Annotated in this window: 107 protein-coding genes and 1 riboswitch (2 of these 108 cut by a window edge); of the genes, 54 read left to right on the plus strand and 53 right to left on the minus strand. The window is 73.2% G+C overall.

Going from position 1 to position 113,602, the window contains the following annotated elements; all coding sequences use genetic code 11:
• The 3 genes from LX83_RS12445 to LX83_RS12455 all read right to left on the minus strand — a co-directional run.
• Positions 1-609, minus strand: partial view of a glucosyl-3-phosphoglycerate synthase gene (locus LX83_RS12445; protein WP_253770583.1) — the 5' portion only. The gene continues 339 nt to the left of window position 1, outside the view; 609 of the gene's 948 nt are visible here — the first part of the coding sequence; its start codon is at positions 607-609; its stop codon lies off the left edge, out of view.
• The gene (gene folP, locus LX83_RS12450; RefSeq protein ID WP_253771140.1) at positions 606-1,421 is read right to left on the minus strand and encodes a dihydropteroate synthase; all 816 of its coding nucleotides are present in this window, start codon (positions 1,419-1,421) and stop codon (positions 606-608) included. Before folP ends, LX83_RS12445 begins: the two co-directional genes overlap by 4 nt.
• 121 nt (positions 1,422-1,542) lie before the next feature.
• Positions 1,543-2,085 (minus strand): LOG family protein, encoded by a 543-nt coding sequence (locus LX83_RS12455; RefSeq protein ID WP_253770585.1) that lies wholly within the window; start codon positions 2,083-2,085, stop codon positions 1,543-1,545.
• A gap of 428 nt (positions 2,086-2,513) precedes the next feature.
• On the opposite strand from LX83_RS12455, the gene LX83_RS12460 reads away from it, so the two are divergent.
• On the plus strand, positions 2,514-2,813 hold the full coding sequence (locus LX83_RS12460; protein WP_253770587.1) for a hypothetical protein: 300 nt from the start codon (positions 2,514-2,516) through the stop codon (positions 2,811-2,813).
• Positions 2,814-2,903: 90 nt separating this feature from the next.
• Here the strand turns inward: LX83_RS12460 and LX83_RS12465 are convergent, their stop codons facing one another.
• Both LX83_RS12465 and dapE read right to left on the minus strand, forming a co-directional pair.
• Positions 2,904-3,656, minus strand: coding sequence for an LOG family protein (locus LX83_RS12465; RefSeq protein ID WP_253770589.1), 753 nt, complete (start codon positions 3,654-3,656; stop codon positions 2,904-2,906).
• Positions 3,657-3,759: 103 nt separating this feature from the next.
• The gene (gene dapE, locus LX83_RS12470) at positions 3,760-4,863 is read right to left on the minus strand and encodes a succinyl-diaminopimelate desuccinylase (RefSeq protein ID WP_253771142.1); all 1,104 of its coding nucleotides are present in this window, start codon (positions 4,861-4,863) and stop codon (positions 3,760-3,762) included.
• Between the two features lie 49 nt (positions 4,864-4,912).
• Between dapE and dapD the strand changes: the two genes are divergently transcribed.
• The 3 genes from dapD to LX83_RS12485 all read left to right on the plus strand — a co-directional run bounded on the left by dapD (position 4,913) and on the right by LX83_RS12485 (position 6,730).
• Positions 4,913-5,971 carry a 2,3,4,5-tetrahydropyridine-2,6-dicarboxylate N-succinyltransferase gene (gene dapD / locus LX83_RS12475; RefSeq protein WP_407649551.1) on the plus strand — a complete coding sequence of 353 codons (1,059 nt, stop codon included), beginning with the start codon at positions 4,913-4,915 and terminating at the stop codon, positions 5,969-5,971.
• Positions 5,972-6,074: 103 nt separating this feature from the next.
• Positions 6,075-6,308: a DUF6364 family protein gene (locus tag LX83_RS12480; protein WP_253770593.1), complete on the plus strand. Its 234-nt coding sequence runs from the start codon at positions 6,075-6,077 to the stop codon at positions 6,306-6,308.
• The gene (locus LX83_RS12485) at positions 6,305-6,730 is read left to right on the plus strand and encodes a PIN domain-containing protein (RefSeq protein ID WP_253770595.1); all 426 of its coding nucleotides are present in this window, start codon (positions 6,305-6,307) and stop codon (positions 6,728-6,730) included. The genes LX83_RS12480 and LX83_RS12485 overlap by 4 nt, the downstream gene beginning before the upstream one ends.
• 19 nt (positions 6,731-6,749) lie before the next feature.
• On the opposite strand, the gene dapC is transcribed toward LX83_RS12485, so the two are convergent.
• On the minus strand, positions 6,750-7,856 hold the full coding sequence (gene dapC, locus LX83_RS12490; protein WP_308203959.1) for a succinyldiaminopimelate transaminase: 1,107 nt from the start codon (positions 7,854-7,856) through the stop codon (positions 6,750-6,752).
• Complete coding sequence (gene fdxA / locus LX83_RS12495) at positions 7,853-8,173, minus strand: ferredoxin (RefSeq protein ID WP_253770597.1); 321 nt, start codon at positions 8,171-8,173, stop codon at positions 7,853-7,855. Before fdxA ends, dapC begins: the two co-directional genes overlap by 4 nt.
• A gap of 208 nt (positions 8,174-8,381) precedes the next feature.
• Here fdxA and LX83_RS12500 point away from each other — a divergent pair, with 208 nt between their 5' ends.
• Positions 8,382-9,155, plus strand: coding sequence for a GNAT family N-acetyltransferase (locus LX83_RS12500; protein WP_253770599.1), 774 nt, complete (start codon positions 8,382-8,384; stop codon positions 9,153-9,155).
• Positions 9,156-9,233: 78 nt separating this feature from the next.
• Positions 9,234-10,262, plus strand: a complete 1,029-nt coding sequence (locus LX83_RS12505) for an ADP-ribosylglycohydrolase family protein (protein WP_253770601.1) — start codon at positions 9,234-9,236, stop codon at positions 10,260-10,262.
• Positions 10,263-10,436: 174 nt separating this feature from the next.
• Here the strand turns inward: LX83_RS12505 and LX83_RS12510 are convergent, their stop codons facing one another.
• The 14 genes from LX83_RS12510 to LX83_RS12575 form a co-directional block, all read right to left on the minus strand.
• Positions 10,437-11,270, minus strand: coding sequence for a hypothetical protein (locus tag LX83_RS12510; protein ID WP_253770610.1), 834 nt, complete (start codon positions 11,268-11,270; stop codon positions 10,437-10,439).
• 85 nt (positions 11,271-11,355) lie between these two features.
• Positions 11,356-11,739 carry a hypothetical protein gene (locus LX83_RS12515; RefSeq protein WP_253770612.1) on the minus strand — a complete coding sequence of 128 codons (384 nt, stop codon included), beginning with the start codon at positions 11,737-11,739 and terminating at the stop codon, positions 11,356-11,358.
• Positions 11,736-12,626 carry an N-acetyl-1-D-myo-inositol-2-amino-2-deoxy-alpha-D-glucopyranoside deacetylase gene (gene mshB / locus LX83_RS12520; RefSeq protein WP_253770614.1) on the minus strand — a complete coding sequence of 297 codons (891 nt, stop codon included), beginning with the start codon at positions 12,624-12,626 and terminating at the stop codon, positions 11,736-11,738. Before mshB ends, LX83_RS12515 begins: the two co-directional genes overlap by 4 nt.
• Before the next feature lie 177 nt (positions 12,627-12,803).
• A complete protein-coding gene (locus LX83_RS12525; protein WP_253770616.1) occupies positions 12,804-13,853 on the minus strand; it encodes an ABC transporter ATP-binding protein in 1,050 nt (349 codons plus the stop codon).
• Positions 13,850-15,046 (minus strand): ABC transporter ATP-binding protein, encoded by a 1,197-nt coding sequence (locus tag LX83_RS12530; RefSeq protein ID WP_253770617.1) that lies wholly within the window; start codon positions 15,044-15,046, stop codon positions 13,850-13,852. The genes LX83_RS12525 and LX83_RS12530 overlap by 4 nt, the downstream gene beginning before the upstream one ends.
• Positions 15,046-15,966 (minus strand): ABC transporter permease, encoded by a 921-nt coding sequence (locus tag LX83_RS12535; protein ID WP_253770620.1) that lies wholly within the window; start codon positions 15,964-15,966, stop codon positions 15,046-15,048. The genes LX83_RS12530 and LX83_RS12535 overlap by 1 nt, the downstream gene beginning before the upstream one ends.
• Position 15,967: 1 nt before the next feature.
• Positions 15,968-16,966 carry an ABC transporter permease gene (locus tag LX83_RS12540; RefSeq protein WP_253770622.1) on the minus strand — a complete coding sequence of 333 codons (999 nt, stop codon included), beginning with the start codon at positions 16,964-16,966 and terminating at the stop codon, positions 15,968-15,970.
• A 208-nt stretch (positions 16,967-17,174) separates the two neighbouring features.
• Positions 17,175-18,965 (minus strand): ABC transporter family substrate-binding protein, encoded by a 1,791-nt coding sequence (locus LX83_RS12545; RefSeq protein ID WP_253770624.1) that lies wholly within the window; start codon positions 18,963-18,965, stop codon positions 17,175-17,177.
• Between the two features lie 353 nt (positions 18,966-19,318).
• Entirely contained in the window at positions 19,319-21,328 is a 2,010-nt protein-coding gene (locus LX83_RS12550; RefSeq protein WP_253770625.1) for an ABC transporter substrate-binding protein, read from the minus strand.
• A gap of 403 nt (positions 21,329-21,731) precedes the next feature.
• Positions 21,732-23,678, minus strand: coding sequence for a translational GTPase TypA (gene typA / locus LX83_RS12555; protein ID WP_253770627.1), 1,947 nt, complete (start codon positions 23,676-23,678; stop codon positions 21,732-21,734).
• 652 nt (positions 23,679-24,330) lie between these two features.
• Positions 24,331-24,633, minus strand: a complete 303-nt coding sequence (locus LX83_RS12560) for a YciI family protein (protein WP_253770629.1) — start codon at positions 24,631-24,633, stop codon at positions 24,331-24,333.
• 394 nt (positions 24,634-25,027) lie between these two features.
• On the minus strand, positions 25,028-25,795 hold the full coding sequence (locus LX83_RS12565) for a (deoxy)nucleoside triphosphate pyrophosphohydrolase (RefSeq protein WP_253770631.1): 768 nt from the start codon (positions 25,793-25,795) through the stop codon (positions 25,028-25,030).
• Between the two features lie 772 nt (positions 25,796-26,567).
• Positions 26,568-28,013 (minus strand): sensor histidine kinase, encoded by a 1,446-nt coding sequence (locus LX83_RS12570; RefSeq protein WP_253770633.1) that lies wholly within the window; start codon positions 28,011-28,013, stop codon positions 26,568-26,570.
• On the minus strand, positions 28,010-28,786 hold the full coding sequence (locus LX83_RS12575) for a response regulator transcription factor (RefSeq protein ID WP_253770636.1): 777 nt from the start codon (positions 28,784-28,786) through the stop codon (positions 28,010-28,012). Before LX83_RS12575 ends, LX83_RS12570 begins: the two co-directional genes overlap by 4 nt.
• Positions 28,787-28,945: 159 nt before the next feature.
• Here LX83_RS12575 and LX83_RS12580 point away from each other — a divergent pair, with 159 nt between their 5' ends.
• The 4 genes from LX83_RS12580 to LX83_RS12595 all read left to right on the plus strand — a co-directional run bounded on the left by LX83_RS12580 (position 28,946) and on the right by LX83_RS12595 (position 33,605).
• The gene (locus tag LX83_RS12580; RefSeq protein WP_253770638.1) at positions 28,946-30,109 is read left to right on the plus strand and encodes a LolA family protein; all 1,164 of its coding nucleotides are present in this window, start codon (positions 28,946-28,948) and stop codon (positions 30,107-30,109) included.
• Entirely contained in the window at positions 30,106-31,119 is a 1,014-nt protein-coding gene (locus tag LX83_RS12585) for an ABC transporter ATP-binding protein (protein WP_253770640.1), read from the plus strand. The genes LX83_RS12580 and LX83_RS12585 overlap by 4 nt, the downstream gene beginning before the upstream one ends.
• Positions 31,116-32,057: an ABC transporter permease gene (locus LX83_RS12590; protein ID WP_253770642.1), complete on the plus strand. Its 942-nt coding sequence runs from the start codon at positions 31,116-31,118 to the stop codon at positions 32,055-32,057. Before LX83_RS12585 ends, LX83_RS12590 begins: the two co-directional genes overlap by 4 nt.
• A gap of 273 nt (positions 32,058-32,330) precedes the next feature.
• The gene (locus LX83_RS12595; RefSeq protein ID WP_253770643.1) at positions 32,331-33,605 is read left to right on the plus strand and encodes a hypothetical protein; all 1,275 of its coding nucleotides are present in this window, start codon (positions 32,331-32,333) and stop codon (positions 33,603-33,605) included.
• Between the two features lie 118 nt (positions 33,606-33,723).
• Here the strand turns inward: LX83_RS12595 and LX83_RS12600 are convergent, their stop codons facing one another.
• The 4 genes from LX83_RS12600 to LX83_RS12615 form a co-directional block, all read right to left on the minus strand.
• A complete protein-coding gene (locus tag LX83_RS12600; protein WP_253770645.1) occupies positions 33,724-34,296 on the minus strand; it encodes an NADAR family protein in 573 nt (190 codons plus the stop codon).
• A gap of 63 nt (positions 34,297-34,359) precedes the next feature.
• Positions 34,360-35,397, minus strand: coding sequence for an ABC transporter ATP-binding protein (locus LX83_RS12605; RefSeq protein WP_253770646.1), 1,038 nt, complete (start codon positions 35,395-35,397; stop codon positions 34,360-34,362).
• Between the two features lie 4 nt (positions 35,398-35,401).
• The gene (locus tag LX83_RS12610) at positions 35,402-37,060 is read right to left on the minus strand and encodes an ABC transporter permease (RefSeq protein WP_407649539.1); all 1,659 of its coding nucleotides are present in this window, start codon (positions 37,058-37,060) and stop codon (positions 35,402-35,404) included.
• Positions 37,036-38,130 (minus strand): thiamine ABC transporter substrate-binding protein, encoded by a 1,095-nt coding sequence (locus LX83_RS12615; protein ID WP_407649540.1) that lies wholly within the window; start codon positions 38,128-38,130, stop codon positions 37,036-37,038. Before LX83_RS12615 ends, LX83_RS12610 begins: the two co-directional genes overlap by 25 nt.
• Positions 38,131-38,160: 30 nt before the next feature.
• A riboswitch (TPP riboswitch) is annotated at positions 38,161-38,273 on the minus strand.
• Between the two features lie 79 nt (positions 38,274-38,352).
• On the opposite strand from LX83_RS12615, the gene LX83_RS12620 reads away from it, so the two are divergent.
• A complete protein-coding gene (locus LX83_RS12620; protein ID WP_253770648.1) occupies positions 38,353-38,652 on the plus strand; it encodes a 4a-hydroxytetrahydrobiopterin dehydratase in 300 nt (99 codons plus the stop codon).
• A 25-nt stretch (positions 38,653-38,677) separates the two neighbouring features.
• Here the strand turns inward: LX83_RS12620 and LX83_RS12625 are convergent, their stop codons facing one another.
• Positions 38,678-39,988 (minus strand): mannosyltransferase, encoded by a 1,311-nt coding sequence (locus LX83_RS12625; protein ID WP_253770650.1) that lies wholly within the window; start codon positions 39,986-39,988, stop codon positions 38,678-38,680.
• A 362-nt stretch (positions 39,989-40,350) separates the two neighbouring features.
• On the opposite strand from LX83_RS12625, the gene LX83_RS12630 reads away from it, so the two are divergent.
• Complete coding sequence (locus tag LX83_RS12630; protein WP_253770652.1) at positions 40,351-40,620, plus strand: hypothetical protein; 270 nt, start codon at positions 40,351-40,353, stop codon at positions 40,618-40,620.
• 200 nt (positions 40,621-40,820) lie between these two features.
• Here LX83_RS12630 and LX83_RS12635 read toward each other — a convergent pair whose 3' ends face one another.
• Both LX83_RS12635 and LX83_RS12640 read right to left on the minus strand, forming a co-directional pair.
• Entirely contained in the window at positions 40,821-41,285 is a 465-nt protein-coding gene (locus LX83_RS12635; RefSeq protein WP_253770654.1) for a DUF6194 family protein, read from the minus strand.
• A gap of 156 nt (positions 41,286-41,441) precedes the next feature.
• Positions 41,442-42,170, minus strand: a complete 729-nt coding sequence (locus LX83_RS12640; RefSeq protein ID WP_253770656.1) for a helix-turn-helix transcriptional regulator — start codon at positions 42,168-42,170, stop codon at positions 41,442-41,444.
• A gap of 91 nt (positions 42,171-42,261) precedes the next feature.
• On the opposite strand from LX83_RS12640, the gene LX83_RS12645 reads away from it, so the two are divergent.
• Entirely contained in the window at positions 42,262-43,116 is an 855-nt protein-coding gene (locus LX83_RS12645) for an SDR family oxidoreductase (RefSeq protein WP_253770658.1), read from the plus strand.
• A gap of 290 nt (positions 43,117-43,406) precedes the next feature.
• On the plus strand, positions 43,407-44,150 hold the full coding sequence (locus LX83_RS12650; RefSeq protein WP_253770659.1) for a glucose 1-dehydrogenase: 744 nt from the start codon (positions 43,407-43,409) through the stop codon (positions 44,148-44,150).
• On the opposite strand, the gene LX83_RS12655 is transcribed toward LX83_RS12650, so the two are convergent.
• Positions 44,137-45,093 (minus strand): LysR family transcriptional regulator, encoded by a 957-nt coding sequence (locus LX83_RS12655; RefSeq protein WP_253770671.1) that lies wholly within the window; start codon positions 45,091-45,093, stop codon positions 44,137-44,139. The genes LX83_RS12650 and LX83_RS12655 overlap by 14 nt on opposite strands.
• Positions 45,094-45,196: 103 nt before the next feature.
• Entirely contained in the window at positions 45,197-46,276 is a 1,080-nt protein-coding gene (gene ychF, locus LX83_RS12660) for a redox-regulated ATPase YchF (protein ID WP_253770684.1), read from the minus strand.
• Positions 46,277-46,413: 137 nt separating this feature from the next.
• Between ychF and LX83_RS12665 the strand changes: the two genes are divergently transcribed.
• The gene (locus LX83_RS12665) at positions 46,414-47,940 is read left to right on the plus strand and encodes an AlkA N-terminal domain-containing protein (RefSeq protein ID WP_253770687.1); all 1,527 of its coding nucleotides are present in this window, start codon (positions 46,414-46,416) and stop codon (positions 47,938-47,940) included.
• Positions 47,941-47,966: 26 nt separating this feature from the next.
• The gene (locus LX83_RS12670) at positions 47,967-48,443 is read left to right on the plus strand and encodes a methylated-DNA--[protein]-cysteine S-methyltransferase (protein ID WP_253771150.1); all 477 of its coding nucleotides are present in this window, start codon (positions 47,967-47,969) and stop codon (positions 48,441-48,443) included.
• Here LX83_RS12670 and LX83_RS12675 read toward each other — a convergent pair.
• Positions 48,424-49,353, minus strand: coding sequence for a DMT family transporter (locus tag LX83_RS12675; RefSeq protein WP_253770689.1), 930 nt, complete (start codon positions 49,351-49,353; stop codon positions 48,424-48,426). The two genes, LX83_RS12670 and LX83_RS12675, sit on opposite strands and share 20 nt — an antisense overlap.
• Before the next feature lie 74 nt (positions 49,354-49,427).
• Between LX83_RS12675 and LX83_RS12680 the strand changes: the two genes are divergently transcribed.
• A complete protein-coding gene (locus tag LX83_RS12680; RefSeq protein ID WP_253770691.1) occupies positions 49,428-50,027 on the plus strand; it encodes a TetR/AcrR family transcriptional regulator in 600 nt (199 codons plus the stop codon).
• Between the two features lie 92 nt (positions 50,028-50,119).
• Here LX83_RS12680 and LX83_RS12685 read toward each other — a convergent pair whose 3' ends face one another.
• Positions 50,120-50,857, minus strand: coding sequence for a carboxymuconolactone decarboxylase family protein (locus tag LX83_RS12685; protein ID WP_253770693.1), 738 nt, complete (start codon positions 50,855-50,857; stop codon positions 50,120-50,122).
• A gap of 102 nt (positions 50,858-50,959) precedes the next feature.
• Between LX83_RS12685 and LX83_RS12690 the strand changes: the two genes are divergently transcribed.
• Positions 50,960-51,601 carry a TetR/AcrR family transcriptional regulator gene (locus LX83_RS12690; RefSeq protein WP_253770695.1) on the plus strand — a complete coding sequence of 214 codons (642 nt, stop codon included), beginning with the start codon at positions 50,960-50,962 and terminating at the stop codon, positions 51,599-51,601.
• Between the two features lie 3 nt (positions 51,602-51,604).
• Here LX83_RS12690 and LX83_RS12695 read toward each other — a convergent pair whose 3' ends face one another.
• Together LX83_RS12695 and LX83_RS12700 are read right to left on the minus strand one after the other, a co-directional pair.
• Positions 51,605-54,589, minus strand: coding sequence for an AAA family ATPase (locus LX83_RS12695; protein WP_253770697.1), 2,985 nt, complete (start codon positions 54,587-54,589; stop codon positions 51,605-51,607).
• Positions 54,586-55,740, minus strand: a complete 1,155-nt coding sequence (locus tag LX83_RS12700; protein WP_253770699.1) for an exonuclease SbcCD subunit D — start codon at positions 55,738-55,740, stop codon at positions 54,586-54,588. The genes LX83_RS12695 and LX83_RS12700 overlap by 4 nt, the downstream gene beginning before the upstream one ends.
• 294 nt (positions 55,741-56,034) lie before the next feature.
• Here LX83_RS12700 and rmuC point away from each other — a divergent pair, with 294 nt between their 5' ends.
• Positions 56,035-56,997: a DNA recombination protein RmuC gene (gene rmuC, locus LX83_RS12705; protein ID WP_253770701.1), complete on the plus strand. Its 963-nt coding sequence runs from the start codon at positions 56,035-56,037 to the stop codon at positions 56,995-56,997.
• Between the two features lie 239 nt (positions 56,998-57,236).
• Positions 57,237-57,989, plus strand: a complete 753-nt coding sequence (locus tag LX83_RS12710) for a DUF6542 domain-containing protein (RefSeq protein ID WP_253770703.1) — start codon at positions 57,237-57,239, stop codon at positions 57,987-57,989.
• Positions 57,990-58,043: 54 nt separating this feature from the next.
• Here the strand turns inward: LX83_RS12710 and LX83_RS12715 are convergent, their stop codons facing one another.
• Both LX83_RS12715 and LX83_RS12720 read right to left on the minus strand, forming a co-directional pair.
• Positions 58,044-58,811, minus strand: a complete 768-nt coding sequence (locus tag LX83_RS12715; RefSeq protein ID WP_253770707.1) for a hypothetical protein — start codon at positions 58,809-58,811, stop codon at positions 58,044-58,046.
• A 94-nt stretch (positions 58,812-58,905) separates the two neighbouring features.
• Positions 58,906-59,967: a 4-hydroxy-3-methylbut-2-enyl diphosphate reductase gene (locus LX83_RS12720; RefSeq protein ID WP_253770709.1), complete on the minus strand. Its 1,062-nt coding sequence runs from the start codon at positions 59,965-59,967 to the stop codon at positions 58,906-58,908.
• Between the two features lie 119 nt (positions 59,968-60,086).
• On the opposite strand from LX83_RS12720, the gene LX83_RS12725 reads away from it, so the two are divergent.
• The 5 genes from LX83_RS12725 to LX83_RS12745 all read left to right on the plus strand — a co-directional run bounded on the left by LX83_RS12725 (position 60,087) and on the right by LX83_RS12745 (position 63,988).
• On the plus strand, positions 60,087-60,764 hold the full coding sequence (locus tag LX83_RS12725; protein WP_253770712.1) for a lipid droplet-associated protein: 678 nt from the start codon (positions 60,087-60,089) through the stop codon (positions 60,762-60,764).
• Positions 60,761-62,050, plus strand: coding sequence for an exodeoxyribonuclease VII large subunit (gene xseA, locus LX83_RS12730; RefSeq protein ID WP_253770714.1), 1,290 nt, complete (start codon positions 60,761-60,763; stop codon positions 62,048-62,050). Before LX83_RS12725 ends, xseA begins: the two co-directional genes overlap by 4 nt.
• 241 nt (positions 62,051-62,291) lie before the next feature.
• Positions 62,292-62,642 (plus strand): sugar ABC transporter substrate-binding protein, encoded by a 351-nt coding sequence (locus tag LX83_RS12735; protein WP_253771152.1) that lies wholly within the window; start codon positions 62,292-62,294, stop codon positions 62,640-62,642.
• 65 nt (positions 62,643-62,707) lie between these two features.
• Positions 62,708-62,947 (plus strand): exodeoxyribonuclease VII small subunit, encoded by a 240-nt coding sequence (locus LX83_RS12740; protein ID WP_253771155.1) that lies wholly within the window; start codon positions 62,708-62,710, stop codon positions 62,945-62,947.
• A 438-nt stretch (positions 62,948-63,385) separates the two neighbouring features.
• On the plus strand, positions 63,386-63,988 hold the full coding sequence (locus LX83_RS12745; protein ID WP_253770717.1) for a short chain dehydrogenase: 603 nt from the start codon (positions 63,386-63,388) through the stop codon (positions 63,986-63,988).
• Here the strand turns inward: LX83_RS12745 and LX83_RS12750 are convergent.
• The gene (locus LX83_RS12750; protein WP_253770720.1) at positions 63,978-64,625 is read right to left on the minus strand and encodes a DUF4245 domain-containing protein; all 648 of its coding nucleotides are present in this window, start codon (positions 64,623-64,625) and stop codon (positions 63,978-63,980) included. The genes LX83_RS12745 and LX83_RS12750 overlap by 11 nt on opposite strands.
• A 237-nt stretch (positions 64,626-64,862) precedes the next feature.
• Here LX83_RS12750 and glpX point away from each other — a divergent pair, with 237 nt between their 5' ends.
• Positions 64,863-65,975, plus strand: coding sequence for a class II fructose-bisphosphatase (gene glpX, locus LX83_RS12755; RefSeq protein ID WP_253770723.1), 1,113 nt, complete (start codon positions 64,863-64,865; stop codon positions 65,973-65,975).
• 98 nt (positions 65,976-66,073) lie between these two features.
• On the opposite strand, the gene LX83_RS12760 is transcribed toward glpX, so the two are convergent.
• Entirely contained in the window at positions 66,074-67,051 is a 978-nt protein-coding gene (locus LX83_RS12760; RefSeq protein ID WP_253771157.1) for an NAD(P)/FAD-dependent oxidoreductase, read from the minus strand.
• Between the two features lie 180 nt (positions 67,052-67,231).
• On the opposite strand from LX83_RS12760, the gene LX83_RS12765 reads away from it, so the two are divergent.
• On the plus strand, positions 67,232-68,629 hold the full coding sequence (locus LX83_RS12765) for a class II fumarate hydratase (RefSeq protein WP_253770725.1): 1,398 nt from the start codon (positions 67,232-67,234) through the stop codon (positions 68,627-68,629).
• Here LX83_RS12765 and LX83_RS12770 read toward each other — a convergent pair.
• Positions 68,568-69,605 carry a DMT family transporter gene (locus LX83_RS12770; RefSeq protein WP_253770727.1) on the minus strand — a complete coding sequence of 346 codons (1,038 nt, stop codon included), beginning with the start codon at positions 69,603-69,605 and terminating at the stop codon, positions 68,568-68,570. The two genes, LX83_RS12765 and LX83_RS12770, sit on opposite strands and share 62 nt — an antisense overlap.
• 46 nt (positions 69,606-69,651) lie before the next feature.
• Between LX83_RS12770 and pdxR the strand changes: the two genes are divergently transcribed.
• The 4 genes from pdxR to LX83_RS12790 all read left to right on the plus strand — a co-directional run bounded on the left by pdxR (position 69,652) and on the right by LX83_RS12790 (position 75,939).
• Positions 69,652-71,157, plus strand: a complete 1,506-nt coding sequence (gene pdxR, locus LX83_RS12775; protein WP_253770728.1) for a MocR-like pyridoxine biosynthesis transcription factor PdxR — start codon at positions 69,652-69,654, stop codon at positions 71,155-71,157.
• A 57-nt stretch (positions 71,158-71,214) separates the two neighbouring features.
• Positions 71,215-72,996, plus strand: coding sequence for an ATP-dependent DNA ligase (locus tag LX83_RS12780; RefSeq protein ID WP_308203969.1), 1,782 nt, complete (start codon positions 71,215-71,217; stop codon positions 72,994-72,996).
• A 126-nt stretch (positions 72,997-73,122) separates the two neighbouring features.
• Complete coding sequence (locus LX83_RS12785; RefSeq protein ID WP_253770730.1) at positions 73,123-74,562, plus strand: GuaB1 family IMP dehydrogenase-related protein; 1,440 nt, start codon at positions 73,123-73,125, stop codon at positions 74,560-74,562.
• Positions 74,563-75,030: 468 nt separating this feature from the next.
• A complete protein-coding gene (locus tag LX83_RS12790; RefSeq protein ID WP_253770732.1) occupies positions 75,031-75,939 on the plus strand; it encodes a MerR family transcriptional regulator in 909 nt (302 codons plus the stop codon).
• A 125-nt stretch (positions 75,940-76,064) separates the two neighbouring features.
• Here the strand turns inward: LX83_RS12790 and LX83_RS12795 are convergent, their stop codons facing one another.
• The gene (locus LX83_RS12795) at positions 76,065-77,408 is read right to left on the minus strand and encodes a PhoH family protein (RefSeq protein ID WP_253771161.1); all 1,344 of its coding nucleotides are present in this window, start codon (positions 77,406-77,408) and stop codon (positions 76,065-76,067) included.
• A 773-nt stretch (positions 77,409-78,181) separates the two neighbouring features.
• Between LX83_RS12795 and LX83_RS12800 the strand changes: the two genes are divergently transcribed.
• The 3 genes from LX83_RS12800 to LX83_RS12810 all read left to right on the plus strand — a co-directional run bounded on the left by LX83_RS12800 (position 78,182) and on the right by LX83_RS12810 (position 79,983).
• Complete coding sequence (locus tag LX83_RS12800; protein WP_253770734.1) at positions 78,182-78,526, plus strand: hypothetical protein; 345 nt, start codon at positions 78,182-78,184, stop codon at positions 78,524-78,526.
• Positions 78,527-78,987: 461 nt separating this feature from the next.
• Positions 78,988-79,329 carry a hypothetical protein gene (locus tag LX83_RS12805; protein ID WP_253770736.1) on the plus strand — a complete coding sequence of 114 codons (342 nt, stop codon included), beginning with the start codon at positions 78,988-78,990 and terminating at the stop codon, positions 79,327-79,329.
• 339 nt (positions 79,330-79,668) lie between these two features.
• The gene (locus tag LX83_RS12810) at positions 79,669-79,983 is read left to right on the plus strand and encodes a hypothetical protein (protein WP_253770738.1); all 315 of its coding nucleotides are present in this window, start codon (positions 79,669-79,671) and stop codon (positions 79,981-79,983) included.
• Between the two features lie 103 nt (positions 79,984-80,086).
• Here the strand turns inward: LX83_RS12810 and LX83_RS12815 are convergent, their stop codons facing one another.
• Complete coding sequence (locus LX83_RS12815; RefSeq protein ID WP_308203960.1) at positions 80,087-80,869, minus strand: isoprenyl transferase; 783 nt, start codon at positions 80,867-80,869, stop codon at positions 80,087-80,089.
• 155 nt (positions 80,870-81,024) lie between these two features.
• Here LX83_RS12815 and trhA point away from each other — a divergent pair, with 155 nt between their 5' ends.
• A complete protein-coding gene (trhA, locus tag LX83_RS12820) occupies positions 81,025-81,711 on the plus strand; it encodes a PAQR family membrane homeostasis protein TrhA (RefSeq protein WP_253770740.1) in 687 nt (228 codons plus the stop codon).
• 10 nt (positions 81,712-81,721) lie between these two features.
• Here the strand turns inward: trhA and LX83_RS12825 are convergent, their stop codons facing one another.
• From LX83_RS12825 to mca, 3 genes are read right to left on the minus strand one after another with little or no spacing between them, the layout of a single operon-like run.
• Entirely contained in the window at positions 81,722-83,743 is a 2,022-nt protein-coding gene (locus LX83_RS12825) for a thioredoxin domain-containing protein (RefSeq protein WP_253770742.1), read from the minus strand.
• Positions 83,744-83,781: 38 nt separating this feature from the next.
• Entirely contained in the window at positions 83,782-84,135 is a 354-nt protein-coding gene (locus LX83_RS12830) for a hypothetical protein (RefSeq protein WP_407649552.1), read from the minus strand.
• Positions 84,135-85,019 carry a mycothiol conjugate amidase Mca gene (gene mca / locus LX83_RS12835; RefSeq protein ID WP_253770744.1) on the minus strand — a complete coding sequence of 295 codons (885 nt, stop codon included), beginning with the start codon at positions 85,017-85,019 and terminating at the stop codon, positions 84,135-84,137. Before mca ends, LX83_RS12830 begins: the two co-directional genes overlap by 1 nt.
• 248 nt (positions 85,020-85,267) lie before the next feature.
• Between mca and LX83_RS12840 the strand changes: the two genes are divergently transcribed.
• Positions 85,268-85,690, plus strand: coding sequence for a DUF4307 domain-containing protein (locus tag LX83_RS12840; protein WP_253770747.1), 423 nt, complete (start codon positions 85,268-85,270; stop codon positions 85,688-85,690).
• 188 nt (positions 85,691-85,878) lie between these two features.
• Positions 85,879-86,379, plus strand: a complete 501-nt coding sequence (gene greA / locus LX83_RS12845; protein WP_253770749.1) for a transcription elongation factor GreA — start codon at positions 85,879-85,881, stop codon at positions 86,377-86,379.
• 96 nt (positions 86,380-86,475) lie between these two features.
• Here greA and LX83_RS12850 read toward each other — a convergent pair whose 3' ends face one another.
• Positions 86,476-87,027, minus strand: coding sequence for an Lrp/AsnC family transcriptional regulator (locus LX83_RS12850; protein ID WP_253770751.1), 552 nt, complete (start codon positions 87,025-87,027; stop codon positions 86,476-86,478).
• A 177-nt stretch (positions 87,028-87,204) separates the two neighbouring features.
• Between LX83_RS12850 and hppD the strand changes: the two genes are divergently transcribed.
• Entirely contained in the window at positions 87,205-88,401 is a 1,197-nt protein-coding gene (gene hppD / locus LX83_RS12855; protein ID WP_253770753.1) for a 4-hydroxyphenylpyruvate dioxygenase, read from the plus strand.
• Positions 88,402-88,434: 33 nt separating this feature from the next.
• Here hppD and ilvA read toward each other — a convergent pair whose 3' ends face one another.
• Positions 88,435-89,649, minus strand: coding sequence for a threonine ammonia-lyase (ilvA, locus tag LX83_RS12860; RefSeq protein ID WP_253770755.1), 1,215 nt, complete (start codon positions 89,647-89,649; stop codon positions 88,435-88,437).
• A gap of 188 nt (positions 89,650-89,837) precedes the next feature.
• Between ilvA and LX83_RS12865 the strand changes: the two genes are divergently transcribed.
• Entirely contained in the window at positions 89,838-90,125 is a 288-nt protein-coding gene (locus LX83_RS12865) for a hypothetical protein (RefSeq protein ID WP_253770757.1), read from the plus strand.
• Positions 90,126-90,195: 70 nt separating this feature from the next.
• Here LX83_RS12865 and LX83_RS12870 read toward each other — a convergent pair whose 3' ends face one another.
• The 3 genes from LX83_RS12870 to LX83_RS12880 form a co-directional block, all read right to left on the minus strand.
• Positions 90,196-91,356: a cystathionine gamma-synthase gene (locus LX83_RS12870; RefSeq protein ID WP_253770759.1), complete on the minus strand. Its 1,161-nt coding sequence runs from the start codon at positions 91,354-91,356 to the stop codon at positions 90,196-90,198.
• Between the two features lie 118 nt (positions 91,357-91,474).
• The gene (locus tag LX83_RS12875) at positions 91,475-93,127 is read right to left on the minus strand and encodes a hypothetical protein (RefSeq protein ID WP_253770762.1); all 1,653 of its coding nucleotides are present in this window, start codon (positions 93,125-93,127) and stop codon (positions 91,475-91,477) included.
• 106 nt (positions 93,128-93,233) lie between these two features.
• Positions 93,234-94,604 (minus strand): cystathionine beta-synthase, encoded by a 1,371-nt coding sequence (locus tag LX83_RS12880; RefSeq protein WP_253770764.1) that lies wholly within the window; start codon positions 94,602-94,604, stop codon positions 93,234-93,236.
• A gap of 184 nt (positions 94,605-94,788) precedes the next feature.
• Between LX83_RS12880 and LX83_RS12885 the strand changes: the two genes are divergently transcribed.
• Both LX83_RS12885 and LX83_RS12890 read left to right on the plus strand, forming a co-directional pair.
• The gene (locus LX83_RS12885) at positions 94,789-95,727 is read left to right on the plus strand and encodes an SGNH/GDSL hydrolase family protein (protein ID WP_253770766.1); all 939 of its coding nucleotides are present in this window, start codon (positions 94,789-94,791) and stop codon (positions 95,725-95,727) included.
• Positions 95,728-95,795: 68 nt separating this feature from the next.
• Positions 95,796-97,016, plus strand: a complete 1,221-nt coding sequence (locus tag LX83_RS12890; RefSeq protein ID WP_253770768.1) for an acetyl-CoA C-acetyltransferase — start codon at positions 95,796-95,798, stop codon at positions 97,014-97,016.
• A 79-nt stretch (positions 97,017-97,095) separates the two neighbouring features.
• Here LX83_RS12890 and LX83_RS12895 read toward each other — a convergent pair whose 3' ends face one another.
• Entirely contained in the window at positions 97,096-97,410 is a 315-nt protein-coding gene (locus tag LX83_RS12895; protein ID WP_253770770.1) for a hypothetical protein, read from the minus strand.
• A gap of 154 nt (positions 97,411-97,564) precedes the next feature.
• Here LX83_RS12895 and LX83_RS12900 point away from each other — a divergent pair, with 154 nt between their 5' ends.
• The 4 genes from LX83_RS12900 (at position 97,565) to LX83_RS12915 (ending at position 99,636) form a co-directional block, all read left to right on the plus strand.
• Positions 97,565-98,413 carry a helix-turn-helix domain-containing protein gene (locus LX83_RS12900; RefSeq protein ID WP_253770772.1) on the plus strand — a complete coding sequence of 283 codons (849 nt, stop codon included), beginning with the start codon at positions 97,565-97,567 and terminating at the stop codon, positions 98,411-98,413.
• Positions 98,410-98,598 carry a DUF397 domain-containing protein gene (locus LX83_RS12905; RefSeq protein WP_253770773.1) on the plus strand — a complete coding sequence of 63 codons (189 nt, stop codon included), beginning with the start codon at positions 98,410-98,412 and terminating at the stop codon, positions 98,596-98,598. Before LX83_RS12900 ends, LX83_RS12905 begins: the two co-directional genes overlap by 4 nt.
• Before the next feature lie 27 nt (positions 98,599-98,625).
• Positions 98,626-98,811 carry a DUF397 domain-containing protein gene (locus LX83_RS12910; RefSeq protein ID WP_253770776.1) on the plus strand — a complete coding sequence of 62 codons (186 nt, stop codon included), beginning with the start codon at positions 98,626-98,628 and terminating at the stop codon, positions 98,809-98,811.
• 93 nt (positions 98,812-98,904) lie between these two features.
• The gene (locus tag LX83_RS12915; protein WP_253770778.1) at positions 98,905-99,636 is read left to right on the plus strand and encodes a hypothetical protein; all 732 of its coding nucleotides are present in this window, start codon (positions 98,905-98,907) and stop codon (positions 99,634-99,636) included.
• 80 nt (positions 99,637-99,716) lie between these two features.
• Here the strand turns inward: LX83_RS12915 and LX83_RS12920 are convergent, their stop codons facing one another.
• Entirely contained in the window at positions 99,717-100,511 is a 795-nt protein-coding gene (locus LX83_RS12920; RefSeq protein ID WP_253770780.1) for a Bax inhibitor-1/YccA family protein, read from the minus strand.
• A 450-nt stretch (positions 100,512-100,961) separates the two neighbouring features.
• Here LX83_RS12920 and LX83_RS12925 point away from each other — a divergent pair, with 450 nt between their 5' ends.
• From LX83_RS12925 to LX83_RS12955, 7 genes are all read left to right on the plus strand, one after another.
• Entirely contained in the window at positions 100,962-102,389 is a 1,428-nt protein-coding gene (locus tag LX83_RS12925; protein ID WP_253770782.1) for a hypothetical protein, read from the plus strand.
• Positions 102,386-103,171 (plus strand): class F sortase, encoded by a 786-nt coding sequence (locus tag LX83_RS12930; protein ID WP_253770784.1) that lies wholly within the window; start codon positions 102,386-102,388, stop codon positions 103,169-103,171. The genes LX83_RS12925 and LX83_RS12930 overlap by 4 nt, the downstream gene beginning before the upstream one ends.
• A 65-nt stretch (positions 103,172-103,236) precedes the next feature.
• The gene (locus LX83_RS12935; protein WP_253770786.1) at positions 103,237-104,442 is read left to right on the plus strand and encodes a polysaccharide deacetylase family protein; all 1,206 of its coding nucleotides are present in this window, start codon (positions 103,237-103,239) and stop codon (positions 104,440-104,442) included.
• 284 nt (positions 104,443-104,726) lie between these two features.
• Positions 104,727-105,362 (plus strand): TetR/AcrR family transcriptional regulator, encoded by a 636-nt coding sequence (locus LX83_RS12940; protein ID WP_253770788.1) that lies wholly within the window; start codon positions 104,727-104,729, stop codon positions 105,360-105,362.
• The gene (locus LX83_RS12945) at positions 105,359-106,243 is read left to right on the plus strand and encodes an ABC transporter ATP-binding protein (RefSeq protein ID WP_253770790.1); all 885 of its coding nucleotides are present in this window, start codon (positions 105,359-105,361) and stop codon (positions 106,241-106,243) included. The genes LX83_RS12940 and LX83_RS12945 overlap by 4 nt, the downstream gene beginning before the upstream one ends.
• Positions 106,240-106,965: an ABC transporter permease gene (locus LX83_RS12950; RefSeq protein ID WP_253770793.1), complete on the plus strand. Its 726-nt coding sequence runs from the start codon at positions 106,240-106,242 to the stop codon at positions 106,963-106,965. Before LX83_RS12945 ends, LX83_RS12950 begins: the two co-directional genes overlap by 4 nt.
• Position 106,966: 1 nt before the next feature.
• Positions 106,967-107,698: an ABC transporter permease gene (locus LX83_RS12955; protein ID WP_253770795.1), complete on the plus strand. Its 732-nt coding sequence runs from the start codon at positions 106,967-106,969 to the stop codon at positions 107,696-107,698.
• On the opposite strand, the gene LX83_RS12960 is transcribed toward LX83_RS12955, so the two are convergent.
• Positions 107,662-108,111 carry a winged helix-turn-helix transcriptional regulator gene (locus LX83_RS12960; protein ID WP_308203961.1) on the minus strand — a complete coding sequence of 150 codons (450 nt, stop codon included), beginning with the start codon at positions 108,109-108,111 and terminating at the stop codon, positions 107,662-107,664. The two genes, LX83_RS12955 and LX83_RS12960, sit on opposite strands and share 37 nt — an antisense overlap.
• Before the next feature lie 105 nt (positions 108,112-108,216).
• On the opposite strand from LX83_RS12960, the gene LX83_RS12965 reads away from it, so the two are divergent.
• Both LX83_RS12965 and LX83_RS12970 read left to right on the plus strand, forming a co-directional pair.
• Entirely contained in the window at positions 108,217-109,077 is an 861-nt protein-coding gene (locus tag LX83_RS12965) for an NAD(P)H-binding protein (RefSeq protein ID WP_253770797.1), read from the plus strand.
• A 118-nt stretch (positions 109,078-109,195) separates the two neighbouring features.
• Positions 109,196-109,780 carry a pentapeptide repeat-containing protein gene (locus LX83_RS12970; RefSeq protein ID WP_253771167.1) on the plus strand — a complete coding sequence of 195 codons (585 nt, stop codon included), beginning with the start codon at positions 109,196-109,198 and terminating at the stop codon, positions 109,778-109,780.
• 49 nt (positions 109,781-109,829) lie between these two features.
• Here LX83_RS12970 and LX83_RS38400 read toward each other — a convergent pair whose 3' ends face one another.
• A protein-coding gene (locus LX83_RS38400; RefSeq protein ID WP_407649541.1) for a glycohydrolase toxin TNT-related protein crosses the window boundary here: on the minus strand, positions 109,830-113,602 show its 3' portion. The gene runs 523 nt beyond the window's last position; 3,773 of the gene's 4,296 nt are visible here — the last part of the coding sequence; its start codon lies beyond the right edge, outside the window; its stop codon occupies positions 109,830-109,832.

Here is a 113,602-nt window from a genome sequence, read left to right on the forward strand (position 1 = left end):
CCGGCGGGCCGCGTACTCCCCGCCCAGCGGCTGGATCACCCCGGACAGCTCCGGCCGCAGCGCGGCCAGCAGCGGGCGGGCCATCAGCTCGGTGACCCGGCCGCCGCCGGTGTCCGCCTCGGTGCTCTCCAGCCGCAGCGGACGCCGGTAGAAGCCCTTGACCAGCACCGGGTCGGGCAGGGTCAGCAGCGGGCCGAGCAGCGCGGGCACGAACCCGGGTTCCGGCTCGACCAGGTCGGAGTCGAGGAACACCAGCAGGTCGCCGTCGGTGGCGGCGAGCGAGCGCCACAGCACCTCGCCCTTGCCCGGTCGGGGCGCCCAGTCGGCGAGCACGTCCGAGCGGCGCACCACGCGCGCGCCCGCCCGCGCCGCCACCGCCGCGGTGTCGTCGGTCGACCCGGAGTCCACCACGACCAGCTCGTCCACGAGCACCCCGAGCAGCGGCCGCACCGCGGCGACGACCCCACCGACCGTGCGCTCCTCGTCCAGTGCCGGCAGCACCACGCTGACCGTGCGGCTGCCCTTGGCGCGCACCAGCTCCTCGACCGTCCACTCCGGACTCTGCCAGGTCCGCTCGGCCAGCCAGGCGGCCACCTCCGGGCGCCTCACGCCAGTGCCCGCAGCACTCGGGCCGGCGGGCGGGTGCCGGCGATGCTGGCGACCATCTCCACGGTGTGCCTGGTCTGGCGCACCTGGTGGGCGCGGAAGACCCGGGCGCCGGTCCAGGCCGCCACCGAGGTCGCCGCGAGCGTCCCGGTCACCCGGTCGGCCACGTCCACGTCCAGCGTCTCCCCCACGAAGTCCTTGTTGGACAGCGCCATCAGCACCGGCCACCCGGTGGCGACCAGCTCGTCCAGCCGGCGCAGCAGTTCCAGGCCGTGCCAGGTGTTCTTGCCGAAGTCGTGGGTGGGGTCGATCAGCACGCCCTCCACCGGCACCCCCAGCTCGACCATGCGCTCGGCCCTGGCCACCAGTTCGGCGCGCACCGCATCGACCACGTCCGGGTAGCGGACCCGGTGCGGGTCGGTGCGCGGGGCCAGGCCGCCGGTGTGCGAGCACACGATGCCCACGCCGAACTCGGCGGCCACCTCGGCGAGCCGGGGGTCGGCGCCGGCCCACGTGTCGTTGAGCAGGTCGGCACCGGCCCGGCACACCTGCCGGCCCACCTCGTGCCGCCAGGTGTCCACGCTGATCACCAGGTCGGGGTGGCGTTCGCGCACCGCGGCCACGAACGGCACCACGCGGCGGGCCTCCTCGGCGGCGTCCACCACCTCGCCGTGCCCGCCGGCGCGCACCCCGCCGATGTCCACGATGTCGGCGCCCTCGGCCACGGCCCGGTCCACCGCGGCCATGGCGGCCTCGTCGGCGAAGGTGGCGCCCCGGTCGTAGAAGGAGTCCCTGGTGCGGTTGACGATCGCCATGACCAGTGGGCGGTCCTGGGGCACGGTCCGCTGGCCGAACCTGAGCACCCCACCGGGGGCGGCCCGGTGCTCGCCAGAACGCGGTTCTCTCACGAGAACCGATCGTGCCACGAGCCGCTGATCACCCGGCGGCGCAGGCGTCCAGCGCCTCGGCCACGTCGGTGGTCACGGTCAGCGCGGCCATCGAGGCGTGCGACAGGAACCCGCGCTCGCGCATCTGGTCGACCCAGGCGAGCAGGCCCTGGTAGTGGCCGTCCACGTCGAGCAGCACCACCGGCTTGGTGTGCATGGCCAGGTAGCGGGCGGTCCACACCTCGAACAGCTCCTCGCAGGTGCCCAGGCCGCCCGGCAGCGCGAGGAAGGCGCTGGCGTGCGCCTCCATCAGCGCCTTGCGCTCCCGCATGGTCTCCACCACCAGCAGTTCGTCCGCGTCGTGGTCGGCGACCTCGCGGTCGACCAGCTCGCGCGGGATGACGCCGGTGGTGCGGGCGCCGCCGGCCCTGGCGTGCCTGGCCACCTCGCCCATCATGGACGTCCGGCCGCCACCCCAGACCAGCGACCAGCCCCGCTCGGCGATGGCCGTGCCCACCGACGCGGCCAGGTCCAGGTAACTCTGCGGAACCGAGGCGTGTGATCCGCAGTAGACACAGACGGTGAAATGCATTTTCCGCTCCTATCACATGTGATCATCTGGCCGCCGACCCGGTCCGCCGACGCCCCGGTCTCACCCAGGGTCAGCGGTCCGGCACCACCGGGGGACGCCCGAATCCTCCCCACGGGGTGATCATCACCGAGCGCAGCCGGTGAATTCAATTTCCCATGATCATCTGCGTAACCCCATTCGGGGGGCCCACCCGGTTCCGATCAGCGTTAATTCCGTGGGTTACCCGAATGCACCCACTCGGGAAAATTTCGTTGACCGACGGTGACCGCTCATTAGCGGCACACCGCGCGCACACCGCCGGAAACCCTGGTTAACCTCGTCTTCGTCCGGGCCACGCTGGCGGCGAGATACACAGAGACACATCCCCCGTTGCCACCGCAGGGCACCGGTCGCGAGTTCAACAAATGTCACGTGATGGGAGACATTAGATGTTGAAGAAGGCTTTCACGGTCGCCGCGGCGGTCGCTGGTCTGTCCCTTGTCGGCGCCCCGGCCTTCGCCCAGGGTGCGGACATCTCAGAGGGCACGTTCAGTGAGCAGAACGACAACATCACCGTCGCCTTCGTTACGAACACCGTGGTGACCAACAACACCAACGTCGGTGAGGGCAACAACCTCGGCACCGCCAACGCCAGCAACAACACCGACGACTCCTTCAACACCGCCGGCATCGGCAACGACGGCGGTGTCGACACCGACGTCGTCACCTTTGGCGAGTGGGCCAAGTGATCGTGCGTTTGTGAGCCCGACGTCCGACAACGGTGCGGGGATGCCGAGAGGATCGCACCGGCATCCCCGCACCAACCATTCACCGCACGTTCAGTGCGTTTCCTCCCAGGCGCGGTAGGCGTCCTCGACCAAACCGACCGCCTCGTCGACGTCGTCGGTCAGGTGCAACAGGGCCATGTCCCTTTCGCTGAGCTTCCCGCCGGCATGCGCGGCGTCCCGGAGCCAGTTGTAAAGTCCCTCCCAGTAGGACCGCCCGAAAAGCACCACGGGAAACTTGGTGACCTTCTTGGTCTGCACCAGGGTCAGTGACTCGAACAACTCGTCCAGCGTGCCGAATCCACCGGGTAGGCAGATGAACGCCTGCGCGTACTTGATGAACATCGTCTTGCGCGCGAAGAAGTAGCGGAAGTTCATCCCCAGGTCCACCCAGGGATTCAGGCCCTGCTCGAAGGGCAGTTCGATGCCCAGGCCCACGGACAGGCCGCCGGCCTCCGAGCAGCCCCGGTTGACCGCTTCCATCGCGCCCGGCCCGCCGCCCGTGATCACCGCGAACCCGGCCTCGGCCAACGCGGCACCCAGCCGCTGGCCCACGGCGTACTCCGGGTGGTCACGGGCGGTCCGGGCGGAGCCGAACACGGTCACCGCCCTGGGCAGCTCGGCCAGCGCGCCGAACCCCTCGACGAACTCGGCCTGGATGCGCAGCACCCGCCACGGGTCGGTGTGCACCCAGTCGGACGGGCCCCGCGAGTCCAGCAGCCGCTGGTCGGTGGTGGTCGTCTCGACCCGCCGGGAGCGGCGCAGCACCACCGGCCCGCGCTGCTTCTCCCGGGGGCGCTCGTCCACCCCCTGGTGGTTCGCGCCGGGGGCCGCCCCAGCGCCGGCGAGGTTGTCAGCAGACCCGGAAGAGCCAGAAGAGCCAGAAGAGGACGCCGTCACCCCGGCGAGTCTAGTGATCGCCGGTGTCCGCTCCGGTGGCCGAATCCGTCACGAACCTGGTCAGCACCTCGGCGCAGCGGCGGATCTGCCCGGCGGGCACGTTCTCCTCCTTGGTGTGCGCCAGGGTCGGGTCACCGGGCCCGAAGTTGACCGCGGGCAGGCCCAGCGCGGCGAACCGGGCCACGTCCGTCCAGCCCAGCTTGGCCACGGGCGCCCCACCCGCCGCCGCGACCAGCTCGGCCGCGGCCGGCGCGGTCAGCCCGGGCAGCGCGCCCGCCGCGTGGTCGGTCACGGTCAGCGCGAACCCGTCGAACACCTCGCGCAGGTGCGCCTCGGCCTGGGCCGGCGTCCGGTCCGGCGCGAACCGGTAGTTCACCGCCAGCACGGCCTCGTCCGGCACCACGTTGCCGGCCACCCCGCCGCCGACCCGCACCGCCTGCAGGCCCTCCCGGTACCGGCAGCCGTCGATGTCCACCTGCCTGGGCTGGTAGTCGGTCAACCGGCGCAGCGCCTCGCCCAGCGCGTGGATCGCGTTCACGCCCATCCAGGCCCGCGCGGTGTGCGCGCGCCGGCCCTCGGTGCGCACCTCCACCCGCATGGTGCCCTGGCAGCCCGCCTCGATCACGCCGTTGGACGGCTCGCACACCACGGCCAGGTCGCCGGCCAGCCACTCCGGCAGCTCCCGCTCGACGCGGCCGAGGCCGTTGCGCGCGGCCTCGACCTCCTCGCAGTCGTAGAACACGAAGGTCAGGTCGTGCCGGGGTGCCAGCACGGTGGCGGCCAGCGAGAGCATCACCGCCACGCCGCCCTTCATGTCCACGGTGCCGCAGCCGTGCAGCACCTCGGTGTCCCCGCCGCCGGTGCGGACCAGCGGCAGGTTGCCGTTGATCGGCACGGTGTCCAGGTGGCCGGCCAGCACCACCCGGGACGGCCGGCCCAGCCCGGTGCGGGCCAGCACGGTGTTGCCGGAGCGGGCCAGCTCCAGGTGCGGCGCCTGCCGGGCGAGGGCCTGGTGCACGGCGTCGGCCAGCTCGGCCTCCGATCCGGACACACTGGGCACGTTCACCAGGTCGGCGGTCAGGTCAACGGGATCCGCGGTGAGGTCCAACAGCACGGTCACCGACGGTACCTGGCGCTGTCACACCCCGGTGCCCTTGGCTAACGTGTGCTGGGTGAGCAGCGCAGATGTTGACCCGACCGACGACACCGCCGCCGAGCCGGCCACCGGCGCCTCCGCCGCGGGCCTGGCCACCGTCGCCGCCGACGGCACGGTGCTGGACACCTGGTTCCCCGCTCCCGCCCTGACCGACTCGGCCGAGCCGGGCACCAGCCGGCTCAGCGCCGAGCAGGCCGCCGAGGCACTGGGTGAGGCCGCCGCCCGGCTGCTCGGCCCGGACCCCGACCGCGGCGTCGAGGTGGTGGCGGTGCGCACCGGCATCGCCCGGCTGACCGACGCCCCCCGCGACGCGCACGACGTGTACCTGCGGCTGCACCTGCTGTCCAGCCGGCTGGTCCGGCCGCGCCAGGCCAACCTGGACGGCATCTTCGGGCTGCTCGCCAACGTGGTGTGGACCAACCACGGCCCGTGCCCGGTGGAGGGCTTCGAGACGACCCGGCTGCGGCTGCGCGCCCGCGGCCCGGTGACCGTGTACGGCGTGGACAAGTTCCCCAGGATGGTCGACTACGTGGTGCCCAGCGGGGTGCGCATCGGCGACGCCGACCGGGTCCGCCTCGGCGCGCACCTGGCCGCCGGCACCACCGTGATGCACGAGGGCTTCGTCAACTACAACGCGGGCACGCTCGGCGCGTCCATGGTGGAGGGCCGGATCTCGGCCGGTGTGGTGGTCGGCGACGGCTCCGACGTCGGCGGCGGCGCGTCCATCATGGGCACCCTGTCCGGCGGTGGCCGCGAGGTGATCACCCTGGGCGAGCGCTGCCTGGTCGGCGCGAACGCCGGCATCGGCATCTCGCTGGGCGACGACTGCGTGGTGGAGGCCGGCCTCTACGTCACCGCAGGCACCAAGGTCACCCTCCCGGCCGGCGCGGACCAGCTGGCGGACTCGGCCGGGGGCACGGGCAACCGGGTGGTCAAGGCCAAGGACCTGTCCGGCGCGTCCGGCCTGCTGTTCCGCCGCAACTCCACCACCGGCGCGGTCGAGGCGGTCCCCCGTTCCGCCGACGCCAGGGTGGAACTCAACCTCGCCCTGCACGCCAACGACTGACCGCGGCCCGGTAGCGGGGCCGGACCAGCACACCGGCCCCGTCGCACCCACACGTTTCAAGCCCACGTGAGAGCAACGTGCTCCACGTAATAAACTGTGGAGTATGACAAAGCGGAACATCACCCTTCAACTCGATGAAGAGGTGATTCAGCAGGCCAAGGTCCTCGCCGCGCGCCGGGGCACCTCGATCAGCGGTCTGCTTGCCCGGCAACTGACCGAACTGACGGCTGCTGACGAGCGCTACCAGCGGGCAAGAGCGCATGCTCTGCGGTCAATGGATGAGGCCATCGAGCGTGGTGGGATCTCATGGCGACGTGAGGACCTCTACGAACGGTGACCGGACTGCCACGAGTCTTCGTCGACACCAACATCCTCGTCTACGCCGAGGACAAGACCAACCAGGCACATCACCAGACAGCAAAGGCGCTACTGCGTGAACTGTGGGACACCGGTACCGGCGCGTTGAGCACGCAGGTGCTCCAGGAGTTCTACGCCGTGGTCACCCGGAAACTGCGACCGCCCCTGCCAAGGGCTGAGGCCCGGAGATTGGTGGCGGACTACAGCGAGTGGTGTGTCGTGGACACCGACGCACTGCTGATCATCTCGGCCAGCCGACTCGAGGAGGACCACACGCTCGCTTTCTGGGACGCGCTGGTGGTCGAAGCGGCCCTGCGGGCCGGGGCGACCGAACTGCTGTCCGAGGACCTGCAGCACGGTCGCCGGTTCGGCCCGCTGGTCGTGCGCAACCCGTTTCGATGAACCGGGTCAGGGAACCAGGTCAGCCGGCGGTCAGCCGGTGGGCGGCGGCGGCGACGCGGTCGTCGGTGGCGGTGAGGCCGATGCGGACGTGCCGGGTGCCGGTGGGGCCGTAGAAGGTGCCGGGCGCGACCAGGATGCCCCGGTCGGCCAGCCAGCCCACCGTGTCCCAGGCGTCCTCACCCCGGGTGGCCCACAGGTACAGGCCGGCCTCGGAGTGGTCCACGGTGAACCCGGCGGCCAGCAGGGCCGCGCGCAGCACCTCGCGGCGGGCCGCGTACCTGGCGCGCTGCTCGGCGACCAGGCTGTCGTTGGACAGCGCCTCGGTCATGGCCGCCTGCACCGGTCTGGGCACGATCATGCCGGCGTGCTTGCGCACCTGCAGCAGCCCGGCGACCAGCTCGGGGTCACCGGTGACGAAACCGGCGCGGTAGCCGGCGAGGTTGGCCGACTTGGACAGCGAGTGCACGGCCAGCAGCCCGTCCAGCCGGCCCTGGTTGACCGAGGGGTGCAGGATCGACACCGGCTCGGTGTCCCAGCCCAGGTTCAGGTAGCACTCGTCGGAGGCCACGATGGCGCCGCGGTCCCGCGCCCAGTCCACCACCTTGCGCAGGTGTTCGACGGGCAGCACCTGGCCGGTGGGGTTGGCCGGCGAGTTCAGCCAGATCAGCGCCGGCCGCTGCGGGCCGAGGCTGACCAGCCCGTTGGCCCGCACCGGCGTGGCCCCGGCCAGCCGCACCCCCACCTCGTAGGTGGGGTAGGCCAACTCGGGGATGACGACCAGGTCGCCGGCGCCGATGCCGAGCAGCGTGGGCAGCCAGCCGACCAGCTCCTTGGAGCCGATGGTGGGCAGCACCGCGTCCGGGTCCAGCCCGGTCACGCCGTGCCTGCGGTGCAGCGCGGCCACGGCCGCCTCGCGCAGCGCGGGCGTGCCGTGCGTGGCCGGGTAGCCAGGCTGGTCGGCCACGGCGGTCAGCGCGGCCTGGACGGCGGCGGGAACGGGATCCACCGGCGTGCCGATGGACAGGTCGACCACGCCGTCGGGGTGCGAGCGCGCCCGAGCGGCGTGGTCGGCCAGCGAGTCCCAGGGGAAGTCGGGAAGCTGGGGTCCGCGGTGGATGGTGGTCACTCTCCCCGCGGTTCCAGGTCGCGCACCATCTTCGGGTCGGCGCTCACCTTGCCGACCTTGGCGGCGCCACCCGGGGAGCCCAACTCCTCGAAGAAGTCGGCGTTGGCCTTGGTGTAGTCCTTCCACTGCTCGGGCACGTCGTCCTCGTAGTAGATGGCCTCAACCGGGCAGACGGGTTCGCAAGCACCGCAGTCAACGCACTCGTCCGGGTGGATGTACAGCATCCGGTCGCCCTCGTAGATGCAGTCGACCGGGCACTCCTCGATGCATGCCTTGTCGAGCACGTCCACGCAGGGCTCGGCGATCACATAGGTCACTGCGCTCTCCTGCTTCTCTTTCCGGTCCGCCGCGCCGGCGGGGGGTCGCGCGGCCCGCGACAGTATGTCCCGGCCACCACCCTGCAGCGAAGGGCGGTACCCGGGACACGGTTTTCCTAGTGGGACACATCACAGCTTTCCTGTGGGGCACAGCACAGCGGCGCCAGGGGCCCCCAGACGTGTGCACCCGCTTGCCAGGATAGGCCCCGTGGACAGCGGCACGGCGTTGGAGTACCGGTGCGCGGACGCCTGGCCGGCCCTGGTCGACCAGCCCCTCGGACAGTGGCGGCTGCGGGCCGCCGGCGGCTTCACCGGACGCGCCAACGGCGCGCTGGCCCTGGGCGATCCGGGCATGCCCGTGGCGGCGGCGCTGGTCAGCGCGGTGGAGTTCGCCCGGGCGCAGCGCATCGAGCCGCTGGCGCACGTGATCGCCGGCTCGGCGACCGAGCGGCGGATCGCCGAGGCGGGCTGGGTTGTGGCCACGCGGGCGGCCGGCGCCGAGTCCGCGGTGCTCGTCGGCGAGTTGACCGAACTGGCCAAGCGTGCCCGATCGACCGGCCAGGTCGGCCCGGACGACCCGGCGGGGCGCGCCGGGGTGCGCGCCGGGGTGCACGCCGACGCCCCGCCCGGCTGGTGGCCGCTGGTGGTGGACACGGCAACGCCCACCCCGGCGCAGCGGCACGTGCTGACCACCGGCCGGGTCGGCTACGGGCTGCTGGAGATCGACGGGCACGCCGTGGGCGCGGTGCGCGGCGCGCTGGTGGACGGCTACCTGCACGTGGCCCGGCTGGCGGTGCGGCCGGAGCACCGGCGCCAGGGGCTGGCCCGGCGGCTGCTGGCCGCGCTGGCCGGCTGGGCGCGCGAGCGCGGCGCCACGCACTACGTCCTCCAGGTCACCCCGGACAACGCGCCGGCCGTGCGGCTGTACGAGTCGCTGGGCGCGGCCGAGCACCACCGCTACCGGTACTGGGTGCCGCGCTGAGCGGAACCAGGTCCGCTGGGTGCCGCGCTGAGCGGAACCAGGTCCGGCGGGTGATCGCGCTCGGGCAGGATGAGGCGCATGGCCGTGACCTTCCAGCAGGTGTCCCGGGTGCGCGGGCTGTTCCTCGGGCTCGCCCTGGGCGACGCCCTGTCCGTGGCCAGGCAGGCCGAGGCGGCCGACGGCGAGCTGCGCGGCACCAGCACCAGCCAGCTGGCCTGCTACACGGTGGAGGGCGCGATCCGCGCGCTGCACCGGTTCTCCCACCGGGGCATCGGCCACCCGTCGGCGATGGGCTGGGCCGCCTACTCGCGCTGGGCGGTGGGCCGGGGCTTCGCCGTGCCGGGTGGCCAGGACGGCCCGGCGGGGTGGCTGGCCTCGGTGCCCGCGCTCACCGAGAACTGGGGCAGCGCGCCGGCGACCGTGCACGCCCTGGCCGGTGGACGCATGGGCGGCCAGCGGGAGCCGGTCAACAGCAGCCGAGGCCACCACGGGTTCAACCGGGTGCTGCCGCTGGCCGGGATGGCCAGCGGTCCCGACGACGACCTGCCCCGCGAGTGGGCCGCCGACTTCGCCGCGCTGACCCACGGCGACCCGCTGGTCTGGCGGGCCGCCCGGGTGGCCGTGGCCGTGCTGACCCGGCTGGTCTGGGGCGGCGAGGGCAAGCGGGACGGCGCGCTGCGGCTGCCCGAGCCGGCCGACGCCGAACTGCTGGCCCGGGTGAACGAGGTGGTGGCGCTGGCCGGCCGGGAGCCGGGCAACCGCGCCCGGCTGGCCGAGCTGGCGCCGGACGGCACGGCGGTGTCCGCGCTGCTCGGCGGGGTGTACGCGGCCAGCTCCCACCAGCAGCCGGAGCGGGTGGCCGACGCGCTGCGGTTCGCGCTGCACGCGCCGTGGCGGGACGCGGTGGCCCCGATGACCGGGGCGATGCTGGGCGCACTGCACGGGGTGGCCGCGCTGCCCATGCGATGGCTGAGCCGGCTGCGCCTGGGCTGGGTGCTGGATCTGCTGGCCGGCGACCTGCTGGCGCAGCTGGTGCTCACGCCCGGCGGCGGCGAGTACCAGCCGGTGCTGTCGGCCGACTGGTCCACCCGCTACCCGCCCGGCTGACCCCACCACCCGCACGGCCGGTCGCCACCACCCGGCCGGCCGAACCACCAGCGATGTCGACCCCACCCGACATCCGCCCAGCTCATCCCGCGAGTCGTGGGTTCGGACAGCGCGAGTCGCACGTTCCAGCAGGGCCAGGTGGGTGACACCGACCGCCACCCATCCGAGTGAGCGCTACCGCACCGGGCTGGGCAGGGCACGGCGTTCGGCGCGGATCCACTTCAGCGCGGCCCGGCGCGCCCGGCGCAGCGCCGAGCGCTCGCCCAGGTAGCCGCCGAGCACCCCGGCGACCGGCAGCATGCCCAGTGCCTCGTGGTAGAACCGGCCGCGCGGGCGCTTGTCGAGTTCGCCCTCCAGCGCCCACAGCGCCCGGCCCAGCCGCCACACGGTCCGGCCCAGCGCGGCCAGCGTGGCCCGGCCGTGCGCGCGCCGGGACGCGGTCAGCTCCTCGGTCAGCTCGGCCGCCCGCCTGGCCTCCGCGCCCACCCCGTCCGGCCCATCCAGCTCGCTCGTGGTGCCCTGGCCGCCGGCGGCCAGCTCCGGGCTGATCCGGCGGCCGAACAGCACCCACGCCAGCAGCCGCACCCGGTCGGCCGGCGCGGTGCAGCCGTACTCGCCGGCGATCGCGCACAGCAGCAGGCCCTGGCCGGCCGCGCCCACCACGGGCCGCACCGGCAGCCGCGCGGCCAGTGCCCCGCCCAGGTTGGGCACGCTGGCCACCAGCGCGGTGAGCCGGCCCACCCGGTTGATCCACCAGTCGGTGCGCTCCGCCGGGTCCATGGCCGCCCAGCGCGCCGTGCCCGGCGCGCGCACCGCGACCAGCCGCCGCGCCAACCGGGCCCACCGCCCGCGCCGCCGAACCGGCGCGCGCTCGGCCACGGCCGGCAGCGCCCGGCGGCGCAGCCGCACCGGGCCGGCCTCCCGCACCGCGTCCAGCACCGGCCCGGTGGCGCGCACGAACGGCCGCAGCACCGCGACCACCTGCCGGTCGGTTATCGCCTCAGCCACCAGCGCTCCCCAGGACGACGACCGCTGTCCCCCCTGGTCTACCGCACGCCGCCGGGTGCCGCACGACAGGCGGCCGGCGGGCTGGTCAGCTGACGGGCTTGCCGATGATGCTGCCGAGGGCGATCGCCCCGGGCAGCGCGCCCAGCCCGAGCAGCAGCAGGGTCCGCCAGTCGTCGAGCAGCACCACGTCCCCGCCGGGGCCGCCGATGCCGAACACCAGCAGGGTCAGCAGCCAGGCCAGCAGGGGCGCGCCGGCCACCGAGAACTTCGGCCGCAGCCGCGCCGCGGTCAGCACCAGCCACGGCGTGCTGACCAGCGCGACCAGCGCGGTGACCGGCAGCGGCGCGTCCCCGGCCTCGGGCAGCAGGTGGCCGTCCAGGCGCAGCGGCAGGAAGAACAGCTCCAGCAGGGCCAGCACCACGGCGTCCAGCACCAGCAGCGCCAGCAGCAGCCGGTCGTCGCGGCTCACCGCGCCGCACCCCGCTCGGTCACCTGCTCGCCCCCGGTCAGGCCGAGGCCGCCGAACAGGTCCGCGGCCGCGCCCTCGGCCGCGCCGCGGGCCAGCACGTAGCACTCGGCGTCGACGATGGGCTGGGCGATGTTGTTGGACAGGGCGTAGGCGGTGGCGCCGGTGTCGTTGCGCCACACGCTCACCTGGGTGGCGTGCGCGCGCAGCGCGCTGAGCTTGGCCGGGATGTGCTCGGCGATGTCGACCACGGTGGTGATCTCCGCGTCGGGGGTCACCGGCAGCTCGCCCGGCTCGGGCAGGCGGAACGGCAGGTCGGGCACGTCCCGCAGGGCGTCGATGCCGGCGTGCACGGCCCGCTCGGCGGTGACCGCGTGGAACACCCGGACCACGTCGGGTGACTCGGCCGCGGCCGCCATGGTGATGTCGTGGGCGCGGATGTGGTCGGGGTGGCCGTAGCCGCCGTTGGCGTCGTAGCTGACCACCACCTGGGGGCGCACCTCGCGGATGACCGCGGCCAGCGCCTCGGCCTGCTCGTCCAGTGAGCCGCGGACGAACGCCCTGGGGTGGTCGTTGGTGGGGGTGCCGGCCATGCCGGAGTCGCGCCACCGGCCGACGCCACCGAGGAAGCGGTGGTCGGTCACGCCCAGCGCGGCACAGGCCGAGCGCAGTTCGCCGAGCCGGTACCCGCCGAGCTGGTCGGCCGCGTCGGAGGCGAGTTCCCGCAGGCCGGGCGGGATGACCTCGCCCTCCTCACCGAGGGTGCAGGTGACCACGGTGACGTGCACGCCACGCGCGGCGTAGCGGGCGATGGTGCCGCCGGTCCACAGACTTTCGTCGTCGGGGTGGGCGTGGACCAGGAGCAACCTGGGTGGTGCAGTCAGCGTCACCGGATCAGCGTAGATGCCGGGCAGCGCGGGCGACACGGCCACCGCCCGGGCCTGGCCGGGCCCGGGAGAACACCCCGGGAGAACGCCCCGGCAGCGCCCCCGGGACACGCTCCGGGAGAACGCGAAGCGGCCCACCCCGCACCGGGAGTGGGCCGCTCGACGTGGGCGCTCGCCGCCTCACACCACCGCGCGCTCCTCGGCGAAGTGGCACGCGGACAGGGTGGCGCCGCGCTGGATCAGCTTGGGCTCCTCGGTGGCGCAGATGTCCTGCGCCTTCCAGCAGCGGGTGCGGAACCGGCAGCCCGAGGGCGGGTTGACCGGGCTGGGCACGTCACCGGAGAGCACGATCCGCTGCCGCTGCCGTTCCTGCTTGGGGTCGGGCACCGGCACCGCGGACAGCAGCGCCTGGGTGTACGGGTGGCTGGGCCGCTCGTAGATGTCCTGGCTGGACCCGATCTCCATGATCTTGCCCAGGTACATCACGGCCACCCGGTCGGAGATGTGCCGCACCACCGACAGGTCGTGCGCCACGAACAGGTAGGCCAGGCCGAGCCGCTCCTGCAGTTCCTCCAGCAGGTTCACCACACCCGCCTGCACCGAGACGTCCAGCGCGGACACCGGCTCGTCCAGCACGATCAGCTTGGGCTCCAGGGCGAGCGCCCTGGCGATGCCGATGCGCTGGCGCTGCCCGCCGGAGAACTCGTGCGGGTAGCGGTTGCGGTGCTCGGGGTTGAGGCCGACCAGCTCCAGCAGGTTGTTGACCCGGCTCTGGATGTCCTTCTCGGCCGTGCCGTGGATGCGGAACGGCTCGGACACGATGTCGTTGACCTGCCAGCGCGGGTTCAGCGACGCGTAGGGGTCCTGGAACACGATCTGCATGTCCCGGCGGACCGGGCGCAGCTGCTTGGCGTTGAGCTTGGTCAGCTCGCGCCCCTCGAACCGCACCGAGCCCGAGGTGGGCTTGTGCAGCTGGAGGATGGCCCGGCCGGTGGTGGACTTGCCGCAGCCGGACTCGCCGACCAGGCCGAGGGTCTCCCCGGCGGCCAGGTCGAAGCTCACGCCCGAGACGGCGTGCACCTGGCCGACGGTGCGCGGGATGATCCCGCCGCCCCGCACGGGGAACGTCTTGACCAGGTCGGTGACCCGGAGCAGCGGCTCGTTCCCCGGCTGCTGCCCGGCGGCGGAGGCGGCCGGGGTGGTGGCGGGCGTGTCGGTCGGAGTGGTCATGAGCTGGACGTCTCCTGAGTCTTCGCGGCCTGCGCACCGGCGTCACCGGCGTCGGTGGCCACACCGGCGGTCGGCTGGGCCAATCCCGCGTCCCCGATCTCTTCGGTGATCGGCACGTCGGGGTTGGCGGTGACCAGCTCGGCCGGGTTCTCGATGACGCCGATCTCCTCGTGGGCGAACAGCGCCTGCGGCTGGGCCAGGGTGGCCAGGTGCTCGGAGCGGATGCACCGAGCCAGGTGGACTGCGCCCGCGCTGTCGGGCACGACGCGCAGCTCGGGCTCGCCGTTACGGCACTCCGGCACCGCCAGCGGGCAGCGCGGCGAGAACGCGCACCCGGTGGGCAGGTTGACCAGCGAGGGCGGCGCGCCCTTGATCGGGGTGAGCCGCTTGCCCAGGGTGGCCGGGTTGGGCACCGAGCCGAGCAGGCCGACCGTGTAGGGCATCCGCGGCGCCTCGAAGACCTGCTGCACGCCGCCGGACTCGACCACGGTGCCGCCGTACATCACCTGCACCCGGTCCACCATGCCGGCCACCACACCCAGGTCGTGGGTGATCATGACCACGGCCGCGTCGGTCTCGTCGCGGATGCGCAGCAGCGTGTCCAGGATCTGCGCCTGCACGGTCACGTCCAGCGCGGTGGTCGGCTCGTCGGCGATGATCAGCTCGGGGTCGTTGATGATCGCCATGGCGATGACCACGCGCTGGCGCATGCCGCCGGAGAACTCGTGCGGGTACTGCTTGGCCCGCCGGTCCGGCTGGGGGATGCCGACCATCTCCAGTGCCTCGACGGCCTTGGCCCAGGCGGCCTTCTTGGACACGTCGTGGTGCGCCCGGTAGGCCTCGGACAGCTGCCAGCCCACGGTGTAGACCGGGTTCAGCGAGGTCATCGGGTCCTGGAAGATCATGGCGATGGAGTTGTTGCGGTAGGGCTGCAGCTGCTTGTAGCTGAGCCCCACCAGCTCCTCGCCCCGGAACTTGATCGACCCGGTGATCTTGGCGGTCTTGGGCAGCAGGCCCATCACGGCCATGGACGACACCGACTTGCCCGAGCCGGACTCGCCCACGATGCCCAGCACCTCGCGCGGGCGCAGCGAGTAGCTGACGTCGCGCACGGCGTGGACGCTGCCGTCCTCGGTGGGGAAGGTGACGGACAGGTTCTCGACCTTCAGCAGTTCCGCTGTCGCCTCGGTCATCATGCACGCACCTTCGTCTGCCTGGGGTCGAACGCGTCCCGCAGACCGTCACCGATGAAGTTGATCGCCAGCGAGATCAACACGATCACCAGGAACGGTCCCCAGAACAACCACGGACGGGTGATCAGCTGGGTGTAGTTCTCCTGGACGACCACGCCCAGCGAGGTGTCCGGCAACTGCACGCCCAGCCCGATGAACGACAGCGCGGCCTCGGCCAGCACGGCCGTGGCGCAGGACAGCGTGGCGTTCACCGTGATGCTGCCGATCATGTTGGGCACCAGGTGCCTGAAGATGATCTGCGGCGTGCTCGCGCCGAGCGCCCTGGCCGCCTCCACGAACTCCCGCTGGGACAGCGACAGGGTCTCGCCGCGGGTGATCCGGGCGATGGACATCCAGCCGAACAGGGCCAGCACGATCGCCACCGTGGTCCAACTGCCGGACAGGCCCTTGACCAGGATCGCGGCCACCGCGATCTGCGGCACGATCATCAGCAGGTCCACGACGCGCATCAGCACGGTCTCGGTGGCGCCGCGCAGGTAGCCGGCGACCGAGCCGAACACCACGCCGATGAGGGTGGACACCACGGCCACGATCAGCGCGATCTGCAGCGAGTACTGGGTGCCGCGCATCAGCAGGGCGAGCATGTCCTTGCCCACCTGGGTGGTGCCGAGCAGGTGCTCGCCGCTGGGCCGCAGGTACGGGCCGCTGGAGGTGTCGTCGTAGGAGTACGACATGAACAGCGGGCCGATGAAGGCGATCAGCACCAGCAGCACCAGCACGCCCACGCTGGCCATGGCCAGCTTGTGCCGCAGGAACCGGCGCAGCACGATCTGACCCTGGGTGCGCGCCTTGGCGTCGAACTCGTGGCGGGACTCGTTGACCGCGCCCTCCTCCGGGGCGGCGTTGATCAGTGTGGACATGTCAGCCAAGGCGAATCCTCGGGTCCAGGACCCCGTAGAGCAGGTCGGCTACCAGGTTGAAGACAACGACCAGGGTGGCGGTGACGACCAGCCAGCCCATCAGCATGTTCGGGTCGAACTGGCGCACGGCGTTGACCAGCAGCTTGCCCATGCCGTTCCAGCCGAACACGGTCTCGGTGATGATCGCGCCGGTGAGCACGGAACCGGCGTTGAACGAGAACAGCGTGACGACCGGGATGAGCGCGTTGCGGAAGGCGTGCCGGAAGGTCACCCGCGCCGAGGAGATGCCCTTGGCCCGCGCGGTGCGCACGTAGTCGGAGTGCAGCGTCTCCAGCATGGAGGAGCGCTGGAACCGGCTGTAGGCGGCGAAGCTGATCAGCATCAGGCTCACCGTCGGCAGCAGGAACGTGCCGGTGTACTTGAAGATGACCTCGCCGACGTTGCCGCTGAAGCCGCCACTCGGCGGGCCCGCGGTCGTCAGCCACCGGTCCATGCCCATCGAGGTGAGCACGTTGTTGAGCTGGATGCCGTAGTCCTTGAGCACGACGGCCACGCAGAACACCGGCATGGAGAACATCAGGAACGCCACACTCGTCGCGGCGTAGTCGAAGATCGAGTACTGCTTGACCGCGGCCAGCACGCCGACGGCCATGCCCAGCACGAGCGCGAGGATCTCGGCGCCGACCACCAGGCGCAGGGTCACGAAGAACGAGTCGGTGACCACGGTGTAGACGTCGGCACGGGCCTGTCCCAGGGCGACGCTGGTGCCCCAGTCGCCCTGCACGAAGTTGGTCACCCAGTGCCAGTACCTGACCAGGACGGGCTGGTCCAGGCCGAGCGCGACGGACAGGTTGTGCACGTCCTCCTCGGTGACCCCGGGCTTCGCGCGCAGTTCGGCGAGCGGGTCACCGGCACTGGCGACCATGATGAACGCCAGGAACGTGCCGACCACCAAGATGGGTATGGAGATCAGCACGCGGCGGATGGTGTAGCGAATCACGGATGCTCCTCGTTGGAACCAGCGGCGCGAGCGTGGCACCGCCAGGTTCGGCGACCGTGGCGACGGTACGCCCGATCCCCCAGGGCTGCCCACGTGGGCTGGGACTCAGGCGGGGTGCGCCCGAGTCCCAGCTCACGTGCGGCCGGTCGGCCCCGGCGGTCGGGTCAGGCGCGCAGCCGTTCCCCGCCGCCGGGCCTTACCTCACCGGTCAGGACGTCTTCTGCCACTCGGCGGCGTTCCACAGAGCACCGTAGTAGCCCTGGAAGTACACCCGGTCCACGTTCTTGAAGGCCCACATGTTCGGGGGCAGGAACAGCGGGAACGTGGCGTACTTCTCGGCCAGCGCCTTGTCGACGGCCTGGTAGAACGGCTTGGCCGCGGCCAGGTCGGTCTGCGCGACGGCCTTCTTGAAGTTCTCGTCCACGGTCGGGTCGGACAGACCCTGCCAGTTCTGGCCACCACCGGTGGTGTAGATCGACTGCTGCGAGGACTTGAACGGCAGCGAGGTCCAGGCGAACAGGGCCACGTCGTAGTCGCCCTGGCTGACCCGGGTGTCCAGGAAGTTCGGGTCGGTGTCGTCGACGACCTCGATGCCGGCGGCCTTGCACTGGCCCTGGATCAGCTCGACGGTCTGCTTGCGGCGCGGGATGTCGGTGTGGCTGATCCGGAACGACAGCTTCTTGCCGTCCTTGGCGTAGATGCCGTCAGCGCCCAGCGTCCAGCCGTCCGCCTCCAGCGTCTTCTTGGCGTCGTCGGCCTTGCCGGTCAGCTTGTCGCTGTAGTTGTCGACAAAGCCGTCCTCGCTGGGGAAGAACACGATGCTGTTGAACGGCTTGGCGTCCTCCTGCACCGGGGCGACCAGCTTCTGCACGATCTCCTGGCGGTTGATGCACTGGCCGAACGCCTTGCGCACCGCGTCCTGGGCGAGCAGCGGGTTCTTGAAGTTCAGGTCCAGGTGCTCGAAGGCCAGACCGGCGGCGGCGCCGTACTTGACGCCCTCCGCGGCCAGGCCGCGCAGCCGGTCCGCGGCGTTGCCGTCGGGCTGGGCCGAGGCCATCACCTGGGTCTCACCGTTCTGCAGCGCCTGCGCCTGGGCGGTCGGGTCGCTGATCGCCTTGACGGTGATGGAGTCGGGGCCGCCCGGGTTGCCCTTCCACTTCGGGTTGCGCACCAGCTTGACCGACTGGTTCTGCACCCAGCTGTCCAGCATGTACGGACCCGAGGCCGGCATCAGCGCCTTGTCGAACCCGTTCCACTTGGTGTTCCAGAACTCGGCGATCTTGGTCAGCTCCTCCGGGGAGCTGTCCCGGTTGAGCTTGGTGATGTCGGCGATGCCGGTCTGCTCCTCGGCGATGTGCGCGGGGAGCACGTCCAGCGAGCTGCCGAACAGGCTCGGGTAGTCCGCGAACGGCTCGTCGAACGTGGTCACCAGGGTGGTGTCGTTCTCGCAGGTCGGCTGCTTGATCATCTCGTAGCCGGTGGTGCCCGCGGACAGGAAGTAGGTGCCGTCGCCGCCGGCCTTCTTGATGCCGGCGTTGGCCAGCCAGGTGAAGTAGAAGTCCTTGCAGTTGAACGGCTTGCCGTCGGACCACTCCAGACCCGGCTTCATCTTCCAGGTCACGGTCTGCGGCGACTTGCTGGTGACCTCCACCGACTCCATGATGTCGGTGTTGAGCAGCACCTTGTTGTTGCCGTCGATCAGGTAGGCGCCGGCGAGGACGCTCACCAGGGGGATCGCGTTGTAGGTGTTGTTCGCGTCCGCGGCCTGGTTGTTGTAGGCGGTGTACGGGTTGTCCGTGGTCACCGTGATGTCGCCGGCCGGGTCGACCTTGGGCACGCTGATGTTGGTGCCGTTCTCGCCCTTGGCCGCCGCCATGCTGGCGATGTCGGCACTGTCACCCTGATTGGTGCCGTTGTCGCCGCCGCCGCCGCACGCGCTCAACACCAGCGAGGCGCCTGTGAACAGCGCCAGCGCTGACAGCGCTTTGGTTCTCCTCATCGGTAAGTGCCCTCCTAGCACAGGGTTGACGCACCCATTGTGACCAGCGTCCAACCCGCGATCACTGGCGTGGCCGATCGCCCCGAGCACACGCCGTTGCAGCACGGTAGGAAGCGGTACCCGGACCGGTCACTGCGTCGCCCCCGATCGTGACCAAAGGGTGACACGGCGGTGGCGGGCCGCAACGTAGCGGTTACCGGCCGGGAGAGTTCGTTAACCGGACGGTAAGAATACTGTCAATGCCGCCTCCGTCTCACCATGTGGAATCGCAAGTAGTGACCGCCTGGGGTAGGTGACCACGTCAATGCGTCCCCCGGACGGAGGAAGCGCTTTACGGAGAGTAGTACGCGGCGTTAGCGGCCCTGACGTCGCCACTGCGTGGCCGTGCTGAACACCCCGGCCAGCGGCGCGCCCTCGGACACCCCGGAGACCTCGTCGGGCAGTACCGCGAGGGTGTCCGCCACCTGGAACAGCGGGATGGCCACGAACTGCTGCCACAGCGCCGGTTCCAGCTCGGCGAGCACGTCGGCCAGGGGCCGCTGGCCGGTCAGCGCGGCGTCGATGGCGGGTTGCAGCGCGCGGTCGCAGAAGCCGGCCAGGTTGGCCGGGACCGCGGTGGTGCCGTCCGGCAGCGCGCTGGCGCAGCCGAACGTGTCGGCCAGCGTCGCGGCCGGGTCGCCGTTGTCCAGCCGGGGCACCACCGCGATGTCCACGGCGTCCGCGTCGCCGGTCCGGGACGGCGGCTCGGTGCCGGCGTCACCGGTGGGCCGGGCCGGGGTGCTGGACGGCGCCACCTCCGGGGCCTGCTCGCCCTGCAGCTGCTCGTAGAGCTGCTTGCCGGGCGGCGTGCGCAGCTCCACCTGGATGCCGGCCTGGGTGAGCTGGCGCTGCACCTGGCCGGCGATGGACACGTACTGCGCGGATTCGGCGGGCGCGGCCACCACCAGCTTCAGCGGCGTGTCCTGGCGCGTCCAGGTGTCGTCCTGCCTGGTGAACCCCGACTCGCCGAGCAGCTGCTCGGTGCGCGCCGGATCGGGCGCGGCCGGCGGCGCCCCGGCCGGCAGGGTGGCCGCGTACCCGGGCCGGGACGGCAGCAGCACCTGGGCGTCCGCGCGCAGCTGGGCGGACGGCCCGCTGCCGGTGCCCACCGCGATCAGCGCGTCCCGGTCCAGCGCGGCGGCCACGGCCGCGCGCACCCGCACGTCGGCCAGGCGCGGGCTGGCCGGCCGCAGCAGCAGCTGGGCCACCTCGGGCCGGGGCACGGTGGCGGTGGTCGGCGGCGTGGCCGGCCGGGTGCTGGTGGGCGCGCCGCTGGACGGGCCGGCGGGATCGGTACCGGCGGGATCAGCGCCAGCGGGGTCGGTGCCGGTCGCCCCGGTGCCGGTGGGACCCGTGCCGGTGGTGCCGGTGGGGCTGGTGGGCCCGGCCGGGCCGGAACTGCTCGCGGTGGTGGACTGGGCGGCGGTGGTCAGGTCGGCCAGCAGCCGGGTGGTGATGGCGTCGGCGCGCAGCACGGCCACCTGGTTGTCCCCGGTGCCCAGCGCGGTCACCACCTCGGGCTGGCTGGCCCGGCGCAGGGTGACCCGCTCCGGCACGACCGCCCGGCCCCAGTACCGGTCGTTGCGCTCCAGCACGATCTCGCCCCGGCCGCGGTCCAGCGTGCGCACGGCGAACGGCCCGCCCACGGCGGGGAACCCGTCGGCCAGCGCGTTGGCCCACCCGCCGGGCGCGTCCTTGAGCAGGTGCGCCGGCAGCAGGTTGGCGAACAGCGAGCGCCACCCCGGGTAGGGCTTGGCGAAGGTGACCACCACGATCTTGCCGCCCTCGCGCGAGCTGATGTCGGAGATCAGCCGGTAGCCGGCCGGGTCGACGGTGCCCGGCTCGGCGCGCATGCGCTGCCACAGGTAGACGAAGTCCTCGGCGGCGATGGGCGCGCTGTCCGACCAGGTCGCCTCGCGCTTGATCGCGTAGGTGACGGTGAACGGCTCGGCCGAACTCACCTCGGCCGAGTCCATCAGCGACCGGTCCAGCACCGGGTTGCCGTCGCTGCCCGGCCGGAACACCGAGGGCAGCAGCAGCGAGGACAGCGCGGTGGTGACCGTGGACTCGTCGGCCAGGGTGTGCGGGTTGTAGCCACCGCTGACCTGGTCGACGCCCACCACCACCTCGTTGAGGCTCTCCTGTTTGGGCGGCGGCGATGACGTGGTCGGCGCCGGGGTGACCAGCGGTGGCGGCGGGGTGTTGGTGCAGCCGGCGAGCACGCCGAGGCCCAGGACGAGCAGCAGTGCGAGCACGCGGCGCCCCCGTGCCGCGGTGGCCTCCCCGGACCAGGACATGGCCACCTCCCAGTCCTTCGGCGTCATCACTACCCGTCGTCGGAGTCTCACTGTGGGCGGTCCATCCTCGCCGCAACCGTGCCGGCCGCGCACACCACCCCCCGGGCGGGGCGGCCGGCACCACCCCCGCTCCGGCACCGCCGGTCCGGCCCCGTCCCCCGTTCTCTTGGACGTTCCACCCGGCCGTTGGTTCCGGTCAACCGCGCGCGCTCCGCCCGAACAGGGGGCGCGACGCGCGGCGGCACGGGCCGGGGCCCGGCGGGTCAGGCGGCTGGTCAGGCCGGGCGGGTGGCCGGGTCAGGCCCGAGCGGGACGGCGGGCCCAGCCCGGGCGGGTCAGCCCAGGCGGGTCAGCCCCGGCCGGTCAGCCCAGGCGGGTCAGCCCAGGTGGGCCAGCCCAGGCAGGTCGGCTCGGTGATCGGCTCGGCCGGTCAGGCGCGGTCGCGCGCCTTGGCCCTGGCCCGCTCCCTGGCCCGCTGCGAGCCCTCCAGCACGGTCTTGCGCACCCGGACCACATCGGGGGCCACCTCGACGCACTCGTCGGCGGCGCAGAACTCCAGCGCCTCCTCCAGCCCCAGCTTGCGCGGCCGGGCCAGCCGCTCCAGTTCGTCGGCGGTGGACGAGCGGACGTTGGTGAGCTTCTTCTCCCGGCAGACGTTCACGTCCAGGTCCTCGGCCCTGGGGTTCTCGCCGACCACCATGCCCTCGTAGACGTCGGCGCCGGGCTCGACGAAGAACGTGCCCCGGTCGGCCAGCTGCATCATGGCGTAGGCGGTCACCGTGCCGGTGCGGTCGGCCACCAGCGAACCGCTGTGCCTGGTGCGCAGCTCACCCACCCACGGCTGGTAGCCGTCGAACACGTGGTGGGCGATGCCGGTGCCCCTGGTCTCGGTGAGGAACTCGGTGCGGAAGCCGATCAGGCCGCGCGAGGGCACCACGTAGTCCAGCTTCACCCGGCCGGTGCCGTGTCCGCTCATGCTCTCCATCCGGCCCTTGCGGCCGGCCAGCAGCTGGGTGATGGCGCCGAGGTGCTCCTCGGGCGCGTCCACGGTCAGCCGCTCGAACGGCTCGCACAGCTTGCCGTCGATGGTCCTGGTCACCACCTGCGGCTTGCCCACGGTGAGTTCGAAGCCCTCCCGGCGCATGGTCTCCACCAGCACGGCCAGTGCCAGCTCGCCCCGGCCCTGCACCTCCCAGGCGTCCGGCCGCTCGGTGGGCAGCACCCGCACGCTCACGTTGCCGACCAGCTCGGCGTCCAGCCGGGCCTTGAGCAGGCGCGCGGTCAGCTTGGTGCCGCCGCCCCGGCCGGACAGCGGCGAGGTGTTCACCCCGATGGTCATGGAGATCGCCGGCTCGTCCACGGTGATCCTGGGCAGCGGCTGCGGGTCGTCCGGGTCGGCCAGGGTGTCGCCGATGGTGATGTCCGGGATGCCGGCGATGGCCACCAGGTCACCGGCGTGCGCGCGCTCGGTGGGCACCCGGTCCAGCGCCTCGGTGATCAGCAGCTCGGTGATGCGCACCCGCTCGGCCGAGCCGTCCTCGCGGCACCAGGCCACGGTCTGGCCCTTGCGCAGGGTGCCGGCGTGGATCCGGCACAGCGCGATCCGGCCCAGGAAGCTGGACGCGTCCAGGTTGGTGACCAGCGCGCGCAGCGGCGCGTCCGGGTCGGCGGTGGGCGGCGGCACGTGCGCGAGCAGCGTGTCGAACAGCGGGGTGAGGTCGGGCGAGTCGGGCAGGTCGCCGTCGGCGGGCTGGGTCAGGCTGGCCCGGCCGGCCCTGGCCGAGGCGTAGACCACGGGCAGGTCGAGCACGGCGTCCAGGTCGATCGCGGCGCCCTCCGCGCCGTCCTCGCCGCCGAGGTCGCTGGCCAGGTCCAACAGCAGGTCGTGGGTCTCCTCGACGACCTCGGAGATCCGGGCGTCCGGCCGGTCGACCTTGTTCACCACCAGCACCACGGGCAGGCCGGCGGCCAGGGTCTTGCGCAGCACGAACCTGGTCTGCGGCAGCGGGCCCTCGCTGGCGTCGACCAGCAGCAGCACGCCGTCCACCATGGACAGCCCGCGCTCCACCTCACCGCCGAAGTCGGCGTGGCCCGGGGTGTCCACCACGTTGATGGTCACCGGGCCGTCCGGGGTCTCCCGGCGCACCGCGGTGTTCTTCGCGAGGATGGTGATGCCCTTCTCGCGCTCCAGCTCGCCGGAGTCGAGCACCCGGTCGACCGGCTCGGCGCGGGCGGAGAAGGCGCCGGACTGCCGCAGCATGGCGTCGACGAGCGTGGTCTTGCCGTGGTCGACGTGCGCGACGATCGCGACGTTGCGCAGGTCGGCGCGCAACTGACTGGGGCGCAGCGGACGTGGCGCTTCGATGCTTGTGGGCACGCGAGGGCTCCCGATTGCTGTTCGGTGGGGTACGGCCAGCGGCGACGGCACTCGCGGCCGTCCTCAAGGTTACCCTGCCGACACACCGTGATCGACGTCACTGAACAGTCCGGGTAGCCGCGACTTTCGCCCCGGACACCGGGCACCGTGGCCGGTGGGCGCACGGAGAAAGCGCGGGTAAACACGTGTTGACCTGAGCACGCGTCCGACCGACCGTTTCAGGCCGGGTATTTGTCGCCCCATGCACAGGTAAAGAAAAACGAAAAGCGGAAGGTCAAAAAGAACGTCAGGACCGGCGCCGGTCACATTACGAATGCGCGACATCGAGGTCGCGGAATGGACAGTTAACACCGTTGGCAAAACAACCGCCGGGGCAGCCCCGAGGGCTGACGGAGAAAGAAATGGAGATCGCGGCCGCGATTCGATCACGCGCCGGCACGGCGTGCCGGCCGCAACTGCTGGCTGGGCTGGCTCGATCGGTTCTGGTCGGGTGTCGGGTCGGGTGGCGACACCCGGTCGACGAGCAGTTCGCGACGCGCGGCGCCGGGTGGACGCCGTGGCCGCCGCCGGCGGCACCGGGGTCGGGTTCGCACTCGCCGTCGTTCTCGCCACCAGCTGGCGGCGGTGTGCTGTCAGGTGGTCCGCACCGCCCTCAGCTGGCCGCCAGCATCTCGTTCACCCTGGACAGCTCGGGTGCGGTCATGGTGACCTGGAACGAGACCACGTCGTAGCGGGCCATGTGGCGAATGGCGAACGGGTCGGTCGCCAGCAACGCGTCGAGCTTGCCGCGCGGCATCGTTCTGGCCAGGATGACCCCGCCGACGCGCGGCTGCTGCCGCCCCGACGCGAGGAAGTGGCCGGCCTCGTACTGACGGTTCAACCAGTCGAGGTGATCCGGCAGGACGTAGTCAATTTCGTCCAGTGGCTTCGTGTAGGTGAGCAGCACGATGTACATAGCCCGATGGTAGACCCGCACCCGGCCGCCAAACACATGACAATGCGTTCTATGCGCCGTCTTTACGCGGTCAAAATGGCCACTCTTGGCAACCGCGAGGACGATGGGTAACCAACAAGGCGGTAGTGCGCGCCGACCGGCTGATCGATAAGCCGGGGCGACCGGACCGGCCGTGATCTCAATCGATTCAGCAGAGCCGACAGCAGGGGGACATCTACCACAATGGGGCGATCTTCCGTATTGCCCCATTTGCCACCAATGGCGTGAAGTGCGGTTTGTGTGAAAGTCCCGACGCGGCCGGCCAGGACCGCGTGTTCTCCCGTCCGGGTCCCGGTCCGCCGGCCAGTGCCGCGGATCCGGGGTGGCCGGGCGGGCGCGGGGTCGCCGGTGGTGGTCAGGGTGCGGCAGCGGTGAGCAGTCGGCGCAGCGCGGGCACCAGGGCGCGGTCGGCGGGCAGCCAGTCCAGCGCGGCCAGCTCGGCCGGGTCCACCCAGCGCAGCGCCCGGTGTTCGACCGCGGTCGGCTCGGCGTCCGGGTCGGCGAGGGTGGCCGCGTACACCCGCAGCAGCAGGTCCGCGGTCAGCGGCAGGTCCGGGCCGAGCGGCTGGTCGACGCGCACGGCCACGCCGAGTTCCTCGGCGCACTCGCGCACCACGGCCTTGGCGTCGGTCTCCCCCGGTTCCACCCGTCCGCCGGGCAGCTCCCACCGGCCGGCCGCCTCGGCCGGGTAGGCCCGCTGCTGGGCGAGCAGGCGGCCGTCGCGCACGATCGCCGCGCCAACCACCACCCGCCCCCGGGCCAGCCGCTCGGCCCGACAACGCACGGCAACGGCCCTGGCCGCCAACAGCCGCAGCACCCGCCGGCGCACCAGCACCACGTCCAGCACCCGGCCCAGCGCGCCGCCCGGGGACGTCCAGTCCACCGTGTCCCGCACCAGGGTGCCGCCGCCGGTGGGGGTCAGCGCGGTGCGCGCCTCGCCGGCCGGCAGCAGCCCGGCCACCAGCCGCCAGGTGATGCCCGACTCGGTCACCGCCACCACCCGGGCGGTCACCGGCACGGCCAGCCACCGCCCCGCGCGCCCCGCGCGACCCGCGCGCTGGCCGCTGGCCGTGGCGCCCACGCCGGCCGCCGGTGCCTTCCCGCCGGCCGCCGGGGCGTTCACGCCGGCAGCTGGAGCATTCGCGCTGGCAGCTGGGTGGTTCGCACTGGCAGCTGGGTGGTTCGCGCTGGCAGCTGGGTGGTTCGCGCCGGTAGCTGCGGCGTTCGCGCCGGCTCTGGCGCCGCCGAGAAGGGGGACCGACAGGCACAGCTCGTCCCCGACCGCGAGCACCGTGCCGTCCCCCCGCCGCACCCTGGCAGTCATACCGGCGCGGGCAGCGGCCGCCCGGAGGAGTCCGACATCGAGCAGGGCAGCGGCAACGGTTCTGACCGGGGCGTCAGCCAACGTGGTGGCATGCAGGACAGGCACCGCCCGATCGTGCCGCACCGCCCCAGCCGTCAGTCCACCGTGTCGGCGTCCACCGTGTTGTCCAGCTGTCCGGGCCCACCCCGCCAGGGGCGGCTGTGTCTGGGCCACTGGTGGGCTGGGCCACTGGAGTGTGGCCCGCTGGTGTGTGGGGCGGTGTGCCTGGGGCCCCGGCTGGGGCGGTGTGTCCGGGCCACCGGGTGCTGGCGGCTGGTGGGGCGCGGTGGTCGCGGGGGTGGGGCCGGCGCTTGTACCACAGAAGCCGGGGCCGGTGTGGACGATCCCCCGATCGAGGATGGGGTTGTCCACAGCGCACCGGGTTGTCCACAGGCACTGCTCGGCCGGCTGTTTTCGCAGGTGGGGGCGGATAGACTGGCCCTGGGGCCGCCCCCGGGAGGGTGGGGGGTGCGCGGGTTCGCGTCGCTGGCCACACCCCGCACCGGCGGTCGGGTGCCGGTTGGGGGGGCGGTCAGCGCACGGCTGGCCAGCGGGCCTCCACGCGGGCGCCGCCCTCGGGTGAGGCGGCCGCCCACACCCGTCCGCCTCGCCGCCGCACCGTGGCCGCGACCAGGGCGAGGCCCAGGCCGAAACCGCCGCTGCCGCGTCCCCGGTCCGCCTCGACCCGGTAGAACCGGTCGAACACGCGTTCCCGGTGTTCGGCGGGGATGCCGTGCCCGTCGTCGTCCACCAGCAGCCGCACCTCCCGGCCCGCCGGCAGCACCGACACCCGGATCAGCGCCCGGGCGTAGCGCGCGGCATTGCGCAGCAGGTTGTCCACGACCAGGTCGACCTCGGCCTGCGGCGCCCACACCAGGCAGGCGTTCAGCGGCGCGTCGAGCCGCACCGGCGGGCCGGCGTCGGCCATCCGGTCGATCGCGGCCTGCGCGACCAGCACCACGTCGACCGGCTGCCCAGCCACCACCTGGCCGGACACCACCCGGTTGGCGCCGGCCGGCCCCGCCACCAGCGGGCGACCAGTCGGCTGGCCGGGGTCCAGGCCGGGGCGCGCCGCACCGGGAACCAGTTCCTCCGCGTCCGAGCGGGACAGGGTGAGCAGCGCGTCGAGCAGGTCGGACAGGCGTTCGGACTCCTCCGCCACGGCCTGCAGCACCTCCTGCGCGAACTCCGGGTCGGGGTGCATCACCGCCACCTCGGCCTGGGCCCGCACCGACGCGACCGGCGAGCGCAGTTCGTGCGCGGCGTCCCCGGTGAACCTGCGCAGCCGCTCGGTGGCCTCGTCGCGCCTGGCCAGCAGGGCGTTCAACGCCTCGGCCAGCGCGCGCAGCTCGTCCTTGGCCTCGGGCACGGGCAGCCGCCGCCCGGCGGGCAGCTCACCCGCTGCCGCGCGCATCCGCTCCACCGGCCGTAGTGCCGACCGGGCGGCCAGCCAGGTGGCCGTGCCCACGAACGCCGCGCCGACCAGCGCGGCCACCGCCAGCCAGCGGGTGACCTGGCCGACCGCGGGCACGTATCCGACCAGGGCCATGCCGGCCACCACCAGCCTGGGCAGGCCGGTCGGGTCGTACACCACCTGGCCAAGCCACCGGTGCGGCGGGTCGCCGGTCAGCTGGAGCACCTTGTCGCCCGCCTTGAGCTGGCGCACCTCGCCGGGGCTCAGCTCGACCGGGTCGCCGCCGTCGGCCGGCGCGCCGGCGGTGTCCAGCACGCGCAACTGGATGCCCTGGCCCTCGCGGTCGACCGGCCGGCCCTGGGCGACCTGGGTCGAGGCCCTGGTCAGTGCGGTGCCCAGCTCGCCGTCCACCGCGTCCACGAAGATCGCGCCGCCGAAGCTGGCGACCGCGCTGGTCAACGCCAGCAGGCAGGCCAGGGTGACGCCGGTGGCCGCCACCGTGATGCGGTAGCGGAGGCTGCGCCGCAGCCACCACGCCCGCAGCCGGCGGGGTCCACCGATCACCGGTGCCCGGCCCTGGGTGCCCCGCCGGTCCTGGGTGCTCCGCCGGTCCTGGGTGTCCCGCCGGCCATGGCCGCGTCCAGCTCGGCGGTGGACGCCAGGTAGCCGTGGCCGCGGATGGTGCGCACCACCTCGCCGGCACCCACCGCGTCCAGTTTGCGCCGCAGGTAGCCGACGTAGACCTCGACCGCGTTGCGGGTGGCCGCCTGCTCGTCGCCCCACACCGCGCGCAGCAGCTCGTCCTTGGTGACCACCGACCCCGCGCGCCCGGCCAGCGTGCTGAGCACGGCGAACTCCCTCGGGCTGAGCTGGATCGCGGTCTCGCCCCAGCTCACCTGGCGCCTGGCCCGGTCCACGGTCAGCTCGCCGAGCCGCAGCTGCTGGTCGGCGGCCAGGGTGGGGTTGCGCCGCAGCACCGCCCGCACCTGCGCGACCAGCACCACGAACGAGAACGGCTTGACCAGGTAGCCGTCGGCGCCCAGGTCCAGCCCGTCGGCCTGGTCCACCTCGCCGTCCTTGGCCGAGACCATGAGCACGGGGGTGCGCACGCCCTCGGCCCGCAACCGCTCCAGCACCCGGTAGCCGGACAGCCCCGGCAGCATCACGTCCAGCAGCACGACGTCGAACGCACCGGTCAGGCCCAGGCGCAGCGCGCTGGGGCCGTCACCGGTGACCACGACGTCCATCCCCTCGGCGGTGAGCCCGCGCTGCAGTGCCCTGCGCACGCCGGTCTCGTCGTCCACAACCAGTACCCGTGGCCTCACGCCGCACAGCATGACCCCAACCCCGGCACCGGGGTGGATCAGCTCTCAGCGGACTCTCAGCTCCGGCGTCAGCTGAGGGTCGTTCTCAGCGTGATCTCAGTTAGTGCCCGGCAGGGTCTTCGGTGTCGGCCAACATGGGGTTGGCTGACGGCGGTGAGGAGGGGACACAACATGAGCAAGCGGACAACGGTGGCGTTCGCCACGGCTGGCGCGGTCGCCGGGGTGGTCGGGCTCGGCGTGTTGGCCATGCCCGCCGGCGCCGGGCCGAACCCGACGCTTCCCGAGATCAGCGCGGAACAGCTGGTCGAGTCGGTGTTCAAGGCCAGCCCGGCGGCGCTGGGCGGAACCGTGCAGGTGGAGAACAACCTGGGGCTGCCGAGCGGCCTGCCCAACATGCCCGCAGCGCTGTCCGGGGACAGCCGCGGCCAGGTGTGGACCGACGGGCAGGGTCGGGTCCGGGTGTCGCTGCCCAGTTCCGGCGGTGAGCTGAGCTACGTCAACGACGGCAGCACCAGCTGGCTGTGGGACTCGGCCGACCGCAGCGTCCGCAAGAGCGACAACGGCGCGGCGCGTGCCAGGCACGACCTGCCCGAGCTGGCCGACGCCGAGCACCAGGCCGAGCTGGCCAACCCGGTGAGCGCGGCCAAGCAGGTGGTCAGCGCGGTGCAGGAGTACAGCACGGTGGCGGTGGACGGCACGGCCACGGTGGCTGGCCGGTCCGCCTACGAGGTGGTGCTCACGCCCAAGCCGACCGAGCGCACCCTGCTGCGCGAGGTGCGGGTGGCGGTCGACGCCGAGCTGCGGCTGCCGCTGCGGTTCTCGGTGCTGGCCAACGGCACCGACCAGCCGGTGCTGCAGGTCGGGTTCAGCGAGCTGACCGTGGGCCAGCAGGACCCGGGCCTGTTCCAGTTCAGCGTGCCGGCCGGGGCCACGGTCACCGAGGAGGGCGCCGAACAGGACCAGCAGGACCAGCAGAAGCAGCAGGAGCAGCAGCGGCGGCACGAGCAGGCGCCGTTCCAGGCCTTCGGCTCGGGCTGGGACACCGTGCTCGCCGGCCGGATGCCCGCCGAGGCGCTCAGCGGCTCGCCGGACGCCCAGGACGCGGACGCCCAGGACGCGGACGGCCGGGATGCGGACGGCCGGGATGCGGACGCCCGGGGACAGAGCCCGGCCGCGCTGCTCAAGCAGGTCGGCAAGCAGGTCAGCGGCGAGTGGGGCCAGGGCGTGCTGGTGAGCACCGCGGTGGCCAACGCGCTGATCACCGACGACGGCCGGGTGGCCGTGGGCGCGGTGCCCGAGCAGGTGCTCGTCGAGACGATCGGGCAGCTCAAGTGACCACCGCGAGCACAGCACGCGTCGGGGTGGAGTCGGTTGCCGCCGGCTCCGCCCCGGCGTGGGCCGCCCGGACCACCGGGCTGCGCAAGGTCTACGGCTCGACCGTGGCCGTGGACCGGGTCGACCTGGCGGTGCCGCACGGCGCCGTGCTGGGCATGCTGGGGCCGAACGGGTCGGGCAAGACCACCACGATCCGGATGCTGCTCGGGCTGGTGACGCCCACCGAGGGTGCGGTCGAGCTGCTCGGCCAGCCGCTGCCCGGTGGTGCCGAGCGGGCCCTGCCGCACGTGGGCGCGCTGGTCGAGGGGCCGGGCTTCCACCCGTTCCTGTCCGGCCGGGAGAACCTGCGCCGCGCCGCCTCGGCCGAGCCGCTGCTGGCCACCGGCTCCATCAGGAGCGCGGTGCAGACGGCGCTGGACCGGGTCGGCCTGGCCGGTGCCGCCGACCGCCGCTACCGGGGCTACTCACTGGGCATGAAGCAGCGGCTGGGCCTGGCCGCCGCGCTGCTGGTGCCGCGCAAGCTGATCGTGCTGGACGAGCCGACCAACGGGTTGGACCCGGCGGGCACGCGGGAGATCCGGCAGGTGATCGCCGACCTGCACGCGGCCGGCACCACCGTGGTGGTGTCCTCGCACCTGCTCGCCGAGGTCGAGGCGACCTGCACGCACGTGGCCGTGCTGCGCCGGGGCACGGTGGTGGCGCAGGGCGCGCTGGCCGACCTGTTGCAGGCGGGCACGCCGGCGCTGCTGGTGTCCACCCCGCAGGTGACCGAGGCGCTCAACGCGCTGCGCGCCGCCCGCGTCTCGGCCCGCCAGGTCGCCGACGGGGTCCGGGTGGAGCTGATCGGCACCACCGCGCCGGCCGTGCTCGCCACCCTGGTGCACGCCGGGGTCGAGGTGCACGAGGCGCGCCGGCACCGCGACGGCCTGGAGGACGTGTTCGCCCGGCTGACCGAGTCGGAGACCACGGACAGGTCCACTGTGGACACTGTTGAGGAGGAGCAGCGATGACCGCCCCCACGGCCGCGAACACGGCCACCGACGTGAGTGCGGGCCCGGGCGCGGGGGTGGCGGACGCCACCGGTGCCGTGGTCGACGGGCGGCTGCGCGCGCCGCTGGGCCGGCTGCTCGGCTCGGAGCTGCGCTGGATGCTGCGCCGGCCCCGCACGCTGATCGCGCTCGGGCTGCTGGCCCTGGTGCCGGTGGTGATGGGCCTGGCCATGTCGCTGGCGCTCGGGGTCGGCATCGGCAGCGGGGACGGCGGGCCCGGCCCGGGCAACGCGCTGATCGGGCTGTTGTCCGGCAACGGGCTGGTGCTGCCGGTCTTCGTGCTGACGATGGCCCTCAACCTGCTGCTGCCGCTGGTCTCGTCGATGTGGGCGGCGGACGCGCTGGCCGGTGAGGCGAGCGTGGGCACGCTGCGCGGGCTGCTGCTGGCGCCGGTCGGCCGGGTGCGGCTGCTGGCGGTGAAGGCGTTCGGCGTCGCCACCGTGATCCTGTTCGCGGTGCTGCTGATGACGCTGGTCGCGGTCGTGTCCGGGATGGTGTTTCTCGGCGGCACCAGCCTGCTCACCCTGTCCGGCACCACCCTGCCGCTGGGGTCGGCGCTGGGCCGGCTCGCGCTGGCCGCGGCCTGGGTGACCGTGCAGCTGTGGGCGGTGGCCGCGGTGGCGCTGGCCATCTCGGCGTGCACCGACCACCCGCTGGTGGTGATGGCCGCGACCATGGCCGGCCTGATCACGTTCGCCGTGGTGTCCTCGCTGTCCTCGCTGCCCGCCCTGGAGTGGGTGCAGCCGTACCTGCTGTCCACCGGGTGGGAGTCGGTCGTGGACGTGATGCGCGACCCGCTGGTCACCGACGGGTTGCTGACCAGCACCCTGAAGGCCGGCTGCTACCTGGTGATCGGCCTGTCCCTGGCGCTGCTGCGGGTCACCACCCGCGACAACTGACCACGGGCTGACCAGCCCCGCTCCGGCCGGCCAGGGCAGCGCGCTCAGGGGGTGCGCACCGCCCTGGCCAATCCCACCCGTTCGAGTGATCCCCCTTACCCCATTCCCGCGAGTCGGGCGTTCGCGCAGCGCGTGTTGCACGTTCACGCAGGCCCATGTGGGCGATCCACCACCCACACGACGGTCCCCCAACCAGGGATGTCGTCACAGGCGCCACCCGTGTGTCCGATTCGCGCGGCGTCCCCACGGCACGCGCAGCACCTGGAGGTCACCGTGGCGTTTCCCGCGAACCCGCGGACACCCGCCGCCCCTCGGCAGCCCACCCCTCGACAGTCCGTCACCACACCGGCCGCCACCGCCCCGGCCGCCACCACACCAGCCGCCATCGCACCGCACGCCACCGCGGCCCGCCCCCGGTGGTGGCGGTACTGGCCCGGCTGGGCGCCACCCGCCGCCGCGGCCTGGGGTGTGCTGCACGCGGCCCTCCAGCTCGGCTGGGTGGCGACGGGCACCACCGTGCCGTGGACCGCGCACACGCCCTACCCGCCGGCCGTTCAACTGCTCCTCGCCGGTCTGGCCGTGCTGGCCGCGACCGCGGCGCTGGCCAGCACCCGGCAGTGGGGCCGGCCGGGCCGCACGGCGGTGGCCTCGGTGCTGGTCGTCGCGCTCCCGGTGTTCGGATCGGGCATGGTCGGCCTGCCGGTGCACCTCGTCCCGCTGGCCACCGGCGCCGGTCTGGAGAGCGCCACCGGACTGGCCCAGGTGCTCTCGCACACGGTCGGCACCGGGCTGCTGGCCCTGGTGGCCGTGGCCCACCGACGGCGGCTGCGCGGCAGGTGCCCGCGCTGCGGGCTGGCGCACCCGGACGGCACCGGCACCGGCCCGCTCGTGCACCCGGCCGCCGCCACCGCGCCGGCCCGCACCCGGGTGGCCGTCTACCTGCTCATGTGCGGACTGCTGCCGTGGGCGGGCGTCAAGACGGTCTGGACGCTGGGCGGCGACGCACTGGGCGTCACCGCCGAGGCGTGGCACGCGGCCAACGCGGACGCGGCGGGCCTGGGGCGGGCGCTCGCCTCGGTGGGGATCGACGTGACCGTGCTGGCCGCGCTGCTCGTGGTCGTCCTGCTGCTGGGCCTGACGCACCGGTGGGGCCAGGTGTTCCCCCGCTGGACCCTCGTGCTGGCCGGCCGGCGGGTGCCCCGGCTGCTGCCGTTGCTGCCGGCCTGGCTGACCGCGGTGGGGCTGTCCGCGTACGGGGCCTTCCTGGTGGTCCTCGCGCCGCTCAGCGCCGTGGGCGTGCTGCCCCGCCTGCCCCCCGCGGCGCCGTTCACCACCGCCTCGGGCATGACCTGGATGGTGGAGTTCGGCGGGCTGGCGTTCGCCGGCCTGGGGTTCGGGCTGGTCGTGGCCGCCCGCTCCTACGCCGTCCGCACCCGCCCCCGCTGCGCCACCACCACCGCGCCCGCCACCACCGCGCCTGCCCCCACCGCGCCTGCCCCCACGGCACCGGGCGCACCGAACCAGGGCGGATCGTCCCCTATCGGGTGAACACCCGTACTCCTTTCCCGCGAGTCGGGGGTTCGCGCAGCGCGTGTTGCACGTTCACGCAGGCCCGTGTGAGTGACTCGCCACCCACGCGACGGTCCCCCACACGTGCAGAACCCGCTCAGTCCACCCGGCCGGCCCGCAACCGGTCGCGCACCTCCATCAGGGCGAAGCCGAGCAGGTTCTGGCCCTGCCACGCCTCGGGCTCACCGGCCCGCTCGTCACCGGCGGCCAGGCCGATGCCCCAGATCCGGTCCAGCGGTGACGCCTCCACCAGCACCCGGTCGCCGGTGCCGAGCAGGAACGCGCGCAGCTCGGCGTGCTGGCCGAACTTGGCCAGGTTGCCGGCGACCACGATCTCGAACCGCCGGTCCACCCACCGCTGCTCGACGAACCCGCGCACCTGCCGGCCCAGTGCCTTGGCCTCGCCCGGGTGCGCGGCCCGGCGGATGCGCGCCGCCGTCTCGGTGTCGCCGAACAGCTCGGCCTTGGCCGCCATCATGTGGTGCTCGGCCGACGGGTAGGTGTGGCCGCCCACGGTGAACTCCGCCGGCCACCACTGGCTCAGGCAGCTCGCGCCCACGTCCCGCCCTGGCTGGTGCCCCCAGAAGAACACGTACTTCGGCCGCACCCCGGCCCGGATCACCGCCAGCAGGTCGGCGACCGCGCGCACCTCGCCCACCGCGCTCGTCATGCCCCTGTTCTAGCAACCGACGCCGCGATCGGCAGCTGGATTACCCCGCGATCGGCGGCTGGTTCACGCCGGCAGCACGGCCACCCCGTCCGCGTCCAGGACCAGCCGCACCCGCTGGCCGGGCGCTGGCGCGTCCACCACCGGCGCCACCGCGTCCACAGTGGACGGAACGGAAGGGGCGTCCACATCGGACAGCCGCACCAGCAGGCGGACGTGGTCGCGCCGGTGCACCCGCTGCACCACCTCACCGCGCACCGGACCGGCCTCGGCCAGCCGCAGCGCCGTGGCGCGCAATCCCAGCCGCACCGGCCCGTCCGGCACACCAGCACCGACCTCCACCGCACCGAGCGCGCTGTCGGCCACGCCGGCACGCACCCGCGCGGGCAGCAGCGCGGCGCAGCCCAGGAACGCGGCCACGTCCGCGTCGGCCGGCCGGCGCCACACCCGCTCGGGCGGACCCACCTGGCGGATCCGGCCGCGCTGCATCACCGCGACCCGGTCGGCCAGGGTGAACGCCTCGTCGTGGTCGTGCGTCACCACCAGCGCCGTGGTGCTGGTCTCACGCAGCAGCCGGGCCAGGTCGACGGCCAGCTGCTCACGCAGTGCCCGGTCCAAAGCGGACAGTGGCTCGTCCAGCAGCAGCAGCCGTGGCCGCGGCGCCAACGCCCTGGCCAGCGCCACCCGCTGCTGCTCACCGCCGGACAGCTCGGTGACCCGCCGCCGCTCGTAGCCGGCCAGGCCCACCAGCTCCAGCAGCTCACCCACCCGCCGGGCCCGGTCCGCGGCCGGCTCGCGCCGCATCCGCAGTCCGAACGCGACATTGCCGGCCACGTCCCGGTGCGGGAACAGCTGCCCGTCCTGGAACACCAGCCCGAAGCCGCGCCGGTGCACCGGCACCCCGGCCAGGTCGACACCGTCCCAGTCGACCCGGCCCCCGGCCGGCCGCTCCAGCCCGGCCACCGCGCGCAGCAGCGTGGACTTGCCGCACCCGGACGGGCCGAGCAGCGCCACCACCTCGCCGTCGGTCACCGACAGGTCCACTTCGGACACCGCGGTCACCGACCCGTACCGCACGCTCACGCCACGCAGTTCCAACGACATCGGCTCAGAACTCCCCCACCGCGCCGGCGCCGCGTGGCACCCGCAACCGCTCGACCAACACCACCGCGGCCGCGGTCACCAGCATCAGCAGGGTGCACGCGGCATAGGCCATCTGGCTGTTCAGCTCACCGGGTCGACTGATCAGCCGACCGATCGCCACCGGGAGGGTGGGCGCGTCCGGGCGCGCCAGGAAGCTGGTCGCGCCGAACTCGCCCAGCGCCACCACGTAGCCGAACCCGGCGGCGGCCAGCAGGGTGCGGCCGGCCATGGGCAGGTCCACCTCCCGCCACACCCGCCACGGGCCGGCGCCCAGGGTGGCCGCGGCCTGGCGCAGCCGCACGTCCACGGCGCGCAGCACCGGCAGCACCATCCGCACCACCAGCGGTGTGATCACCAGCGCCTGGGCCAGCGGCACCAGCACCGGTGAGGTGCGCAGGTCACCGGGCAGCGCGTCCATGGTCACCAGGTAGCCGAAACCCACGGTCACCGCGGAGATGCCCAGCGGCAGCATCAGCACGGTGTCCATGGCGTCGGCCAGGCCGGCCCTGGCCCGCGAGCGGCCCAGCGTCACCAGCACCACGGCCGACCACACGCCCAGCACCAGCGCCAGCGCGGTGGCGTCGGTGGCGGCGCGCAGCGAGTTCACCGCGGCGTCCACACCGGACACCGCGAGGGTGTTCTGGTGGCCGCGGCCGGCCAGCGCGCGGTAGCCGGCCAGGGTCCAGCCGTGCGCGCCGGACAGTGAGCGCACCACCAGCCCGGCCACCGGCACCAGCAGCGCGACCACCACCGCGAACGCCGCCGCCACCACCGTCCACTCGGCACCGACCGGCCGCCGCGCGGTCTCCGTCCGGCCGCGCAGCCGCAGCGCGGTCTCCCGCCGCCGCCGGGCCAGCACGCCCACCCCGAGCGCGGCCAGCACCGCCGCGAACTGCAGCAGGGACAGGGCGGCCGCGCCGGACAGGTCGAACAGCTCCACGGTGCGCAGGTAGATCTCGGTCTCCAGGGTGCGGTAGCGGGCACCGCCGAGCATCAGCACCACCCCGAAACTGGTGGCGCAGAACAGGAACACCACGGCCGCGGCCGACCCGATCGCCGGGGCCAGCGCGGGCAGCACCACCGAGGTGAACGCCCGCCAGCGGGTGGCGCCCAGCGCGCGGGCCGCGTCCTCGGCGCGCCGGTCGGTGTGCGCCCACAGCCCGCCCACGGTCCTGGCCACCACGGCCACGTTGAAGAACGCGTTGGCCAGCACGATGCCCAGCACGCCGCCGTCCGGCCACAGCGCGCGGAACGCCAGCCCCACCACCACGGTGGGCAGCACGAACGGCACCATCACCAGCACCCGCACCAGCCCGACCCCGGGCACGGCGCAGCGGGCCAGCAGGAACGCCACGGGCAGCCCGGCGAGCAGCGCCACCAGCGTGGCCGCGGCGGCCTGGCCGACGGTGAACGCCACCAGCCGCCAGGTCTGGCCGGCGCCCAGCGCGGTGAGCACGCCGCCGTCGCGCACGCCCAGCCCGAGGATGGCCAGCACCGGCCAGGCGAAGAACACCCCGAGGAAGGCCAGCGGCGGCAGCGCGGCCAGCGCCAGCCACCAGCCGCCGCGCCGGGTCGTCCCCGCGCGCCCGGCGCGCCCGGTCAGCCCTGCATCAGGGTGCGCCACCGCGCCACCCACCGCTCGCGGTTGGCCTGCACCTGGCTGCCGGGCAGGGTGGTCGACGACCGCGGCTGCGGCGCGGCCTTGGCCCACGACTCGGGCAGGGCCACGCCCTCCCGCGCCGGGTAGACGTACATCGACTCGGGCACGGTGGCCTGGAACTTCTCCGACAGCAGGAAGTCCACGACCTTGCCGGCGTCCTCGGCGTGCTTGCTGCCGGCGAGCACGCCCGCGTACTCGACCTGCTGGTAGCAGGTGTCGAGCAGGGCCTTGGTGCGCGGGTTGCCGGCGTCGTCGAGTTCCGCGGCCGGCGAGGACGCGTAGGAGACCACCAGGGGCCGCGCGCCGTGCCCGGCCGAGCCGGAGAAGTCCTGGTTGTAGGACTCCTCCCAGCCGGCGTCGACCTTGACCCCGTTGGCCTTCAGCTTCGTCCAGTAGTCGACCCAGCCGTTCTCGCCGGTGCTGGCGATGGTGCCGAGCAGGAACGCCAGCCCGGGTGAGGAGGTCGCCGGGTCCTGCACCACCAGCAGGTCCCGGTAGCGGGGGTCGGTCAGGTCGGCGAAGCTGGTCGGCTCGGGCACGCCGTGCTCGGTGAACCAGCGGCTGTCCGCGTTCACGCACACGTCGCCCGCGTCCACCGCGGTGAGCCGGTGGGTGTCGTCCACGGCGTAGCGCTGCGGCCCCTTGTCCGCCTCCGGACTGGTGTACGGCTGGAACACGCCCTGCTCCAGCGCGCGGGACGCGAACGTGGAGTCCACGCCGAAGGCCACGTCGCCGATCGGGTTGTCCTTGGTGAGCACCAGCTTGTTGGTCAGCGCGCCCGCGTCGCCGCTCTGCTGCACCTCGATGTGGATGCCGGTGTCGCGCTGGAACTCGTCCAGCAGGGCCTGGTCGGCCTGGAACGAGTCGTGGGTGACCAGGGTGACCGTGCGGGTGCCGGCCGCCTCGCTCTGCTGGGCGCCGCCGCCGGCCAGCGAACAGCCGGCGAGCAGGACGAGGCTGGCGGCCAGCGCGCCGGTCGCGACCACGCGCGTGGTGCTCCTGCTGACTTTGCTGCTGCCGGAAACGGCGGACACAACCCCTCCTGGTGACGTGGTCGCGCGCGCGTTCCGTCACCGTGGCCTCCCTGCGCGGGCATTACCCCGATCAGGTGTGGACGGTCGAAGGCCGCACGCGCCTTCCTCTCAGCCCAGCGCACCGGGCTCCCGTGGCGAACGCCGAGCTTACGCCCTCACTCCCGGTGTCCGCGCTTGCGCGCGTCGCTCGCGCGCACCAGCGATCAGGACCACCATGGACGCATGGCCGAACTGCTGACCGACGATCAGATCAACACCGCCCTCGGCACGTTGCCGGAATGGCGCAGCGAGGGCACGGCGCTGGTGCGTGTCGCGGAGCTGGCCAGCTTTGCGCAGGCCATCCAGGTGGTGAACCGGGTGGCCGAGGTCGCCGAGAACGACAACCACCACCCGGACATCACCATCAGCTGGCGCACCCTGACCTTCCGGTGCAGTACCCACTCGGCGGGCGGGGTGACCTCGGCGGACGTCTCCCTCGCCGAGGAGATCGACAACGTGCTGGACGTGATCTCCGGCACGTGACCGCCAGCCGCCCGGGCGGGGGTCATCAGCCCCCGGCCGGGCTGGCCTGGTTCGCGGCCGACCCGGCCGGCGCCCCGGCCGGGGAGAGCACGCCGGCGCCCACCGGACCCCGCCGGGCGAGGGCGACCGTGACCAGGGTGAGCAGGCCGCAGGCCGGGTAGACCCAGCCCAGCGCCGACTCGTACCAGGGCCGCGGGATGACCCAGATGGACTCCTGCATGATCAGCAGCAGCGAGATCAGGAAGCTGCCGACCGCGGCCAGCCACAGCACCGCGGTGACCGCGCGCAGCACCGGCGCGCCCGCGCCGCCGTAGAGCAGCCACACCAGCGCCGGCAGCATCCACACCCAGTGGTGGCTCCACGAGATCGGCGACACCAGCAGCCCGAACACCTGCACGGACAGGATGGCGGCGAGCTGGTCGCCGGCCCGCAGCGCCGCGCGCAGCGCGAACCCGAGCAGCACCGCGGCCGCGGCGACGGCGACCAGCCACACCGGGCCCGTGCCCACGTCGTGGCCGAGCGTGCGGGACAGCGCGCCGCGCAGCGACTGGTTGATGGCCGACCCCACCGGGCCGACCCGGCTGGCGTCGGTGCCCACCTCGAACCAGAAGGTGTTGGCCTGGCCCGGGTTGACCAGGTAGCCAAGGCCCACGGTGGCCAGGAACACGCCCACCGACCAGGCCGCCGCCGCGAAGCGCCGCCTGGCCAGCAGGTACAGCCCGGAGACGGCCGGGGTGAGCTTGACGCCGGCGGTCAGGCCGATGCCCAGGCCGGACACCCACGGCCGGGCACTGGCCATGCTGGCCAGCAGGATCGCGGCCAGCAGCAGGTTGATCTGCCCGTAGTTGAGCGTGGTGCGCACCGGCTCGGTCCAGATCGCCAGCGCGGTCCACAGCATCGCCCGCCGCCGCCACACCTGCTCGTCCACAGTGGACTCCCGGTCGGGGAGACCGCGGCCGGCGGACCCGCCGGCGGGGCCCAGGCGCGCGGCGGCCAACCGGGTCGCCGCGCGCACCAGCCACCACAGGCAGGCCAGCGACAGCAGCTGCCAGAACCAGCGCGCCACCGCCCAGGACACCCAGGACAGCGGGACGAACACCAGCGCGGCGAACGGCGGGTAGGTGAACGGCAGGGCGAACTGGTCGGAGAACTCGCTCAGCCGCCAGTCGTAGAGGTGGTCGGTGAACAGCTGCGGCGCGCCGCCGCGGTAGACCCGCAGGTCGATCATGGTCATCTTGGCCTGCAGGGCCACCATCAGCAGGTGCCCGGCCATGGACGCGGCCATCAGCCACGGGGCCAGGGCAAGGACGCGAGCCTCGACGGCACGCAGGTTCACGCGCACTCCTTAACTCGAAACCGGCCGGGCACTCGGCCCCGGCCGCACGGCCCCGGCCCGCGCGGCGTCACTCGGGTGGGCGGCAACGGCACCCACCGTACCCACCACCGCATTCGGAACTCCATCGCAGGCCACCGCCTCGGGGTTAGCCGATTTCCCCGATTTTGTGAACTATCCGACTTCGGGAGCACATCGTGGGTACTCGAACGTCATGACAGGTGGGAGCCCGCATCGCCGCGGTCCGCCAGCTGTGCGGCCCTGATCACACCTCCCGGCCAGCCCACTGGCCGGAAACCCAGTTATGGCGGCTCTGCCCTGGCCGCGCCAGGTGAGCCGCCCACAACGACCGAAAAGGGGGACAAGTGAAGACCGTCCATGCCCCGACCACGGGGCGCACCATCCGGCACCGGCTCCGGTCCGTGATCGCGATCGCCGGCACACTGGTGGTGTTGTTGCTGACCGGTTCCGCGTTCGCCCATGCCGCGCCCGCCGAGACAACGCATCAGGCCAGCGTGGCGGCGTCCCACTCGAACTGGGACATCGTCGTCGGCGGCATGGCCGCCATGGCCATGCTCGCCACGGCTGGCGCCGTGCTCTGGGCCGCCGCCAAGGGCCGGCACGCCGAGCCGTAAGGCGTAAACCACGAGCGATCCGGCCACCCTCCACAGTGGCCAGTCGGGCGGTCCGCCCGTCATCCAGTTCCCACCCGGGCGGACCGCCCACCACCTCATCCCGGCTCTGCCATGCGGCGTCGCCGATCCAGGCAGCGTGATCAGCGAGGGCACCCGGGTCTCCCCGGGCCGCCCCCGCTGTCATCTGCCAGCCACCAGCGTCAGCCGGACTGGCGGGCGCGGTGGTTGTCGTACTTGCGGACGGCGAAGTCGTGGGCCTCGGCGAGCAGCGGCCTGATGTCCGCCATGGTCGCCTCGCTCGGGTTCACCACGCTCACCCAGTGCTGGCCGGCGTAGATCGGGTGCGGCGTCAGCCTGTCCCGCTCCGCGTAGTCGAAGCCGGTGTCGAACACGCCGTGCTCGTCGGGGTGCTTGGGCGCGGCACCGAACAACGCCGTGTAGGTGGCCCTGGTCAGGCCGATGTTCAACCGGTAGGCGCCGGGCTCGCTCAGGTTCGAGACGCTGTCGTAGGTGTCACCGGTCACGATCGTCGCGAACGGCATCTGGCGCTCGGGCGGCAGATCGCTCTCGGGGTCGTAGAGGAAGAACGTGTCGCCGTTGGCCTCCAGCGTCCTGATCCCGGCAAAGGTCTCGCGGATGTAGCGCGTGATCTGGTCGGCGTCCACGCCAGTCGTCCCTTCGGGGTCGGAAAACCTACCCTTCAATCGTTTCATTGAACTACCCAGTGAGACTTCCTCAGAAGAGCAGCTGGATGGGACTGGCGCATCAGCCGAAAACCATCAAACCGCAGGTAAGGTGGGTGAGTACGGTCGAGCGGCCGCTCAGCAGGGCTGGAGCGCCGGGAGCCGGTCCGCGAAGAACGCCGCCGGTGGGACGGCCAGCATGCGGCGGAACTCGGCGGTCATGTGCGACTGGTCGTAGTAGCCGGTGGTGGTGGCGAGTTCCGCCAGGCGCGTGGCGTGGGTGCGGCCGGCGGTGAGCGCGTGGCGGAGGCGGGTGATGCGGGCGAACGCCTTGGGCGACAGCCCGGAGCCCTCGGTGAACAGGTCGCGCAGGTGGCGTTCGCTGACGGCCAGAGCCCGCGCGAGGTCGGGCAGGCGCGCCGGCCGCTGGGCGGACAGCGCCGTGGCCGCGGTGCGGACGAGCCGGGCCTGGGTCAGGTTCTCCGCCGGCTGCGTGCTGAGGCGGGTGCGCACGGCCGCCTCCAGGTGCGCGCGGATCAGGCCGGGGTCGCCGTCGAGACCGGCCAGCCGCCGCTCCAGCCGGGCTCCGGCGGCACCCCACAGGTCGGCCAGCGGTGTCACCCGGTCCACCAGCGCGCGGACCGGCACCCCGAGCAGGGGCGCGGCGGCGCCGGGCCGCAGCCGGGCCCGCAGGCAGACGGGCAGGCGCTTGCCGGTGTGGTAGGACGCCCGGGTGCGCGGGCCGACCACCAGCAGGTCGGTGCGGCCGGCCGCCGTGGTGCGGAACACCAGCGCCGTGGCGGTGTCCGGCAGGTGCACGACCCGCTCGCCGGTGGTGCCGCTCAGGTCGTGGATCTCGGCAATCACCGCTGTGGGCTCCCCACGGTCCCGATCGCACGCCAGTGGCGTGCCGATTCTTCCTAGAGCTGGTGCTGGGCGCGCTGCCAGCCTGGCCCCCATGATCCTCATCACGGGTGCCACCGGCACCATCGGGAGTGACGTGGTCCGGCTGCTCGCGGCCAGCGGCGAGCAGGTGCGGGCGATGGTGCGGACCCCGGCGAAGGCCGCGACCCTGCCCGCCGGGGTCGAGGTCGTGCGGGCGGACTTCACCGACCCCACGTCGCTGGTGACCGCGGCCGAGGGCGCCACCACGGTGTTCCTGCTGACCGCACCGGGCCCGCAGGTGGCGCGGCACGACACCGCGATGCTCACGGCGGCGCGGTCGGCCGGCGTGCGCAAGGTGGTCAAGCTCTCGGCGATCGGCACCGGCGACACCTCCGCCGCCGAGGTCGGGAACTGGCACCTCCCGGGCGAGCAGGCCGTCCGCTCCAGCGGCCTGGCCTGGACGGTGCTGCGGCCCTCCAGCTTCGCGTCCAACGCCCTGCGCTGGGCCGACGCGATCCGCGCCGGCGCACCCGTCCCGAACCCGACGGGAACCGGCGCCCAGGGCGTCATCGACCCCCGGGACGTGGCCGAGGTGGCGGCGCGGGCCCTGACCTCAGCCGACCACGACGGGCACGTGCACACCCTGACCGGTCCGGAACTGCTGAGCGTGCCCGACATGGCCGCACAGCTGGGTCGGGTCCTCGGCCGCGCCATCGACACCGTTGACCTGCCGCTGGAGCGCTACCGCGAGCAACTGGTCGCGGCCGGGCTGGCCCCCGCCTTCGTCGAGACCGCCGTCAGCGGGGCACGCCTGGTCGCGCGGGGCGGCAACGCCGTCGTGACCGGTGATGTCGAGCGCGTGCTGGGCCGGCCGGCCCGCACCTTCGCCGCCTGGGCGCAGGACCACCGCGCCGCCTTCACCGGCTGACGCACGTCAGCGCTGGACCCGGGCACGGGCCAGCGGAGCAGGGCGCCATAGGAACTCCCTATGGCGCCCACTGGTATTTCGTCTTTGCTTCTCGCGCATTTCCGGACGTACCGTGAAACAGCGCTCGACGAGATGATTACCGCGATTTATCCGCAGCTTGACGCGCTGCGCACGTCGTTGTTTCTTCCGTCGGGCGGACGAACGGAATTGGCGTCAACGGCATTTCGGAAACGCCGGTTCCGAGCACGAAGAACTCATCAGTTCGCGCGAGAGGACAGAGGAATCCTGACATGGGTGAGTACAGCGGCAAGAACGTGGTGATCACGGGTGGCGGCAGCGGAATCGGGTTCGGGATCGCCCAACTGCTGGTGGACCGGGGCGCGCGCGTGCTGATCACCGGTCGTTCCCAGGCCACGCTCGACGCCGCGCGGGAGCGGCTCGGCGAGAGCGCGGTGACCGTCCGGGGTGACGTGGCCGCACTGTCCGATCTGGACGCGCTGGCCGACCGGGCGCGGGGCGAATTCGGCACGCTGCACGCCCTGTTCGTCAACGCCGGCATCGTCCGCAACGTGCCCTTCGAGTCGATGACCGAGCAGGTGTACGACGAACTGTTCGAGATCAACGTCAAGGGCGCCTACTTCACCGTGCAGAAGCTCGCCCCGCTGTTGAGCACGAATGCGGGCATCGTCCTCACCACCTCGGTCGCCAACGTCATCGGCATGCCGGCGATCAGTGCCTACGCGGCCGGCAAGGCGGCGCTGCGCTCGATGGCCCGCAGCCTCGCCCGCGAGCTGCTTCCGCGCGGGATCCGGGTCAACGCGGTCAGCCCCGGTCCCGTGGAGACGGGAATCCTGGCGAACGCGATGACCGAGGAGGCCGCCGAGCAGCTCAGGACGCAGCTGGCCGCGGACAACCCGATGGGGCGCTTCGGCACCCCCGAGGAGGTCGCCAGGGCGGCCGCGTTCCTCGCCTTCGACGCCACCTACACCACCGGCGCCGAGCTGGCCGTGGACGGCGGCGTCAGCCAGCTCTGACGCCAGCGGCGGGCGGGATCGGCTGGGAGAACACCGGCGCGCCGTCCGGACGCCCGCGCGGGGACGGCGTCTCGCACCAGGTCTGCTGACGCAGCAGGTCGAGCAGGGCCGTCTCCGCCGGGCCGGCACCGGGCCGGATCGCGGCGACGACGGGTTGGGACACGGCCGGGAACACCGGGCGCACGAGGTGGCAGTGACCGTGCGGCACCGCGGAGACCGGGACGAGCGTCACCCCCAGCCCGTGGGCGGCCCAGCGCACCGCCGTCGCCGTCTGGGACACCCGGGCGACCGTGGTCGGCGCCAGCCCGTTGTCCCGCAGCACGTCCCGCAGCACGCCGTCGAGCGCGCTGTCGCGGTCGAACCGCACCCACGGCTCCCCCGCCAGGTCGCCCAGCTCGACCCGGTCCGCGGCGAGCAGCCGGTGCCCCTCACCCAGCACCACGACGAACTCCTCGGCGCCGAGGCGGTGGCCCTCGTACGGGCCTTCCTCGCACAGCGTGGCCATCAGGGCGAGATCCAGCACGCCCTGGCGCGCCAGCCGCTCCAGCTCGGCGACGTTCGGCTCCTCGAAGACGGTGACCTCCAGCCGGGGGAAGCGGCGGCGCAGCGCGGCCAGCGCGTCCGGCAGCTGCCGCGCGCCCAGGCCCATCTGCGCCGTCACCACCAGCTCGCCCACCAGCTCGTCGGCACCGGCCCGCGCCGTGGCCCGCGCCCGCCGCCACGCGCTCACCGCGACCTCCGCCTCCCGCAGGAACGCGCGGCCGACCACGGTGGGCACCAGTCCGGTCGGCGTGCGGGCGAACAGCGTCACGCCGAGTTCCCGCTCCAGGCTGCGGATCTGCTGGGACACCGACGGCTGCGCGACGTGCAGCCGCTCCGCCGCCGCCGTCACCGAACCCTCCTCGGCGACGGCCAGGGCGTACTCGTACTGGCGAAGGCTCATCGGCTCCCGTCCCCTCCCTCGTTCGGGGGTTACAACACGGGAGGCGCGGCGTTTACTCCCCGTTCAGCATCGGTCACCCGCAGGCGATCGCACCGGCTGGGGCTCAGACGTTGAACCTGAACTCGACGACGTCGCCGTCGGCCATCACGTAGTCCTTGCCCTCCATGCGCACCTTGCCGGCGGCGCGGGCGGCGGCCATGGAGCCGGCCTCGACCAGGTCGGTGAAGGAAACCACCTCGGCCTTGATGAAGCCGCGCTCGAAGTCGGTGTGGATCACGCCGGCCGCCTGCGGGGCGGTGGCGCCCTGCGGGATGGTCCAGGCGCGGGACTCCTTGGGGCCGGCGGTCAGGTAGGTCTGCAGACCGAGGGTGTGGAACCCGGCCCTGGCCAGCGCGTGCAGGCCGGGCTCGGGCTGGCCGATGGACTCCAGCAGTTCCCTGGCCGACTCCTCGTCCAGCTCCAGCAGTTCCGCCTCGACCTTGGCGTCCAGGAACACCGCGTCGCCCGGGGCGACCAGCTCGCGCAGTTCCGCGCGCCGGGTCTCGTCGCTGAGCACGCCCTCGTCCGCGTTGAACACGTACAGGAACGGCTTGGTGGTCAACAGGTTCAGCTCGCGCAGCAGCGACGTGTCCACTTCGGACTGTGCGTGGAACAGGGTGCGTCCGCCGTCCAGCACGCCCCTGGCGGCCTGGGCGGCCTCCAGCGCGGGCCGCTTGTCCTTCTGCGTGCGGGCTTCCTTCTCCAGTCTGGGCAGCGCGCGGTCCAGGGTCTGCAGGTCGGCCAGGATCAGTTCGGTGTGGATGGTCTCGATGTCGTCGGCCGGGTTGACCGCGCCCTCCACGTGCACCACGTCCGGGTCGTCGAAGACCCGCACCACCTGGCAGATGGCGTTGGCCTCGCGGATGTTGGCCAGGAACTTGTTGCCCAGCCCCGCACCCTCGGAGGCGCCCCTGACGATGCCGGCGATGTCCACGAAGGACACCGTGGCGGGCACGATCCGCTCGGAGTTGAAGATCTCGGCCAGTTTGGCCAGCCGGTCGTCGGGCAGCGGCACCACGCCGACGTTGGGCTCGATGGTGGCGAACGGGTAGTTCGCCGCGAGCACGTCATTGCGGGTCAGCGCGTTGAACAGGGTCGACTTGCCGACGTTGGGCAGTCCGACGATGCCGAGGGTCAGGCTCACAGTCGGCCAGTGTAGGCGGGGCGCCGGGGTGGGCGTGTCCGCCCGCTGGAGCGCCCGCTGGACCGCCCGTCCCGGCCGGCACGGTCACGTCCGATTTCCGCCAGCCGAGCCGCTGGGCGGGTGGCAGCATCGAACCCGTGACAGGGCACATCCAGGTCCGGGAGCGGACCAGCTGGCTGGACCCGGGCCGCGCCTACCGGGCGGTGGCGGCCCGGGACTCCCGGTTCGACGGCACCTTCATCATGGCGGTGCGCACCACCGGCATCTACTGCCGACCGTCCTGCCCGGCGGTCACGCCCAAGCGCGCCAACGTGCGGTTCTTCCACACCGCCGCGGCCGCGCAGGCGGCGGGTTTCCGGGCGTGCCGCCGCTGCCTGCCCGACGCCGTGCCCGGCTCGCCCGAGTGGAACCTGCGGGCCGACCTGGCGGCCAGGGCGATGCGGTTGATCTCCGACGGCGTGGTGGAGCGGGACGGCGTGCCCGGCCTGGCCCGGCAGCTGGGCTACTCGCAGCGGCACCTGACCAGGGTGCTGACCACCGAGCTGGGCGCCGGTCCGCTGGCGCTGGCCAGGGCGCACCGGGCGCACTCGGCGCGGCTGCTCATCGAGACCACCGACCTGCCGGTCAGCGACATCGCCTTCGCCGCCGGGTTCTCCAGCGTGCGGCAGTTCAACGACACGATCCGCGCGGTGTTCGCGGCCAGCCCGTCGGAGCTGCGGCAGGCCGCGCGCCGGCGCGCCAGGACCGACCCGGCGCCGGGCCGGCCCGGCCAGATCGCGCTGCGCCTGCCGTTCCGGCCGCCGCTGGACGCCGAGGGCGTGCTGGCGTTCCTGGCCGCGCGGGCGGTGCCCGGCGTGGAGGAGGTCGACCGGGCCGAGGGCGGCTACGGCCGCACCCTGCGGCTGGCGCACGGCACGGCCACGGCGTGGCTGCGGCCCGCCGCCGACGCGGTGCACTGCGTGCTGCGCCTGACCGACCTGCGCGACCTGGGCAGTGCGGTGACCCGGCTGCGCCGGCTGTTCGACCTGGACGCCGACCCGTGCGCGGTGGACGAGGTGCTGGCCGCCGACCCGGCGCTGGCCGCGTCGGTGGCGGCCACCCCGGGCATCCGGGTGCCGGGCAGCGTGGACGGGGCCGAACTGCTGGTGCGGGCGGTGCTGGGCCAGCAGGTGTCGGTGGCCGCGGCGCGCACCGCGACCAGTGCGCTGGTCACCGCGCTCGGTGACCGGCTCGATGTTGCCGACGCCGGGCTGACCAGGCTCTTCCCCACCCCGGAGGTGATCGCCGAGCACGGCGCCAGCGTGCTGTCCGGGCCGGCGCGGCGGACCGAGGCGGTGCTGGCGGTCAGCCGGGCACTGGCCGAGGGCACACTGGACCCGCACGTGGGGCGGGACGCCGACGAGCTGCGCGCCGAACTGGAGGCCTTCCCCGGGGTGGGGCCGTGGACGGCGCGGTACGTGGTCATGCGCCTGCTCGGCGCGCCGGACGTGTTGCTGACCAGTGACGGGGCGCTGCGCCGGGGCGCGGCCCACCTGGGCCTGCCGCCCAGCCCCGACGAGCTGGCTAGGCGGGCCCGCGCCTGGCAGCCGTGGCGCTCGTACGCCGGAATGCACCTGTGGCGGGCCTCCGCCGCGGTGCCCACCAACTCAAGGAGAACAGCGTGACCAGCAACACGGCAGATGTGTCCACTATGGACACGCCGATCGGACCGTTCACCGCCGTGGTCGACGCCGACGGCGCGGTGCTGGCCAGTGGCTGGACCGGCCAGGTCGACCAGCTGCTGCCGCTCATCTCCCCCGCGCTGCGGCCCGCCCAGACCCGGGTGCGCCCGGAGCTGGGCGCGGTGACCGACGCGGTGCGCGCCTACCACGAGGGCGAACTGTCCGCCGTGGACGAGATCGAGGTGCGGCAGCGCTCCGGCGAGTTCCGCGAGTGGGCGTGGACGGTGCTGCGCGGGGTGCCGGCGGGCAAGCCGGTCAGCTACGCCGACTACGCCACCCTGGCCGGCCGGCCCAGCGCGGTGCGGGCCGCGGCCGCCGCCTGCGCGCGGAACGCGGCCGCCCTGTTCGTGCCGTGCCACCGGGTGGTGCGCACCGGCGGCGGGCTGGGCGGGTTCCGCTGGGGCGTGGCCACCAAGCAGTGGCTGCTCACCCACGAGGAGCGCTGACCGGGCGCGTCCCGCGGCCACCCGGTGACGCACCCGCGCGTGCCGGCGTCGGCTCGCCGCGGTGGACCACGACCACCGCGGCGAGGCTGACGGCCAGGCCCACCGCGGTGCGCGGGCCGAACGGCTCGTCGAACACGGCCGCGCCCCAGACCGCGGTGACCGGCGCCATCAGGAACATCAGGGTGTTCACCCGGGTGACCCCGAAGCGCCGGAGCACCAGCCAGTACAGGCCGTAGCCACCGAGGGTGGACAGGGCCACCAGCCAGGCGACCGCGACCCAGAACGCGGGCTCGGCCGGCGGCCGGGCGGCCCCGGTCGCCCCGGCGAGGCCGGTGAACGCCACGGCGCTGGTGACGCAGTGGATGGTCAGGGCCACCAGCGGGTCGACCGGGGTGGCCGAGCGGCGGTCCAGGAAGGTGGCCGCCACCAGCGCGAGCATGCCGGCGAACGGCACCAGGAACGCCCACCAGGCCACCTCGGGGCCGGCGGTGGCGTCAGCGGCGGTGACCAGGGCGACCCCGGCCACGCCGAGCCCCAGGCCGAGCCACTGGCGACCCGACACGGCCTGACCCAGCAGTGGGCCGGCCAGCGCGCCGGCGACCAGGGGTTGGACCCCGTCGATCAGGGCGGTGGTGCCGGTGGACACGCCCCACTGGATCGCCAGGTAGACGGTGAGCAGGTAACCGCTCTGCGAGAGCAGGCCGATCACCGCCTGCCTGGCCACGGCGCGCGCGGTCAGCCCGCGCCACGCGGCCGAGCGAACGAGGGCGATCACCAGCAGCGCCACCGCCAGCGGCAGGAACCGCCACATCAGCAGGGTGAGCGCGGACGCGCTGCCCGCGCCGAGCTTGGCGCCGATGAAACCGGAACTCCAGCACAGCACGAACGCGGCGGAGAGCACGAGGTTCACATCTACCCCCAGATAAACAGATCGGTATACCTGGCTCCGGTCACCGACTATACAGATCGGTATACCCTGGTGTGGTGGACGTGACCCTCCCGCCGTCGCCGACCGCCGGTCTCCCCCGGATCACCATGACTCCGGGCGCGCGTCGGGTGCTGGCCGCCGCCGGTCGGCTGTTCTACGCGCGCGGCATCAACGCGGTCGGGGTGGACCTGATCGCCGCCGAGGCCGGGGTCACCAAGAAGACGCTCTACGACCGGTTCGGCGCCAAGGACCAGATCGTGCTGGAGTACCTGGCCGACCGGGACGAGCGCTGGCGCGCGTTCCTCGCCGAACGGCTGGCCGCCGCACCGGACACGCCGATCGCCCGGGTGCTCGCCGTGTTCGACGCGTCAGCGGCCTGGATGAGCGAGCACAGCCCTCGGGGCTGCGGTGTGGTCAACGCGCACGCCGAGATCAGCGACCCGTCCCACCCGGCCTATCCGCTGATCACCGGCCAGAAGGCGTGGACGCTCGCCCTGTTCACCACCCTGGCGCAGGCGGTCGACCCGGAGCGGGCCGAGGAGTTGGGCCGGTCCCTGGTGCTGCTGCACGAGGGCGCACTGGTCGCCCACGGCATGCACGTCTTCCCCGACCCGCTCGGCCACGCCCGCGCCCAGGCCGCCGCACTGCTCGGCTAGCCGGTGGTGAGCCGTGGTGCGGCGCGACTCAGCCCGCCACTCCCGCCGTCCGGCACGCGCCGCGCGGTCCGGGCGGCGGCTCACCGCCCTGGTCAGGCGGTGGCGGCCAGCCCGGCCAGGTGCGCGTTGAGCGCCTTCCAGGCCCGCCAGGCCCGGGTCACCCCGAACTGGGCGTTGAACCGCAGCACCGCGCGCACGTCCGCCTCGGACGCACCCCCGCCCAGCGCCCGGTTGACGTGCGCCTGGAACGTCTCCTCCAGCGTCTGGTAGTGCACGTCGACGCTCATGGTCGCGAACGCGCGTTCGCGGACGGTGAGCGTGCCGGGACCGCTCACCGCACGCATCCTCGACTGCAGCTCGAAGTGCTCGGTGAAGTGCGCGTCCAGCTCCACCAGCTGGGCCCGGATCGGGGCCGGCAGCGGGCTCGGCGCGGCGTCCGGCCCGGTCTCCAGCAGCTCGACCGGCAGGGGCTCGGCCTCCGGAGCGGCGATCCCGAGCGCGGCCTCGATCTCGACGAGCCGCTCGACGGCGGCCAGCGCGGCCGGGTACCCGCTGTCGTAGGAGATCAGGCGCAGCAGCGCCCGGATGTCAGCGGTGGACACGCCGCGGGCCAGGCCCGCGCGCACGTGCAGTTCGAACGGCAGCCCAAGGCTGGGCTGGCAGACGTCCGCCACCACGCACAGGAACACCTTCTCCCGGTCGGTCAGCTCGGCAACGGCCCAGGCGTGCCGGACGGTGGCGCCGGCCATCTGGCCGAAGACCGGGTCGAGCGCGCTCACCCGGTCGTGGTTGGCACGCGACACCGCGTCCGCGTCGGCACTGGTCGTCATGGTCACGGAAATCCCTCCGAACATCTGTAGCGCTACGGTCGTAGCGTTACAGGTGACGCTATAGCCGTAGCACTACAGCTGTCCAGTTAAAATGGGCGGACCATGAACGACGACATCCCGGCCGCCGGTCCCGCACCCCGGCGGCGGCGCAACGCGCGCGGCGAAGGTGACCGGCTGCGCGACGAGATCATTTCCGCCGCCCAGCGGATGCTCGACGAACTCGGCGACGACGAGGCCCTGTCCCTGCGCGCGGTCGCGCGCGCGGTCTCCATCGCCGCCACCTCGGTCTACCTGCACTTCCCCGACCGCGACGCGCTGGTGCTGGCGGTCATGCGGCGCTGCCACGAGGACCTGGTGCGCGTGGGCGACGCGGCCGACGCCGAGGCCGCCGAGCGGGGTCCGGTGGCCCAGTTGCGGGCGCGCATCCTCGCGCAGGCCGGCTGGGCGAGGGAGCACCCCGGCCTGTACAAGGTGCTGCACGAGAGCAAGGTCCACCGCCGGCTCGGCATGCCGTTCAAGGAGGCGCTGGTGGCGCGCACCGTGACCGCGGTGCGGCGGTGCGTGGACGCGGGCCTGGCCCCGCCCGACGACCCGACCACGGTCGCGATCGACCTGCGCACCGCGGTGAACGGCATGCTGTCGCAGCGCATCAACGAGCCGGACCTGCCGTGGTCCCCGGCCGCCGAGCAGATCGACCGGTTCCTCACCAAACTCGTCGGCGTCACGCTGCCCGACGACGGCTGACCGCTAACCGCTGGTGAGCTGGAGGGTGGAGCCGGTGCGGGACTTGCGCACCCGCAGCCGCACCGGGATCCGCTGCCGCAGCTCCTCCACGTGCGAGACCAGACCCACCACCCGACCGCCGGCGCGCAGCTCGTCCAGGGTGTCCATCACCACGTCCAGGGTGTCCGCGTCCAGCGTGCCGAAGCCCTCGTCCACGAACAGCGTGTCCAGCAGCGCCCCGCCGGTCTCGGCGGCCACCACGTCGGCCAGGCCCAGCGCCAGCGACAGCGACGCCAGGAACGACTCGCCCCCGGACAGCGTCTTGGCCGGGCGGACGCGGCCCGAGTAGTCGTCGAGCACGTCCAGGCCGAGCCCGCCCCGGGTGCCGCGCGGCCCGGCCTCCACCGAGTGCACGAACGAGTACCGGCCCTGGCTCATCCGGCCCAGCCGCTGGCTGGCCGCCTCGGCCACCTCCTCCAGCCGGGACGCCAGCACGTAGGAGCGCAGCGACATCCGCTCGGCGTTCTGGCCCTTGCCGATCACCACGTCGGTCAACGCGTCCAGCTCGGCGTGGGCGGCCTCGATCGGCGCCAGCTCGGCCCAGGCCGCGCGCAACCGGTCGGCCAGCGCCGCCACCTCGCGTTCCCGCCGCCGCGCGCCCTCCAGCCCGGCCACGGCCACGTCGGCGACGTTGCGGGCGGTGGCGACCGCGGCGGTGGCCAGTTCCAGGTCCACCACCTGGTCGGGGTCCACGCCGGCCAGCTCCGGTTCGGCCAGCACCCGCCTGGCCGTGGCCTCGCGCACGTCGGCGTCGCGGATCTGGGTGGCCAGCTTGTCGCGCACCGAGTCGGGCCGGGCCGCGGCCAGTGCCTCGGCCACGTCGGTGAACCCGGCCTCGGCCACCACCTCGGCCAGGGCCTGCTCCTGCTCGGCGTGGCGCCGCCGCGCCAGCTCCCGGTCGGCGCGGGTCTCGGCCAGCCGCTCCCACGCGGCGACCAGGTCCAGCAGGTGCGCGCGCCGGCTGGCCACGTCCGGGTGGCCGGCCCTGGCCTGGTCCAGCAGCTGCTCCCGCTCGGCGGCGCGGGCGCGCAGGGTGTCCCGCTCGGTGCGGGCCGAGGCCGCGTCCTGGTCGACGCCGCGCCGCTGGCCGGCCAGGGTCTCGCCGCGCGCGGTCAGCTCGGCGAGCAGCCGGGTCAGCTCGTCGCGGCGGGCCGCCGAGGCGGCGGCGCGCTCGTGTTCGGCGACCGCGGCGGCCAGTGCCGTCCGCAGGTCGTGCTCGGTGCGGCCGGCCAGCCGGGCCAGCAGGGTCTCCTGCCGCTGGCTGGCCTGGTGCAGGGCCTGGGCCGCGGCATCGCGGCGCTGCTGGGCGGTGGCCTCGGCGCGTTCGGCGGTGCGCTCGGCCGCCTCACTGACCGCCTCGGCCCCGGCCTGGGCGGGCGCGGGGTGCTCGGCCGACCCGCACACCGGGCACGGCGCGCCGGCGGAGAGCGTGCCGGCCAGCTCCGCCGCCATCCCGGCCAGCCGCCGCTGCCGCAGGTCGAGCAGGTTCTCCCGGGCCTGCTGGTGGGCGTCGACGCTGGCGTGGTGCGCGGTCTCGGCCTCGGCCAGCGCCCGCTGGGCGGCGGGCAGCGCCTGCGCGTCGGCCAGTGCCTCGGCCAGCTCGGCGCGGCGGGCGGCCAGCCCGTCGAGCACGGCGCCGGCCCGGTCCGCCTCGGCCAGCTCCCGCCGGGTCCGCTCGACCCGCTCGGCCAGTTCGGCGGCGGCCGCGTCCAGGGCGGTGGCCCGCTCGGCCAGCTGCCGCTCGGCGCGGTCCAGTTCGCCGATCCGGGCCCGGTCGCGGTGCTGCTGGGTCTCCTCGGTGACCAGCCGGGCCAGCTCGCCGGCCTGTTCCCGGGCCTGGCCGGCGCGCTCCCGCAGCCGCGCCACCACGTCGTCCGCGGTGTCACCGGCACCGGCCGCGACCAGGTCGCGCCGGGCGGCGGCCTCGATCTGCTCGGCCCGCCGCAGCTGGTCGGCGGCCTGCCGGACGGCCGCGTCCGCCGCCACCACGGGCGCGGCGGCCTGCGCCGCGGCCAGTTCCTCCTGCCAGGCGGCCCGCTGGTCGGCGCGCTCGGCCAGCTCGGCCAGCTCGGTGCGGGCCGAGCGCACCCGGTTGACCCGTTCGGCCAGCGCGCGCAACCGGGCCAGCTCGGTCTCGGCGCGGTCCCGGTCGGCCTCGGCCCGCTGGTGCTCGGCCTCGGCGGCCCGGGTGGCCTGCTGCCGCCGTCGCACCAGCTCGGCCAGCCACCGCTCGTCGGCGGGCCGGTCCGGTTCCAGGTTCTCCGGCGGCTCCTCGCCGGCGGCCTGCGCCACCCGGGCGACCAGCTCCCGCACGCCCTGGCTGGCCGCGTCCACGGCCCGCTTGTGCTCGGTGCGCCGCTCCCGGAACCACTGCTCCACACTGCCGAAGTGCTCGGTGCCGAACAGCCGTTCCAGCAGTTTCTCCCGCTCGGCGGTGTCCGCGCGCAGGAACCGGGCGAACTCGCCCTGCGGCAGCAGCACCACCTGGAAGAACTGCTCCTTGCTCATGCCCAGCAGCCGCCCGACCGTGCGGGCGACCTCGTCGATGCGGGTCAACGGCTCGCGGCTGTACCCGCTGGGCGGCGTGGACAGCCAGTCCAGGCTGGCCCTGGCCTGCTGCTTGGTGGTGCCGCCGCCGCGCTTCTTCGGCCGCAGGTACTCGGGGCTGCGCACGATGCGCAGCCGGTGGCCCTGCACGGTCAGCTCCACCGCCACCTCGGTGCCCACCTCCGGTGGCGCGTAGTCGCAGCGCAGCCGCTTGGCCTCCTCCCGCGCCCCGGGCACCGCGCCGAACAGGGCGAACGCCACCGCGTCCAGCAGCGTGGTCTTGCCCGCGCCGGTGTCGCCGTGCAGCAGGAACAGGCCGTCCGCGCCCAACGCGTCGAAGTCGACGACCTCGCGCTTGGGATAGGGGCCGAACGCGGTCAGCTCCAGCCGGTGCAGCCTCACACCAGCACCTCCGCCCGGTGCACCGCGGCCAGTGCCTGGCCGAGCAGGGCCCGCTCGCCCTCGGTGGGCTCGCTGCCCCGGCAGTCGCTGACGAACCCGCAGGCCACCTCGTGGTCGGTCCGGCCGCGCACGGCCTGGGCGAAGCGCAGCGGCCGGCCGGCCCGCCCCCCGTCCGGCTGCCACTCCAGGTGCACGGCGTGCGGGAACCGGCGCTGCAACCGGCGCAGCCCGTCCAGGGGCCGCACCGGGTCGGTCAGCACCACCGACAGGAAGTGGTCGGTCAGCGGCTCGTGCGCCGGGTCGGTGAGCAGGTCGTCCAGCCGCCCGGTCAGCCGGCTCAGTGCTCGGGGCACCGGCAGTTCCCGGCTCTCCACCCCGGCCAGTCCGCCCTCGTCCAGCTCCACCAGCCACACCGACTTGCGGTGCGCGCGCTCGGAGAACGAGTAGGCGATCGGGCTGCCCGAGTAGCGCAGGTGCTCGGCCAGGGTCTGCGGGCCGTGCAGGTGGCCGAGGGCCACGTAGTCCACGCCGTCGAACACGCTGCCCGGCACGTGGTCCAGCCCGCCGACGGTGATGGCCCGCTCCGACTCGCAGCCCTGCCCGCCGGTGACGAACGCGTGCGCCAGCACCATCGAGCGCACGCCCTCGCCCCGGCCGGCCAGGTCCGCGCGGATCCGGTTCATCGCCTCGGCGAGCACCCCGGCGTGCCCCTTGGCCTGCGGGGCGGCCAGCGCGCGCCGGGCCGGCTCCGGTTCGAGGAAGGGAATGCCGTAGAGGGCGACCGGCCCGTGCCGGTCGGTGAGCAGCACCGGGCGGTGCAGGTCGGTGACGGCGGTGCGCACGTGCAGCCCACCCGCCTCGGTGAACTCGCCGAACACCCCGAGCCGGGGGGCCGAGTCGTGGTTGCCGGGGGTGAGCACGATGCGCGCGCCGGCCTCGCGGACGCGGCGCAGCACTCTGGCGCAGGTCTGCACGGCCTCGCCGGAGGGGACCGCCCGGTCGTAGAGGTCGCCGGCGATCACCACCACGTCCACCTGTTCGTCGCTGACCAGGTCGGCGAGCCCGCCGAGCACCTGCTCCTGCGCGTCGAGCAGATCCCGGCCGTGGAAGGTGCGGCCCACGTGCCAGTCCGAGGTGTGCAGCACTCGCATGGTGCCAAGCTAGTGGCGGCCCCGATCGGCACCGCATCGCGGGTGTTGTCACTCGATCAGGTGAAGAAATCGTCGGCCGCGGTTCCCCCGGGCGGTTTCTGTCGGTGGTGCTCGGTTGACTGCGGGCATGCCAGGTCAACTCGTCGCTCGAGCACGCGGTGGGCTCCGCGCACGCCGCGTGCGGCCCGCGCCGGTCCGGTTCGGCCGGTCCCGTCCCGCCCGCGCGGGCCCCTCGGCCGGCCAGCCGACCGTAGGTTGGGGTGGCACGGACACGAGGCGAGGGAGGGAGCGGACGTGGCCTCAGTGGTGATCAGCACGGCGGCCGTCGCGGTGGCCCTGTTGCTGGCCGGGGCGGTGCTGCTGCTGTGGCGGCTCTACCAGGACAGCGTGCGGCGGGCCGACGCCGCGCACGCGGCCGTGCAGCAGGAGCGGCAGCGGTTCGACGCCCAGCAGGCCGCGCTGCGCCGCTACGAGGTGGCGTTCGCGTCCATCTCCGGCCGGGGCGAACTGGGTGAGCAGGTGCTCGTGGAGACCGCGCGGATGCTGGGGCTGCGCGAGGGCCTGCACTTCACCGTGCAGACCGACCTGGCCGGGGGCGGCGCGGCAAAACCCGACTTGCTGCTGGTGGTCGGCGGCGACCGGCGGGTGCCGGTGGACGCCAAGATGAGCATGGCCTGCTGGGTGGAGGCGGTGGAAACGGACGACCCGGCCGAACGGCTGGACGCGCTGCGCGTGCACGTGCGCAACATCCGCTCCCGCGCGGCCGAACTGGCCGGCAAGGGCTACCAGCGGTGGGCCGACGCCATCTACGGCACGATCATGTTCGTGCCCTCGGACGCGGCCGTGGTCGCCGCCCTGGACACCGACCCGGAGCTGCTGCGCTGGCTGCTGGACCGCCGGGTGTTCCTGTGCGGGCCGACCGGGTTCGCCGTGGTCGCCTCGGCCGCGCTGTTCGCCGCCACCGACCGGACCATCGCCGCCGACGTGGAGCAGGTGCGGGCCCAGGCGGCCAGGGCGCACCGCGCGGCCGGCACAGCCGTGGACGCGGTCAACCTGTCCAGCACACACCTGCAGCGCTTCCTGTCGGCGCGCCGCCGCGAACTGGACGCGTTGGAGAGCTTCCGCGCCACGGTGGAGCCGATCACCGACGCCTCGGCCAGCCCGACACCGATCGCCCCGGTGCGCCGGGCGGAGGACCCGTCGGCGGGCTCCACACCCGTGCCGCAGCCGCTCACCCAGGAACTGGCCACCGACTGACCCACCGACTGCCCCACCGGCGGCCCGCCGACCCACCGACCCACCGACCAGTGGCCTGCCGGCTGACTCCAGCGGGCCGCCGGCTGCCCCCAGCGGCGCCCGCCGACTGGTGAACTCCCTACTTCTCCGGTTACAAGGAGCGCAAAAACGGACGAAACACCCTAGTTGATCTCATTGTCCGGTGCGAGTTGCCGATAGCTGACAGGTCACCCACGGCGAACGGTCTACCGTGTGCCCCCGTGACCGCGACGCGCGACCGCCGAGACGACCTTGACGGCGAGCCAACGACCACCACGCCATGGAACGACCGGGCCATTGTCGGCTCCTTCCGGGGGCTGCCCTGGTGGGCCGCGGTCATAGTGGCCCTGCTGCTGTCGGTTGTCTGCGCGTACCTCAACATGCAGAGCCAGAGCATGACCCAGCAGAGCCTCGGTCTGGTCTTCCAGGTCGGGTACTTCCTCGGCTGTCTGCTGGCCGTGCTCGGGGTGCGGCGCCGCAGCCTGTTCGGGCCGATGGTGCAGCCGCCGCTGATCCTCGCGATCACGGTGGTGGTGGCCGTGTTACTCACCAGCGGGCTGCCCTCCGGGGGCATGACCGGCAAGGCGCTGGTGATCGGCACACCGCTGATCAACAGCTTCCCCATCATGGCCATCACCACGGCGGTCACCGTCCTGGTCGGGGTGCTGCGCATGCTCACGCAGCGCGACCCGCACCGGCTGTCCAAGGACGAACGCCAGGCCCTGCGCAGCTCCCGGGACGACGACGACTTGGACGGTCCGGCTGAGCGCCGCGGCTCGGCGCGGGCCAGCGCGACCAGGGCCGGCCGCGCCGACGACGAGCGCCGCCCTGGCAGGCAGAACCGGTCTGGTGCGCCGGCCAAGGGCCGCCCCGCCGCGGACCGCCCCCGCCGTGAGGGCGGCTCGGCCAGCCCGGACCGGGCCCGTGGCCGCCGCCCGCGCCCCCGCGACGAGGACGACTTCTTCGACGACTGATCGCCCAGCCGCGGCGCGCCGACCGGCGATCGCCTGGTGCGCGCGGCCGCGCGGTCACCGCTCCCGGGCCGCCAGGCGGCGCGCCAGCCGCTCGTGCAGCGGGGCGTAGTCGTGCTCGGGGAACCACTCCGGGAACACGTCGAGCATGGCCGTGAGGTTCTCGACCTCGAACTCGCAGTCGTCGCCGACCAGCGCGTCCTCGTCGGCGAACAGGTACTGCCAGCCGTAGGTGCCCCTGGTCACCCGCAGCGCGTCCAGGTAGCCGCGATAGTCCAGGTCCAGCCGCCAGTGACCGCGCTTGACGTGGCTGTACCAGATCTCCGGGTTGCGCACACCGGGCTGGATGCGCAGCGCGCCGTGAAAGCCCGTGCCGCCGTACGCGCTCCCGTCGAACAGGCGGAACTCGGACAGCAACTGGTGCTCCTCCGGTGTGCTCCAGTACCAGCCGTCTCCCGGGCGCACCGGGCTGCCGTTCTCGAACACCGAGCACAGCTCGGAGAGGTAGAACTCGCCGTGCACCTCGGGCCAGCGGGCCTGCTCGGGCCACGGGTCAACGGTCTGCCAGGCGCACCCGAGCATGGAGAACCTGAGGTGGCTGCGCTGGAACGCCGGGTCGAGGCTGACCCCGAACCGCCGCTCGATCTCGGCACACGCCTCGGCCGCGTCGGCCGCCACCAGGGTGACCGGCATGATGCTGTCCTCGAAGACCTCGATCGCCGGGCAGCCGCGCAGCTCGTCCAGCACACCGACCCAGCCGCGCTCGTAGTCGGTGAGTCCGGCCAGTCCGGGCGACCCGATCGTGTCGGCGGTGTCCTCGCTCATGGCCCGGACGCTAACCGGCGCCCCTGACAACCCGGCCGGTCCAGCAACGCGGCCGATCCGGCCCGGCCTCAGCGGCGCCGGTCCACCGGCGTGGTCAGCGAACCGTGCCCGTGCGGTCCTCGCGGCGCCTGCGCAGCTCCTTGGGCAGGGCGAAGGCGATCTTCTCGTTGGCCGTGGTGATCTCCTCGACCTCGCCCCAGCCGCGCTCGGCCAGCCAGGACAGCAGGTCCATCACCAGCACGTCCGGCACGGACGCGCCACTGGTGATGCCGATCGTGCCCACGTCGGTCAGCCAGTCGGGGTCCACCTCGCTGGCGTAGTCGATCAGGTGGGCGGCGCGGGCGCCGGCCTGCAGGGCCACCTCGACCAGCCGCTTGGAGTTGGACGAGTTGCGCGAGCCGACCACCAGCACCAGGTCGCACTCGGGGGCCATGGCCTTCACCGCGACCTGGCGGTTCTGCGTGGCGTAGCAGATGTCGTCGCTGGGCGGGTCCTGGAGCAGCGGGAACCTGTTCCGCAGCTGCTCGACCCGCTCCATGGTCTCGTCCACGCTCAGCGTGGTCTGGGACAGCCAGATCACCTTGCTCGGGTCGCGCACGCTGACCTTGTCCACGTCCTCGGGGCCGTCGACGAGCTGGATGTGCTCGGGTGCCTCCCCGGCGGTGCCCTCGACCTCCTCGTGCCCCTCGTGGCCGATCAGCAGGATGTCGTAGTCGTCCCGGGCGAACCGCTTGGCCTCCTGGTGCACCTTGGTGACTAAGGGACAGGTGGCGTCGATGGTGCGGAGGTTGCGCTCGGCGGCCTGCCGGTGCACCTCCGGGGAGACCCCGTGCGCGGAGAACACCACGAGCGCGCCCTCGGGCACCTCGTCGGTCTCGTCCACGAAGATCGCCCCGCGCTCGGACAGGGTCTGCACCACGTGCCGGTTGTGCACGATCTCCTTGCGCACGTACACCGGGGCACCGTAGGTCTCCAGTGCCCTCTCCACCGTCACCACGGCGCGGTCCACGCCGGCGCAGTACCCCCGGGGTTTAGCCAGCAGCACCCGCCGGGGACGGGTGGTCTCGGTGTCGGCGGCGGGGCGGCTCGTCTCAGCGGCTGTCCGCTCCTGGCCCGGCAGTTCATCCAGGTCCAGCGAGGAGATGCGGGCGGTCATGCGTCCAGCGTACGGGCGACGGATTGGCGTCACTCGACACCGCCCGGTCAGCTGGGTCACGTCCGGCCGCCAGTTCACGGAGTGGGCAGGAGGCCACTGACTGGGGCAGGCTAGGGACCATGAAGCCACTGCCACTGCCGGTGCGCGTCGCCGCCGGTCTCGCGGTCGCCGCCGTGGAACGCGCTCGCCAGCTTCCGCAGCAGCTCGCCGGGCTGCCCGTGACGGTGGTCAGCGAGGCTCTCCAGTTGTCCATGCGGCTCCAGCAGCAGGTCACCGAGCTGGCCATCAAGGGCGACGACCTGCTCTCCGCGCTGCGGCCGGCCGAGGAGGCGCCGGCGTGGGCGACCTTCGACGAGGACGAACCAGCCGACCAGGATGAGCCGGCCAGCCCCTCCCGGGCCGCCGCGGGTGCGCGGCGCGGTGTGACATTCGCTACCGAGGCCGACAACCTCGGTGCGCCCGACACCGCCCCGGACCCGTGGGCGGTGGAGGAGCAGGCCCTGGCCGACGCGGAGCGGGTCGCGGAGGAGTCCGAGGACGCCGCGCGGGACGCCGACGCGGCTCCCGCCGCGGACCAGGCCCCGTCTTCCGGTGCGGACCAGACCCCGGCCGAGGACGGTCCCGCCGCCCTGCCCAACTACACGGCGCTGTCCCTGCCCCAGGTGCGTGCCCGGATGCGCGGCCTGTCAGCGGACGAGCTGGAACAACTGCTGGCCTTTGAGCGCTCCCACGCGGCTCGCCCCGCCTTCGTCGGCATGCTGACCAGGCGCATCGCCACAGTGCGTGCCCAGTCGTGAACACCGGACCGACATCCCCGGAGCAGCCGTGGCCGGTGCGCACGGTGGCCAGGAAGATCGCCGACTGGATCAACCGGCTGGGCGCGGTGTGGGTGGAGGGCCAGGTCACCCAGGTCTCGGCCCGGCCGGGCACCGCCACCGCGTTCATCACCCTGCGCGACCCGTCCGCGGACATGTCCATGACGCTGACCTGCCCGATCGGGCTGGTCCGCGGCCAGCAGCCGGGCGTGGTCGAGGGCAACCGGGTGATCGTCCACGGCAAGCCCACCTTCTACCCAGGGCGCGGCACGCTCAGCCTGCGCGTGGACGAGATCCGCGCGGTGGGCATCGGCGAACTGCTGGCCCGGATCGAGCGGCTGCGGCGGCTGCTGGCCGCCGAGGGCCTGTTCGCGCCCGAGCGCAAGCGCCGGCTGCCGTTCCTGCCCAACCGGATCGGCCTGATCACCGGGCGGGCCTCGGCGGCCGAGCGGGACGTGCTGACCAACGCCAGAGCCCGCTGGCCGGCGGCCCGCTTTCGGGTGATCAACGTGGCGGTGCAGGGCGTCACCGCGGTGCCCCAGATCCGCACCGCGCTGTCCACCCTGGACGCTGACCCGTCGGTCGAGGTGATCGTGCTGGCCAGGGGCGGCGGCAGCGTGGAGGACCTGCTCCCGTTCTCCGACGAGGCGCTGTGCCGCGCGGTGGCCGCCTGCCGCACCCCGGTGGTCAGCGCGATCGGCCACGAGCCCGACACACCGCTCCTCGATCACGTCGCTGACCTGCGCTGTTCAACCCCGACCGACGCCGGCAAACGGGTTGTCCCGGACGTCGCCGAGGAGACCGCGCGGCTGCGCCAACTGCGTGATCGAGGCCGCCGCGCCCTGCACGGATGGGTGGATCGGGAGCGCCGGCTGCTGGACTCGCTGCGCAGCCGACCGGCCCTGGCCGACCCTCTCGGCCCGCTGCGGCGGCGCGCCGAGGACATCCACGCGTTGCGCGATCGGGCCCGTCGGGCCGTTTCCGCGGCTCTGGCCGTGGAACAGAACGGGTTGACCGCCACGAAAGCACGCTTGACGACCTTGGGACCGGCGGCCACTCTGGCTCGGGGATACGCCGTGGTGCAACGAATAGATCCGGCTGGAGCCGTTGACGTGCTCCGATCGGTGTCTGACGCGCCAGCCGGCACGCTGCTGCGTGTTCGACTGACCGACGGAGCGGTGCACGCGGTGGTGTCCGACGACGGAGCAGATCTCGGGGACAACAACCCAATGGCAAGCGGAGGCAGTGGTGGCGTACCTGGCGCGTGAACCCACATTCCTCCCGTTGACGGTGACCGCCACCCGGGAGGTGGCGCAGCGGGGCAAGCCCGACAAGGCGGCCTCGGTGTGGCCGACCGCCACGGCGTCCGCCGCGCCCGCCCCGTCCGCCTCATCCGCACCGGTGGGCACATCCGCACCGGCGGGCTCGGCCGGCTCAACCGCGCCAGCCGGGTCGGCGGGGCCGACCGGATCGGCCCCGACCGCCGGGGCGACCACGTCGGCCGCGGGCGTGCACGACACCGACGCGCGCACCGTGCACGAGAAGGCCGAGGCCGCCAACACCGCTGCCGCGCACTGCTGGACCGCGCTGCTGGCCGGGTGCGACGGGCCGGGCCGGTGGGAACTGGTCGACCGGTTGCGGGAGCTGTCCGAGGCCACCTCGGCCTATGCCGGCACCCGGTGGTGGTTGACTGACGGGGCGGTGCACCGGAGGCGGGTCGCCGAGGCCGAGGGGCGCATCGAGGAAGCGATCCGCGAAGGTGACGGTGCCGAGTTCGCCGAGGCGTTCGCCGGCTACGACCAGGCCGTGGCCACCGCGGTGGTCTGCGTGCACAGCCGATTGGGGAGTTCGACCACGTGAACGACAACCAGCTGGCCGGGCTGGCCGGGGCGGCGGCCTCGGCGCGGTCCGCCGACGCCCAGGACCTGCCGCCCGGCTCGGCCGGCCAGCCCGAACTGGGCTACGAGCAGGCCAGGGACGAACTGGTCGAGGTGGTGCGGCGGCTGGAGGCCGGCGGGCTGTCCCTGGAGGACTCGCTGGCCCTGTGGGAGCGCGGCGAACTGCTGACCCGGATCTGCGAGCGGCACCTGGCCGGCGCGCGCGAGCGCGTTGACGCCGCACTGGCCGTGGTCGAGGAGGACGTGGCCGACACCGCGCAGGAGTAGCGCGCGGGACTCAGCACTCCCGGGCTCAGGGCTCCCGGGCTCAGGGCACCTGGACTCAGGGCACCGGAGCGCGGCACGACGGCGACCACGCTGCCGAACCGGCCAGCCGGGCCGACATCCCCCGGTTGCCCAGCACCAGGCCACACCTGCGGAAAGGTCCCCTCGTGGGGGGTCCCCCGAAAATCACGTTACCGCTGGGGTCTGACAGTTTCGCGGGCCGACCAGCACGGCCCGCCCGGACCGCCCCCCCCCCCCCCCCCCCCCCCCCCCCCCCCCCCCCCCCCCCCCCCCCCCCCCGGCCGGACCGCCCCGGCCGTTCCTACCCCTCCCGGTGCTACCCACGGCAGGGGGCTGGGTAGCCGGTCACGCCGGACACAGACTCGTGGGCGCGGCGCGCCACTGGGCCGCCGCACACCCGGGAGAAGGGCGAACGTCCACGTGAAGATCATTGTTGTTGGCGCGTCCGGCACGATCGGCACCGCGGTGGTGGCCGCGCTGGCGGCCAACCACGAGGTGGTGCGGGCCGGGCGGCGCGGGCCGGTGCGGGTCGACATGGCCGATGCGGCCTCCCTCGACGCGCTGTTCGCCTCGGTGTCCGACGTCGACGCGGTCATCTGCTGCGCCGGCAGCGGGCGGCTGGCGCCGCTGACCACCGACTCGGACGAGGACTACACGCACGGCCTGCACAGCAAGCTGCTGGGCCAGGTGCACCTGGTGCGCCGGGCCGTCCGGCACCTGCGTGACGGCGGGTCCGTCACGCTCACCAGCGGCACGTTCACGCGCCCCACCCCGGGCAGCGCGTTCGGCGCGCTGGTCAACACCGGGCTGGAGGCCTTCGTGCGGGCCGCGGCCACGGAACTGCCCCGGGGCCTGCGGGTGAACGCGGTCAGCCCGGGCTGGGTGCGGGAAACCCTGGAGGGGATGGGCCTGGACGGCGCCGACGGCACCCCGGCCGCCGAGGTGGCCCGCGCCTTCGTGCACGCGGTGGAGTCACCGGCGGTGCGGGGGCAGGTGCTCCGGCCGGGCAGCGCTAGCCGCTGATCGAGGGCAGCGTGGGCGCCCGCTGCACGGCGGCGGCCACGGTCCGCACCTCGTCCTGGTCGCCGTTGCCGGTGATGAGCAGCCGCACCCCGGCGAGGTCGGTCACCCAGGACCGCTCGTCCTGCCGGCCCGGGTACTCGGTCCACACCTGTCCGTCGACCTCCATGGTCGGGCCGGCGCTTGGCTGCGCGTCCGCGGCCAGGTCGGCCTCCAGCCGGACCAGGTCGACCACCTCGGCCGAGGACTGGGCCAGCCGCAGGTAGCGGCCCTGCGCGGTGAGCCAGCCGACCTGCACGGAGGTGGCGCCGGCGGCCGTGGTGACGGTGTCCGAGGAGTTGGCCCGCCAGCCGGCCGGCAACTGGGGTTCGCGCACCGGGAAGTCGACCAGGCCGGCCGCCCGGTGCAGGGCCACGTCCTGGTCCACGGTGGGTCCGGCGGCGCTGTCCACCGACGGGCCGCCCGGGCTGAACGAGCACCCCCGGCTGATCCCGCCGAGCACCACCACCAACACGCCCAGCACCACCAGGGAGAGCACCATGTCCCGCAGGCCCCGGCCGGCCGGGCGCCGACCCGCTCCGGCGGGCTGGGCACCGGCGGTCCGCCCGGCGGCTGGCTCGTTGGCTGGTGTGTCTCCCACCCGCCCATGGTATTTCGCGGCTCTGGACCGATCTTGTGCTCCCCCGCCCGGTGACGTGGGCCACCCGGGGCGCCGCGAGCCCGGTGAGCACCGGCCTGATCTGCGAGGATGCCGGCAACGACGCGGCGCTGCGCGTGGCCTTGCCGGCCGGCGCGCGGGGTCGGGTGCGCGCTGATCCGCCGCGCACCGGGCCGGTGCGCCGGTCACGTGATTCTGCCGAACGTGCGAGGAGGCGTCATGCCCAGTTCGAGCCCGTCCAGCAGTGCGTCCGATTCCCGTCCCGCCCCGGCTGGTCCGGCGGGCGCGGGGGCCGAACGTCGGCGCGAGGCCCCGGATCGCAACCTCGCGCTGGAACTCGTCCGGGTGACCGAGGCGGCGGCCATGGCGGCCGGCCGGTGGGTCGGCCGGGGCGACAAGAACGGCGGCGACGGCGCGGCCGTGGACGCCATGCGCCAGCTCGTCGGCACGGTGTCCATGCGCGGCGTGGTGGTCATCGGGGAGGGCGAGAAGGACGAGGCCCCGATGCTCTACAACGGCGAGCGGGTGGGCAACGGCGACGGCCCCGAGTGCGACGTGGCCGTGGACCCGATCGACGGCACCACGCTGATGAGCAAGGGCATGCCCAACGCGCTGGCCGTGCTGGCCGTGGCCGAGCGGGGCGCCATGTTCGACCCGTCGGCCGTGTTCTACATGGAGAAGCTGGCGGTCGGCCCGGAGGCGGCGGACGTCATCGACATCACCGCGCCGGTCGCCGAGAACATCCGCCGGGTGGCCAAGGCCAAGCACACCGACGTGTCCGACGTGACCGTGTGCGTGCTGGACCGGCCGAGGCACGCCGAACTGGTGGAGCAGATCCGGGCGGCCGGGGCGCGCATCCACTTCATCTCCGACGGTGACGTGGCCGGCGCGATCTCGGCCGCGCGTCCCGGCACCGGCGTGGACCTGCTGATCGGCATCGGCGGCACGCCGGAGGGGATCATCGCGGCCAGCGCGCTGAAGTGCATGGGCGGGGCGATCCAGGCGAAGCTGTGGCCCAAGGACGACGACGAGCGGCAGAAGGCCATCGACGCCGGCCACGACCTGGACCGGGTGCTGACCACCGACGACCTGGTGCGCGGCGACAACGTGTTCTTCTGCGCGACCGGCATCACCGACGGCGACCTGCTGCGCGGCGTGCACTACCGGTCGGGCGGCTGCACCACCCAGTCGATCGTGATGCGGTCCAAGTCCGGCACGGTGCGGATGATCGACGGGTTCCACCGGCTGACCAAGCTGCGCCAGTACGCGTCGGTGGACTTCGACCGCTGGTCCGGCGACGGGCACGAGGACCCGCTGCCGCCCCTGCCGTAGTCGGCGGTCCCCGAGTTGGCCCCATCAGCGGGCCCCGAGCCGCACTCGCGGGCCGGGGCCCGGACCGGGGCCCGGGCCGGGGTCGGCGCGCCGGCTGGTCAGCCGTTGTCGCTGGAGTGGCCGGGGAACAGGTGGGCCTCGGGGTTGAGTGCCACGGCGATGTTGTTGACGGCCGTGGCCGCCTCGCCGAAGCCGGTGGCGATGAGCTTGACCTTGCCCGGGTAGGCGGCCACGTCACCGGCCGCGTACACGCGCTCGCGCGCGGTGCGCATGGTGGTGTCCACCCGCACGGCGCGCCGGTCCAGTTCCAGGCCCCAGGACTCGATCGGCCCGAGGTCGGCGGTGAAGCCGAGCGCGGCCACCACGGTCTGCGCCGGCAGCACCTTGCGGTCGCCGGCGCGGGTGGTGATCTCCACCTCGCGCAGTTCGGGGTCGCCGCGCAGCTCGGTGACCTCGGCGTCGGTGATCAGCTGCACGCCGAGTTCCCGCACCTGGCGGACGGTCGCGGGGTGGGCGCGGAAGGTGGCCCTGCGGTGCACCAGGGTGACGCTGGCGGCGATGGAGTGCAGCGCCAGCGCCCAGTCGAACGCGGAGTCGCCGCCGCCGACGATCACCACGTGCTGGTCCTGGTGCACCTGCAGCGAGGGCACGAAGTGCACCATGCCCCGGCCCAGCCAGCCCTCGCCGGCGGGCAGCGGGCGGGGCCGGAACTCGCCGATGCCGGCGGTGATCAGCACGGCGCCGGCCCGGACCGCGCTGCCGTCGGCCAATCCGACCAGCACGCGGTCGCCGACCGTGGTCAGCGTGCGGGCCTGGCGGCCGAGCAGGTAGGTGGGCTGCCACCGGTCGGCCTGCTCGACCAGCGCGGCCACCAGGTCGCGGCCGCGCACCGCGGGGAACCCGGCCACGTCGTAGATCATCTTCTCCGGGTACATCGCGGCGACCTGGCCACCCGGCTCGGGCAGCGAGTCGACCAGGGCCACCGACAGGTCCCGGAATCCCGCGTAGTACGCGGCGAACAGGCCGGTCGGCCCGGCCCCCACGATGAGCAGGTCGACGTCCAGGACGTCGGTCAGGGTCGTCTCCAGCGCTTCGAGTTCCCGGTCGACGAGCTGGCCGAGAGGCTCTTCGGACGATGCGGTCACCGAGTGGCCCGCCTTTCTGCCTGTGGTGGACGGCAGTGTTCGCCAACACAGTCGACCCTAGGCGTTTCAGATCACGGTGCCTAGTTTCAGGACCGGGGCCACACTCGGGTCATGGGAGAACAGGAGTACCGCGTCGAGCACGACACCATGGGTGAGGTCCGGGTGCCGGCCAGCGCGCTGTGGCGGGCCCAGACCCAACGCGCGGTGGAGAACTTCCCGATCTCCGGGCGGGGCCTGGAGCGGCAGCAGATCCGCGCGCTCGGGCTGCTCAAGGGCGCCGCTGCCCGGGTGAACGCCCGGCTGGGGGTGTTGGACGGCGAGCTGGCCGAGGCCATCGCCGCCGCGGCCGACGAGGTGGCCGCCGGTGAGCACGACGCGCACTTCCCGGTCGACGTGTTCCAGACCGGGTCGGGGACCTCGTCGAACATGAACGCCAACGAGGTGATCGCCACCCTGGCCAGCCGGCGGCTGGGCCGGGACGTGCACCCCAACGACCACGTGAACGCCTCCCAGTCGTCCAACGACACCTTCCCGACGGCGCTGCGGGTCGCGGCCACCGAGGCGGTGCTCACCGACGTGCTGCCGGCGCTGGAGCACCTGGCCGACACCCTGGAGCGGCGCGCGCGGGAGTGGGCGGACGTGGTGAAGTCGGGCCGCACCCACCTGATGGACGCGGTGCCGGTGACCCTGGGCCAGGAGGCGGGCGCGTGGGCCGCGCAGGTCCGCTTCGGCGTGGAGCGGCTGCGGGACAGCCTGCCCCGGCTGGGCGAGCTGGCCATCGGCGGCACCGCGGTCGGCTCGGGCCTGAACGCTCCGGACGGGTTCGGCGCCGCCGTCGCCGCGGAGCTGGCCGAGGTCACCGGGCTGCCGCTGACCGAGGCGCGCGACCACTTCGAGGCGCAGGCCAGCCAGGACGGTGCGGTGGAGATGTCCGGCCAGCTGCGCACCGTGGCCGTGTCGCTGTTCAAGATCGCCAACGACCTGCGCTGGCTGGGGTCGGGGCCGCGCACCGGCCTGGCCGAGCTGGCCCTGCCCGACCTGCAACCGGGGTCGTCGATCATGCCGGGCAAGGTGAACCCGGTGATCTCCGAGGCCACCATGATGGTGGTGGCCCAGGTGATCGGCAACGACGCGGCCGTGGCCTTCGCCGGCACCCAGGGCAACTTCCAGCTCAACGTGATGCTGCCGGTGATCGCCCGCAACCTGCTGGAGTCGGCGCGGCTGCTGGCGGCGGTGGCCCGGCTGCTGGCCGACAAGGTCGTGGCCGGGGCGACGGCCCAGGTGGACCGGGCGCGCGAGTACGCGGAGTCCTCGCCGTCGATCGTCACCCCGCTCAACCGCTACCTGGGTTACGAGGAGGCGGCCAGCATCGCCAAGCAGGCGCTGGCCGAGCGCCGGACCATCCGCGAGGTGGTGCTGGAGCGCGGCCACGTGGACGCCGGCCGGATCACCGCCGAGCAGTTGGACCAGGCGCTGGACGTGCTGCGGATGGCGCGCGGCGGCCGGTAGCCGGCCCGGTAGTAGGCCCGGTAGCCGGCCCGGGGGCGGGCTGGGCGGGGCGCAGGCCGAGGGCGCAGCCGAGCGCCACCGCGCCCACGCCCAGCGCCGCCACCCCGGTCCACTGCTGCGCGCCCAGCAGGACCGCGGTGACCAGGCCGCCCACCGGCATCATCCCGACCAGCACACCGGCCCGGCCGGCGCCGAGGTCGGACACGGCCCGGTACCACAGGCCGAACGCGACCGCGGTGACCAGCACCCCGAGCACGGCCAGGGCGGCGGCCTGCCGCGCGTCCGGCAGCCGCCAGGCCGCGGTGGCACCGACCAGGCCGCCACCGTCCACGACGCCACCGACCAGGGTGCCGGCCACGCCCGCGCCGACCGCGGCCAGCAGGCAGGACCACACCGACACCGCCAGCGCGCCGAGCCGGGCGACCACCCCCACCGCGAACAGGGTGAACGAGGCTTCGCACGCCATGGTGAGCAGGGCGAGCACCAGGCCGGGGCCGTGCCACGAGCCGCCACCGGACAGCACCACCACGCCGGTCACCACCAGCAGCGCGCCCAGCACCACCCGCCCGGCCGGTCGGCGGCGGGCCAGCAGCGGGCCGGCCACGGCCAGCACCAGCGGGCTGCCGCCGAGCACCGCGGCGACGAACCCGGGCTCGGCGTAGCGCTGGGCGTACAGGGCGCAGGCGTTGAAGCCGAGCATGCCGACGCCGACCACGGCGGTGAGCGCGAGCAGGTCCCGCCGGCTGGGCCGGGCCAGGCCGCGCCCGGTGAGCCGCAGCCAGCCCAGCAGCAGCAGACCGCCCACGGCGTAGCGGATGGCCAGTCCCGGCAGCAGCGGGTAGTCGTCGAGCAGGCCGGTGACCGGCACGGACCCGCCGACCAGCAGACAGCCCAGCGCGCCAGCGGCGACCGCGACCCCAGCCGAACCCGACGTGGTGGACGGCTGACCGGACCGTCGAACGGGGAGTTCTGTCACGCGGCCAGCCTGGCCGGCAGGTGGACCAGAATTAAGCTCCACTTCGATGGCACGAGAATGGTCCACTTTGCGGGAACTGCTGCTGCCGGCCGTGGCCGGCGCCAGTCGGGGTCGCCGTGGCCGGGTGTTGGAGGCGGAACTGCGCGCGGCGATCCGCGCCGGCCGGTTGCCCCCGGCCACCCGGCTGCCCGCCACCCGCGACCTGGCCGGCCAGCTCGGCCTGGCCCGGGGCACGGTCACCGCGGCCTACGCGCAGCTGATCGCCGAGGGCTACCTGGTGGCCAGGCACGGCTCGGGCACCCGGGTGGCCGAGGCCGCGACGGTGGGCGGGCCGGTGGCGAGCGGGACGGTGGCGAGCGGGCCGGTGGCCGGGGACCCGGCGGCTGGGCCGGCGGCCGGGGGCGTGGGCGTGCCCGGTGCGGCCGACGCGGTCCTGGCCACGCCGGCCCCGGCGCGCCCGAGGTGGCGGTTCGACCTGCGCACCGGCCTGCCCGCGCTGGGCGCGTTCCCCCGGGCCGACTGGGTGGCGGCGACCAGGGCGGGCCTGGCCGGGTTGTCCAGCGAGGCCCTGGGCTATCCCGACCCGGCCGGCCTGCCCGAACTGCGCCGCGAACTGGTCGGCTACCTGGGCCGGGTGCGCGCGGTGGCGGCCACCCCCGGGCGGGTGGTGATCACCAACGGGTCCACCGAGGGACTGGCCCTGGTGGCCCGGGTGCTGCGCGCCGCCGGGCACCGGGTGGTGGCCGTGGAGCACCCGAGCCACCCCGGCCAGCGGGAACTGCTGCGCGTGCACGGGCTGACCCCGGTGCCCGTGCCGGTGGACGAGGACGGCATCGACGTGACCGCGCTGGCCGCGACCGGCGCCAGGGCCGTGGTGGTGACCTCGGCGCACCAGTTCCCGCTGGGTGTGGTGCTGGCCCCGCACCGCAGGCACGCGCTGCTGGCCTGGGCCAGGAACCGGGACGCGGTGGTCGTCGAGGACGACTACGACGCCGAGCACCGCTACGACCGGCCGGCGCTGGGCGCGGTGCAGGCGCTGGCCCCGGAGCGGGTGGTCTACCTGGGCAGCGTCAGCAAGGTGCTGGCGCCGGCGCTGCGGATCGGCTGGCTGGTGGCGCCGGCCCGGCTGGCCGCGGACCTGGTGGAGTTGAAGCGCCTGAACGACCTGGGCTGCGGCACGCTGCCGCAGGCGGCGTTCGCCCACCTGCTGCGGGCCGGCGGCTACGACCGGCACCTGCGTCGCACCCGGGCGCTGTACCGGCGGCGCCGCGACGCGCTGGTGGCCGCGCTGGCCGAGCACCTGCCGCACTGGCACCCGGTCGGGGTGGCCGCCGGCCTGCACGTGGTGGTCCGGCTGCCGGACGGCACGGACGACACGGCCCTGCGGGAGCGGCTGGCGCGGCACGGCATCCACGCGCCCGCGCTGGCCGACTTCGCGCCCGCCCCGGTCGCGGCGCCGTTTCCCGGGCTGGTGCTCGGTTACACCGCGCTCTCCCCCGACCGGCTGCGCGCCGCGGTCGCCGAGATCGCCCGGCTCGCTCGGGGCGGGTGAGCCGGACCGGCCCGGCGCCGGCGGGTGGGTGTCGGTGCCCGGGTGCACCATGACCGTGTGCTGCTCTCCGAGGTGGTGACCACGTCAACCGCGGTGGCCGCCACGCGGTCCCGGTTGGCCAAGGTGGCGGCCCTGGCCGACCTGCTCCGCCACGCGGCCGCGTCCCCGAGCCCCGCCGAGTCGAGCCCGGCCAGTGGTGAGGGCCTGACCACCGCGGATCGGCTGACGCAGTCAGGCGAGAGCCGAAACACCACGGATCGGCTGACGCAGTCAGGCGAGAGCGGAAACAGTGCCGATCAGCTGACCGGCACAGTGCTGGCCGTGGTGTCCTTCCTGGTGGGGCGGCCGAGGCAGGGTCGGATCGGCGCGGGCTGGCGCACCCTGGTCGGGCTGGACGACGTGCCGCCGGCCGGCACCCCCGCGTTGACCGTGGAGCGGGTGGACGCCGTGCTGGGCGAGGTGGCCGCCGCGTCCGGTCGGGGCGCTGCCGCGCGCCGGGCCGAGGCGCTGCGCGGCCTGCTGGCCGCTGCCACCGCACCCGAACAGGACTTCCTGCGCCGGCTGCTGGCGGGTGAGCTGCGCCAGGGCGCGCTGGAGGGCGTGATGCTGGACGCGGTGGCCAGCGCGGCCGGGGTGCCGGTGGACGCGGTGCGCCGGGCGTTCATGCTGTCCGGCCAGTTGCCGGAGACGGCGGCGGCGGCGTTGACCGGTGGCGCGGCAGCACTGGCCGGGTTCCGGCTCGCCGTGGGTCGGCCGGTGCGGCCGATGCTGGCGTCCCCGGCCCAGTCCCTGCCGGACGCGTTGACCGAGCTGGGCGAGTGCGTGGTCGAGTACAAGCTGGACGGGGCCCGCATCCAGGTGCACCGGGACGGTGACGTGGTGCGGGTGTTCACCCGCAGCCTGCGCGACATCACCAGGAACGTGCCGGAACTGGTGGAGGTGGTCCGCGCGCTGCCGTGCCGGTCGGTGGTGTTGGACGGGGAGACCCTGGCGCTGCGCCCGGACGGCCGGCCGCGACCGTTCCAGGAGACGATGAGCCGGTTCGGCAGCGAGGTGGCCCGGGCCAGGGACAACCCCACCACATCAGCGGACACCGACACATCAGCGGACACCACCACATCAGCGGGCAGCGCCGACGAGGCCGCGGCGAGCACCGACCCCAACACCGCGTTGCTGCTGCACCCGTACTTCTTCGACTGCCTCAGCCTGGACGGGGTGGACCTGCTGGACCTGCCGCTGCGTGAGCGGCTGGCCGCGCTGGAGCGGGTGGCCGGGCGGTTCCGGGTGCCCTCGGCGCTGGGCACCGGCCCGGAGCTGGCCGCCGAGATCCTGGACGCCGCACTGGCCGCCGGGCACGAGGGCGTGGTGGTCAAGTCCCTGGCCGCGCCGTACGCGGCGGGCCGGCGGGGCCGGGCCTGGCAGAAGGTGAAGCCGGAGCACACCCTGGACCTGGTGGTGCTGGCGGCCGAGTGGGGGCACGGCCGGCGCTCCGGCTACCTGTCCAACCTGCACCTGGGCGCGCGGGACCCGGACGGCGGGCCGCCGATCATGGTGGGCAAGACCTTCAAGGGCCTCACCGACGAGCTGCTGGCCTGGCAGACCTCGGTGTTCCCCACACTGCGCACCCGGGCCACGGACTGGCTGGTGGAACTGCGGCCGGAACTGGTGGTGGAGATCGAACTCGACGGGGTGCAGGTGAGCCCGCGCTACCCGGGTGGGGTGGCCCTGCGGTTCGCCCGGGTGCTGCGCTACCGGCCGGACAAGAACGCCGACGAGGCGGACACCATCGACGCGGTGCGTGCGCTGCTGCCCGGCGCGGCCGAGGGCGCCGGCCCGTGACGCCGACGCCGGTGGTGCCGGTGGTGCCGGTGGTGGGCGGATCGGCTGCCGCGGTCAGGCGAGCGCCCGACCGGCAGGGCCGAACCACCCGCGTCTGGCGGGTTCTGCGAGTACGCTCGTTGTCTCGTGCGGTTCCTCAACGAGCAGCGCCCCAGCCATGACCTGACCTACGACGACGTCTTCCTGGTGCCCCGCCGGTCCGGTGTCGAGTCCCGGTCCGACGTCGATCTGTCCACTTCGGACGGAATGGGCACGACGATCCCGCTGGTGGTGGCCAACATGACGGCGGTGGCCGGTCGACGGATGGCCGAGACCGTGGCCCGCCGGGGCGGCCTGGTGGTGTTGCCCCAGGACGTCGCGCCCGAGGCGGTCGCCGAGATCGTGGCCTGGGTCAAGCAGCGCCACGTCCTCTGGGACACCCCGCTGGTGCTGCGCGCCGGCGACTCGGTGGCCGACGCGTTGAACCTGCTGCCCAAGCGGGCGCACGGCGCGGTGGTCGTGGTCGACGACAACGGCCGGCCCACCGGGGTGGTGGACGAGGCCGCCTGCACGGGCGTGGACCGGTTCACCCGCGTCGGCGAGGTCGCCGACCCCCACCTGGTCACCCTGCCGCTGGACACGCCGGCCAGGGAGGTCTTCGAGCACCTGCACGGGCGGACCGCGCGGATCGCCGTGGGCGTGACTGAGGCGGGTGTGCTCGCCGGGGTGTTGACCGAGGTGGGGGCGCTGCGGGCGGAGATCTACCAGCCGGCGACGGACGCGGCCGGGCGGCTGCGGGTGGCCGCGGCCATCGGCGTGAACGGGGACGTGGCCGCCAAGGCGAGGGCGGTGCTGGACGCCGGGGTGGACGCGCTGGTCGTGGACACCGCGCACGGCCACCAGGAGAAGATGATCTCGGCGTTGCGCGCGGTGCGCTCGGCCGGGCCGGACGTGCCGGTGATCGCCGGCAACGTGGTGACCGCCGAGGGCGTGCGGGACCTGGTCGAGGCCGGTGCGGACGTGCTCAAGGTCGGGGTGGGCCCGGGCGCCATGTGCACCACCCGGATGATGACCGGGGTGGGGCGGCCGCAGTTCTCGGCGGTGCTGGAGTGCGCCACCGAGGCCCGCCGGCTGGGCCGGCACGTGTGGGCCGACGGCGGGGTGCGCCACCCGAGGGACGTGGCGCTGGCCCTGGCGGCCGGCGCGGCCAGCGTGATGATCGGCTCGTGGTTCGCCGGCACCTACGAGTCGCCCGGTGATCTGCGGCGCGACGAGAACGGCCGGCCGTACAAGGAGTCGTTCGGCATGGCCTCCAAGCGCGCGGTGACCGCGCGGACCAGGACGGACAGCGCGTTCGACCGGGCCCGCAAGGCCCTGTTCGAGGAGGGCATCTCCACGTCCCGGATGCTGCTGGACCCGCTGCGGCCCGGGGTCGAGGACCTGATCGACGTGATCTGCTCCGGGGTGCGGTCGGCCTGCACGTACGCGGGTGCCCGGACGCTGGAGGAGTTCCACGAGCGCGCGCTGCTGGGCATCCAGTCGGCCGCTGGCTTCGCCGAGGGACGGCCCCTGCCCGCGGGCTGGTGACCACTGGGGCGAGCCGGACCTAGCACAACTTCGGCTCGCCCCACCAACGATCACCCGATCGTGCACGGGGTTGTCCACAGGTCCCGCGGTTGTCCACAGGCGTGCGCAACGGACCGGTCCACGCGGGGGTGGACGGATAGGCTGGTCCAGGGGACGCCCCCCTGGGAGGGCGGGGGCTGGCCTTCTTCAGCCGCTGACCCCCGCAACCCGCTGGTCACCCCGGCGAGCAGGCGTCCGCCCCACCTTCGACGCGGCTGCCGGCGGCTGCCCTGCCGCACCTCCGGCGCGGCTCCCGACGCCCGCACCGCCGTACCTCCGACGCGCGGCTCCCGACAGCTGCCCCGCCCACCCAGACCCCGCCCCCAGCCCCGGCCCGCCCAGACCCGGCGTGCCCAGCCCCGCACACCCGAGCAAACCACGAGCAAAAACAGTTGAGTCTCCAGCGACTGGAAGGTTGAGGCTGCCCTCGTGACCGACCACCCCGAGCTGTTCACCATCGGGCAGCTCGCCCGCACCACCGGCCTGTCGGTGCGCACCGTCCGCTTCTGGTCGGACAGCGGTCTGGTTCCGCCGACAACCCGCTCCGACAGCGGCTACCGGCTCTACGACGCCACCGCCGTGGCCCGGCTGGACCTGGTGCGCACCCTGCGCGAACTGGGTCTCGACCTGGACACGGTGCGGCAGGTGCTGTGCCGGCGGGTGACCGTGGCCGAGGTGGCCGAGGCACACGCGGCCGCCCTGGACGCCGAGATCCGCACGCTCACGCTGCGGCGCGCGGTGCTGCGGGCGGTCGCGCAGCACGGCAGCAGCCAGGAGGAGATGCGGCTCATGCACCAGCTCGCCCAGATGTCCGCGCAGCAGCGGCAACACATCATCGACGAGTTCGTCGACCAGACCTTCGCCGGCATCGACGCGGACGCGCCAGGCGCCCACATCGGGCAGGCGATGCGCCAGCTGCCGGCGCGACTACCCGACGATCCCACGGTGGAGCAGGTGAACGCGTGGGTGGAGTTGGCCGAACTCGTGGCCGACCCCGATTTCCGGCGGCGCGTCCGCGAGATGGCGGTGGCCGGGGCGCGCGGTGCCGACCAGATCGAGGCGCAGCCGTTGGACCTGTCCCAGGTTCCGGCGCTGGTCGGCCCGGCCGTGGCCGAGGGCACCGCGCCGGACTCAGCCGCCGGCCAGGCCGTGCTGGCGCGGTTGCTGACCGGGGAGCGGACCGCGGCCGAGCGGCACGCGCTCGCCGACGAGCTGGCGACGTTCACCGACCGGCGGGTGGAGCGGTACTGGGAACTGTTGGGCGTGCTCAACGGGTGGCCCCGACGCGAACCCAGCGTGCCCACCTACGAGTGGCTCATCGCGGCCCTACGCGCCTGACCGCCCAGCACCGGTGGCCGCCTGAACCAGCCGGAACCAACCTGCACCAGGCGGTGGCCGCCGCGGCCACGATCCACCGCGGCGGCCACCGGATCACCCCGGGGATCCCGGGCGCACCGGCCGGCTCAGCCGGGGTAGCCCTCCAGCATCTCGGTGACCAGCGCGGCGATCGGCGACCGCTCCGAGCGGGTCAGGGTGACGTGCGCGAACAGCGGGTGGCCCTTGAGCTTCTCGATCACCGCGGCGACGCCGTCGTGCCGGCCGACGCGCAGGTTGTCCCGCTGCGCCACGTCGTGGGTGAGCACCACGCGTGAGCCCATGCCCAGCCGGGACAGCACGGTCAGCAGCACGTTGCGCTCCAGCGACTGGGCCTCGTCCACGATCACGAACGAGTCGTGCAGGGACCGCCCTCGGATGTGGGTCAGCGGCAGCACCTCCAGCATGCCCCGGTCCAGCACCTCGTCGATGACGTCCTTGCTGACCAGCGCGCCGAGGGTGTCGAACACCGCCTGCGCCCACGGCTGCATCTTCTCGTTCTCCGAACCGGGCAGGTAGCCGAGGTCCTGCCCGCCCACCGCGTAGACCGGCCGGAACACCACGACCTTGCGGTGCTGGCGGCGCTCCATCACCGCTTCCAGCCCGGCGCACAGCGCCAGCGCGGACTTGCCGGTGCCGGCCCGGCCGCCCAGCGAGACGATGCCGACCTCGGCGTCCAGCAGCAGGTCCAGCGCGACCCGCTGCTCGGCGGAGCGGCCGTGCAGGCCGAACACCTCCCGGTCGCCGCGCACCAGCCGCACCTGCTTGTCCGGGGTGACGCGGCCGAGCGCGCTGGCCGTGCCGGCCAGCAGCCGCAGCCCGGTGTGGCAGGGCAGGTCCCTGGCCTCGTCCAGGTCGACCACGCCGTCCTTGTAGAGCGCGTCCACGACCGGTTGGCCGACCTCGACGTCGGTCATGCCGGTCCAGCCAGAGGGAGTCACGTCCTGGGCCCGGTACTCGTCGGCGTCCAGTCCCACCGCAGCGGCCTTGACCCGCAGCGGCATGTCCTTGGTGACTAAGGTCACTGCCTTGCCCTCGGCGGCGAGGTTGAGGGCGCAGGCCAGGATCCGGGCGTCGTTGGAGTCGGTGCGGAAGCCGGGTGGCAGCACCTCGGGGTCGGTGTGGTTGAGCTCGACGTGCACGGTGCCCTCGGCGTCGCCGAGCGGGACCGGGGCGTCCAACCGACCGTGGCGTACCCGCAGGTCATCGAGCAGGCGCAGCGCCTCTCGGGCGAACCAGCCGAGTTCCGGGTGGTGGCGCTTGGCCTCCAGTTCGCTGATCACCACGAGCGGGAGCACCACGGCGTGCTCGGCGAAGCGGGTGATCGCCCAAGGGTCCGACAGCAGCACCGAGGTGTCCACCACGTAGGTGCGGGTGGGTGGCACTCCCCGACGCCGGGACGAGCTGCGGGTTGAGCTTGAGGACCGGCTCATGGGACGTCGTGCGGTCACGGCAACTCCCTCACGGCCGCGGCGCCCGCGACCGCTCCTCGCTGGGCCAGGCACACCACCCGTGGTTGGCCTGCCGGCTCACGTCGTCACCGACGTCGAGTCCACAGGCCACGAGGGCCGGGCGCCGGCCCCCGCGCGTTCGCCGTGGACGGTGCGCGACCGTCCGGACAACACCAGCTGCGACCAAGGGCCTCCCGGGGCGGGCCGCATAGGTCACGACCCACCACCAACGGACGCTACCTGCGATTGAGCCGGATCGGCAGGGAGCCACACAGGTGATTCACCACCTCGTCACAACACCGCTAGCCAGGCGACACCGTCCTACTAACGGTGATATCAGTCACAGCGGAAGATCACCCTGGTGGTTCCTTGACCGCGCGGGACACCAGGAACTGGGCAGCGCCCCGCCAACCGTTACCCCGCGGCCCGGGTGACCGAACGCGGGCGCGCGGCAGCGGCGGGATCGGCCGGGACCCCGCTCGGCGACGGCGGCGGGTGAGCGCGCGACAAAGCCGTACCGCGATGTGACCACCACCGCTACTACCACAGCCAACAACGATGAGCAGAATTTGTAAAAGGTAAGCACCAGAACAGGCGACATTAAACAATCGGGGCGTCACACAATGGGGGCAGAAGCGCCCTTCACCACTCCGCCACCCGGTACGTTTTCTTCGCGAGGGCCCCACCCGACCCGGAGCCCCGGTAAGTCTCCGGGCACCCACTGGGGAAACCCCGAAACAGAGGAGAGTGCGAAAGTGCTGAAGAAGGCAGGCATTGTGGCCGCCGCCGCGGCTAGCCTGATGATGTTCGGCGCCCCGGCGTTCGCCGCCCCGGCTGGTCCCCCGGCGACCACCACGAGCGCGATCGCTGACGACGACTGGTCGGCCGCGTCCGGTATCGACACCGAAGAGGCCGAGCAGAACGGCCTGCTCAACCTGAACGACACCGAGATTCTCGACAACGTCAACCTGTGCGAGATCATCCCGATCATCGAGGTCGAGATCCCGATCGGGGACGGCGCCCAGGGCACCAACTGCCAGGTTGCCAACGCCGAGGAGAACCAGGGCGTCAACAGCTCCAACAGCGAAGACCCCAAGTGAGTGGCTTAGCCGTTCGCTTGGCTGAACCCCTGTACGGAAGGGCGGTGGCCCGGACTGAGTTCCGCGCCACCGCCCTTCCTTTTCCCTTTTCCGCCGCGGCCACCGCGTGCGCGAGCGGCGCGCGGCGAGCGGGTGATGACGTGGGTGCCGGTTGATCAGCGCCGAACACGGTGCGTCATGCGGTCACCCCTGGCAACCGGGGCCTCGGGACGGTGAAGCCTGATCGGGTAGCCCGGGGAAACAGCGAAATCGGTGCACGATTATGGGCGGAACCGGTAGCTGTTGAACTACCAGAACAGGCGACATAGACAATCAGGGCGTCACACAATAGTGGCAGAACCGGCATTGATGCGTCGGTCAGCCGGTACGTTCTTTCTCCGAGGGCCCCACTGGTCCCGGAGCCCCGGTAAGCCTCCGGACACCCGCTGGGGAAACCCCGCTAAACAGAGGAGAGTGTGAAAGTGCTGAAGAAGGCAGGCATTGTGGCCGCCGCCGCGGCTAGCCTGATGATGTTCGGCGCCCCGGCGTTCGCTGCCCCGGCTGGTCCCCCGGCGACCACCCATTCCGGCACCGGCGGCCAGTCCTCGGCGGCGTCCGGCATCGACACCGATGAGGTCGACCAGAACGCTCTGGTCAACCTCAACGACACGCAGATTCTCGACAACCTCAACATCTGCGAGATCATCCCGATCATCGAGGTCGAGATCCCGATCGGGGACGGCGCCCAGGGCACCAACTGCCAGGTTGCCGACGCCCAGGAGAACCAGGGCGTCAGCAGCGCCAACAGCGAAGACCCCAAGTGAGTGGCTTAGCCGTTCGCTTGGCTGAACCCCTGCACGAAAGGGCGGTGGCCCGGACTGAGTTCCGCGCCACCGCCCTTGCCTTGTCCCTCCGTTGCTGAGGAAACGGCCGGCCCGGGCCACTGCCACCGGAGCAGGCGGTGGCGATGCGCGCGGCCGGTCCGGCTGCTGCTCGACACCGACGCCGGACAGCAGCACCAGCGACGACCCCGGAACCCACCGCCGCAGCCGGCCGGTACGTCGTTCGCTCCGGGCCTCACCCGTTCCGGAGCCCCGGTAACCCCGCCGGGCGAACAACTGGGGAAACCCCGGGAAACCCCGTTGACCAAGGAGAGTGTGAAAGTGCTGAAGAAGGCAGGCTTCGTGGCCGCCACCGCTGCTGGCCTGATGGTGTTCGGCGCCCCGGCGTTCGCCGCCCCAGCCGGTCCCCCCGCGACCAGTGGCACGGCCGGCGTCGACCAGTCAGCGGCGTCCAGCGTCGACACCGACGAGAACGACCTCACCGGTCTGCTGATCCTCGAAGACGACGACGTGCTGGACAACGACATCCTCTGCGCCATCTTTCCCAACATCGCCATTACCAGCACGACCTGCGTCGTCCAGAACAACACGGACAACCAGAACACCACCAGCTCCACCGGGGACGAGCCGAAGTGAGTGGATCGGCCGATCCCGGCACGGCCTGACCGAAGGGGCCGGTGGCCCGGACGAGTTCCACGCCACCGGCCCCTCGCGGTCCCGCGATCACCCGCGGCGGTGCTCAGGAGCCGAACCGGCGGTGGCGGATCGCGTAGTCGCGCAGCGCGCGCAGGAAGTCGGTGCGGCGGAACTCCGGCCAGTACGCCTCGCAGAACCAGAACTCCGAGTGCACCGACTGCCAGAGCATGAACCCGGACAGCCGCTGCTCACCCGAGGTGCGGATGACCAGGTCGGGATCGGGCTGGCCGGAGGTGTACAGGTGCTCGGCGATGTGGTCCACGTCCAGCACCTCGGCCAGTTCCTCGATGGTGGCGCCGGCCTCGGCGTGCTGGAGCAGCAGTTTGCGCACGGCGTCGGCGATCTCCTGCCGGCCGCCGTAGCCGATGGCCACGTTGACCTGCATGCCCGTGCGGTTCCTGGTGCGCAGCGTGGCCGCGGAGATCCGCGCCGCGGTCTCGGTGGGCAGCACGTCCAGCGCGCCCACGTGCCGCAGCCGCCACGGGTTGCCCGGCTCGGCCAGCTCGTCGGTGATGTCGCAGATGATCTCCAGCAGCTGGCTCAGTTCCTCCGGCGGCCGGTTGACCAGGTTGTCGGTGGACAGCAGCCACACCGTGACGACCTCGACCCCGGCCTCCCGGCACCAGCCGAGCATCTCCACCAACTGGCGGGCGCCGGCCCGGTGGCCGTCGGCCACGTCGGCGAAGCCCGCTTCCCTGGCCCACCGCCGGTTGCCGTCCATGATCAGCCCGACGTGTCGAGGCCGCTGCAACCCGTCGAGCTGCCGGCTCAGCCGCCGCTCATAGGCCTTGTAGACCAGCCTTTTCACCTGTGCGCGAAGCCCCACGTCCAGACAGCGTACGCCCAGTGGCCAAGCTCACTGGTCACCCCCGCGCGGCCGGGCGAACCCGCTGGTGGACCGGGGTCCAGTCGGGTCAGGGCAGGTCAGGGCCTGGAGCACGAGCCAGGACAGCGAACCTACGGTCGAGTAACCTCGGTCGGGTGACCACCGCGTCAACGACCCTCGACCCACGCTCAGCACCGCTGGTCAAGCCGCGGCTGCGCGGGTGGCTGCACTTCTGGTCCTTCATCGCGTCCGTGGCCGCCGGGGCGGTGCTGGTCGCCGTGGCCGCGGCCACCGTCTCGACCACGGCCGCCGTGGCCACCTCGGTCTACGCGGCCACCGTGCTCGGCCTGTTCGGCGTGAGCGCCCTCTACCACCGGCACAACTGGGTCAGCACCAGGGCACGCGCCTGGATGAAACGCCTCGACCACTCGATGATCTTCGTGTTCATCGCCGGCACCTACACGCCGTTCTCCCTGCTGGCCATGCCCAGGGACACCGGAACCGTGGTGCTGTGGGTGGTGTGGGGCGGCGCCCTGGCCGGGGTGGCGCTGAAGCTGGCCTGGCCGCACGCGCCGCGCTGGCTGGGCGTGCCGATCTACGTGGCGCTCGGCTGGGTGGCCGTGTTCGTGCTGCCCGACCTGCTGCACCACGCGGGCCTGGCCGCCCTGGTCCTGCTGCTGGCCGGCGGCGTGCTGTACACGCTGGGCGCGGTCTGCTACGCCAGCCGCTGGCCCGACCCGTGGCCGAAGACATTCGGATACCACGAGTTCTTCCACGCGGCCACGGTGCTCGCCGCGATCTGCCACTACATCGCGATCTGGCTGACCCTCTACCACGCCTAGGGGGTGCTGGCTAACCCCTCGCGACCGACAGCGCGGCCCGCAGCGCGGCGGCGGTGTCGACCGGGCGGTCGCACACGTAGCCCCGGCACACGTACGCGGCGGCCCGGCCGGCCAGCAGCGGACGGCCGGCCAGCAGCGGGGCGTTCGCGCCGTCCGGCTCACCGGCCAGCACCACCGCGCCACCGGGGGCGGCGGCCAGCGCGGTCGCGTGCAGCTCGGCGCGCGCCGGGTCGTCGGTCCCGCCCACCACGGCCACCTGCACCGGGCCGTGCGCCAGCGCCTCGGCCACGCTCAGCCACATGCCGGCGAAGCGCGGGGCGCGCGCGGCCAGCACCCCGGCCCTGGCCAGGGCGAACTCCGCGTGCTCCCGGTAGCGGGCGGCCCGGTCGGCGCCGGCCAGCGCGGACGCGGTGAGCAGGGCGTCGGCCAGCGCGGACGCCCCGGCCGGGGTGGCGTTGTCGGTGGGGTCGGCCGGCCGGCCCACCAGCTGCTCGGCGTCGTCGGCGGTGTCGTGGAACAGCCCGGACACCTCGGGGTCGGCGAACCGGGCCAGGGCCACGTCCAGCAGGTCACCGGCGGCGACCAGCCGGTCGGCCCGGCCGGTGGCCTGGTGCAGGGCCAGCAGCCCGGCGGCCAGGCAGGCGTAGTCCTCCAGCACGCCCGCGGCGCTGCCCGCGCGACCGTCCCGGGAGGCCCGCAGCAGCCGGCCGGCCACCAGGTGGGTGGTCAGCAGCAGGTCGGCGGCCCGCTCGGCGGCGGCCACCCAGTCGGGGCGGCCCAGCGCGGTGCCCGCCTCGGCCAGCGCGCGGATCGCCAGGCCGTTCCAGGCGGTGACCACCTTGTCGTCCCTGGCCGGCTGGGGCCGGCGGGAGCGGGCGTCCAGCAGCGCGGCCCGCACCCGCGACCAGCGCGCCGGATCGTCGGGTGCCGCCGGCATCCGCAGGGTGGACGTGCCGTGCTCGAAGCTGCCCTGCTCGGTCACGCCCAGCAGGTCCGCGGCCCACGCGCCGTCGTCCGGCCCGAGCACCTCGCGCAGCTGCGCGGGCGTCCACACGTAGGTCAGGCCCTCGACGCCCTCGGTGTCCGCGTCCAGGGACGCGGCAAAGCCCCCCTGGGCGGTGCCCAGGTCGCGCAGCAGGAACTCGGCGGTGTCCTCGGCCACCGCGCGCAACCGCGGCCGGCCGGTCACCCGCCAGGCGTGCGTGTACGCGGACAGCAGCAGGGCGTTGTCGTAGAGCATCTTCTCGAAGTGCGGCACCACCCAGCCGGCGTCCACGCTGTAGCGGGCGAACCCGCCGGCCAGCTGGTCGTGGATGCCGCCGGCGGCCATCGCCTCGGCCGTGCCGACCACCAGGGACAGCGCCTCGGCCGAGCCGGTGCGCTCGTGGTGGCGCAGCAGGAACTCCAGCACCATGGCCGGCGGGAACTTGGGGGCGCCGCCGAACCCACCGTGGTCGCGGTCGTACTCGCCGAGCAGCGTGGTCACCGCGCCGGCCAGCACGTCCTCGGTCACCGCGGCCTCGGGCAGCGGCGCGGTCTGCGCGCGCAGCCGCTCGGCGATCTCGCCGGCGGCCTGGCGGACCTGCTCGCCCCGGGTGGTCCAGGCGTCCACCACCGCGGTCAGCAGCTGGCGGAACGACGGCAGCGCCGGGTGCGGGCGGGGCGGGTAGTAGGTGCCGCAGTGGAACGGCTCACCGGTGGGGGTGAGGAAGCAGGTCATCGGCCAGCCGCCCTGCCCGGTCATGGCCTGGGTGGCGGCCATGTACACCGCGTCCACGTCCGGCCGCTCCTCGCGGTCGACCTTGACGTTGACGAAGTGCCGGTTCATCAGCTCGGCCACCTCGGGGTCCGCGAAGGACTCGTGGGCCATCACGTGGCACCAGTGGCAGGCGGCGTAGCCGACCGACAGCAGCACGGGCACGTTCCGCGCCGCCGCCTCGGCGAACGCCTCGGCGCACCACGGCCACCAGTCGACCGGGTTGTCCGCGTGCTGGAGCAGATACGGGCTGGCAGCGCCCTGGAGTCGGTTCATCACCCCTCCTCGCCTCGGCCGGGCAGCCCGGACGCGGGCTAGGGCTTGCCCTTGCCGCTCTTGCCACCCCTGGTGGCCTTGCCGGCCGACTTGGCCGACCCGGCGGCCGGCTTGGCCGCGGGCGCGGTCGTGGCCACGTCCGCCTTCGCCGCCCCGGCGGCGGAGCCGGGCTCGGCCGCCGTGTCAAAGGTGGCCGGCAGCCGCTTGAGGTGCTTGGTCATGGACCGCACCAGGAAGGCCACGGCCACGAAGAACAGGATCAACACGACCAGGGCGACCGGCGAGGACTTGCCGAAGTCCTCGCCCTGGCCACCCGGGTCGTTCTGGCTCTGCGCGAGCACCAGTGCCGCGGTGTGCGGCACTGGCTGCGCCAACTCGACCGGCAGGCTGATCACGCCCGCACCTTCTCCCGGATACCAGCGAACAGGTCGTCCTCCGGCAGCGTGCTGTCCACCAGGGAACGGGCCAGTTCGTACTCCTCGAACGGCCAGATCTCCCGCTGCAGGTCCAGCGGCACCGCGAACCACCGGCTGTTCGGGTCGATCTGGGTCTCGTGCGCCTTCAGCGCCTCGTCCCTGACCTCGAAGTAGTCGGCGCACTCGACCTTGGTGGTGATGCGCTCGGCCATGTCCGGCCGGTCCGCGCCCCAGTTGGCCAACCACTCCTGGTAGGGCGACTCCAGGCCGCGCTTGATCATCGCGTCGTGGAACGCCTGCATCTTGGCGCGGTTGAACCCGTGCGAGTAGTAGAGCTTGAGCGGCTGCCACGGCTCACCCGTGCCGGGGAAGCGGTCCGGGTCGGCGGCGGCCTCGAACGCGGCCACCGACACCTCGTGGCAGCGGATGTGGTCGGGGTGCGGGTAGCCGCCGTTCTCGTCGTAGGTGACGATCACGTGCGGCTTGAACTCGCGCACCACGCGCACCAGCGCCTCGGTGGACTCCTCCAGCGGCACCAGGGCGAAGCAGCCCTCGGGCAGCGGCGGCAGCGGGTCGCCCTCGGGCAGGCCGGAGTCCACGAAGCCCAGCCAGCGGTGCTGGATGCCGAGGATCTTGGCGGCCCTGGCCATCTCGGCCCGGCGCACCTCGGGCAGGTTCGCCAGCACCTCGGGCCGGCCCTCCAGCGCGGGGTTGAGGATGCTGCCAGCCTCGCCCCCGGTGCAGGTCACCACCATGACCTCGTGGCCCTCGGCGACGTAGCGGGCCATGGTGGCCGCGCCCTTGCTCGACTCGTCGTCCGGGTGTGCGTGTACTGCCATCAGGCGCAGCTTCTCGGCCATGACCGCCGGGGTCCTCCTCGAACTCGGTTGACCGCCCCACCGTGGAAGGCCATCAGGGCCCCAGGGATACTTAACGTGGGCGTCGACCCCCATTGTTCCCGCCGGACGATTGATTCCTGTCGGGTGGTACCCAGTCCACCTGAGCCGGCGGGCGGTGTCCAGGTCCCAGCGTCCACGTCTCAGGGTCCACGTCCCAGGGTCCACGTCCCAGGGTCCACGGCCCCGGTGCAGGTGAGGAGGTGCCAGACGTGACCACGCAGCGGCCAGCCGGCCGGTACGGCTCACGCGGCCGGTCCACCACGGCGCCGAAGTGGACCAGGTGGGTGCTGCTCGGTGGGGTGCTGGTGCTCGGTGTGGTGGTGGCCGTGGTCGGCTACACCAAGTTCGGGCCCAAGCCCATCGAGGCCGACCACACCTCGTTCGAGGTGGTCGACGACAACTCGGTGCGCGTCGCCTTCGAGGTGACCAGGGATCAGCCGGACCAGGCCGCGGTGTGCGTGATCGACGCCCGCGCCCAGGACGGCGACGAGAGCGGACGCAAGGAGGTGTTGGTCCCCCCGGGAAATGTCACAACGCAGCTGACGACAGTACTCCACACGTCCAAACGGGCGGTGTTGGGCGAGGTCTTCGGCTGCTCATACCAGGTCCCCGCCTACCTGTCCACGGACTAGCGGCCAAGCGGGTGATCTGCGGGTTTTCTGCGGTATAGGGGCTCCACAGGGGCCTCCATACCGTTGTGAACGTGTTACCCTCGCCATGCAGCACGGTCCCTGGCGGGCCGTGTTTTTCCGTTCCGGGCCGCTGCGCCCGGAAGCTACCCGACCCACATACGTGGGCCTGGAGTGAGGACGAGGAGTTGGTGACCGTGAGCGATACCCAGGTGACCTGGCTGACCCAGGAGGCCTACGACCGGCTCAAGACCGAGTTGGACGAGCTTATCGAGAATCGCCCGGTCATCGCTGCGGAGATCAACGCGCGCCGGGAAGAGGGTGACCTGCGGGAGAACGGCGGCTACCACGCCGCCCGCGAGGAGCAGGGCAAGCAGGAGGCGCGCATCCGCCAGCTCCAGGAGCTGCTGCGGGCCGCCAAGGTCGGCGAGCCCCCGGCCAACGACGGCGTGGCCGCGCCCGGCATGGTGCTCACCGTCCGCTACGACGGTGACGACGAGCCCGAGGAGTTCCTGCTGGCCACCCGCGAGGAGGGCGCGCACGGGCCGGTCGAGGTCTACTCGCCGAACTCCCCGCTGGGCAAGGCGCTGCTGGGCGCCAAGGAGGGCGAGACCCGCGAGTACGAGCTGCCCAACGGCAGCACCATGAAGGTGACGCTGCTCAAGGCCGTCCCGTACAACGCTGCCGCCTGAGTCCGCGGCGGAGCCGATCCAGCCCCGCCAGTCCGGGGCACCACACCTGATGTCCGTGGCCGGGAGCGTGCGCACACGCGCGCCCCGGCCACGGGTCTATCCGCCGGTGCCGTGCCGGTCCGGCCCGCTCCGCGAGCGCAGGCCGGCCGCGCGTTCCAGCAGCGGGCGCACCCTGGGCGGCACCGGCGTGGACAGGGCGATGGACGTGGACGTGCGCTGCACCCCGGTCGTGCCGACCACCTCGTCGATCACCCGCTGCAGGTCGTCGTTGGACCGGGCCACCATGCGCACCAGCAGGTCACCCCGGCCGGTGGTGGCGTGCACCTCGCACACCTCGTCGATGGCGGCCAGCTGCTCGGCGACCTCGCGCCGCCGGCCCTGGGCGATCTCCAGGATGGCGAACGCGGTCAGGCCGTAGCCCATCGCGGCCAGGTCCAGTTCGGGTGGGAACCCGTGCAGCACGCCGCGCCGCACCAGCCGGTCCAGCCGCGCCTGCACCGTGCCCCTGGCCACGCCCAGCCGCCGGGAGCACTCCAGCACGCCCAGCCTCGGCTCGTCGGTGAGCAGCAGGAGCAGTCGGGCGTCCAGGGCGTCCACCTCGTCCGACCGGCCCGGCTCCCCGGGCGGCCGCCCGTCAGCGTCAGCCACGTCACACCTCCTGGGCAGATTGTCCAGGTCTGTCAACGATCCGGGCTCGACACCGGGCAGTCTGCACAGCCGGCGAAGCGGCTGTTGCTCATCCTGTCCAGCCGGTTCCATGCTGGCCGCACCGCATCCGCCAGCCGCGCGCCCACCCCGGCGCGGCCAGCGAACCAGGAGGCAGCGATGACCGACACCGTGGCCGGCAACCACCTCGACGACGTCAGCTACGACCAGCTCAGGAAACTGGTGGGGCTGGTGGATCACGACGAGTCCAGCGACCCGTTCCCGGTCAAGGCGCTCGACGCGGTGGTGTTCGCGGTCGGCAACGCCACCCAGACCGCGTGGTTCTACCAGGTCGCCTTCGGCATGCGGCTGGTCGCCTACTCCGGTCCGGAGAACGGCAACCGCGACCACAAGTCGTTCGTGCTGACCTCCGGCTCGGCCCGGTTCGTGATCAACGGCGGGGTGGCCCCGGACAGCCCGCTGCTGGACCACCACCGCCGGCACGGCGACGGCGTCACCGACCTGGCGCTGGAAGTGGCCGACGTGGACAAGTGCGTGGCCCACGCCAGGGCCCAGGGCGCCACCGTGCTGGAGGAACCGCACGACGTCAGCGACGAGCACGGCACCGTGCGTCTGGCCGCGATCGCCACCTACGGCGAGACCAGGCACAGCCTGGTGGACCGGTCCCGCTACCACGGGCCGTACCTGCCCGGCTACGTGGCGAAGCAGAGCGCGGTGGCCCGCCCGGAGGGCGCGCCCAAGCGGCTGTTCCAGGCGATCGACCACTGCGTGGGCAACGTCGAACTGGGCAAGATGGACTACTGGGTGGACTGGTACCACCGGGTGATGGGCTTCGTGAACATGGCGGAGTTCGTCGGCGACGCCATCACCACGGAGTACTCGGCGCTGATGAGCAAGGTGGTGTCCAACGGCAACCACCGGGTGAAGTTCCCGCTCAACGAGCCGGCGGTGGGCCGCAAGAAGTCGCAGATCGACGAGTACCTGGAGTTCTACACCGGCCCCGGCTGCCAGCACATCGCCCTGGCCACCAACGACATCGTGGCCACGGTCAAGGCCATGCGCGCGGCCGGCGTGGAGTTCCTGGACACCCCCGACTCCTACTACGACGACCCCGAGCTGCGGGCCCGGATCGGCGAGGTGCGGGTGCCCCTGGAGGTGCTGCGGGAGCACCGCATCCTGGTGGACCGCGACGAGGACGGCTACCTGCTGCAGATCTTCAGCGCGCCCATCGGTGACCGGCCGACCGTGTTCTACGAGCTGATCGAGCGGCACGGCTCGCTCGGCTTCGGCAAGGGCAACTTCAAGGCCCTGTTCGAGGCCATCGAGCGGGAGCAGGCCCGCCGGGGCAACCTGTGACCCGGTGACGACCGACCGGTAGCGGGGTGGCGCTCAGCCCTCCGGGGCCAGCACCGGGTAGCCGGCGGCGCGCAGCTCGGCGATGAGCTGCGCGCAGTGCTCCGATCCCCTGGTCTCCAGGTTGAGCGCCACCTCGGCCTCGCCCAGCGCGAGCCGGCCCGAGGTCCGGGAGTGCTCCACGCCCACCACGTTCGCGCCCAGCGAGCCGATCAGGCTGAGCAGTTCGGCGAGCGTGCCCGGCCGGTCGGGCACGCGCAGCCGCAGCGACACGTAGCGGCCGGCCGCGGTCATGCCGTGCTGGATGATCTGCAACAACAGCAGCGGGTCGACGTTGCCGCCGGACAGCAGCGCCACCACCGGGCCGGGAAAGCGCCAGCTGTGCTGGAGCAGCGCGGCCACCGGCGCGGCGCCGGCCGGTTCCGCCACGGTCTTGGCCCGCTCCAACAGCAGCAGCACCGCCCGGGACAGCGACTCCTCGCTGACCGTGACCACCTCGTCGACCAGGTCGGCGACGTGGGCGTAGGTGACCAGGCCCGGCTCGGCCACGGCGATCCCGTCGGCCATCGTCTGCACCCGCTCCACGTGCACCGGGTGGCCGGCGGCCAGCGACGGCGGGAACGCCGCGGCGTGCTCGGCCTGCACCGCCACCACCCGCACGTCCGGCCGCACCCCGCGCACGGCCGCGGCCACCCCGCTGACCAGGCCGCCGCCCCCGGCGGCCACCAGGATGGTCCGCACGTCCGGCACCTGTTCCAGGATCTCCAGCCCGACCGTGCCCTGCCCGGCGATCACGTGCGGGTGGTCGAACGGGTGGATGAACACCGCGCCGGTCTCCTCGGCGAACTCCCTGGCCCTGGCCAGGGTCTGGGCCAGCGCGTCCCCGTGCAGGTGCACGTCGGCGCCGTAGCTGCGGGTGGCGGCCAGCTTGGGCAGCGGCGCCCTGGTCGGCATGAACACGGTGGCCTTGGTGTTGAGCAGCGACGCGGCCAGGGCCACGCCCTGCGCGTGGTTGCCGGCGCTGGCCGCGACCACCCCGCGCGCCCGGTCGTGCTCGCTGAGCCCGTGGATGCGGGTGTAGGCGCCCCGGATCTTGAACGAGCCGGTGCGTTGCAGGTTCTCGCACTTGAGGTGGACGTCCGTGCCGGTGATCTGGCGCAGCACGTTGGACGCCAACACGGGCGTGTCCTTGATCACCCCGCGCAGCAGTTCGCGCGCGGCGCGGATCTCATCGACACTGACCAGCTCCATGTCAGCAGATCCTGCCAGTCGGCGGAACCGGCGCGCGGCGGTGGCGGACCCGGGTACCCTCACAGTGGTGATCTCGGGACCGTCCGCGAGTGCGCGTCGACGGCCGTCAGGTGATGTGGGCAGACTTGGGTGTGGCCAACCGGTCTCGGGTGTGGGCATTCTTGGGTGTGGGCAGTCTTGGAGGTGGCATGGCGCTCGTGGCACGAATCGCCGCGGTGCTCCCGATCGCTGGAGCGGTCACCGCGGCGGTCGCCCTGACCGGCGCCGCCGTCTTCACCGTGGCCAAGGCGGGATGCGCTGACCCGGGCCACTACGTGCGGCACGACAACGGCGTGGTCGAACTCGTCGGCGGCTGCACCGACCAGCAGCACCTGCCGGTCCCGTCGGGGCGCCCCCAGGACCGGAGCACCAAGGACCGCGGCCCGGACGACGGCTCGAACGCCAACACCGCCGGAGCCGGGCAGTACCGCCCCTGAACCCCAGGTTTCTGAGTCCCCGGGGTCGCGGGGCGGCCTGCCCAACCCAACCGGTTGCGCGGCGCCAGGCTCAGGCCTGGTCGAGGGCGGCCAGCAGGTCGGCCACCAGGTCCTCGCCGTCCTCGATGCCCACGGACACGCGAACGAGGTCGTCCGGCACCTCCAGCAGCGAGCCGGCCGTGCTGGCGTGCGTCATCTTCCCGGGGTGCTCGATCAGCGACTCCACCCCGCCCAGCGACTCGGCCAGGGTGAACAGCGTGGTGTTCGCGCACACGCGCAGCGCGGCCTCGGCGCCGCCGTGCACGGTGAACGACACCATGCCGCCGAACCGGCGCATCTGCTTGGCGGCCACCTCGTGGCCGGGGTGCTCGGCCAGCCCCGGGTAGAGCACCATGCCCACCTTGGGGTGGTGGGTCAGGGCCTGCACGATCCGCTCGGCGTTGTCCGAGTGGCGTTCCATCCGCACGCCCAGCGTCTTGATGCCGCGCAGGGTGAGCCACGCGTCGAACGGCCCGGGCACCGCGCCGGCCGCGTTCTGCAGGAACGCGACGCGCTCGGCGAACTCGCCGTCCGAGGTGATCACCGCGCCACCGACCACGTCGGAGTGGCCGCCGAGGTACTTGGTGGTCGAGTGCACCACCACGTCGGCGCCCAGCTCCAGCGGGGTCTGCAGGTAGGGGGACGCGAACGTGTTGTCCACCACCAGCTTCGCGCCGGCCGAGTGCGCGACCTCGGCCAGCTGCGCGATGTCGGCGATGTTGAGCAGCGGGTTGGTGGGCGTCTCGCACCACAACACCTTGGTGTTGGGCCGAACCGCCGCCCGGACAGCGTCCACATCGGACACTGCGACCGGGGTGTGCTCCACACCCCACTGGCTGAGCACCTTGTCGATCAGCCGGAAGGTGCCGCCGTAGGCGTCGTTGGGGATGATCACGTGGTCGCCGGGCCGGCACAGCGACCGCAGCACCACGTCGGTGGCGGCCATGCCGGAGGCGAACGCGCGCGCGTGCTGGCCGCCCTCCAGCGCGGCCAGGCACTCCTCCAGCGCGGTGCGGGTCGGGTTCCCGGTCCGGGAGTACTCGTAGCCGCCGCGCAGCCCACCGACCCCGTCCTGGGCGTAGGTGGAGGTGGCGTGGATGGGCACGATCACCGATCCGGTGTGCGGATCGGGCTCCTGCCCGATGTGGATCGCCCTGGTCTGGAAGCCGTAGCGGGCGGGGCGTTCGGTCATGGAGACCAAGCCTACGTCGTGGCCGGGGCGCCCGCGAAAACGATCAGCCCCGGCTCGGGGACACCGAACCGGGGCTGGTTGATCGAGGTCTGCGCGGGCGGTCAGGCCCGCTGCCCGCTCACCACTGCTGCTGCGGCGGCTGGCCGGGCTGACCGGGCTGGCCGGGCTGGGCCCCCGGCTGACCGGGCTGGCCGCCCGGCTGGCCGTACCCACCGGGCTGCTGCTGGCCGAAGCCGGGACCGCCCGGCTGCTGACCGAACCCGGGGCCACCGGGCTGGCCGGGCTGGCCTGGCTGGCCGAACCCACCGGGCTGGCCGGGCTGACCGAAGCCGCCCGGCTGCTGGCCGAACCCGGGGCCACCGGGCTGCTGGCCGAAACCAGGACCGCCGGGCTGCTGGCCGAAGCCGGGGCCGCCGGGCTGCTGGCCCGGGTAGCCACCCGGTGCGCCTGGCCCACCCGGCTGCTGCTGTCCGAAGCCACCAGGCTGGCCGGGGTACCCGCCAGGACCCCCGAACCCACCGGGACCAGCCGAGCCGGCCCGGCCCGCCGTGATGAACTGCTTGGTCTGCGGCAGCAGTGCGAGCACCGAACCGGCGATGCCGAGGATCAGGGTGACCCAGAAGTACCAGCCGAAGCCGAAACCGAGCTCGCCGACCTCAGTCATCATCAACACCAGTCCGATGATGAACAGCGCTGTACCCGCCGCCGGAACGAACGTGCCGACCTTTTGCCTGAGGACGAGCAGGACACCACCCACGGCGAGCACCACCGTGCTGATCAGCAGCAACACGTAGTAGAAGCCGAACGGGCCGGGCACGTCGAACACCGTCACGGTCATACCGGGAAAGACCTCGGTCGACATGTTGACCAAAAGCATGATCAGCCCGAGCAGACCGCCCAGCACGGAGGCTCCCGCTCCGGCGAACACGAAGGCCTGGCCGTTGCCGGCGGCACTCGGCGCACCGCTCGCCTGGCCGTAGGGCTGGCCGAACTGCTGCGGTCCACCGGGACCACCCTGGCCGCCGCCCCAGCCGGGCTGACCTGGCTGGCCGTGCTGACCGGGCGCACCCCACTGCTGCTGCGGCCCACCCGGGCCGCCGGGCGCGCCAGGGCCACCGGGCCACGCGCCGGGCTGACCGGGCTGCTGGCCGGGGAAGCCGGGCTGGCCGGGTGCCTGCGCCGGGAAGCCGCCCGAGGCGGCCCCGGGCTGCTGGCCGAACTGCGGCTGGCCGCCGAACTGGCCGGGCTGCTGGCCGGGCTGCTGGCCGGGCCGCACGACCTGGGTGCGGCCCGCGTCCTCGTCACCACCGGCACCGGCGCCGGCCGCGGCGACCTGACCGGGCCGGACCACCTGCGTCCGGCCGGCGTCCTCGTCACCGCCAGCCGCACCGGCCGGGGGCTGCTGTCCGGGCCGGACCACCTGGGTGCGACCGGCGTCCTCGTCGCCGCCGGCCAGGCCGGTCGGCGGCTGCTGGCCGGGGCGCACGACCTGGGTGCGGCCGTCCTCGTCGCCCCCGGCCGGGGGCTGCACCACCTGGGTGGCGCCGGCCGCGGCGTCGGCCGGCGGGGTGGCTGGGGCCGCCGCGCCCGGCTGCTGGCCGGGTGCCGACGGTGCCGCGCTGTCCGGGCTCGCACCGGCCTGCGCCTGGTGGTCCGCTGCCTCTGGGGGCTGACTCTGGTCTGCGGCCGGCTGTGCTGGTGCCGCCGGCTGCTCCTGCTGCGGCTGACCGCCCGTTCCCTGGTTGTCCTGGGGCGGTTGCGGAGCGCTCATCGGGTTTCCAACCCCCTTGGCATGGGCCGTTGGTTTGCTACTTCGACGTAGCCCACGCTAGCGGATCGTCCACACCGTACGGGTCGGCGTCCGGGAAACCGGCACCTCAGCGACCGGCGAGGAAACTCAGGATGTCCTGCCTGGTGACCACGCCGGCGGGCTTGCCGCCCTCCAGCACCAGCGCGCCGTCCGCAGTGGACAGAGCGGTCATGGCGACCCCGACGGGCTCGCCAGCGCCGATCGTGGGCAGCGGCGGGGACATGTGCTTCTCCACCCGGTCGGCGAGCTGCGCGGCGCCGGTGAACAACGCGTCGAGCAGGTCCCGCTCGTTGACCGCGCCGGCCACCTCGGCGGCCATCAGCGGGGGTTCCGCGTTGACCACGGGCATCTGCGAGACCTGGAACTCGCGCAGCACGGCCACGGCCTCGGACACCGTCTCGTTGGGATGGACGTGCACCAGCTGCGGCAGCGTGCCGTCCTTGCGGCGCAGCACGTCGCCCACGGTGGCGCCGGTGGAGTCCGGCGGCAGGAACCCGAACGCGGCCATCCAGGAGTCGTTGAACACCTTGGACAGGTAGCCGCGGCCGCCGTCGGGCAGCAGCACCACGATCACGTCGTCCGGTCCGCACCGCTTGGCCAGCTCCAGCGTGGCGGCCACGGCCATCCCGCAGGAGCCGCCGACCAGCAGCCCCTCCTCCCTGGCCAGCCGCCGGGTGATCTCGAAGGAGCGCGCGTCGGAGACGGCGATGATCTCGTCGCAGATGGTCCGGCTGTAGGTGTCCGGCCAGAAGTCCTCGCCGACGCCCTCGACCAGGTAGGGCCGGCCGGTGCCGCCGGAGTACACCGAGCCCTCCGGGTCGGCGCCGATGATCTTGACCCGGCCCTCGGACGCCTCCTTGAGGTAGCGGCCGGTGCCGGAGATGGTGCCGCCGGTGCCGACGCCGGCCACGAAGTGGGTGATCCGGCCCTCGGTCTGCCGCCACAGCTCCGGACCGGTGGAGTGGTAGTGGCTGGCCGGGTTCTCCGGGTTGGCGTACTGGTTGGGCTTCCACGCCCCCGGGATCTCGCGGACCAGCCGGTCGGAGACGTTGTAGTAGGAGTCGGGGTGCTCGGGCGGCACCGCGGTGGGGCACACCACCACCTGCGCGCCGTACGCCTTGAGCACGTTGCGCTTGTCCTCGCTGACCTTGTCCGGGCAGACGAACACGCACTTGTAGCCCTTGCGCTGGGCCACCATGGCCAGGCCCACCCCGGTGTTGCCCGAGGTCGGCTCGACGATCGTGCCGCCGGGGCGCAACTCGCCCGACCGCTCGGCCGCCTCGATCATGCGCAGCGCGATCCGGTCCTTCACGCTGCCACCTGGATTGAGGTACTCGACCTTGGCCAGCACCAGCGGGGACAGCCCCTCGGTCACCGAGTTCAGCCGCACCAGCGGGGTGTTGCCGACCAGGTCGACGACGTGCTCGACGTACTCCACCGGGTTCATCCTTTCCCATGCGTTGGGACGAAGCGTAACTGGCGGTTCGCCCGGGCGTCCGAACCGCCCCGCCTGGTCAGGCGCGCTCACCTCGGGAATCAAGCGGGGGCGCCGGACCGACGATCTACATTCAAGGCCGATGTAACGGCGTGGTTGGCACAACGTGCACAGGGAGGAGCGGCAGGTGGTCGGACTGCGCGCGTTCCGCACGGCGGCGGTGACCGTCGGGGCGCTTGGGGGACTGTCCGGAGCGGTGTACGGCCTGCTCACCGAACAGTCGCGGCGAGCACGGCTGGTGATCGGTGTTCCCGAGGCGCCGCCGCTGCGCGCGGACGGGGTGTACCTGCCGGACGGCACCGGTCCACTCGGCGCTGACCAGGCACAACACCCTCGTCCGCTGCGGTTCGCGGTGATCGGTGACTCGTCGGCGGCCGGGCTGGGGGTGGACACCGAGAGTGAGCTGCCCGCGGTGCTGCTGGCCATCGGGCTGGCCGAGGAGGCGGAGCGGCCGGTGGCGTTGACCACGTTCGCCATCAGCGGCTCGACCACCACGGACCTGCCGGCCCAGGTGGACCTGGCGCTCGCCGATCCGCCGGACGTGGCCCTGGTGATCATCGGCGCCAACGACGTGACCACGCAGCTGTCCATCCGGCTGTCCGCGGCGATCCTGGGCACCGAGGTGGCGCGGCTGGTCAAGGCCGGCGTGGGTGTGGTCGTGGGCACCTGCCCCGACCTGGGCGCGATCCGGCCCATCCCGCAGCCGCTGCGCTCGATCGCCCGCTCCTGGAGCCTGGCGCTGGCCAGGGCGCAGCGCCGGGCGGTGGACCGGGTCGGCGCCAGCGCCGTGCCCCTGGCCGACCTGCTCTCCCCCGAGTTCCTGGCCCGGCCGGCCGAGCTGTTCAGCGCGGACCGGTTCCACCCGAACGCGGCCGGGTACGCGGCGGCCGCGGACGTGCTGCTGGCGCCGCTGTGCAGCGCGGCCGGCGTGTGGAGCGGCGGGCCCATGCCCACGCTGCCCCGGCGGTCGGCCACGGCCGAGGCGCGCCGACCCACCTCCCGGCTGGTGGCCTGGGTGAACCGCAAGGGCCGCCGCCCGGAGCCGCCGACCAGTCGCGCCCGCTAGGGGTTCCTTGACCGGTTCGGGTCGCTACTCTTCGGTAACAAGCTGCGGCAAGACAAAGGAGTTTCCCGATGCCCGAGGCCGTGATCGTCGCCGCCACCCGGTCCCCGATCGGGCGCGCCGGCAAGGGCTCGCTCGTGGACATCCGTCCGGACGAGCTGGCCGCCCAGGTCATCCGCGCCGCGCTGGCCAAGGTGCCCCAGCTCGACCCGCACGACATCGAGGACCTGATGCTCGGCTGCGGTCTGCCCGGCGGTGAGCAGGGGTTCAACATGGCCAGGGTGGTCGCGGTGCTGCTCGGCCACGACGACCTGCCCGGCACCACGGTGACCCGCTACTGCGCGTCCAGCCTGCAGACCACCCGGATGGCACTGCACGCGATCCGGGCCGGCGAGGGTGACGTGTTCATCAGCGCCGGGGTGGAGACCGTGTCCCGCTACGCCAAGGGCAACTCGGACAGCTGGCCGGACACGCACAACCCGGTGTTCGCCGAGGCCGAGCAGCGCAGCGCCGCCGCGGCCGAGCAGGGCGCCGACGAGTGGCACGACCCGCGCGAGGACGGGCAGGTGCCCGACATCTACCTCGCCATGGGCCAGACCGCGGAGAACCTGGCGCTGGTCAAGGGCGTCTCCCGGGAGGAGATGGACCACTTCGGCGTGCGGTCGCAGAACCTGGCGGAGAAGGCCATCGCCGACGGCTTCTGGGCCCGCGAGATCACCCCGGTGACCCTGCCGGACGGCCGGGTCGTGGACACCGACGACGGCCCGAGGCCGGGTGTGACCTACGAGAAGACCTCGCAGCTCAAGCCGGTGTTCCGGCCCAACGGCCGGGTGACCGCCGGCAACTGCTGCCCGCTCAACGACGGCGCCGCCGCCCTGGTGGTGATGAGCGACGTGAAGGCGCGCGAGCTGGGCATCACCCCGCTGGCCCGGATCGTGTCCACGGGGGTGTCCGCGCTGTCCCCGGAGATCATGGGGCTGGGCCCGGTGGAGGCGTCCCGCCAGGCGCTGGCGCGGGCCGGCATGAGCATCAACGACATCGACCTGGTGGAGATCAACGAGGCGTTCGCCGCCCAGGTCATCCCGTCCTACCAGGAGCTGGGCATCGACCTGGACCGGCTCAACGTCAACGGCGGCGCCATCGCCGTCGGCCACCCGTTCGGCATGACCGGCGCGCGCATCACCACCACGCTGATCAACTCGCTGCAGTGGCACGACAAGCAGTTCGGCCTGGAGACCATGTGCGTTGGCGGTGGCCAGGGCATGGCCATGATCCTTGAACGCCTGAGCTGAGCCCTTTCCGTTGCCCGACTGGTCGGGGTGCCCACGCACCGAGCGCCCCGACCAGTCGGCCGGTGCTGGTGGCGCGCCTTCAGGCGGCCGACCCGACCGGCAGGTACTCGCTCTCGTAGAACCAGATGACCTCTTCCTCGGCCAGCGCGATACCGGTGTCGAACTGGTTGTCCTCGTAGAGTTCGACCAGGAAGCCCAGGTACTTGCCGTCCCCGCACTTCCTCTCCCGGAGCAGGTCGAGCGTCCACGGCCGCAGCCGCCGCGCCAGCTCCTCGGTGGACCACGTCCGCGCGTCGACCTCTTCGAGCTTGAGCGTCTCGTACCACTCGTACGCGTTACCGATGCCATGCGCCCGCGCGAACACGAACCCGCACTTCATGTCGGCCACCTCCATGTCAAGTTGGGTTTTGTAAAGCTTACGAACGACAACCTGACACGGCCATGCCCGAGAAGGGTGAATGCTTCGCCCACTCGTCCTTCACCCAAACTGGTAGCGACATCGGGTAGAAGGGACGACCGTGGCCAACTCCGCCCCAGCTGAGCCGCCCATGTTGAGCCCCACCGTGGGCCGCCGCTGGCTCGCCCAGGAACTTCGTCGCCTTCGCGAGGCAGCCGGGTACAAACAAGCTGACGTCGCCAAACGCCTCCGCTGCAACTCGACCAGGATCGCCCACCTGGAGAGCATGCGCACGCTGCCGAGCGGCCCGGACCTGGAAGTCGTCCTGCCCTACTTCGGGGTGCCGAAGGAGCGGGTGGAGTGGTACCTCCAAGTCTGCGACCTGTCCCGCAAGAAGGGCTGGTGGGACGGCAACCAGGCGATCCCGAAGTGGTTCTCCTTCTACGTCGGCCTGGAATGGGGTGCGAGTGAGATCCACTCCTGGGACACCAGCCTGGTTCAGGGTCTGCTGCAGACTCGTGGATACGCCGAGGTCATCATCCGCGACGGGGCCACAGTTCCCGAAGAGGTCATCCAGGAGCAGGTCCAGACTCGACTGCGCAGGCAGGAAGCGTTGCAGCGCAAGGAGAATCCGCTCACGCTACACGCGATCATGGATGAGGCCGCCCTGCGTCGAAGGGTGGGCAACGCCGAGATCATGCGCGAGCAGCTGCAGCACTTGGTGACGCTGAACAGCCACCCTCGGATCACCATCCAGGTGATGCCGTTCGAGGCAGGGCAACACCGTGGCCAACTCGGTTCATTCAAGTGGTTGGGCTTTCCCCAGGACGGCGATGACGGACTGGTCTACCTGGAGAACCAGCACGGCGGGCTGTACCTGGAGGAACCCGAAGAACTGGCGACCTTCGCGGCTGACTTCGCCGAACTGCGGAAGCGCGCCCTGTCCCCCAAGGCATCCGTCGCCCTGATCGCGAAGATAGTGAAGGAACTCAGCGAATGACCCCAGAGCACACTCGTCCCGTCGTGTGGCGCAAGAGCAGCCACAGCGGCCAGGGGGGCGGCGATTGCGTCGAGGTGGCACTCACAGCGGACACATCCCGTGTCCGCGACTCCAAGAACCCTGACGGTCCCCACCTCACCTTCCCCACCGCCGCGTGGCACACGTTCCTCACCACACTCCGCTGATCCACCAGTGACGCCAGGAGCAGCCCGATGACAGACCCCGAATCCCACACCGCCTGGCGCACGAGCAGCCACAGCGGACCGAACGGCGGAGAGTGCGTCGAGGTCGCGCGGACGCCGGACACGACCGGCGTCCGCGACTCCAAGAACCCCGACGGCCCCCACCTCACCTTCCCCACCACCGCCTGGCAGGCGTTCCTCACCACACTCCGCTGATCCCGGTCCCGGTCGAGGTGGAACCGGACGGCGGTGGGGTGCGTCGGCTGGAATGAGGCGGCCAGTCGGGGGCGCCAGTTTGGAGGCAACGTCATGACCGGTTTCCGCAGGCGGTGGGATCGACCAGGAGCCGTCCGGTTCGGACTGTGCACTGTGGTCGGCGCGCTGGCGGTGGGCGGTGCGCTGACCGGGTGTTCCGCGTCGGACCAGCCGAGCAGCGGGGCGGCGACCAGCACCGGGGGGTCGTCCTCGGCAGCGGTGGCCAGCACGTCGGGCACTGGTGCGGCGACGACCGGTGGGACGTCCACGGCCGGGTCGACCACGCCGGGTTCTGGTGCTCCTGACCGGGCGGGCAGCGGCGAGACCGGCACCGCGGGCGGCGCCAACGTGCTCGGCCCGGACGGGTTGGGCGCGCTGCGGCTGGGCATGGCCGAGGACCAGGCCAGCGCCACCGGGCTGATCCGGGTGCAGGGTGAGGCCACCAGCCAGTGCTCGAACGCGGTGCTGGTCGGCCAGCCGACCGACCAGCGGACGGCGGAGAACTTCGTGGCGATCTCGGCGAAGCTCGGGGTGGCCATCATCTCGGTGACCGACCCGGCGGTGCGCACGCCCGAGGGGATCGGCCTCGGCTCCACCCTGGACCAGGTGAAGGCCGCCTACCCGGGCAGCGCGTCGGCGTTCGACGACCCGAGCTTCGCCGACCAGCGGCGGACCAACATCCCGGTGCCGGGCAGCACGCACGGCGCGGTGTACCGGGTGCAGGCCAGCGGTGACACCGTCGACTCGCTCGCCCTGCAACTGTCCGATCAGGACTGCACCGAGTGAGGTGAGGCGAACGGCGGAGGGGCGCCCGACCGGGAGTGGTCGGGCGCCCCTCGCGCGTCAACGGCCAGCAGCCGCCGGGCTCACTCGCGGAAGTAGCTCAGCAGGCGCAGGATCTCCAGGTACAGCCAGACCAGGGTGGTCATCAGGCCGAACGCGGCCCACCAGGCCCACTTGGCCGGCAGGCCCATGCGGATCATCTCGTTGGCCGACTCGAAGTCGAGCAGGAAGTTGAACGCGGCGAGGCCGATCACCACCAGGCTGAACACGATGGCCAGGCCGCCGCCGTCGCGCAGGCCCATGTTCAGGCCGAACATGCCGACCACGAAGTTGGCCAGCATCAGCACGGCAGCGCCGACCGTGGCGCCGATGATCCACTTGGTCAGCCTCGGCGTGACCCGGATCGCACCGGTCTTGTACACCACCAGCATGGCCGCGAACACGCCGAACGTGCCGAGGATGGCCTGCCAGGCGATGCCCGGGTAGATCATGTCGAACACGCCGGTGATCGCGCCGAGGAACACACCCTCGGCCGCGGCGTAGGTCAGGGTCAGCGGACCGCTCGGGGTGCGCTTGAAGATGATGATCAGCGACGTGACCAGGCCCACGATCAGCCCGGGCAGGGTCAGCGCGAACGGCGAGACCGTGTGGCCGAGCACGAGGATCGCGGACAGGACACCGGTCACCAGGGTGACGCCGAGGGTGAAGGCGGTCTTGGTGACGACGTCGTCGATGGTGATGGGCCGCTCGGCGGCCGTGGGCGGCGCCTGCTGGTAGCCGCCGTAGCCCACGGTTTGCTGCGGCGACCCGAAGCCTGCGTAGCCGCCGTAACCGGCCGAGGGCAGGTTACGGAACGCTGGGTTGCTGGTGGTGCGCACCTCATCCTCCTGGAGCGTGCTGAGGCCGTCACGGGATTCAACGGCCCAACACGCCGTAGGGTTCCCGTCGGGTAAAAGTGACTTTACCCCGGCTTTTGACCAAGCACGCAGATTTGCCACCCCCGGGCCGGGTAACGGTGCTGGTCACCGTGTTGCGACAGACGGTCACCAGGGGGTGCGGCCATCCGGGCCAGCGTTGGGCCACTCGCGCCAGAACTGTGGCGTTTGCGCCGGTCAGCAGGCACCCAGGGTGCTAGTGCCGTTCCTTCCCTTGGGGGCTTGTCCGGACACTTCCCGCCAGCGAAGCTCGCCACGGGTGCTGGCTTCAGGCACCGCCGGTCGCGGGTGCGTGGTGACCGGCGGGTTTCGGCGTTCATCGGGGGAACGCCAGACCGAGCCAGCCAGTAGCCGCCGTCAGGCAAGACGCACTGAATTGAGGAGTCACAACTCATGCGGTTGAGACGACTGGTCGCTGGCGCGGCGGGCACGGCGGTGTTGGCGGGATCCGCCCTGCTCAGCCTGCCCGGCACGGCGGGCGCCGCGTTCGCGACCGGACACGGCTACGAGACCGAGGCCCAGCCCTACCTGAACTACCCCAAGGACAAGCCGGACTGGCTCGGTTCCTACGTCTGGAACAACCAGCAGGTGTGGTGCGTGCAGTTCGCCTACAAGGAGCCCGACACCGACGAGGAGTACCGGGACGGCGACGAGCTGCGCACCAAGTGGGGCGACGCGCTCTCCCCCGAGGTCGCCGCCGACATCTCCTACCTGCTGCTGCGCTACACCAACACGCAGTCCGACGACGAGGCGGCCGCGCTGGCCCACCTGCTGCACAGCTGGACGGCGGGCAGCACCGACCCGGCCAAGCTGGACCCGAACCTCGGCTTCCGGGAGATCGCCTACAACGAGCAGTTCCACTTCGAGCGCCTGCCGGACAGCGCCAAGCAGGCGGTGGAGCGGCTGCGCGCGGACGCCACGGCCAACCACGGCCCGTGGACCGCGACGCTGACCGCGCCGAAGGAGCCGCAGCTCATCGGTGAGCAGGACGAGTGGACCGTCCAGGTCCGCAACGCGGCGAACAAGGGCCTGGCCGGCGTGCCGGTCACGCTGGAGCTGACCGACGCGGAGTTCGCCGAGGGCGGCGCCACCTCGGGCACGGTGACCACGCCCGCGGACGGTGGGCCGCTGACCGTGGCGATCGTGCCGACCGGGCCCAACCCGAGTGTGGTCGCCACCCTGGACAGCCCGGCGGACAAGCCGGTGGTGCACGTGCCCAGCACCGACGGTGAGACCCAGCGCATGGTCACCACCGGCGGCGAGAAGAAGATCACGGTGCGCGACGTCACCACCGCCCGCACCAAGCCCGGCCAGGTCAAGGTGGCCAAGACCGACGCCGAGACCAGCGAGGCGATCGCCGAGGTGGCGCTGCGGGTCACCGCGGCGGACAAGACCAGCCCGGCGATCAAGCAGGACGACACCCCGCTGCTCGGCGAGGACGGCAAGCCACTGGTGGTGCGGACCGGTGCGGACGGCACCGCGGCCGTGCCCGAGCTGAAGACCCCGCAGGAGATCTGCCTGGTCGAGGTCGCGCCGGCCGAGGGCTACGAGGAGTTCTACGACGCCAGCGCGCCCCCGTCGGTGTGCGGCACGGTCAACCCGGGCGACACCCTGGCGTTGGCGTTGACGAACAAGCCCAACAAGCCCACCGTGCCGAGCACCATCCCGGCCGGCACCGACTCGACCGATCTGCCGGTGGCCACGGCCGCGGTGATCACCAGGGTCGAGCCGGGCGGGCTGGTCGCGCTGGGCGCCCTGGGGCTGCTCGGCTCGGCGACGGCGGGTCTGCTGGTGCGGTCCAGACTGCGGAGCAGGCGTTGACAACCAGACCGTCCACCGGGCGCGCCCGGGCACCGCGGCACTGGCCGCACCGTGCCCGGGCCGCCCAGTTCGCGGTGCTGACGGCCGTGCTCGCGTTCGCCGCGGGCACGGCCGTGCTGTTGCCCACCCGCACCGAGCACATCGCCGGCACGGCGCTGGCGCTGCCCGGCACGGAACAGCCCGACGTGCTGGGCGACAGCCTCAGCGGCGGCCAGGTGACCGACTCGCCCGGTGGCGGCGCCACCCCGGCGGCCCCGCCGGACGGCCAGCAGCAGGGCCAGCCGGCACCCCAGCAGCAGGCCGGGCAGCCGCAGCACCAGCCGGCCCAGCAGCAGGGCGGCCAGCGGCCGGGCACCATCCGGCTGCCCCAGGGCGGCACGGCCAAGCTGGTGCGCCAGGAGGTGGGCGCGGACGGCACCCTGCCGGTGCCCGACGGGGTGGGCAAGGCCACCTGGTGGGGCGTGGGGCTGGACGCGAAGAAGGGCGCCACGGTCTTCGCCGGGCACGTGAACTGGAAGGGCGTCACCGGGCCGTTCGCCGAGCTGTGGGACGCCGAGGCGGGCACCCCGGTCTCGGTCATCGACGAGCAGGGCCACGAGTACCAGTTCGTCGTCTCCGAGATCATCACCCTGCACAAGGACGAGCTGCCCAGCCGCGCGGTCGAGCTGTTCGGCCCGCGCGGCCCGCACCGCGTGGTGCTGGTCACCTGCGGTGGCCGGTGGGTGGGCGGTCAGCTCGGCTACGACGAGAACCGCGTGGTCATCGCGACCCCGCGAAGTTGACGGCAACCTGGCGCGGCGCTGAGTCGTCCTGTTCCTGAGGTAGGGCAACCAAGGAACGGGAGATCATGACTCAGCGCCGCGGCCCCTTCTCGGGCTCGAAGAACATGTGGGCCTGGCTGTCCACCGCGACCGCTCTGGCGTTGGTCCTGGTGCTGCTCACCGTGTTGGGCGGCACCGAATCCGACACCGACCCGGTGACGCTGAGCAGCACGCCCAGTCCCGGCCCCTGGCAGCCGGTGGCCACGGCGGGCACCAGCGCCACCCCCGAGTCCACGCCCGTGGTGCCGCCGGCCGACCCGGCCACCGCGCCGAGCTGGATGCGCAAGCTCAACCCGGGTGAGAAGCCCCCGCAGTTCGTGCTGTTCTCCTTTGACGGCGCGGGTTCCACCGCACACTGGGCGCGGGTGCTGCCGCTGGCCAAGCGGTCGGGCGCGCACGTGACCGCGCTGCTGTCCGGGATCTACCTGCTGGAGAACTCGCGCAAGAACGAGTACACCGGTCCCGGTCATCCCCGGGGCTCCGCCGAGATCACCTTCGGCGGCACCCGACAGGAAGTGGTCAACCGGATCGGCTACTTCAACCAGGCCATCGCGGACGGACACGAGATCGGCACCCACTACAACGGGCACTTCTGCCAGGGCGCGGAACCCAGTGTGGGCTTCTGGTCCACACAGGACTGGAACTCGGAGATGGACCAGTTCAACAAGTTCGTGGAGGTCGGCAGGCAGCTGGGGCTGCGGCTGGACCCGACCACCATCCGGGGTGGCCGGACGCCGTGCCTGGAGCACAAGCAGGACCAGCTGTTCCCGGCGATGCTGCAACACGGCCTGGTCTACGACACCAGCCAGGTCACCCTCGGCGTGCAGTGGCCCAAGGTGAAGCAGGGCGTGTGGGAGTTCGCCATGCCCGAGGTGCGCATCCCGGCGCTGAACAGCAAGGTCGTGATGATGGACTTCAACCTCTGGTACGCGCTCAACGGCGCCCAGGAGCAGCCGGAGCGCAAGGCCGAGTTCAGCCAGATCACCCTGGACACCTACCGCTCGGTCTACAACGAGACGTTCAACGGCAACCGCGCGCCGCTGGTCATCGGCAACCACTTCAACGAGTGGGCGGGTGGCGCGTTCGGTGACGCGGTCGAGCGGTTCATGGGCGAGGTGTGCGTCAAGACCGACACGGTGTGCGCGACCTACACCGAGGTCATGCAGTGGATGCAGCTGCAGGACCCGGCCGTGCTCCAGGAGTTCCGGAACATGCCCGCGGCCATGAACTGAGTCCGTCCAGCGCGCGTCACCAGCCGTTGGGCGGGGCCAGCGCGCCGCCGAAGTCGCCGGCGCGCAGTCCCGTGGTGGGCACCACGAAGTCGGCCTGGTCGAGAACCCAGCAGGAGCCACCCACCGGTCGGTGCCGGCTGCCCCAGTGCCGTCAGGATCGGTGCGCGCAGGAGCGGGGCCGTCAGGAACGCGTCAAGATCCGTTGCCGGAGCGGTCGGGGCGGCCTAGGGTCAGCGTATGAACAAAAAACCGAATTGTTCATACGGACACAGGGAGGTGGGTTCGTGCCGGCAGGCTTCACCCAGCAGGAGCGACAGCGGATCACCGAGCAGCTGCTGGCGGCCGGCGAGCGGCTGTTCACCACGCAGGGCCTGCGCAAGACCGCGCTGGAGGAGTTGACCAGTGCCGCTGGCATCGCCAAGAGCAGCTTCTACGCGTTCTTCGACAGCAAGGAGGCGCTGTACCTGGAGTTGATGCTGCGCCAGGCGCCCGAACTCCAGGCGCGCCTGCTGCGGGCCCTGGGCGAGGCCGCCAGCACGGCCGACGCCCTCCGCGGGTTCCTGCGCGGCGCCATCGACGTGCTGCACACCAACCCGTTCTACCGCCGGCTGGTGACCCACCCCGACGAGCTGGCGGCGGTCAGCCGGCGCCTGCCGCCAGAGCGGCTGGCCGAGGTCAACCAGCCGATCACCACGCCGATCACCGAGTTCCTGACCGCGGCCCAGCAGCGCGGCGAGCTGCCCGGGACTGATCCGGCCGTGCTGCTCGGGGTGTTGCGGGCGGTGCTGCTGCTGCCGCTGCACGCCGACCAGTTCGACCCGGCCGACTACCCGGCGGTGGTCGACCTGCTCATCGACACCGTGGCCATCGGCCTGACCAGCGCCGAGAACCTGACCAACGAAGGGGAACCAGGGTTATGACCAGCACGCGGGACACCGACCCGGTGATCGAGGTGGCGGGGTTGACGTTCACCTACCCGGGCGGGGTGGCGCAGGCCGTGCGCGGAATGGACTTCACCGTGGGGCGGGGCGAGGTCTTCGGGTTCCTCGGGCCCAGCGGCGCCGGCAAGTCCACCACGCAGAAGATCCTGATCGGCCTGCTCACCGGGCACGGCGGACGCGTCGCCGTGTGGGGGCGGGAGCCGGCTGACTGGGGATCGGACTACTACCAGCGGGTGGGCGTGTCCTTCGAGCTGCCCAACCACTACCAGAAGCTGACCGCGCTGGAGAACCTGCGCTTCTTCGCGTCCCTGTACGACCGGCCCACCGCCGACCCCATGGAGCTGCTGGACTCGGTCGGCCTGGCCGAGCACGCCAACACCAGGGTGGGCCGGTTCTCCAAGGGCATGCGGATGCGGCTGGTGTTCGTGCGCGCCCTGCTGCACCACCCCGACCTGTTGTTCCTGGACGAACCCACGTCCGGCCTGGACCCGACCAACGCCCGGCGGGTCAAGGACATCGTGCTGGCGCTGAAGGCACGCGGCACCACCGTCTTCCTCACCACCCACGACATGGCCACCGCGGACGAGCTGTGCGACCGGGTCGCGTTCGTGGTGGACGGCCGGATCGCCGCACTCGACTCCCCGCAGGAACTGCGGATCGCGCAGAGCCGCCGGCAGGTGCGGGTGGAGTACCGGGACGCCGGCGGCCAACTGGTCGGCCAGGACTTCGCCCTGGACGGGCTGGCCGACGACGCCGGATTCCACCAGGTGCTGCGCAGCCGACGGGTGGAGACCCTGCACAGCGGTGAGGCCACCCTGGACGACGTGTTCGTCCGCACCACCGGGCAGGTGCTCCGGTGAGCGCCAGCCATCCGGGCCGGCTGGGCGTGCTGCTCCGGCTGGAGCTGCTCACCCAGCTGCGGTACCGGTTCCCGCACGCGGCCGTGTTCTCCGGACTGCTCTGGCTGGCCATGCTGCTGCCGATGCCGTCGGTCACCCGCCGCGTCGTCGAGCCGTACGTCATGCTCGGTGACCTGGCCGTCGTCGGCTACTTCTTCGTGTCCGGCTCGGTGTTCTTCGAGAAGGGCGAGGGCACGCTGCACGCGCTGGTGGCCACCCCGCTGCGCTTTGCCGAGTACCTGGCCAGCAAGCTGGCCGTGCTGACCGCGCTGTCGGTGTCGCTGGCGGTGCTGGTCGCCACGATCTCCGCTGGCACCCACTACCACCTGGGTTACCTGCTGCTCGGCGCGGTGCTGGGCACACTGCTGATGTTGCTGGTCAGCTTTGTCACCGCACTGCCGTTCCAGTCGATCAGCGACTGGTACCTGCCGGCGATGCTGCCGCTGGCGCTGCTCACCGCCCCGGTGCTGCACTTCTCCGGGCTGTGGCCGTCCTGGCTGCTCTACCTGGTGCCCACCCAGGGCCCGCTGGCGTTCCTCGGCGCGGCCTTCGGCCAGCGCTCGATGCCGTGGTGGGAGCTGGTCTACGGCATCGCCTACCCACTGGTGTTCCTGACCGCGCTGGCCTGGCTGGCCGGCCGGATGTTCGACCGGCACGTGGTCGGTCGCCGGGGAGGTGCCTGACATGGCCGGTGCCCTGCGCGCCTTCGGCCGCAACGACCTGCGCGGCATCGGGCGGGAGCCGCTGATGTTCGGGCTGCTGCTGGCGCCGGCCGGGTGGATCGCCCTGGTCCGGTTCGGCACGCCCGCGGCCGGTGACCTGCTGGCCGACCGGTACGGCGTCGACCTGACCCGGTACCACCCACTGATCCTGACCGCGTTCCTGCTGCTCACCAGCCCCATCGTGGTGGGCGCGCTGGTGTCGTTCCTGGTGTTGGACGAGCGCGACGCCGGCACGCTGACCGCGCTGCGGGTCAGCCCGGTGCCGCTGCGGTCCTTCGTGGTCTACCGCGCCGGCCTGGCCCTGGTGCTCACGGCGGTCTACACGGTGGTCACCATCGGCGCCAGCGGGCTGTTCCCGGCACAGCGGTGGCCGGAACTGGTGGCGATCGGACTGGCAACCGGCCCGTCCGGACTGCTGGTCATCCTGGTGCTGCTGGCCTTCGCCGGCAACAAGGTGGAGGGGCTGGCCGTGGTGCGGGCGCTGGGCATCCTGGTGGCCGGGCTGCCGCTGATCCCCTACTTCCTGGACAGCGCCTGGCAGTGGTGGTTCGGCCTGATCCCCACGTTCTGGCCGGCCAAGGCGTTCTGGCTGGTCTGCGCGGGCGGCACGTGGTGGCCGGTGGCGCTGGTGGGCGTGCTGCACAACCTGGCGCTGGCCTACCCGCTGTACCGGCGGTTCGCGCGACGGGTGTGAGCCTGGCCGACCGGCGCGGCCCGGTCCACCGGCTCGGCCTGTTCGGGCAGGGGCGGAGTGCCGGACGCGCGGTCGTGGCGCTGCTGGGCGGCGAGGATGTCGCCCATCCGCAGCCGGATCCAGTCCACCAGGCCGGTCAGCCGCTCGGCCACCTCCCGGCCGATGGCGGTGAGTTCGTAGGAGACCTGGGGTGGCCTGGTCGGCTCGACCACGCGGTCGAGCAGGCCGTCCCTGGTGAGCACGCGCAGGGTCTGCGACAGCATCTTCTCGCTGATGCCGCCGATCCGGTCGCGCAGCACGTGGAAGCGCAGCGGCCCGTCCCACAGCGCGGCCAGCACCAGCGTGCCCCACCGGCTGGTCACGTGGTTGAGCACGGCGCGGCCCGGACAGTCCGTGTTGAACGGGTCACTCATCGGGTCGAGGGGAGACGGCGTCACCTGGTGTCCAACGTCCACACCTGGAGCTTACCCAGAGGTATGGGCTTACTTTTTGAAAGCCCAGGCCCTAGGTTCACCGGCATGACAGCTGACAACGTGGTGCTGGTGACCGGCGCGACCGGCAACGTGGGCCGGCAGGTGGTGTCCCAACTGGTGGCGGCGGGCGTTCCGGTGCGCGCGCTGACCCGCGACCCGGACTCGGCCGGCCTGCCCGCCGGCGTGGACGTGGTGCGCGGGGTGCAGTCCGATCCGGCCGCGCTGGCCGCGCACCTGGCCGGCGTGGACCGGGTGTTCCTGATGTGGCCGTCCGAGCGCACCGAGACCGCCGCCGACGTGGTGGCCGCGCTCGCCGGGCAGGTCAGGCGGGTCGTGCTGCTGTCCTCGGGCGCGGTGCGGGACGGCGTGCCCCCCGCCGAGCAGACCCACCCGATCGGTCGGCGGCACGCCGAACTGGAGGCGCCGATCGAGCGCTCCGGTCTGGAGTGGACGTTCCTGCGCCCGCTGGCGTTCGCCACCAACACCCTGTGGTGGGCGCCGGAGATCCGCGCCGGCGCGGTGCGGGGCACCCACGGCGACGCCCGGATGACGCTGATCCACGAGCACGACATCGCGGCGGTGGCCGTGCGGGCACTGGTCGAGGACACCCACGTCGGCCAGAAGTACCTGCTCACCGGGCCGGACCTGGTGAGCCTGCGCGACCAGGTGCGGATCATCGGCGAGGCGCTGGGCCGGCGGGTGGACTGGGTGGATCTCAGCCCGGCGGACGCGCGCGAGCAGATGTTCCCCGGGCTGCCCCGGCCGCTGGTGTCGCTGCTGGTCGACGGCTACGCCGGCATGGTCGACAACCCGTGGCCGGGCACGGACACCGTGGCACGGGTCACCGGCACCCCGGCGCGCACGTTCCGCGAGTGGGTGGCCGACCACGTCGACGACTTCCGCTGACCGGCCGCGGCGGCCGGCGTGAAAGGCTCGGCGGGTGGACCCGAACAGTGAGCGCGGAGTCGAGCAGTCCGATCCCCATGCGCGAACACCACCGCCGGACGTGGACCAGCCCGGCGAGGTGACGGTGGGCGAGGACTTCTCCGACGCGGTGCTGGCCGGCAGCCGGTGGGAACGCCGGTCGTTCGAGCACTGCGACTTCACCGAGGCCGACCTGCGCGGCCTGCGCACCCGGGGCTGCACCTTCACCAACTGCGACTTCACCCGCGCTGACCTGGGCGATTCCCAGCACGAGCTGACCGCGTTCCGCTCGTGCACGTTCTACCGGACCACGCTGTCCGGCAGCCGGTTCACCGGCGCCAGCCTGCTCGGGTCCACGTTCGTCGAGTGCCGGCTGCGACCGGTGACCCTGCGCGAAACCGATCTCACCCTGGTCGGCCTGAGCGGGGTGGACCTGCGCGAACTCAGCCTGACCGGGCTGCGGCTGCGCGAGGCCAACCTCACCGACGCCGACCTGCGCGGCAGCGACCTGCGGGAAGCCGACCTGTTCGGGGCGCGGCTGCTCGGCGCGAAACTGGCCGACGCCGACCTGCGCGGCGCCCGGATCGACGCCAACGGCCTGGTGCAGGCCAAGCTCGCCGGCGCCCGGGTCGACCTGGACACGGCCGTGGCCTTTGCCGCGGCGCACGGCCTGGTCGTGGACTGACACCGGCGCTGCGGGGCCACGCGGTTCGCCGGTGGCCCCGCAGCGGCGGTCAGCCCGAGACGGGCGGGTGGTCGGCGGGCAGCTCGGTCAGCGCGCCCTCGGCCAACAGGTCCTCGATGGACTTGGGCAGCAGGTACGCGGTGCCGCCGCCGGGCTGGTCGAACCAGGGCACGGCCACCCCGGTCAGCACCTCCAGCGGCCGACGCAGCTTGTACAGCCGGTACGGGCGGTTCACCCACGACGGCACCAGGGAGCGCTGCTCGAACAGGGTGCCGGCCAGGTAGGTGAGGTTGCCGTCGGGCTGGCCGAACCGGTCGACCTCGGCGCCCGCGGGCAGCTCCACCATCCGCTTGTGCCGGAACAGGGTCAGCGGCGGCTCACCCGGCAGCGGCTGGATCGGCCAGCTGGCCTGCTTGGACTTGCCGCCCTCGCCGCCGGACGGGCGGCCGCCACCTGCCCGGGTCGACCTGTTGGCCGCGCCCGCCCCGGCCTGGCGTGCCTCGACCGGCTCGGCCGGCCGGGCCTTGGCCGGGTCACCAGCGCGGGCACCAGCCGCTTCGGCCGGTCGGGGCGCGGGCTTCGGCGCTGGCTCGGTCGGCCGGGCCACCGGCGGTGGCGTGGCCGGCTTCATCAGCAGGGTGGCGTCGGCGGCCGGTTCGGCCGGCCGAGCCGGCGGGGGCGTGCCCGGCTTGCCCGGGCCGGGGCGCCGGGGCAGCGCCTCGGTGGGCCCGACGCCCGGATCCTCGCGCCGGCCAACGGGCTCGTCGGGGCGCGGGTCCGCGGCATCGCGCCGCCCCACCGGCTCACCGTCGTGCCCGCCCACCGGCTCGGGGTCGCGCCCACCCACCGGCTCGGCCGGGCGCGGTCGGACCGGGCCGGCCGCCACCGGCATGGGCATGGTGGTCGCGGGCGCGGCCGGCCGCTGGTCGGCCTCACCGCCCGGGTGCTGGTCACCCCGGTGCTGGTCACTCCGGTGCTGGTCGGGTGCTGCCTGGTCAGCCGGCCGGTGCTCGACGGGCCGGTGCTCGACGGGCTGGGGGTGGGCACCGCCCCGGCCGCGCGGCACGGTCAGGATCAGCTTGCCGATCAGGTACGCGGCCGCGTCGTCGATCCGGTCGAAGCCGACCGGGTTGACCGGCTCCGGCTCGTACCAGGCGACCTCCCACCGGTTTCCGGCCGCGCGCAGGCACCAGGTCCCCTCGGCCGGCTCCCCGAACCGGTAGGCGGCCGGCGGCACCTCCAACTCGTCCAGCACCCGACGCAGGTTGAACAGCTCGCGTTCCTCGTCCACCCCGCGCGGGCGGGGGCGCGGCTCCGGTTCGGCCGCCGGCCGGGCGACCGCGTCCGGCTCACCGCCCGGTTCCGCCGGTCCCCCGGCGTACCGGTCGGCCTCGAACCGGTCGGCGTCGGTGAAGCGGTCCGCCTCGAACCGCTCGTCCGCCGGCTGCCCGGCCGCGAATTCCCCGGCGTCGAACTTCTCGGCGGCGCGGGTGCCACCGTCGAAATCCTGCGCGTCGAATTCGTTCGCCCTGAACTCGTCGGCGCCGAATTCCTCGGAATCGAATTCTTCGGCGTCGAACTTCTCGGCACCGAATTCCTTCTCGGCGAACTCGGCCGGTTCGAACTCCTTGGCGGAAAAACCGTCCGAACCGAATTCCGGCTCGTCGAACGACTCGGCGCCGAAGCGCTGCGCCGCCGCCGGCTCCCGATCCGGGCGCCCCCGGTCGCGCGGCTCCCGCCCACCCGGTTCCCGGTCGAATCCGTGCTGGTCAGCCTGGTCCCGGTCGAACAACTCGCGTTCGAAGGACTCCGGATCGAACGGCTCCTGGTCAAACCGTTCCTGGTCGAATGCCTTGCGGTCGACCGATTCCGGCTCGACAAACTCGCGGTCGACCGCGCGCGGCCCGGCCGACTCGTGACTGGCCAGCTCGTACTCGGCCGGTTCCGGCTCGATCTGCGACCGCCGGACCGAGCCGTGTCGAGCCGGCGGTTCGGGCGTGCGCTGGTCGGTCCCGGCGTAATCAGCGAGTTCGTAGTCGACCAGTTCCGACTCCAGGTCGGGCAGGATCAACTGCTGGGTGACGCCCTCGGTGTCGTGGTCGTCCCGCCGGTCCCGCTCGTGCTCCCGGTCCCGGCCGTGGTCCCGGTCCCGGCCGTGGTCGTGGTCGTGGTCCACCAGGTCGTGGTCCACCAGGTCGCGCTCGGCGAGGTCCCGGTCCCGGCCAGCGCGGTCGTCCTGGTGGTCCCGGTGGTCCCGGTCCCGGTCGTCCCGAGCGCGGTCGTCGTGGTCCTGGTCGCCGTAGCCCCGGTCGTCGTAGTTCCCGTCGTCGTAGTCCCGGTCGTCCCGGCCGCGGCGGTCCCGGTCGTCGCCGTCGTAGTCCACCGGCGCGTCCGGGATCCGCTCCAGGGTCCAGTCGGTGAGCGCCTGGGCGTTGTCCACGTCGAGCCGGTCGTCCTGGTCGGCGTCGTCGTCGGCGATCCGGCCCGCGTCGTCAGCGCGCCGGGGGTCCTCCCCGTGGTGCGGGTCGTGGCGCGGGTCCGCACCGTGGTGCGCGTCCTCCCGCCGGTCCTCGGCCGTCTCGGTGGGGTCGGGCACCGCCGGCATGTTGATCTCGGTCGGCGTGCTGGCCAGCGCGTCGGTCTCCCCCGGGGGAACGAACGCGGCGCGCGGCGGCACGGCCGTGGTGCGCTCGAAGTCCGGCTCGAACCGCTCCCGGGCGGGCGGTGGTGGCGCCACCGGCGGCTCGGCCACGTCGAGGATCGGCTCTCCCCGGTCGACCTCGCTCCGCCCCGGCCAGTCCTGGTCCGCCCGGCGGTCCCGGTCCCGCTCACGGTCCCGGTCCCGGTCCGACCGGACCCGGTCCGAGCGGTCCGGGCGGTCCGACCGGTCCGGTGCTGGTCCGTCCTGGCCGGGCACCTCCCGATCCTCGGCGACCGGGTCCAGCGCGTCGTGGTCCCGGGCCGGGGCGTCGCGGGTGTCCCGGTCCGGGCGCTCCGGCACGGCACGCGGTTCCGGACCGGCGCCGGGGACGCCCGCCGGGGGCACGAACGCGTCGGCCGGCGGCTCGGCCGGTGCTGGCTGGGCCTCGTCGTACTGCTGCGGGGTGAACAGGTCCACCGGGGGACTGGGCTCGCGGAACGCGCGCTGGTCGTACCGGCGCTTGCGGTGGTCCGGCCCCCGGTCAGCGCCCGCCTGCCTGGGGTCGGCGCCGGCCCGGCCGGCCGGCTCGGCCCGCCGGGACTCCTCCCGCTGTTCCAGCGCGGCCAGGTCGACCACGGCCGTGGCGCCCGCGTCCGCCGGCGGCCGGCCCGACACCCGGGTGGTGGGCGGCGGGTCGAGCAGCTCCGGGTCGGGCGCGGCCAGCAACTCGGTGGCCGAGCCGGCGGCCGGCTCGGGCCCGCCGCCGTACTGCGGCAGCTCGTCCAGTGGCCTGGGCAGCGGGGTGGCCCGGGGCGCGGGTGGCCGGCCGAGGCTGACCGCCGCGGCCATCCGCACCTCCTCGTCCACCTCGGGCAGCCGGAAGTCGTGCGCCCGGACGTGCTCGACCAGGTCCAGCTCGGGCGGCACGCCGTAGCGGCGCAGGTAGAAACCGACGGCCGCGGGCCAGATCCAGGTGCCGTCGGTCTGGAAGGCCACCGGCACCAGCTCGGGGTTGTCCGGGGCGAGCAGGTCGGGGTCGTAGCCGCGACCGGCCATCACCACCGGTGCCTCGTCCAGGTAGCGCAGCAGCGCGTCGTAGTCGCGGTCCGGCACCGGCGGGCGGTTCACCGTGGGGCGCCCGCTCATCCCGGCGCCGTCGAAGACCCGGGCGTTGCGGAACA

It is taken from the genome of Goodfellowiella coeruleoviolacea (assembly GCF_024171785.1).
Classification (GTDB): Bacteria; Actinomycetota; Actinomycetes; order Mycobacteriales; family Pseudonocardiaceae; genus Goodfellowiella; species Goodfellowiella coeruleoviolacea.

Excerpts from the sequence above, each read along its gene's own strand:
- LX83_RS12895 (WP_253770770.1), bottom strand. The coding sequence starts at position 97,410 with ATGGAGGTGGCCGACATGAAGTGCGGGTTCGTGTTCGCGCGGGCGCAT.
- LX83_RS12460 (WP_253770587.1), top strand. The coding sequence starts at position 2,514 with ATGTTGAAGAAGGCTTTCACGGTCGCCGCGGCGGTCGCTGGTCTGTCC.
- LX83_RS12875 (WP_253770762.1), bottom strand. The coding sequence starts at position 93,127 with ATGAGCGCTCCGCAACCGCCCCAGGACAACCAGGGAACGGGCGGTCAG.
- LX83_RS12700 (WP_253770699.1), bottom strand. The coding sequence starts at position 55,740 with ATGCGAGTGCTGCACACCTCGGACTGGCACGTGGGCCGCACCTTCCAC.
- LX83_RS12890 (WP_253770768.1), top strand. The coding sequence starts at position 95,796 with ATGCCCGAGGCCGTGATCGTCGCCGCCACCCGGTCCCCGATCGGGCGC.
- LX83_RS12655 (WP_253770671.1), bottom strand. The coding sequence starts at position 45,093 with ATGAGCCTTCGCCAGTACGAGTACGCCCTGGCCGTCGCCGAGGAGGGT.
- ilvA (WP_253770755.1), bottom strand. The coding sequence starts at position 89,649 with ATGGAGCTGGTCAGTGTCGATGAGATCCGCGCCGCGCGCGAACTGCTG.
- LX83_RS12645 (WP_253770658.1), top strand. The coding sequence starts at position 42,262 with ATGATCCTCATCACGGGTGCCACCGGCACCATCGGGAGTGACGTGGTC.
- LX83_RS12580 (WP_253770638.1), top strand. The coding sequence starts at position 28,946 with ATGAGCAAGCGGACAACGGTGGCGTTCGCCACGGCTGGCGCGGTCGCC.
- LX83_RS12955 (WP_253770795.1), top strand. The coding sequence starts at position 106,967 with ATGGCCGGTGCCCTGCGCGCCTTCGGCCGCAACGACCTGCGCGGCATC.
- LX83_RS12605 (WP_253770646.1), bottom strand. The coding sequence starts at position 35,397 with ATGTCGTTGGAACTGCGTGGCGTGAGCGTGCGGTACGGGTCGGTGACC.
- LX83_RS12795 (WP_253771161.1), bottom strand. The coding sequence starts at position 77,408 with ATGAGCCGGTCCTCAAGCTCAACCCGCAGCTCGTCCCGGCGTCGGGGA.
- pdxR (WP_253770728.1), top strand. The coding sequence starts at position 69,652 with ATGGCACGAGAATGGTCCACTTTGCGGGAACTGCTGCTGCCGGCCGTG.
- LX83_RS12965 (WP_253770797.1), top strand. The coding sequence starts at position 108,217 with ATGACAGCTGACAACGTGGTGCTGGTGACCGGCGCGACCGGCAACGTG.
- LX83_RS12900 (WP_253770772.1), top strand. The coding sequence starts at position 97,565 with ATGTTGAGCCCCACCGTGGGCCGCCGCTGGCTCGCCCAGGAACTTCGT.
- LX83_RS12690 (WP_253770695.1), top strand. The coding sequence starts at position 50,960 with ATGAACGACGACATCCCGGCCGCCGGTCCCGCACCCCGGCGGCGGCGC.
- LX83_RS12505 (WP_253770601.1), top strand. The coding sequence starts at position 9,234 with ATGGCCGTGACCTTCCAGCAGGTGTCCCGGGTGCGCGGGCTGTTCCTC.
- LX83_RS12530 (WP_253770617.1), bottom strand. The coding sequence starts at position 15,046 with ATGACCGAGGCGACAGCGGAACTGCTGAAGGTCGAGAACCTGTCCGTC.
- LX83_RS12720 (WP_253770709.1), bottom strand. The coding sequence starts at position 59,967 with ATGACCGCCCGCATCTCCTCGCTGGACCTGGATGAACTGCCGGGCCAG.
- LX83_RS12915 (WP_253770778.1), top strand. The coding sequence starts at position 98,905 with ATGACCGGTTTCCGCAGGCGGTGGGATCGACCAGGAGCCGTCCGGTTC.
- hppD (WP_253770753.1), top strand. The coding sequence starts at position 87,205 with ATGACCGACACCGTGGCCGGCAACCACCTCGACGACGTCAGCTACGAC.
- LX83_RS12670 (WP_253771150.1), top strand. The coding sequence starts at position 47,967 with ATGGACACGCCGATCGGACCGTTCACCGCCGTGGTCGACGCCGACGGC.
- LX83_RS12455 (WP_253770585.1), bottom strand. The coding sequence starts at position 2,085 with ATGCATTTCACCGTCTGTGTCTACTGCGGATCACACGCCTCGGTTCCG.
- LX83_RS12765 (WP_253770725.1), top strand. The coding sequence starts at position 67,232 with ATGGGAGAACAGGAGTACCGCGTCGAGCACGACACCATGGGTGAGGTC.
- LX83_RS12715 (WP_253770707.1), bottom strand. The coding sequence starts at position 58,811 with ATGAGCGAGGACACCGCCGACACGATCGGGTCGCCCGGACTGGCCGGA.
- LX83_RS12600 (WP_253770645.1), bottom strand. The coding sequence starts at position 34,296 with ATGACGAGCGCGGTGGGCGAGGTGCGCGCGGTCGCCGACCTGCTGGCG.
- LX83_RS12590 (WP_253770642.1), top strand. The coding sequence starts at position 31,116 with ATGACCGCCCCCACGGCCGCGAACACGGCCACCGACGTGAGTGCGGGC.
- LX83_RS12905 (WP_253770773.1), top strand. The coding sequence starts at position 98,410 with ATGACCCCAGAGCACACTCGTCCCGTCGTGTGGCGCAAGAGCAGCCAC.
- LX83_RS12870 (WP_253770759.1), bottom strand. The coding sequence starts at position 91,356 with ATGACCGAACGCCCCGCCCGCTACGGCTTCCAGACCAGGGCGATCCAC.
- LX83_RS12560 (WP_253770629.1), bottom strand. The coding sequence starts at position 24,633 with ATGTACATCGTGCTGCTCACCTACACGAAGCCACTGGACGAAATTGAC.
- LX83_RS12545 (WP_253770624.1), bottom strand. The coding sequence starts at position 18,965 with ATGAGGAGAACCAAAGCGCTGTCAGCGCTGGCGCTGTTCACAGGCGCC.
- LX83_RS12725 (WP_253770712.1), top strand. The coding sequence starts at position 60,087 with ATGAAGCCACTGCCACTGCCGGTGCGCGTCGCCGCCGGTCTCGCGGTC.
- LX83_RS12945 (WP_253770790.1), top strand. The coding sequence starts at position 105,359 with ATGACCAGCACGCGGGACACCGACCCGGTGATCGAGGTGGCGGGGTTG.
- LX83_RS12825 (WP_253770742.1), bottom strand. The coding sequence starts at position 83,743 with ATGAACCGACTCCAGGGCGCTGCCAGCCCGTATCTGCTCCAGCACGCG.
- LX83_RS12935 (WP_253770786.1), top strand. The coding sequence starts at position 103,237 with ATGACTCAGCGCCGCGGCCCCTTCTCGGGCTCGAAGAACATGTGGGCC.
- folP (WP_253771140.1), bottom strand. The coding sequence starts at position 1,421 with ATGGCGATCGTCAACCGCACCAGGGACTCCTTCTACGACCGGGGCGCC.
- LX83_RS12650 (WP_253770659.1), top strand. The coding sequence starts at position 43,407 with ATGGGTGAGTACAGCGGCAAGAACGTGGTGATCACGGGTGGCGGCAGC.
- LX83_RS12960 (WP_308203961.1), bottom strand. The coding sequence starts at position 108,111 with ATGAGTGACCCGTTCAACACGGACTGTCCGGGCCGCGCCGTGCTCAAC.
- LX83_RS12865 (WP_253770757.1), top strand. The coding sequence starts at position 89,838 with ATGGCGCTCGTGGCACGAATCGCCGCGGTGCTCCCGATCGCTGGAGCG.
- LX83_RS12925 (WP_253770782.1), top strand. The coding sequence starts at position 100,962 with ATGCGGTTGAGACGACTGGTCGCTGGCGCGGCGGGCACGGCGGTGTTG.
- LX83_RS12525 (WP_253770616.1), bottom strand. The coding sequence starts at position 13,853 with ATGACCACTCCGACCGACACGCCCGCCACCACCCCGGCCGCCTCCGCC.
- glpX (WP_253770723.1), top strand. The coding sequence starts at position 64,863 with ATGCCCAGTTCGAGCCCGTCCAGCAGTGCGTCCGATTCCCGTCCCGCC.
- mca (WP_253770744.1), bottom strand. The coding sequence starts at position 85,019 with ATGGCCGAGAAGCTGCGCCTGATGGCAGTACACGCACACCCGGACGAC.
- LX83_RS12550 (WP_253770625.1), bottom strand. The coding sequence starts at position 21,328 with ATGACGCCGAAGGACTGGGAGGTGGCCATGTCCTGGTCCGGGGAGGCC.
- LX83_RS12685 (WP_253770693.1), bottom strand. The coding sequence starts at position 50,857 with ATGACGACCAGTGCCGACGCGGACGCGGTGTCGCGTGCCAACCACGAC.
- LX83_RS12620 (WP_253770648.1), top strand. The coding sequence starts at position 38,353 with ATGGCCGAACTGCTGACCGACGATCAGATCAACACCGCCCTCGGCACG.
- LX83_RS12910 (WP_253770776.1), top strand. The coding sequence starts at position 98,626 with ATGACAGACCCCGAATCCCACACCGCCTGGCGCACGAGCAGCCACAGC.
- LX83_RS12480 (WP_253770593.1), top strand. The coding sequence starts at position 6,075 with ATGACAAAGCGGAACATCACCCTTCAACTCGATGAAGAGGTGATTCAG.
- LX83_RS12535 (WP_253770620.1), bottom strand. The coding sequence starts at position 15,966 with ATGTCCACACTGATCAACGCCGCCCCGGAGGAGGGCGCGGTCAACGAG.
- LX83_RS12575 (WP_253770636.1), bottom strand. The coding sequence starts at position 28,786 with ATGCTGTGCGGCGTGAGGCCACGGGTACTGGTTGTGGACGACGAGACC.